Here is a 113,801-nt window from a genome sequence, read left to right as displayed (position 1 = left end):
CCATGTTGTTGTATTTTACCGCCTTTAATTTTATGGAGGCGTCGCTGCCCGCCTTTCTGTCCATGCTGGCTCCCGCCGGTGCCAAGGGCACCGCCATGGGCATCTATTCGACCAGCCAGTTTTTGGGGGCCTTCCTGGGCGGCATCTGCGGCGGTGTCTTGTACCAGAAGTTGGGCGGTGCCGGCGTGTTTTTGCTGGTGGCCATGACCATGGCGGGCTGGTTCTGGCTGGCGGCGGGCATGGCAAACGTCAGCCAGGTGAGGTCACATATACTGCCCATTAGTGGTAATATAGAGGACAGGGTGGTTACCGAGCAGCTGTTGCAGAGGCTGATGGCCTTGCCCGGGGTACAGGAAGCCCTGGTTATCCCGGAAGAAAAAGCCGCTTACCTCAAGGTAGACGCTAATCTTTTTGAACTGGATCAGGCCCGGCGCCTGGTCAATTTGTGAGTACGGAGCGAACTATGGCCAATAGAGGCATCAATAAAGTCATCCTGATCGGCCACCTGGGCCAGGATCCTGAGGTGCGTTACATGCCGAGCGGCGGCGCCATTGCCAACATTACCCTGGCAACCTCCGAAAGCTGGCGCGACAAGCAGACCGGCGAACAGAAAGAACGTACCGAATGGCACCGAGTGGTATTTTTCGGCAAGCTGGCCGAAATCGCCGGTGAATACCTGCGTAAAGGCTCACAGGTGTACGTCGAAGGCCGTCTGCAAACCCGCAAGTGGCAGGATCAAAGCGGCCAGGACAGATACACTACGGAAGTGGTAGTCGACATGGGCGGCACCATGCAGATGCTGGGCGGTCGTCCCCAAGGCGGCCAGGCGAGCGCTGGTCAGTCCTCCTGGGGGCAACAGGATGGCCAGCCGCAGGCGGCTCCCCAGAAGCCCCAATATAATCAGCAGAACCAGGGGCAGCCCCAATATGGTCAGCAAAAGTCGGCACCGGCCAGCAAGCCTCAGGCACAGCCGCCCGTATATAACGAGCCGCCGATGGACTTCGATGACGATATTCCGTTCTGAGCTGCTGTACGGCTGTTCTGTGCAATGATATTCAACGAGGCCCGTATAGCGGGCCTTGTTTTTGCGTCAGTTACGGTCACAGGGACGGTGATTTTTCGATACCGGCAGCGATCCTGAAAATGAATCCTTGTATAAGTCCATTCAGGTCTGTGATAAAGGTAGGCGGTCAGGCAGACAAACGGGACGTCGGCCTGAATTTTATTAGGGACAACCGATGAGATTTACCAACCAGTTTATTGCCACCATTACCCTCAGCGTGTTGGCGGCGGTATTGATGGTACTGGCTGGCGCCGGGGTCAGCTTCTACCAAATGGGCATGGCCTATCAGCAGCGGCAGATCACGGCGCTGGTCGAGCTGGTAGATGAAGGCTGGCAGCGGGACACCGCCGAGCAGGCCACTATCACCCGCTGGCTGCCGGCCCTGCTGAACGTCAACGACATTATCGAGCTGTCGGTGTGGGATGAAAACCGGGTGCTGTATCAACACAGCGCCAATCAACGGCTGTCGGCCAGCGAATTATCCCTCACATACCAGCGCTCGTTGCCCAATCATCCCGAATTAAGGGTTGAGCTGACCCTGCGGCCTCCCTTCTACAATGTCGACCACTCACTGGCGGCGATCTCGGGTTTAACGGCGGCCATGCTGCTGGTGTTCTTCGGTTTACTGTACAGCATCCGCTGGTTCAGACAGCAGCTGAGGGGGGCCGAATTGCTGGACTTACGTGGCCAGCTGATCCTGGATGGCAAGCTGAAGATGTTGCAGCACAACCCCCGGGAGGAATGGCCCCACCATGCCAGCCAGGCGCTGGATCAACTGCTGCTTGAGCTGAAGGATGCCCGCAAGGAGCGCAGCCGGTTCGATACCTTTATCCGGGCCAATGTGTTTGTGGATAAAAAAATCGGTATCGGCAACCGCATCTTCTTCGACAACCGGCTGGAGGCCGCGCTTAATGATCCGGCCAGCCATTCCGGCGCCCTGTTGCTGGTGGAGCTGCAGGATCTGGAACCGATCAACTACAGCCTGGGCTATGACAGGGGCGACGAGCTGCTGTCGTCGGCCTCACGTTATCTGGGCCATCTGATCCGCCGTTATCCCGGTTCCCTGCAGGCCAGGTATACGGGCAATACCTTCGCCCTGCTGTTCCCAAACCTGGTGGAGAGCGAAGCCCAGGAGGCGGCGCGGCAGGTAATGAAGCTGCTCTACCGCCTGCATTGGCCGGATCAGATCCGGGATCCCGCGCTCTTTATCGGTGGGGTCTGTTTCCGTTTTGGTGAACAGCTCAACCAGGTGGAAGAGGAGGCGGAGCTGGCCTTGCGCAGCGCCTCCCTGCAGGGTGGAGATGGCTACTTTATGTATTACAAGGGTGTGACCGAGGAAAGCAGCGGCAAGGGCACGGTGCGTTGGCGCACTCTGCTGGGCCGGCACCTGGAACAGGATAGCGTGCTGCTGGACAGGCAGGGCATCTATAGCGACAAGGAACAGCCACCGGTGCTCAATGAGTTGCTGGTGCGTATCAACGATGAGCAGGGGCGGTTACTGTCGGCGGGACACTTTATTCCCATGGCCGAGAAGTGCGGCCTGCTGCAGGATCTGGATAGATTGATCCTGCTGCGGACCCTGACCCTGCTGCAGGAAGGGAATCGTCCCTGCCCGCTGACCGTTAACCTCTCTGCCAGCAGCCTGCTTCATCCCGGTTTTCACCGTTGGCTGGTGTTCGAGCTGATCCAGCTGCCCAAGGCCCTGCTGGCCGAGCTGGTCATCGAGTTCTCCGAGGCACAGGCCAGCCGCCACTTCCAGGAACTGGTCAAGCCGGTACGCGCCCTCAAGGCGATGGGCTGTCGGCTGGCGGTGGATCACGCCGGTCAGGACGTGGTCAGTACCCAATACATCAAGGACTATGAACTGGATTTTTTGAAGCTGCATCCCAGCCTGATCCGGGACATAGATAAAAAACCCGTCAACCAGATGGCAGTGCGCAGCCTGATCGGCAACTGTGCCGGTGGCAGCACCCGGGTGATCGCAGTGGGGGTGGAAGCGGAGGCCGAGTGGGAGTGCCTGCATCAGCTGGGAGTATACGCGGGACAGGGGTATTATTTTGCCCGGCCCGAGCGCTTTGAGTTGTGTTAACCGCTCCTGGCGCCTTGCAGGCCGCCGGTATGCAGGAATATCAGGCGGCTGCCGGGGGTATAGCAACCGGCGGCGATATCCCTGAACAACCCCAGCAGCGCCTTGCCGCTGTAGACCGGCTCAAGGGGAACTCGCAGCTCGCCGGACAGTTGCGCGATGGCGATCCTGTCTGCCGCCGAACATTTGGCATAACCGCCGCCGTGGTGATCGAGCCGCAGCTGCCAGCCGGAATCGCCGTCCGCCGGCGGATAAAGCTGGTGCACCGTCTCGGCAAGCCAGCCTTTTCCCTTCAATACCGCATAGCCGCGCAGCCGGGTGCCGGCCGGTCGGGCCGACAACAAACCGGCGAGGGTGCCGCCGCTGGCGACCGGCAGGATCAGCTCGTCGCTCGGCGGCAGTTCCTGCCAGAGTTCGGCGACCCCGGGCAGGGCCAGGGGGCAGCTGCCGCCTTCCGGCACTATATGATAGCCGGGGTAACGGTATGCCAGCTGCGTCAGGTACGCCTGAGTGTGACGCAACCGGTATTGCCGGCGATCGACGAACTCCAGCGCCATGCCCCAGGCGCTGGCATCGCTCAGGGTGGGGTTGTTGATGCTGTCAGCCTCTCCCCTGACGATGCCTGCCGTCGCCAGCTCCAGCTGTCGGCCGGCGGCGGCCAGGGCATGGAGATGATTGGAATAGGCGCCGCCGAAGGTGAGCAGTCCCCGGGCGTCCTCAGACAGGGCGTGACGCAATACATATTTCAGCTTGCGCCATTTATTGCCCGAGATCTCGGGGTGCAGCAAGTCGTCTCGCTTTATTCTCAGTTGGATCCTATGTTGTGTCAGCAGGGGGTGCTGGACCGGGTCCAGGGGCGAAGGAGAAATGCGGCGATTCAGCCGATACCAGGGGGTGAGTCGGGTCACGGAAAAAAATAAAAAAAGATGCGGGCCATCAGTGTACGGAACTTGTTGATTTATGTGAACTCTTCTCTACCGGCAAAGCGCGGGCTTGGTGCTTGTACCTTGCTACGAACCGGCTGCATTGGTAAAGTTAGCCGAATTTTCCGGTTTCTCAATCCAGGATCCCCTTCAGCATATGTTTAAAAAGCTCAGAGGCTTGTTTTCCAACGATTTGTCGATCGATCTGGGGACGGCCAACACCCTTATCTATGTCAAAGATCAGGGCATTGTTCTGAACGAGCCTTCGGTCGTGGCCATTCGCCAGGAAAGATCCGGCTCGGCGCAGAGTGTTGCCGCCGTCGGCCATGCCGCCAAACAGATGCTGGGGCGTACCCCCGGCAATATCGCCGCTATTCGTCCGATGAAAGATGGCGTCATTGCCGACTTTTATGTGACCGAAAAAATGCTGCAGCATTTTATCAAGCAGGTGCACGACAATAACTTTTTCCGTCCCAGCCCCCGGGTACTGGTGTGCGTGCCCTGCGGCTCCACCCAGGTCGAACGCCGGGCGATCAAGGAGTCGGCGCTGGGCGCCGGCGCCCGGGAAGTCTATCTGATCGATGAACCTATGGCCGCCGCCATCGGTGCCGGCCTGCCGGTATCGGAAGCCACCGGCTCCATGGTGGTGGATATCGGCGGTGGTACCACGGAAGTGGCTATCATCTCCCTGAATGGGGTGGTGTACTCCCAATCGGTGCGCATCGGCGGCGATCGCTTCGATGAGTCGATCATCAATTATGTGCGTCGCAACTATGGCTCCCTGATCGGGGAAGCTACCGCTGAGCGCATCAAGCACGCGGTCGGCTCGGCCTATCCGGGCGATGAGGTGCTGGAAATCGAGGTGCGGGGCCGCAACTTGGCCGAAGGGGTGCCGCGCAGTTTTACCCTTAACTCCAACGAGATCCTGGAGGCCCTGCAGGAGCCCCTGAGCGGCATCGTCAGCGCCGTGATGGTGGCGCTGGAGCAGTCCCCGCCCGAGCTGGCGTCGGATATTTCCGAACGGGGCATGGTGCTGACCGGCGGTGGCGCCCTGTTGCGCGATATCGATCGCCTGCTGATGGAAGAAACCGGCATCCCCGTGGTGGTGGCCGATGATCCTATGACCTGCGTTGCCCGTGGCGGCGGTCAGGCCCTGGAGATGATCGACATGCACGGCGGGGATCTGTTCCATTACGACTGATAAGGTGGCCGACCCGCTCGGCCTCTTCACTCACCTATGAAACCCATTTTCGGCCGCGGGCCTTCCCTGCAGATCCGTCTGGTGCTGGCAGTCATTGCCTCCGTGGCCTTGATTGTCGGCGACAGCCGCTATCATGCCTTTTCCGAGGCCAAGCTATACCTCTATTCCCTGGTCAGTCCGCTCCAGTATCTGGCCGATGGTCCCCGCCTGTTGCTGGACTCGGCCTCCGACCGGCTGATGACCCGCCATGCCCTGCAAGCCAAGGCTTCCCGTTTGGAGCGGGAGTTGTTTTTGCTGCAGGACGATCTGCTGCGCCTGCGCCATCTGGAGCAGGAAAACGAGCGCCTGCGTCACCTGCTGGGCTCCCCGGTGCGTTATGATGCCCGCCGTATGGTGGCCGAAATCATGGCGGTGGATACGGATCCTTTTTCCCATCAGGTGGTGATCGACAAGGGCAGCATCCATGGGGTGTTTGAAGGCCAGCCGGTGCTCAACGAGCAGGGGGTGATCGGGCAGATTATCGCCGTGGGCAAGACCACCAGCCGGGTGCTGTTGCTGACGGACAGCAGCCACGGCATACCGGTCCGGGTCGAACGCAACGGCCTGCGGGCCATCGCCAGCGGCAGCGGCCAGCTCGATACCCTGGTGTTGCACAATATCACCCGCAATACCGATATTAAGGAAGGCGATGTGCTGCTGAGTTCCGGCCTGGCCGGGCGTTTTTCGGAAGGCTATCCGGTGGGGGTCGTCAGCCATGTCGGTTATGAAGAAGGCCTGCCCTTTGCCGATATCCGGGTGCGCCCTTTCGCCGCCCTGGATCGGGTGCGCTATCTGCTGCTGCTCTGGCCCCAGCCCCGCCTGGCGGATGACAGCGAAACGGCCATTGCCGAGCCGGATGATGAGGTGGCCCCATGACCGCATTTTCCCTGAAGGGGAGGCTGGTGGTGATCTCGAGCCTGCTGCTGGCCCTGATCCTGTCTATCCTGCCCCTGCCCGGGTTGGTGGCACCCTTTCGTCCCGACTGGCTGCTGGTGATCATGTTGTACTGGGTGCTGGCATTGCCACACCGGGCCAATGTGGGCACCGCCTGGGTGGTCGGGCTGCTGCTGGATCTGCTGCTCGGCTCGATCCTGGGGGTGCATGCCCTGGCCCTGGTGATCCCGGTCTACCTGGCGGCATCGCAGTTTCAACGGCTGCGCAACTATTCCGTTTGGCAACAGGCCTTTATTATCGGTGCTCTGGCCCTGCTCAATAAACTGATTATCTTCTGGGCGTCCTATATCGATCGGGACATCCAGCTGGACTACCATTATTTCTGGTCCATTATCAGTAGCATGGTGATCTGGCCCTGGGTGTTCCTGCTGCTGCGTAAGTGTCGCCGGCAATTTGCCTTGGTGTAATCATGACTGCTCCTCTCTTGTACCTCGCTTCCTCCTCGCCCCGCCGCCGGGAACTGCTGACCCAGCTGGGGTTACCCTTTGCCCTGGTGCTACCCCAGGTAGAGGAATGCCGGCGGGCCGATGAGCCCCCGGAAGACTATGTCGAGCGGCTGGCCCGGGACAAGGCCTGGGCCGGGGCGGCCATGGCCTCGCAGCCCCTGCCGGTGCTGGCCGGCGACACCATAGTGGTGCTCGAGGGTGAGGTGCTGGAAAAACCGCGGCATCGCGAACATGGCCTAGCCATGTTGCGTCGCCTATCCGGGCGCAACCATAGGGTGATGACCGCCATGGCGCTGGTCTGGAATGACCGCTGCCTAAGCCTGCGGGTGGAGACGGAGGTGACCTTTCGTGTCCTGAGCGAAGCGGATATCGACGCCTATTGGGCCACCGGCGAACCGGCCGACAAGGCTGGCGGCTACGGCATCCAGGGCCTGGGGGGACGCTTTGTTTCCCGGATCAACGGCAGCTACAGTGCGGTGGTGGGGCTGCCCCTGGTGGAAACCGAAGCCCTGCTGCAACAGGCGGGGGTTTTGCCTGACTAGCATGTGCCGCATGCTAACCCTGCATTATCCGGCGCTTTCTGTGGTAGGTTAACTGCAACATCACAATTTTATTGCCGGAGCATCCATGTCTGCAGAATTGATAATCAATATGACCCCCGCAGAAACCCGGGTGGCGCTGGTGGAAAACGGCATATTGCAGGAAGTGCATGTTGAGCGCCAGGCCAAGCGCGGTATCGTCGGCAATATCTACAAGGGCAAGATCAGCCGGGTGTTGCCGGGCATGCAGGCGGCGTTCGTCGATATCGGCGGAGAACGGGCGGCGTTCCTCCATGCCTCCGACATAGTACCCCATACCGAATGCGTGGATACCAAGGAAAAGGAGCATTTCCAGGCCGGCAATATCGGCGAGTTGGTACGCCAGGGGCAGGATATCATGGTGCAGGTGGTCAAAGACCCGCTCGGCACCAAAGGCGCCCGGCTGACCACGGACATCACGCTGCCGTCCCGTTACCTGGTGTTTATGCCCGGCAGCTCCTATGTGGGAGTATCCCAACGCATCGATTCCGAGCAGGAACGGGAACGGCTCAAGCAGATCGCCGCCGGTTATGTGGACGAGCTGGGCGGCTTCATTATCCGCACCGCCGCCGAGGGCATCGGCGAGTCGGAGCTGGCCCAGGACGCGGCCTTCCTCAAACGGCTGTGGCGCAAGGTGTTGGAGCGGCGAGGCAAATACAAGGCTTGCTCCATGCTCTATGAAGATCTGGGCCTGGCCTTTCGCATAGTACGGGATTTTGTCGGTGCCGAGCTGGACCGCATCCGGGTGGACTCCCGCAATACCTGTGAATTGCTCAAGCTGTTCGTGGACGAGTATGTGCCCGAGTTGTCGGGCAAGATAGAGTATTACAGCGGCGAGTCGCCGATCTTCGATCTCTATGATGTGGAAAATGAGATCCAGCGGGCCTTGGATCGCAAGGTGGAACTCAAATCGGGTGGCTATCTGATCATCGATCAGACCGAAGCCATGACCACGATCGATATCAACACCGGTGCCTTCGTCGGCCACCGCAACCTCGAAGAAACCATCTTCAACACCAATATCGAAGCGACCCAGGCCATCGCCCGCCAGCTGCGGTTGCGCAACCTGGGCGGTATCATCATCATCGACTTTATCGATATGTACGACGAAGATCATCGGCGGCGGGTCCTGCACAGCCTGGAACTGGCGCTGGCCAAGGACAGGGCCAAGACTAATGTGAACGGCTTCTCCCAGCTGGGGCTGGTGGAAATGACCCGCAAGCGTACCCGGGAGAGCCTGGAGCATGTGCTCTGTGGCGAATGTCCCGAGTGTCGTGGCCGGGGCCGGGTCAAGACGGTGGAAACGGTCAGTTACGAGATATTGCGCGAGATCACCCGGGTCAACAAGGCCTACGATGCGGACAAGTTTGTGGTTTATGCCTCGGCGGCGGTCGCCAATGCCTTGCAGGAAGATGAATCCCATGCCCTGGCGGAGCTGGAAGTCTTTATCGGCAAGCAGGTCAGGGTCAGCAGCGAGCCTCTGTATAGCCAGGAACAATTTGATGTGGTGATGATGTAGTGTTGAAACGGGGGTTAAGTTGGGCCTGGTTTGCCCTGGCGGGAATGGCGGTGTTGCTGGCGCTGATGATCAGCTTGATCCGTTTTGGCGGGCCCGTGCTGGAACAGTACCAGGATCGGCTGCTGGCCCGGCTGCTGGCCGACAGTGAGCTCAGCCTGCAAGTCGAGGGGATGGGGTTGTCCTGGCAGGGCTCGGGCCCGGTGCTGGTGCTGAACCGGGTCACCCTGAGCCGGCCCCCGGCCCAGCCGATGCGGCTGGAGCGGGCCTATATCGATCTGCATTTTTGGCAGAGCCTGCGTCAGCTGAAACCGGTGCTGAACGAGCTGACCCTCGAAGGACTGCAGCTGACCGCCGGTCCGAGGGCTGATTCCGGCCCGGGCTTGCCGTTGGAAACCCTGCAATGGCTGGCGTTGCAGGGGGTGAAGCGTTTTACCCTGCAAGACGTCCGGCTGGCACTGGGTGCTCAGGATAATGCCCTGGTGCTGCATATTCCTACCGTCAGCTGGCAAAACCAGCCCGGCCTCCATCAAGGCCAGGGTCAGCTTGGGCTGGGGTCGATCCAGCCGCAACTGATGGCGATTAAAGCGAGTTTCAGCGGTGAACCCGATGCCCTGGACGGCAGCCTGTACCTGCAGGCCGACCAGCTGGACGCCTCTGTACTGGTCACCCAGGTCAGGCCGGATGACAAGGCCGCACGAATCAAGCTGTCCTTCGAACTCTGGCTGGAATGGCAGGCGGGTCGGCTCAGCGCCGGCCTGCTGAGTCTGGGGGATAACCAGCTGACCTGGCAACAGGATGGCACGGCTCATTCGGTGCACTTGGGCACCGGCCGCGTGCAGTGGCAGCCGACCGCCCAGGGCTGGCAGCTGGCCAGCAAGGACGTGGCCATCGTCGTCGATGGCGAGAGCTGGCCCGAATGGCGTCTGCAGCTGGACCGGCAGGGCAACGAACTCAAGGGCTACCTGGATAGTGTGACCTTTGCCGATCTGGCTCTGCTGGCCGAGTGGGGGCAAGCCAGCCGGCCCGGGCTGGTGCAACAACTGAGTCATATCCGGCCGGCCGGCAAGCTGAACAACCTGCGGCTGGCGGCCGGCCTGGAAGATAACAGTTGGCAGCTGCAGGGTGAACTGGCGAATGTCAGCACCCGAGCCTACGGCTGGATACCGGCCACCGAGCGGCTCAACGGCCAGTTCATACTGACGCCGGATAGCGGCCGGTTGCAGCTGCAACAGCAAGAGGCCAGCTGGGTGTACAAGGACGCATTTAGGGCGCCCTGGCCGATGCGGCAGCTGGCCACCGAGATCCACTGGCAACGACAGGCGGATGGCTGGCAGGTCGGGAGCGAGCGACTGGCGATAGAAACCCGGGATTTTTCCTTGCAGGGCTGGTTCAACCTGGGGTTGCCGGAGCGGGGAGATGCCCGGCTCAGCGCCTCGGCCAATGTGGATCTGTATGATGCCAGCCGTGCCTTCGCTTATTTCCCCGAACCTCTGATGGGCAAGAAGCTGGTGGATTACCTGCAAGAAGCCATCAAGGCGGGCCGGGCCGACAATGCCCAGGTGTTATGGTATGGTCCGCTGTCCGGTTTTCCCTATGCCGATCGATCGGGGATCTTCCAGGCCCGGGTTCCCCTGAGCCAGGCGGAGTTTCAGTTCGGGCCCCAATGGCAACCGCTTACCGATCTTGATCTGGATCTGCTGTTTGAAAATGACGGCCTGTATATGACCAGTCACCGGGGTCGCCTGGGCGAGGTGACGGCCACCCAGATAGACGCCCGTATCGTCCCCCTGAAGGCGGCGGCCGAGTTGGCTATCAATGCGGATATCGCCGGCAGCGGTGAGGCGGTTACCCGCTATCTACAGGCTTCGCCGCTGGCCGCCTCGGTCGGCAAGACCCTGGCGGAGGTCAGGGTCGAGGGTCCGCTGACCGGCAACCTGGCACTGGCGATCCCGCTGTCCGGAGACCGTCCCCGGGTCAATGGCCAGGTCGATTTCGATGATAACAGGGTCTCCATTCGTTCCCTGAACCTGCCCCTTGACGGCGTCCGCGGCCGGCTGCTGTTCGACGACAGTCAAACCCGCTTCAGCCAGTTAAAGGCGACCCTGGCCGGCCAGCCGCTGGTGCTGGACTATGAGGGCAAGGTGCAGGGAGATAAAGGCTATCGGGTCGAGATCGGCCTGGCTGGCAAGCTGGTGGCCGAGAAACTGGCGGCCCTGTCCCCGGAGCTGGCGGCCCTGACGGGCACCGCTCCCTGGCAGGGACAGCTAGCCCTCGAGCTGCCTGACCAGGGCGACCTGAGCTACCGCTTCGAGGCCAACAGCCAGCTGGCCGGACTCGGCAGCCGCTTGCCGTCCCCCCTGGACAAGGCCGCCGGCGACCGCTGGCCAAGCCGGCTACTGCTCAGCGGCGATCAGCGGCAGGCCGAGTTGGAGCTACAGCTGGGCCCGCAGCTTCGGGGGCAGTCCCAACTGCGCTTTGCTCCCGGTGGGACAGAGATCAGCCGGCTCTGGCTGCAAGCCGGCTCTGTCTCCACCACAGGAGCGCGCGCGCCCTTGGATGTGGATGCCCGGCTGGCGCGGCTGGCCATCGACGACTGGATAGGGTTCTTACATCCCCTGCTGGCAGTTAAGGAAAAGGGGCCGACGAACACGACCCTGCGCTGGCCCACTCCCTACCGGATCAGGGTACAGGCCGCCGAAGCCAGCCTGTGGCGGCAACCGCTGGACAACTTATCCCTGTTGGTAACGCCGAGCGCCGGCGGCCAGCATCGCTTCGAGGCCCGATCCGAGCAGGCGGAAGGGGAAGTCCGGTTGTCAAGGTCGGGCGCCTTGCACATTGATCTGGACCGGCTTACCCTGGCCTTGGCCGATGAGGAGACATCAAGCGAACCCATGCTGGCCCGGCTCAGGCCCGATCAGCTGCCGGCCATCAGCTTCAGCTGTGCCCGCTGCTGGCTGAACGAGGTGCCGCTGGGCCGCCTTGAAATGGAACTGGAGCCGAAGGAGCAGGGCGTGGAGCTGCCTCGGCTGCTGCTGGATGGCCCCTTATTACAACTGTCCGGCCATGGCCAGTGGCTGCGGCATCAACAGGGGGCACTGACCCGCTTCGAGTGGCAAGGCCGCACAGACTCCCTACAGGCCTTGTTTGAAGGCATGGGGCAGGCGTCCCCGTTCAGTGGTACCCAGGCAAGCCTGAATGGCCGGCTGCGCTGGCTGGACGCGCCCTGGCAGCCGGACTGGGGCAGTCTGAATGGCGAGGTTAAGCTGGAAGCGGAGGCCGGTGTGTTGACCGAATTAAGTGACAAGGGGGCGAACTTCTTGTCCATACTCAGCGTAGAGTCGGTGCTGCGCCGGCTGCGGCTGGACTTCAGGGATGTGTTCGACAAGGGCTTTTACTTCGAGGGGATCGCCGCCAGCAGCAAGATCCAGGATGGGATCATGCGCAGCGAGGACTTTGCTCTGGCCGGCGCGTCCGGGGATTTGAAAGGTGCCGGTCAGGTCGATTTGGGGGCGGAAGAAATTGATTTTGATTTTACCTTTACTCCGCATCTGACCGGAAATCTGCCGGTGATCGCCGCCTTTGCGGTCACCCCGGTTACCGGCCTCTATGTGCTGGCCTTGTCCAAGATTTTAGGGCCAGTGGTCGATGTATTTACCCAGATCCGTTATCGGGTCTCGGGTCCACTGAGGCAACCGGAGATCCATGAGGTCGAGCGGGAGCGAGGCCAGTTGTCCTTGTCGCAGGAGAAATAAGGAGAGACCATGAAACTGGTGGCGATACAAACCAATGCCGGGGCTGACTGGTCCAGCAATAAAGCGACCCTGGAGCGGTTACTCGGGCAGTTGCCCCCCGAACGTCCCTTACTGGTGCAATTGCCTGAAAATGCCGTGGTGTTCGGCAGCAAAGGGGCGGCCCTGGAGTGTGCCGAGTCCCTGGGGGAGGGGCCCATCCAGGCACAAATGGCCGAATGGGCCCGGCGGCTAGGGATCTGGCTGGTGGTCGGGGCCATGCCGACCCGGATTGTGAGCAGCGAAAAGCTGCATTCCAGCAGCCTGGTCTATAACGATAAGGGGGAATTGGTCGGTCATTATCACAAGCTGCATCTGTTTGATGTAGAGGTATCCGACGGCCACGGCCGCTATCATGAGTCCGCCACCTATCAGGCCGGCGATGGCCTGACGGTGGTCGACAGCCCCTTTGGCCGTCTGGGATTGTCGATTTGCTATGATTTACGTTTTCCCGAGTTGTACCGGGCATTGCGGGAGCTGGGGGCCGACATCCTGCTGGTGCCCTCGGCCTTTACCCAGGTAACAGGCCAGGCGCACTGGATGCCACTGTTGCAGGCCAGGGCGATAGAGAACCAATGTTATGTGCTGGCGGCCGCTCAGGCCGGCGATCATGGCAATGGCCGGCAGACCTGGGGACACTCGGTTATTTTAAATCCCTGGGGTGAAGTACTGGCCTGTATACCCAAGGGCGAAGGGCTGATCGTCGCCGACGTGGATTTGTCCCGTCTGGCGGCGATCCGCCGGCAGATGCCGGTGGACCAACATGCGCGTATGAAAGCGGTTTGGAGAGAGAATGAATGAGTATTGAACAGATTGACCTCAGCCTGCTGGCGCCGAATGACTTGGATATGGCCCTGTTGGATGCCCAGCTGGCGCGTTTGTGCCGTCACGATATCGATTTTGCCGATCTGTATTTTCAGAACAGTGTTCATGAATCCTGGGTATTAGAAGACGGCATCGTCAAAGACGGCAGTTACAACATAGAGCAGGGGGTCGGGGTACGCGCCGTCAGCGGAGAAAAGACCGGCTTTGCCTACTCCGATGAGCTGACTGCCTCGGCCCTCAGCCAGGCGGTGAGTGCCGCCAGAAGCATTGCCGAACGGGGTGGCAACCGACACTTCAAGTTGGGCAGCCAGGTTGGGGTTGAGCCCCGTTATCTGGGGATCAATCCCCTCGACAGCCTGGCCCGGGAGCAGAAGATTGCCCTGCTGCAGCAGATGGACGCCTATGCCCGCAGCCTGGAACCGGCGGTGACCCAGGTCATAGCCTCAATATCCGGGGTCTACGAAGAGGTGCTGGTATTGGCGACAGATGGCACCCTGGCTACGGATTTGCGCCCCCTGGTGCGACTGAACTGCTCGGTACTGGCCGAGCGTAATGGCCGTCGGGAACGGGGCGGCAGCGGCGGCGGCGGTCGGGTCGGCTATGATTTCTTCCTGGAAGAGGTGGACGGTCAGCCGAGGGCCATGGGTTATGTCAAGGAGGCGATTCGCCAGGCCCTGGTCAACCTGGAGGCGGTGGATGCCCCGGCCGGCACCATGCCGGTGGTGCTGGGGGCCGGCTGGCCGGGGGTCCTGCTGCACGAGGCGGTAGGGCATGGCCTGGAGGGGGATTTCAATCGCAAGGGTTCATCCGCGTATTCCGGCCGCATCGGCGAAAAAGTGGCGTCCCCCCTGTGCACCATAGTGGACGACGGTACCCTGCCCAATCGCCGGGGCTCGCTGACGATCGACGATGAGGGTACCGCATCCGGCTATAATGTGTTGATCGAAAACGGCATCCTCAAGGGCTATATGCAGGATAAACTGAATGCCCGCCTGATGAAGACGGCGCCCACCGGTAATGGCCGGCGGGAGTCCTACGCCCACCTGCCTATGCCGCGGATGACCAATACCTATATGCTGCCGGGGGAGACCCCCCCCGAAGAGATTATCAGGAGTGTCAAACGGGGGATTTATGCGCCCAATTTCGGCGGTGGCCAGGTCGATATTACTTCCGGACGTTTCGTGTTTTCGGCGTCTGAGGCCTATTTGATCGAAGACGGCAAGCTGACCGCACCGATCAAGGGAGCCACCCTGATCGGCAATGGTCCCGAGGCCATGAGCCAGGTGTCCATGGTAGGCAATGATCTGGCACTGGATGCAGGTGTCGGGGTATGCGGCAAGGATGGCCAGAGCGTCCCGGTCGGGGTCGGGCAGCCGACCCTGAAGCTGGATCAATTGACGGTCGGCGGCACCCAGTAGTGGTTAATTATCAACCAGAACGAAAAAGGCTTTTTCTGTAATTAGTGAGAGCATATATGGGTCATACTAATACAGTTGCTTTCTATGCAACGGTGTGAGGAGGCTTATTATGAAAACGCTACTTTCTATTGCATTTGCCTCTGTACTGGGTTTGATCTTAATGCCAGTCCAGGCAAGTACAGTTGCCAACCAGAATCCGATTGTTAAAGATATGGTTGTGCAGAGCGAGGGTGACGGTATCGATAACCGTCATTGTGCCAACTTGAAAAAAATGGGTAAGAAACCTGCGGACATGTGCTTCTAATATGAGGTTCCGTATATACCCAGACTAACAACGGGAGCTAGGCTCCCGTTGTTGTTTTAACCTGGGGTTAGGGCTCCAGGTTTTGCTTCAGGTACTGAAACAGCTCCCGGTAGGTCTTGGGGGGCAGGTTGGCAGCCAGTTCCTTGCGGGCCTGACGTGCCAGCTGACGTAACTTCTGCCGGTCCAGTCGCTGATATTCGGCCAGCAGCGCATCGACGCCCTTGTCGCCTTCCTTGACCAGGCGGTCGCGCCATTGCTCGAGGCGGTGAAAATGGGCGTTGGCGGTGGCGCTCTTGTGATCGAAGGCCGCCAGGGACTGCTCTATGGCGGTCACATCCCGGCTGCGCATCAGCTTGCCGACATACTGCAGGTGGCGGCGCAGGCCCTCTCTTTCCTTCCGGCCGATCAGCTTGTGCGCCAGGGCGATGGCGTCCTGCAACTCATCATCTAACGGCACCTTGGCCAGTTCACTCGGTTTGAGCTTGATCAGGGCTTCGCCCAGTTCCTGCAGGGCGTGCATTTCCCGTTTCATCTGGCTTTTACTGACCCATTCGATCTCGTCGTCCTGGTCGGGGTGTTCATCATGGTGGCGCATAGGCTTTCCGTAACAACAGACATTTACATATATATTACCAGCTTCTCCCAAGGGACGCAGGGGTCTGTTATGCTAACCCCATAACGGAGCGACAAATCATCATCATGAACCCAGCAGACATTCAAACAGAGCAACGCCAGCTGGAGCTGGCGGTAGAGCAGGCACTGGACTCGGCCAAGCGGCTGGGGGCAGACAGTGCGGAAGTGTCGATCAGCAAACAGACGGGGTTGTCGATCAATACCCGCAATGGCGAACTGGAAAATATTGAATTCAATAAGGATGGCGCCCTTGGTATCGCCGTCTATCGGGACGGCCGCAAAGGTTCGGCATCCACCTCTGATTTACGGCCCGAGGCGATTGCCAAGACGGTCGCCGCCGCCCTGGATATTTCCCGCTATACCTCTCCGGATCCCTTTGCCGGCATCGCCGAGTCCGGGGATCTGGCCTGGGATGCGCCCGAGGTGGCCATGTGTTTTCCCGCCGATCTGGAGCCCGAGTTCGGCATCGAGCTGGCGCTGCGCTGCGAGCGCCATGCCCTGGGCCAGGACGGGCGCATCAAACAGTCCGACGGTGCCAGTTTCTCCAGTACCCTGGGGACCAGGGTCTACGGCAACAGCCATGGTTTTATCAAGGGCTATAGCGGTACCCGCTTCGGCATGAGTTGCGTGCTGATCGGTGAACAAGACGGGGATATGCAGCGCGAATACGGTTATACATCGGCCCGTAGCCTGGCCGATCTATGGACTCCCGAACAGGTGGCCGACGAAGCCGTGACTCGTACCCTGGGCCGTTTGGGCGGCCGCAAGATAGGCACCACCCGGGTGCCCGTGTTGTTTCACCCGGATGTGGCATCCGGTCTGTTTGGCCACTTGGTGATGGCCATCAGCGGCGGCAGCCTGTACCGTAAATCCTCTTTCCTGCTCGATGCCCTGGGCAGCCGTATTTTCCCCGAGTGGCTGACCATCAGCGAGCAGCCTCACCTCGATAAGGGGTTGGCCAGTTCGCCTTTCGATAATGAAGGTGTGCGCACCCGTGCCGGCAATATTATCGAACAGGGGATATTGCAGAGCTATCTGTTGACCAGTTATTCGGCCCGCAAGCTGGGCATGGAAGTGACCGGCCATGCCGGCGGCATCCATAACTGGCAGGTGGCCAGCAGTGGCCAGAACCTGGAACAGTTGCTGAAGCTGATGGATACCGGCCTGCTGGTGACCGAGATGATGGGCCAGGGGGTGAACATAGTGAATGGTGACTATTCCCGTGGCGCCGCCGGCTTCTGGGTGGAAAAGGGGGAAATTGCCTACCCGGTGGAAGAGATCACCATCGCCGGCAACCTGAAGGAGATGTTCGCCGGCATTCAAGCCATCGGTACCGATGTGGAAACCCGCTCCAGCCTGCAGACCGGCTCGGTATTGATCGATCAGATGAAGATCGCGGGGCAGTAACGGCGGTGATCAGGGACTTGTGATTGGTGATTGGCAGGACAAACTCTGCTCCCAAGTCCCAAGTCCCAAGTCCCAAGTCCCAAGTCCCAAGTCCCAAGTCCCAAGTCCCAAGTCCCAAGCATTAGTTCAGCAGCAGCAGGGTCGCCAGTCCCAGGAAAGACAACAGGCCGACGGTATCGGTAATGGTGGTCAGCGCCATGGAGCCGGCCAGTGCGGGATCTATGTTGAAGCGGCGCATCACCAGCGGGATCAGAGCGCCGGCCAAGCCGGCCACCGCCAGGTTGATAAACATGGCGGCTGCGATGACCAGGCCGATGGCGATACTGTCTTTCCAGATGCTGACCACCACGGCGATGGCCAGCGCCCAGATCAGGCCGTTGATCAGGCCGACCAGGGCTTCCTTGGTCAGCAGCCAGCGGGCGTTGCTGTCACTGATATGGCCGACTGCCATGCCGCGGATCATCAGGGCCAGGGTTTGGTTGCCGGCGATGCCGCCCATGGAAGGGACTATGGTCATCAGTATCGCCAGGGTAGCCAGCTGTGAGAGGGTGGCTTCAAACATGTTGGAGACACTGGCTGCAATCAGTGCGGTGCAGAGATTCACCGTCAGCCAGATGGTCCGGCGTTTGGCGCTGGGCAGTACCGGAGCGAAGGTGTCTTCATCGACGTCCATTTTGGCCATGCCCATCATGGAGTGCTCCCCTTCTTCCCTGATGATATCCACCACGTCATCTATGGTGATCCGGCCGAGCAGGATGCCGTTCTCATCGACCACAGGTGCCGACAGCCAGTCATGGCGCTCAAACAGGTTGGCGGCTTCGACATCGGACATGGTCAGGGGGATGGCCTCGACCTGGGTATCCATGGCTTCGGCGACCGTGGTGGCGGGAGCCTGTACCACCAGGCTGGCGAGTGACATGTCTCCCAGCAGGCGGTTGTCCTTGTCCACCACATAGAGGGTATCCGTGCCTTCCGGCAACTCGTTGCGCAGGCGCAGGTAGCGGAGCACCACGTCGATGGTGACATCCGCTCGCAGGGTGATGAATTCGGTATTCATGATCGAGCCGGCGGTGTCTTCCGGGTAGGACAAGGCCTGCTCGGCCCTGAGCCGGTCCTGCTCGTCCATCTGGGTCAGCACCTGGCGATACAGGCGTTCGGGCAGATCTCGCAGCACATAGGCCAGATCGTCCGACTCCATGTCTTCCAGGGCGTTGGCCAGCTTTTCCGGATCCATCAGCCGGATGATGCCGTCCCGGACTTCTTCCGACAGCTCTTCCAGAATTTCGCCGTAATCATCCGGGTCGACCAGTTGCCAGAGGACCTTACGGCTGGGAGCGGGAGAGGATTCCAGCAGCCAGGCGACGTCGCCGGGACGCATCTGTTGCAGCATACGCCGCACATGGATGAACATGCCGCTGTCCAGGGCCCGGCCGATGGTTTCCAGCTGATCCGTTGTCCTTTCCTGGTCAAGGGGCTCAGTCATCCGGGGCTCCTAGTGGGTGAATTCAATTGGATATGAATTTTACCCTATTTATTCCGATTCGTTAAAACGATCTGCCACCAGGCGGGCTACGGCATCCATCGCCGCCTCGGCCTCCGGGCCTTCTACTACCACCCGGATGGCATGGCCCTGGGCAGTTTCCAACATCAGCAGGCCCATGACACTGTTGGCAGGGGCCTGTTTTTCCTGATTGCAGACGGTGATGATGGCATCGAATTGTTGCGTTAATTGCACCAGCTGAACAGCGGCGCGGGCATGGAGTCCCAGTTTGTTGACGATTTCCAGATCCCGTTCAATTTTCGGCATTGCGTTTTTCCAATGTACGGTGGCGGACTTGCACGTTTTTTCCCATGCTTTTGAAGGACTGCGCCAGCTGCTCGGCGAGGTAGACGGATCTGTGCTGACCGCCGGTGCAACCGATGGCGACGGTCACATAGCTGCGGTTATTGCGTTCCAGATGAGGCATCCAGGTGAGCAGCAGGTTTTCTATCTGCCACAGATACTTCATCACCTCGGGTTGGCTGGCCAGATAGATGGCGACCGGCTCATCCTTGCCGGTAAAGGGCCTGAGTTCGGCGACCCAGTGGGGGTTGGGTAGAAAACGGGCGTCAAAAACAAAGTCGGCATCCTTGGAGACGCCGTGTTTATAACCGAACGACTCGAATACCCAGTTTAGCTCGCGCTCCTTCTTGCCAAGCACGCGTTCACGGATCACCTCGCTCAGATCGTGAATACTCAGGTTGGAGGTATCGATGCGCAGATCCGCATCGGAAGAGAGGGGGGCAAGCAAGTGGGTTTCTTCCCGGATGGCTTCATCCAGAGTCAGGCTCTCCCTGGACAGGGGATGCAGACGGCGGGTGTCGCCAAAACGACGGATCAGCACGCTGTTTTCCGCATCGATAAAAATACTGGAGAGGTTGACCTCTGCCATCGATCTGATTTCGGCCAGACAGGCCTCCAGCTTTTCGGTGCTGTCGGGCAGGTTGCGCACGTCTATGCTAACCGCCACTTCACCCGGACGGGCCAGACGCATGTTGATCAGGTCGGGCAGCAGTTCAACCGGCAGGTTATCGACGCAATAGTAGCCTAGGTCTTCCAGTACCCGCAGGGCGACTGTCTTACCCGAGCCTGAGCGGCCACTCACGATAACCAGTTGCATACCAGCTCCTCAGGCAGAAATCATGATTTGGTACAATTCATCGTCGCTGGTGGCCTGGCGTAGTTGTTTGCAAACCTGCTTATTACTGAGCTTTTCGGCGATAAGCGACAAGGTTTTCAGGTGTTGTTTACATTCTTGTTCCGGCACCAGCAGCGCAAAAACCAGCCCTACCGGCTGGTTGTCGATGGCATCGAACTCCACCGACTCGGCAAAGGTCAGCAGTACCGCCGTCGCCTTATTTTCATTGCCGATACGGCCATGGGGAATGGCGATACCATTACCTATGCCGGTGGTACCCATTTTTTCCCGGGCCAGCAGGCAGTCAAAAAGCTGTTGGCTGTTGATGTTCAGATGTTGGGCGGCCAGCTCGCTGATGATTTCCAGGGCGCGTTTCTTGCTTGTACAAGGAACTGCACTGCGGGTGCAGTCCCTGCTTAATATATCGGCGACTTCCATGGTTATATTTTTTTGAGCTTCTCTTTGTGTTTGATGATCTGGCGATCCAGCTTGTCGATCAAGCCGTCGATAGCCGCATACATGTTTTCATGCTGGGCATTGGCGAACACTTCTCCGCCGCTGACATTCAGCTTGGCCTCGGCAATCTGTTGTAATTTTTCCACGTTAAGGATGACGTGCGCATTGGTAATATGATCGAAGTGACGTTCCAACTTGGTAAATTTGCTATTCACATAGTCACGTAGTGCATCGGTGATTTCTACATGGTGTCCAGTCAGGTTTATTTGCATAACGTCTTCCTTCTTGGTCTGCCTTAAACCAGGCGTTTACGCTGATTGGAAGGGGGGATGGCCAGAGACTCGCGGTACTTTGCGATGGTTCGACGGGCCACTTGTATCCCCTGTTCGGCCAGCAACTGTGCGATTTTGCTGTCGCTTAATGGCTTGGCCGGATTTTCTGCACTGACCAGCTTCTTGATCAGGGCACGAATTGCGGTGGAGGAACATTCACCACCATCGTCGGTTCCTACATGGCTGGAGAAAAAGTACTTCAGCTCAAACACGCCCCTGGGGGTATGCAGGAATTTCTGGGTGGTCACCCGGGAGATGGTTGATTCATGCATCTCCACGGCTTCGGCCACATGATTCAGCACCATGGGCTTCATGGCTTCCTCTCCCTGTTCAAAGAATGCCTGTTGTTGTTCCACAATACAATTGGCAACCTTGAGCAGGGTCTCATTTCTGCTTTCAAGACTCTTGATGAACCACTTGGCGTCTTGCAGATGACTGCGGATAAACTGGCTATCCCGACTGTCCTTAGTGTGTTTGGCCATGGCGGCATAGGTTTGGTTCAATCTAACCTTGGGCATGGCATCCGCATTCAGCTCAGCCGTCCAGAGCCCCTGACGCTTGGTCACCACCAGATCGGGGATCACGTATTCAGAGCTGCTCTGGAGAACGCTGTTGCCGGGCCTGGGTTCGAGCTGTTGGATCAGGGCCAGCACGGCGCGCAGCTCCTCTTCCTTCAGTTTGGCCTTGCGCTGCAGGGTGCGATAGTCCCGGTTACCGAGCAGGTCCATATGCTGGGTAATGACTTCCCGGGTCTGGGGTAACCAGGGGGTGTCGGGCGGGAAGCGCTCAAGCTGGATCAACAAACACTCCTGTACCGAACGAGCGGCAACGCCGATGGGATCAAAATGCTGGATCCTTTTTAATACAGCTTCGACCTCTTCCGGCTCAATGTCCAGCTCATCGCCGGCAACCGCGTCACAGATATCCTGAATACCTATGGTCAGGTAACCGGCCTCGTCGATGGCGTCGATAATGGTGGTGGCGATGGCCTGATCGGTGTCGCTGAAGGGGGTCAGTTGCATCTGCCAAAGCAGGTAATCCTGCAGGGTCTCGGTGGTTTCACCCTGGTATACCATATCCTCGGCCCCGTCCGGTGCAGGGCCAGGGCCGCTGGTGGAAGCGCTGTAGACATCGTCCCACTGGCTGTCGGTGGGGAGTTCGTCGGACAGCTTGCTCTGCTCCATGGCGGTGTCCGTGGCCATCTGGTCATCCTGGCGGGGCTCCGCAACCTCAATGGTGTCCGGCTCTTCCTGCTCCAGCAAGGGGTTGGCCTCCAGGGCTTGCTGGATCTCCTGCTGCAGTTCCAGGCTGGAGAGTTGCAACAGCCGGATGGCTTGTTGCAACTGGGGAGTCATGGTTAACTGCTGACCCAGACGTAACTGGAGTGTTGGCTTCATCTGTTCGGTAAGTCCTTGTTAATTATGCCGCGATTGTGCCGTGCGGAGCCGATTCAGAGGCTGAACTGGTCACCCAGGTAGACTTTTTTCACCTGCTCATTACTCAAAATTTCGGCAGGGGTGCCGGCGGCAATCCGGTGTCCGTGGCTCACAATATAGGCGCGTTCGCAGACATCCAGGGTCTCCCTGACATTATGGTCGGTGATCAGCACACCGAGCCCCCGGTCGCGCAGGTGCAGTATGACTTTTTTGATGTCGATAACCGAAATGGGATCGACACCGGCGAAGGGTTCATCCAATAAAATAAAACGGGGATCGGCCGCCAGGGCCCGGGCAATTTCTACCCGTCGACGTTCCCCACCGGACAGGCTCATGCCCAGGCTGTCCCGGATATGGGTGATATTGAATTCTTCCAGCAATTGTTCCATTTTTTCGTTACGGCTCGGGCTGTCCAGATCCTGACGGGTTTCCAAAACCGCCATCAGGTTATCGGCCACACTCAGGCGACGGAAGATCGATGCTTCCTGGGGCAAATAGCCGATTCCGGACTGAGCCCGGACATGCATGGGCTGATGGCTGATATCCTGGTCATCTATGGTAATGCTGCCTGCATCCCGTTGTACCAGGCCCACTATCATATAGAAGGAAGTGGTTTTCCCCGCGCCGTTGGGGCCCAGCAAGCCGACCACCTGGCCGGTGTTGACGGTCAGGCTGACATCGGCCACCACCTGGCGTCCCTTATAGCTTTTTTGTAAACCCCGTGCTTTCAGTATCGCCATGGCTCAGTCCTGTTTACCCGTATTATTCTCTAGGTCTTCTACCTGCTCCGGCAGGAAGACGGTAGTGACCCTGCCTTGCTGGCCCTGACCTTCGGCTTCCATCTGCTGCCTGTCGATATGATAACGGATGCGGTGGCCGCTGACGGTGTTGTCCCGTTGTTTCAGTTTGGCATCCCGTAACAGGGTGATAGTGCGGGCTTTGATGTCGTAATGAATTTCCCGCGCCTCGGCACGCACCGGCTGGCCATTTTCCAGGGTTTGGGAATAGGTGGCGGGTGCGCCGTAGGCGGTCATGGACTGTAGCCCCTCGGCATTGCGGATCACCACCAGCTTATCGGCGCGAACATCGATGCTGCCCTGTTTGACCACTACCTTGTCGCTGAAGGTGACTTTGTCGTCAGAGAGCTCGACCAGCTGGTGGCCGGCGTCTATGGTAACCTGTTGGCTGAAATCGGATTCCTTGGCCTGAGCCAGGTTAAGCGACAGCGCCAGCAGGCCGGTGACGCTAAGGGTTATAAGTTGCCTGGGTGCCATTTAATAATTCCACGGTTTGTTGTTCGAGTCTGCCCAGCAAGCCCTGGCCCTGGGTATGGTATCCGGGGCCGCGCAGCATCACTGCCTGATTTGAGCGTAGCTGATTATGCACAAAGTCCATTTCCAGGTATTCGGTTGAAATGGTGTCAATCAGAGCCTCACTTTGCAGGCTTTGGCCCAGCACCGACTTTCTCAGGATGGCGTTGTCGTCGGTATTGATAATGCCTTCATCACCACTCAATTGCCATTGGGGCCGGCCATCGGGGGAATAGAGCAAGATAACAGGTTTTTCCAGCAGGGTCATGGCCAGGCCTCCGTAGTATTCCGCATGCTCCGCATTCATTCCCCGGTAGGGTAGGCCCAGGTTATTGTATTGCAGGCTGCTCAGGTCCTTGGCGATAAAGTCCGGCTGATAATTCTGATCCTGGCCGGAGTTGGGGGGCGCGGGCCTGAGCCATTGCCAGCATACCAGGGCGAACAGCAGCAGCACGGCAAACAGCCAAGTCTGCCGGTTCATACGCTCATGCCCTGGGCTTGCTCCAGTTTGCCCTGAGCCGCGAGGATAAGATCGCAAAGTTCGCGCACGGCACCGAATCCACCCGCCACACGGGTAATATAATCCGCATCCCGCAGGACCAGAGGATGGGCATCCTTGACCGCTACCCCCAGGCTGCAGTCCCGCATCACCGGCAGGTCGACCACATCATCGCCGATATAGGCCACCTGGCTTGGCATCAGTTTGAGGGTACCCAACAGCGCCTGGTAGCTGTGCCACTTGTCGCCCTGGCCTTGGTACACATGGCGAACCCCGAGGGAAGCCATACGTTCACTGACGATGCGGGAATCCCGACCGGTGATCACCGCCACCTGGATGCCGGCATTGAGCAGGGCCTTGATACCGAAACCATCCTTGGTGCAGAAGCTTTTATATTCTTCCCCTTGATTGCCCAGATAGATCATTCCGTCTGAAAGTACCCCGTCGACATCGCAAATCAGCAGGCCGACGTCGGCAAGACGTTTCCATACGGTGTTGGCCACAGGACCATAGAGAGTTTGCTGTTCCATTAAATGACTCCCGCCCGTAACAGGTCATGCATATTGAAGGCGCCCACCGGCCGGTTGTGCTCATCGACCACCAGTAGCCCGCTGATGCCTTTTTCTTCCATCAGCTTGACCGCCTCCGCCGCCAGCATGCCGGCATGGGCGGTAATGGAGTGACGGGTCATTACCTGGCTAATGGGGGTCTGGTGAACATCGATGCAATGATCCAGGGTGCGGCGCAGGTCCCCATCAGTATAGACGCCCATCAGTTGCTGATGTTCGTCCACCACGGCGGTAAAACCCAGACCGGTACGGCCTATCTCCAGCAATGCCTCTATAATCAGGGTCTGGGGACCAACCCTGGGCACCCTGTCTCCCTTGTGCATAATATCGGCGACCCGCAGTAACAGCCGCTTGCCCAAGGCGCCACCCGGGTGGCTCAAGGCAAAATCATCGGCGGTAAAACCGCGGGCTTCCAGCAGGGCAACCGCCAGGGCGTCACCCAGTACCAGCGCCGCCGTGGTGCTGGAAGTGGGTGCCAGGCCGAGGGGGCAGGCTTCCTGTTCTACCCGGGCACAGAGGTGGATATTGGCTTCCTTAGCCATGGTGGAGCCGGGATTGCCGGTGATGCAGACCAGCGGCAGGCCACGGCGCTTGAGTACCGGCAGCAGGGACAGTATTTCGTCGCTTTCACCCGAGTTGGAGAGGGCGATGATCACATCCTGTTCGCCTATCATCCCCAGATCTCCGTGGCTGGCTTCACCGGGGTGGACAAAAAAGGCGGGCGTGCCGGTGCTGGCAAGGGTGGCGGCTATCTTATTGGCAATGTGGCCGGATTTGCCCATGCCGGTGACAATCACCTTGCCACTACAGTTAAACATCAGGGCACAGGCCTGATCGAAGGCATCATCCAAATATTGATAAAGGCCATCTATGGCGGCCTTTTCAATATCCAGAACCCGTCGGGCCGTTGTTCGATAATCAAATCCAGAAGACATAGTTTTCTCCACACCGTTGGCGGCGCCATTATAGAAAAGCTTGTGCCCATAAGCGACCGTGACGAGGACGGAAGCGGTGTTTTATCGGTATTTGTCAGACCACAGGGTCATTAGTTGCCGCAGGATAACAGGAAAAATCATGGCCTTGGTTGCCGAGTGCCGAGCTTACCCATACAATTCTTTCTTTTTTATGAGGAATTGAGTTTGGACAACGGCCTTGTCGAGATACAGGACCTCTGCTTCAGCCATGGCGACAGGGTGCTGTACGACCGGATCAACGTACGCGTCCCCCAAGGCAAGATCACGGCCATCATGGGACCCAGCGGCATAGGTAAAACCACCCTGCTGCGGCTGATCGGCGGCCAGCTCAAGCCCGACAGCGGTAAGATACTGTTTGACGGCGAAAATATAGCGACCTTGTCCCGTAGCCACCTGTATCAGGTAAGACAACGCATGGGTATGTTGTTTCAAAGCGGCGCCCTGTTCACCGGCATGTCGGTATTCGACAATGTGGCGTTTCCCCTGCGTGAGCACAGTGGCTTGCCGGAGGCGCTGATCCATACCCTGGTGATGATGAAACTGGAGGCGGTCGGTCTGCGCGGCGCCGCCGGCCTATTTCCGGCCGAGTTGTCCGGCGGTATGGCCCGGCGGGCGGCTCTGGCCCGGGCCATCGCCCAGGATCCCGAGCTGATCATGTATGATGAGCCATTCGCCGGTCAGGACCCCATCAGCATGGGGGTACTGGTCAAGTTGATTGCCGAGCTGAACCGTGCCCAGGGACTGACCTCGATAGTGGTGACCCATGATGTGTCCGAGGTGATGAGCATCGCCGACTATGCCTACATCATCGCCAACAAAAAGGTGGTCGCGGCCGGTACTCCGGCGCAGCTGCGTGAGCATAAGGATCCCCAAGTGATCCAGTTTTTGCGGGGAGAGGCCGATGGCCCCGTTCCTTTCCATTACCCTGCACCAGACTTAAGAGAGTCATTTCGATATGTTGATTGATATGATCGGTGGCCTGGGGCAGAAGGGCATGGCAGCCATCATCGCCCTGGGGCGGGCCGGCTTCATGCTGATGCATGCCCTGGTGGGGCGACCCCAGCTAAGAAAGCACTTCCCCCTGTTGATCCAGCAACTGCATGTGGTGGGGGTGCAGTCGGTTGCCATTATCCTGGTGTCCGGCCTGTTTATCGGTATGGTGTTGGCACTACAGGGGTACAATGTACTGGTGGATTTTGGCGCCGAAGGCAGCCTGGGGCCCCTGGTCTCCTTGTCTTTGCTGCGTGAGCTGGGGCCCGTGGTGACTGCGCTGCTGTTCGCCGGGCGGGCCGGTTCTGCGCTGACCGCCGAACTGGGCCTGATGAAAGCCACCGAACAGCTGTCCAGCCTGGAAATGATGGGCATAGATCCGTTGCGGCGGGTGGTTGCCCCCCGGTTTTGGGCCGGACTGCTCAGCATGCCATTGCTGGCCTTTATGTTCAGCCTGGTGGGTATCTGGGGCGCCAAGCTGGTCGGGGTAGACTGGCTGGGGGTTGACCAGGGCGAGTTCTGGTCCGGCATGCAGGCGGCGGTCGACTGGCAAGAGGATGTGGTACAGGGTTTTATTAAGAGTCTGGTATTTGCCCTGTTGGTGACCTGGATTGCACTTTTCAACGGGATCGATGCCGAGCCGACGGCGGCGGGCATCAGTCAGGGCACCACCAGGACAGTGGTTCATTCATCTTTGGCCGTGTTGGGATCCGATTTTATCCTCACCGCCGTCATGTTTGGGTAATAAATAATGAAATACAGCAAACTGGAATTCAGTGTCGGCTGCTTTATGCTGGCAGGTATCGGCGCCCTGCTGCTGCTGGCCTTCAAAGTGGCGGGGCTGACCAGCAATGGCCAGGGAGAAACCTATACCCTGTATGCCAAGTTTGACAATATCGGCGGCCTGAAGGTGCGTTCTCCGGTCAAGGTTGGCGGTGTGGTTGTCGGACGGGTCAGTGGCATCAGCCTGGATCCACAGGATCAGGTGCCCCTGGTTACCCTGACGCTCAATAAAGAGGTGGGACAGTTTGCCGAAAGCAGTACCGCCACGATTTTGACCTCCGGGCTGTTGGGAGAACAGTATCTGGGGTTGAATCCGGGTTTTGCCGATGAGGAAATGGGTATCGGCGTGCTGGCCGATGGCGATACCATAGCCGACACCCAGTCGGCGCTGATCCTGGAAGAACTGATCGGCAAGTTTATCTATTCCATCGGCGATAACTAAACCATGGGTAACGATGAGGTGACTATGAAGAAATTATTGATGTCCTTTCTGTTGTTGCTGGGGCTGATCTGGGGACCGGTGACTCAGGCCGCTACCGATCCCTATGTGCTGGTCGATCAGGTGGCGCAGAGTACCTTTGAGCGGCTGAACCGGCAGCAAACCGAGATCAAGCGCAACCCCGCCCATTTACGTACCATAGTACGAGAAGAAATGTTGCCCTGGGTGGACGTACGTTTCTCGGCCTTCCGGGTGATGGGCAAGCAGTTGAACAGCACCACCCCCGAGCAGCGGGAGCGCTTTGTCGCGGCCTTCAGCGATTACCTGGTGGTCACCTATGCGGATGCCCTGGCCAGTTATAGTCAGCAGACCCTGGACATCGGCAAAGGCCGGGTGACGGGGCAGGAGAAGCTGGTGTCCGTGCCGGTGTCGGTGCTTGAACCGAACAAGCCGGCGATCCTGCTGGAGTTCAAGTTGCGCAAAAACAGCCGCACCGGCGAATGGAAGGTATTCGACATGATAGCCGAGGGCGTGAGCCTGTTGTCGGCCAAGCAATCCGAACTCAGCGGGCTGATCCGCCAACAGGGTATTGACGATGTCATCCGGCAATTGAACGAACTCACCCAAAAGCCGGTCACCCCTGTGGAATATACCCAATGAAGCTGACGCGTCCCTTGACTAAGGCGGAGCTGCCCAAGTATTGGTCCGAACGGCAACAGTACTTCGGGGCGGCCGATGCCGATTTAAGCCAGGTGACACAGATGGATTCGGTAGGGCTGGCCTTCCTGGTGCAGTGGAGTCAGGTCCTGGCGGAGACGGATAAAACATTGGAACTGAGGTCGCCGCCGGCGGCCTTTCATTCACTTGCTCATTTATATGGTGTCAGCCAATTGTTTGCGCTGGTACCCAACAATCCTGGGAGCCAAAATGGATCTGAATAACGAAGTCGAGCGGTTACTGCGGCAGGCCCTGCCCCTGGATGAGCTCTATATTAAGAGTGAAGGCAGTCACTTCGAAGTGATTGCGGTGTCGGCCGAGTTTGCCGACATGAGCCGGGTCAAGCGGCAACAGGCGATCAATGGCCCGCTGGCGGAGTTGATCGCCCAGAATGCCATTCATGCCCTGAGTGTGAAAACCTTTACTCCCGAGCAATGGGCTCGGGAGCGTAAATTTATTATGCCGTCCTGATAGGAGCCGAAATGGATAAGTTCAAGATCCAGGGGCCTTGCCGCTTGAGTGGCGAAGTCAGAATTTCCGGTGCCAAGAATGCGGCGCTGCCTATCCTGTTCGGCACCCTGCTATGCGATGAGGCGGTGCAGCTGTCCAATGTGCCCAAGCTGAAGGATGTGGATACCACCCTGCAGCTGCTGGCCACCATGGGCGTGAATGTCGTGGCCAACGGTGATGTCACCCTGTTGTCGGGGCCGGTCAACAGCCATATCGCTCCCTATGAGCTGGTGCGCACCATGCGTGCCTCGATCTTGGCGCTGGGACCCCTGGTCGCCCGTTTTGGCGAAGCGGATGTGTCCCTGCCCGGCGGTTGCGCCATCGGCGCCCGGCCGGTGAACCTGCATATTCACGGCCTGGAGCAGATGGGGGCGCAGATCAGGGTCGAAGACGGTTATATCAAGGCACGGGTCGACGGTCGCCTGCAGGGAGCCCATATCCTGATGGATATGGTCAGCGTCACTGGGACCGAAAACCTGATGATGGCCGCCGTGCTGGCGGAAGGCCGCACCATCATCGAAAATGCGGCCCGGGAGCCGGAGGTGGTGGATCTGGCCAACTTCCTCAACACCCTGGGGGCCAGGATCCAGGGGATAGGTCAGGATACCCTGATCATCGATGGGGTCGAACGGCTGCACGGCGGGGCCTACAGCATTCAACCGGATCGGATCGAAACCGGAACTTTTCTGGTGGGAGCGGCGATCACCGGCGGTGATATCACCTGCCGCAACACTGATCCCCGCCTGCTGGAAGCGGTGCTGGTCAAGCTGAAAGATGCCGGCGGCCTGATCGAAACCGGCAAAGATTGGATCCGCCTGGATATGACCAACCGGGTACTGAAGCCGGTGGATATCAAGACCGCGCCTTATCCCGCCTTTCCTACCGATATGCAGGCCCAGTTTACCGTGCTCAACGCGGTTGCCAAAGGGGTGGGCCATATCACCGAGACTATTTTTGAAAACCGCTTCATGCATGTGCCCGAACTGAATCGGATGGGTGCACATATAGAACTGAGCGGCAACATGGCGATTTGCGGCGATACCGAGCAGCTGACCGGCGCCACCGTGATGGCCACTGATCTGCGCGCTTCTGCCAGCCTGGTGATTGCCGGCTTCGTGGCCGAGGGGGTGACCACGGTTGATCGTATTTACCACATCGACCGGGGTTACGAAGAGATAGAGGCCAAGCTGTCCGGCCTGGGCGGCAATATAGAGCGTATCAAGGCGTAACGAGAAGACAGGGGTTGGGGATCAGGGACTGGTGAAGTTCCACTCCCCACTCCCCACTTTGTTCATCGGGCAGGCTGAAAGCGGTTGTCTTCCTCGATCATCACCGGCAATACTAGCACCTCACCCGCCCTCAGCAGGCTGATTTTGATTTCTGTTCCCGGGCGTACCTCGGCGATCATGTCCATGGCGTGACGGACATTGGTGATCGGCTGCGCATCGATTTCCAGCAATACATCGCCGGCCAATATCCCGGCCTGTTCGGCCGGGCCACCCGGAGTGATACCCTCAACGTAAATGCCCGAGCGGCCACCCAGGTTGAGCAGTTGCGCCATCACCGGCACAATGTCCGTGCCCCCTATGCCGAGATATCCCCGGATCACCCGGCCATTGGTGATCAGCTGGTGCATTATCCTGTGGGCCAGGCGATAGGGAATGGCGAAGTTAATACCGTAGCTTTCCTGATGCGCGACACTCTGGAAAGAGGCGGTATTGATGCCGACCAGTTCACCATAGACATTAACCAAGGCGCCACCCGAGTTCCCTTCGTTGATCGCCGCATCGGTTTGCAGCAGATCCTGGCGACCGTTACTGTCCGGTCCCATGCTGGACAGGCCGCTGCGGCCGGTGGCGCTGATAATGCCCTGGGTAATGGTTTGGCCGACGTTATAGGGATTGCCGATGGCCAGCACGATATCGCCGACCTTGGGGTTGAGTCCGGGATCCAGGGGGATCACCGGCAGTTGCTCGGCCTCTATATGCAACACCGCCAGGTCGGTTGGGACATCAAAGCCGATGATTTCCGCGGCTATGATACGGCCATCCTGCAGCGCCACTATGACCTGATCGGCGGAGGCGATGACATGATAATTGGTCAGGATATAGCCTTGTTCCGCCATGATGACCCCTGAACCCAGGCCGGTGGATCTGACCTCGGTTTGGGCGTCGGTAGAGGCCTGCTGGAAGCTGCGGGTATAGATATTGACGACGGCGGGACCGGCCCGGTTGGCGGCATAGGCAAAGCTGGCGACCCCCACCTGTTCGGTGCGCCACCAGTGTTCGAAGGATTGGGTGCGGAGCTGGGGGAACAACACCAACAGGGCTGCCGCCGCCACTAAGCCGATGGCGACCGCCTGGAGCAGGTAGATAAGGGATTGTGGAAGCCGCATTTGGAACTGCCGTTACCAGAGTATCCAGACAGCATAACACAAAGGTGTTCGATTGGGAGTCTATACATCTAACAGACTCCCAATGACATCAACTACTTAGTTACCTCAGCACCAGGTAGATGGATGAGTTGCCACGCTGGATATTGAGGGCGATGACCTCCGGCTTGCTCTGAATAATCTGACGCAGGTCATGCAGGGAGCGCACCCGCTGACGATTGACTCCGATAATGATATCGCCTGTTTCCAGACCTGCCGAGGCAGCGGCGGAGCGGGCATTGACCTCGTTGATTTTGACCCCCGGGATAGGATCATCCTGACTGGTATTGGCGAGGCTGGCACCGTTAAGGGAGTCGTGCAGGCTGCCGGCCAGCACATGATCATCGTCCGCCTTGGTCAGGGTGACATCAACCTTGGTTTCTTTGCCGTCCCTGAATACGCCCAGGGAGACGGTTTTATCCGCGCCCATGGTCGCCACCTTGGCCCGCAACTCACCGAAGGAGCGGATGGGCTTGCCGTCCAGGCTGACGATAATGTCCCCCGCCTTGAGTCCGGCCAGATCGGCCGCCGAATGTTCCAGCACCTGGCTGACGAAGGCGCCATGCTGGCTGCGATAGCCGAAGGTCCGTGCCAGCTCAGTGGTCAGCTCGCCGCCCATGACGCCGAGCACACCGCGGCGCACTTCACCGAATTCCACTATCTGATCGACCAGGTTCCTTACCATATTGGAAGGGATCGCAAAGCCGATGCCGATATTGCCGCCGCCCGGCCCGAGGATCGCGGTATTCATGCCGATGAGGTTACCCTCCAGATCGAGCAGGGCTCCGCCCGAATTGCCCGAGTTGATGGCGGCATCGGTCTGAATAAAGTTCTCCAGGTTCTCGACGTTCAGCCCCGAGCGACCGAGGGCGCTGACGATACCGGAGGTGACTGTCTGTCCCAGGCCGAAGGGGTTGCCGATGGCGACGGCGAAATCACCGACCCGCAGGGTGTCGGAGTCGGCAAACTTGACTTCCACCAGGTTTTTGGCATCCACCTGCAACAGGGCGATGTCCGACTGCTTATCGGCGCCAATCAATTTGGCTTCATATTCCTGGCCGTCGATCAGGGTGATCAGGATTTTGTCGGCGTCATCCACCACATGATAGTTGGTGATCACATGGCCTTTCTCGGCATCTATGATGACCCCGGAGCCCAATGCCTGGAAGGGACGCTCCTGCAGCTGGGCATCGGGGCCGTTGGGGCCGAAGAAAAAGCGAAATGGCTCGGGCAGGCTCTGGCGGCTGACCTTGCTGCCGGAGACGGAGATATTGACCACGCCCGGACTGACCTGCTCAATCATGGGTGCCAGGCTGGTGACGTCGGAGCCCAGTCCAAAGGGCAAGGCGGCTTGTGCCGCAGGAAGATTCGCAACCAACCCCAGGCTCAATGCCAGGGCTGAAAACAGAGGGAGACGACGATTCATCTAATACTCCTAGCTAATTGTCGGACATGCCGGAATTGTTCAATGTGACCTGAACGCAACGGTAAGAGTTCCCGTGCGCCCGTCATTAACTTGGTTATCACATTAATTGCGTTATTTATGCCCAATATCAAGCCCTTGTATGCCAAGGGGCTTGCGACGGCAGGGAAGGGGCATTTACACTGAATGCCTCCGTGCCGTTTTAACTTAACGTAATGAACCCAAGTAAAAAATACCAGGCCGACCTGCAGCGTACCGATTTTGTCAGTGATCCGGCCCAGGCCAGTGCCGTTGCTCATCTGCAACGGCTGTTCGATGAGCTGATGGCACCCCAGGAAGAGCCCAAACTGAGTTTGTGGCAGCGCCTGACCGGTCAGCAGTACCAACCCCCCCGGATCCAGGGGCTGTATTTTTGGGGGGGGGTCGGCCGGGGAAAGACCTATCTGGTCGATACCTTTTATGACTGCCTGCCCTTCGATAACAAGCTCAGGGTGCATTTTCACCGTTTTATGGTGCGGGTCCATGATGAGCTGAAAACCCTGAAGGGCCAGCCCGACCCGCTCAAGGTGGTGGCCGAGCGGCTGGCCCGGGATGCCCGGGTGATCTGCTTCGACGAGTTTTTCGTTTCCGATATTACCGATGCCATGATGCTGGGCACCCTGTTCCAGTATCTGTTCGGTCATGGGGTCATTTTGGTGGCGACTTCCAATATCCCGCCCGATGAGCTTTATCGCAACGGCCTGCAGCGGGCCCGCTTCCTGCCGGCGATCGCGCTTATCAAGGAACATTGTCAGGTGGTCAATGTCGACTCCGGGGTGGACTATCGCTTGCGTACCCTGGAACAGGCCGAGATCTATCATTATCCCCTGGATGCCCAGGCCAAGGTGAACCTGGAGCAGTATTTCGCCCGCCTGACCAACGAGCCGGGACGCTGGGGGAGCGAGATCGAAATCAACCACAGGCAGCTGAAGACGCTGGCGGAAGGGGACGGTGTCCTCTATATCGACTTTCAGCAACTGTGTTGCACGCCGCGCTCCCAGCTGGATTATATCGAACTGGCCCGTTGCTACCATACGGTGCTGCTGGCCAATGTGACGCCCATGGGGCGGGACACGGATGACGCGGCCCGTCGCTTTATCGCCATGACCGATGAATTTTATGAACGGCACGTCAAGCTGATCATCTCTGCCGCAGTGCCGATGGAGCAACTTTACGATTTGGGCCGGCTGAATTTCGAGTTCAAGCGCTGCTTGTCGCGGCTGACCGAAATGCAATCCCACGAATATCTTGCCAGAGAGCACCTTCCTTAGTCACAATATGCCGCCCGTGATCTGGGCATGGTCACGGGGAGGGGCGGGCGAGCCGGCTAATTTCAAGGGCACTGAAATTAGCAGGTGATTTTTAAGGCAACTTTACCTATAATCGCTCGGCCCACGTTACACAGTCATCGATAAGATGACATCACAGTAAGCAGACAGGTACTCGAAGGGGTTCAGGTCTGGTCGTGTTTTGCGCATGGTGCGCAAGTGTAGGATTCATTTTCAGTAATTTGGGTTCATCCATGAAAACTTTTGTTGCTAAGCCAGAAACCGTAAAGCGTGACTGGTATGTTGTTGATGCAGAGGGCAAAACTCTGGGTCGTCTGGCCACCGAGATTGCTCGCCGTCTGCGCGGTAAGCACAAGCCGGAATTCACTCCGCACGTTGACTGTGGCGATTATATCGTTGTTATCAATGCCGAGAAGATTCAGGTAACCGGCAATAAAGCCGAAGGCAAGATTTACTATTCTCACTCCGGTTTCCCCGGTGGCATCAAGTCCATCAGCTTCGAGAAGCTGATCGCACGCAAGCCCGAGATGGTTATCGAGTCTGCCGTTCGCGGCATGCTTCCCCGTGGTCCTTTGGGTCGTGCCATGTTCCGTAAAATGAAAGTTTTCGCGGGCAGCCAGCACAACCATGCGGCACAACAACCACAAGTACTAGACATCTAATACGGGATTCAGGCAAATGGCAGAAACTCAATACTACGGTACCGGTCGTCGCAAAAGCTCTACTGCGCGCGTATTCGTAAAGCCGGGCAGCGGTAACATCGTTATCAACAAGCGTTCTCTGGACCAATACTTCGGCCGCGAAACTGCACGCATGGTCGTGCGTCAGCCGCTGGAGCTGGTCGAGATGACTGAGAAGCTGGACTTGTACATCACCGTCGCCGGTGGTGGCATTTCCGGTCAGGCCGGCGCTATCCGTCACGGCATTACCCGTGCCCTGATGCAATACGATGAAACTCTGCGCGGTTCGCTGCGTAAGGCTGGCTTCGTGACTCGTGACGCTCGTCGCGTTGAACGTAAGAAAGTCGGTCTGCACAAAGCGCGTAAGCGTCCCCAGTTCTCCAAGCGTTAATTGGGATTGCAAACTTGTATTCAAAGCCCGGGTTTCCGGGCTTTTTTGTATCCGGATGAATATAAGGATATTTTTGCAAGTTTTTGTTTTTAATGGATTTATGTTGATAAATAATAGATTTTAAGACTTTTCGTATCCTTGTAAAAGACCGCGCTTTTCTTTAGAATTCCGGGGTTTTTTTGTGGCAGTTGAAACCATAATATCCGCCGCAGTTGTCACAAGCTGTATTAATGCATGGAACGTAAAATAAACGTGCGGAGACCAAATGGGAGAGTTTTTGGATGAGCAATGCGCCAGTTGATACCGGTCGCCGCAGATTTCTGACCTGGTCAACCACAGTCGTGGGTGGGGTTGGAGCTGCTTTTGCCGCAGTGCCTTTTATCAAGTCCTGGAATCCCAGTGCCAAGGCGAAAGCGGCCGGGGCCCCGGTAGAGGTAGACATCAGCAAGATGGAATCCGGTCAGTTGATCCGGGTTGAATGGCGAGGTAAACCAGTGTGGGTCGTACGCCGCCCCCAGGAACTGCTGGATGCCTTGCCCCAGCACGATAACCAGCTGCGTGACCCTAATTCTGATGAACCACAGCAGCCGGAATATGCACAAAACGCCTACCGCTCCGTTAAACCGGAGATATTTGTAGCCGTTGGCCTGTGTACCCACCTGGGTTGTTCACCTACCTATTTGCCGGACAGCTTCGGTGAGCAGGTGCAGGGCGTCAGCTCCGGGTTCTTCTGCCCCTGTCATGGTTCCAAGTTTGATATGGCCGGACGGGTATTCCAGGGTGTGCCTGCACCGCTGAACCTGGTCATCCCCCCCTACTACTATGTCAATGACACCACTGTGCTGGTCGGTGCCGACAAGGAAGGAGCCTAATCATGTTAGGTAAACTCGTAAACTGGATTGACGAGCGCATTCCAATGACGGCGACCTACAACAAGCATGTAGGTCAGTATCCTGCGCCGAAAAACTTCAACTTCTGGTACTTTTTTGGCTCCCTCGCCATGCTGGTGCTGGTCAATCAGATCCTGACCGGTATCTGGCTGACCATGAACTACAATCCGTCCGGTGAGGGTGCCTTCGCCTCCATCGAATACATCATGCGCGATGTCGAATACGGCTGGCTGCTGCGTTATATGCACAGCACAGGCGCATCCGCCTTCTTCGTGGTGGTTTACCTGCACATGTTCCGCGGCCTGATTTACGGCTCTTACCAGAAGCCCCGCGAACTGCTGTGGCTGTTCGGCATGCTGATCTTCCTAGTATTGATGGCCGAAGCCTTCATGGGCTATCTGCTGCCCTGGGGACAGATGTCGTTCTGGGGGGCCCAGGTTATCATCTCGCTGTTCGGCGCCATTCCGGTGATCGGCGATGACCTGACCCTGTGGATCCGCGGTGACTACGTCATTTCCGGTGCCACCCTGACCCGCTTCTTCGCCCTGCACGTGATTGCCTTGCCGTTGGTGCTGGTGATCCTGGTGTTCCTGCACATTGTGGCCCTGCATGAAGTCGGTTCCAACAATCCCGACGGCATCGACATCAAGAAGAACAAGGATGAGAATGGCTGGCCGAAAGATGCCATTCCTTTCCACCCCTATTACAGCGTGAAAGACATAGTCGGAGTGGCCGGCTTCCTGTTCTTCTTCGCCTTCGTGATCTTCTTTATGCCGGAAGGCGGCGGTTACTTCCTGGAAGCGCCGAACTTCGAAGCGGCCAATGGCCTGAAGACGCCTGAGCATATCGCCCCCGTGTGGTATTTTACCCCCTTCTACGCCATCCTGCGGGCGGTACCCGACAAGCTGATGGGCGTTATCCTGATGGGCCTGTCGATTGCCGTGCTGTTCGTGCTGCCCTGGCTGGATCGCTGCAAGGTGCGTTCGTTCCGCTACCGCAGCAAGCTGCACCTGCTGAACATAGTGCAGTTCGTGATCTGTTTCATCATTCTGGGTGTGCTCGGTGCGCTGCCGTCCACGCCGGTGTTGACACTGCTGGCCCAGGTTACTTCGTTCGGCTATTTCGCCTTCTTCGTGCTGTTGTTCTTCTACAGCAAAAACGAGAAAACCAAGCCGCTGCCAGAGAGGGTTACATTCAAATGAAGAAGTTAATCATCGCTGTATTTGCCTTTTTACCGGCGCTGGCAATGGCTGCGGGCGGCAATGTCCATCTGGACAAGGCCGAGTACGATCTGAGTGACAAGGCGTCACTGCAGAATGGTGCCAAGCTGTTTATGAACTACTGCTCAGGCTGCCATAGCACCCAGTACCAGCGTTATAACCGGGTTGCCCAGGATCTGGACATTCCAGAAGACATCATGCAGGCCAACCTGAACTTTACCGGGGTACCCGTGGGGTCGCTGATGGAAAATTCCATCCCGGAGAAAGGTGCCGCCAGCTGGTTTGGTGCGCCGCCTCCCGATCTGACCCTGGTAGCCCGGGTTCGCGGTGCAGACTGGCTCTATACCTATCTGCGCTCCTTCTATGCGGATGACAGCCGCCCCTTCGGTGTCAACAACCTGGTGTTCCCGTCCGTGGGTATGCCCCATGTTCTGGAGCCACTGCAGGGGACGCCGCGTCTGGAAACCGTATCCCGTACCGTAGACGGCCATGAAGTACAAACACCGGTCGGCATTACCTCAGATGGTAATGGCGAAATGACCACCGAGGAATTCGATGGTGCCGTGCTGGATATCGTCAACTTCCTGGTTTACTCCGGCGAGCCGATGAAGCTGGAACGTCAGCGCCTGGGTTACTGGGTGCTGGGTTTCCTGGCCATCTTCTTTGTCTTTGCCTATTTGCTGAAGAAAGAATACTGGCGTGACATACACTGATTAGACATCGTCTAAGCTAAACAGGGGAGCGGCAATGGGGGTAATATGCTTCCATTGCCGTTCCTATTTATGATTTGCGGAGGATTCAATGGCAGTTGCGGCCAATAAGCGTTCGGTAATGACGCTGTTTTCGGGTGCTGACGATATTTACAGTCATCAGGCGCGTATCGTTCTGGCGGAAAAAGGGGTCAGTGTGGAGATCAGCCAGGTAGAGCTCGATAACCTGCCTGAAGATATGCTCGAGCTGAACCCCTACGGCACGGTTCCAACCCTGGTAGACAGGGAACTGGTGTTATACGAATCTCGTATCATCATGGAATATCTGGATGAGCGTTTCCCTCATCCGCCGCTGATGCCGGTCTATCCGGTGGCGCGGGGTTCGAGCAGGCTGATGATGCACCGTATCGAGCAGGACTGGTATTCCCTGGTCAGCCGCATTCAGCGTAACGACAAGGCGGATGAGGCTCGTAAGGAGCTGCGTGAGGCCTTGCTGGCCATCGCCCCTGTGTTCGCCGAATACCCTTACTTTATGAGCGAGGAGTTCAGCCTGGTGGATTGCTATATGGCCCCCCTGCTGTGGCGATTGCCGTCACTGGGAATAGAACTGTCCGGCCGGGGTGCCAAAGAGCTGAAAGCCTATATGATCCGCCTGTTTGAGCGTGATTCTTTTCAGGCGGCGTTGACTGAAGCCGAGCGCGATATCGGCGGCAAGGTGTAAGTGATGGACAACCTGACTCCCAGCCGCCCCTATCTGCTGCGCGCCTTTTATGACTGGCTGCTGGACAATGAGCTGACCCCTCATCTGCTGGTCAATGCCGATGTGCCTCATACCCAGGTGCCGCGGCAGTACGTACAGGACGGCCAGATAGTACTGAGCATTTCGCCGTCCGCCGTGGTGGGGCTGCTGATGGATAATGATGCGGTCAGTTTCAATGCCCGCTTCGGCGGCTCGCCGTTTCAGGTTTATGTGCCCATGGCGGCGGTGATTGCAGTTCAGGCCCGGGAAAACGGTGCCGGTACCTTTTTCCCACCTGAACCGGCCTATGAAGCCTGGCTGGCGGAAATGGAAAACGAAGAGACAACTCCGGCTCCTGACATGAAGGAGCCAGTCCCGCCGCCCAAGAAAGGCAGGCCTTCCCTGTCGATCGTTAAATAACCAACGCAGCCGACTGGCTGCGTTTTTATTTGATGGGGCCGGGCGGATATATGCTGACCGGCCCAGATATTGACCTTATGGTGAGGGCGGTCCACTATGTGATCCGGGGACAGCGTGAACTGCGCTCTCTCGCCTACTCACATTTCGTATCAAGGTTGCCTATGGAGCTTCGACAGGTCACGGCTGATTTTGCCGTCGCAGATCAAATTACCCCGGCCGATCTGGCCGAGTTGAAAACCAGGGGCTTCACTACCCTGATCTGCAATCGCCCCGATCATGAAGCCGCGGATCAGCCCACGGCAGCACAGCTGGCCGAGTCTGCCCGGTTAATGGGCTTTGACTGGCATTGGATCCCGATAAGCTCCGGTAATTTTACCGAAGAGGCGATCGTTCAGTTTCAGCAGGCTTTGGCGACCGCCACCCGCACCTTGGCTTTCTGCCGTTCCGGTACCCGCTCAATTACTCTCTGGTCTTTGTCACAGGCCAAGCATACCCCGCCCGCCACCCTGCTTCAGCTGGGCAGGCAGGCCGGCTATGATCTGCAGGGGAGTGAGGCGCGGCTGCAGGGCATTTATCAGCATCACAAAAAGGGTAATTTATAGCCAAAGGGAACTTGCATTGATAACCACTATCATTTAGATTTAACGCAGCGAATTTGGAGGATGCGTTGATGTATGTGTGTCTTTGCAAGGGCATTACCGAGCGACAGCTGAGGGCCGCGATTGCCGAAGGCAAGACGGAATTCAAACAGTTGAAACGTGAGCTGGGGGTGAGTTCCCAGTGCGGTAAGTGCGTGCCGGTGGCGATGGCGATCCTGGCCGAGGAAAATGCCAAGGTTTGCCAGTACTACGAAGTGGCCTGAGTCGGCTTTACAATTCCGATCCCTGAACTATCTTTACAACACATTGTAAAGATAGGAGTCGTCTTGTATGAAAGGGGATCCCAAGATTATTACGCACCTGAATAAGGTGCTGGGTAATGAGCTGGTGGCCATCAACCAGTACTTCCTGCATGCCAGGATGTACAAGGACTGGGGACTCAAGCATCTGGCCGATAAGGAATATCATGAGTCCATCGATGAGATGAATCATGCGGACAAGATCATTGAACGCATCCTGTTCCTCGAAGGTATTCCCAACCTGCAAGATCTTGGGCGGCTGCGCATCGGCGAAGATACCCTCGAAATGCTCAAGGCCGACCTGTCCCTCGAGATGGACGGTATTCCCGACCTGAAAGAAGCTATCGCCTATGCGGAAACTATCCGTGATTATGTCAGTCGTGACCTGCTCAACGAGATACTGGATGAGGAAGAAGAGCATGTAGACTGGCTGGAAACCCAGCTTGGCCTGATCGACAGGGTCGGCCTCCAGAGCTACCAGCAGGCCCAGTTTGTAGACGAAGATTGATGCTGCCGAATTCGCCGAGTAATTAGCCCCGTAAGGGGCTTTTTCTGTTTTTGGGCTGCTTATTGTCCATGACTTTGGGCTAACATGGAGGCACTTTATTTAAAGGAAGAGATAGATGAAAGAAATAGAACGAGTCCTGCCGCCCCATAAACATGTCGCCCTGGTCGCCCATGATCATAAAAAAGAGCAACTGCTTGCATGGGTGTCGAGCCGTTGTGAAGAGCTGAAGCTGCATCATCTTTATGCCACCGGCACCACCGGCACCATGCTAAGCCGCAAAGTCGGGTTGCCGGTGCGCTGCCTGATGTCCGGTCCCATGGGGGGGGATCAGCAGCTGGGGGCGATGATCGCGGAGGGCAAGATCGATGTGTTGATCTTTTTCTGGGATCCGCTCAATGCGGTCCCCCATGATCCGGATGTAAAAGCCCTGCTGCGGTTGGCTACGGTCTGGAACATCCCGGTGGCGACCAACGTTTCCACCGCGGATATGTTGATGGACAGTGCGCAAATGACCCGAAGCTTCGGCATTAAGATCCCTGACTATGAAGGCTATATCCAGGAGAGGACGAAATAAGCCTGCCGCCTGCCCACTTTTTGCACCGGATAGGTGTGGCAGGCGTCTGGATAGCCACAGTCACTGACTAGCGCATCGGGGATTAGGCGTTCAGAACGCTTTCTTTATAACTATATTTGCGGGATCCCGTAGTTGTTATACTCAACTGATTTACGTTGAACCCTTTGGAGCCCAGCCTCAGTATGTCTCGTATCCGAGCCAAGAACGAAGAAAAGATCATCCGCGCCGCCAGTCGTATCTTTGCTGAATATGGCTATGCGGCGACCAAAACAGCGGCGATTGCTGATTTGGCCGAACTGCCCAAACCCAATATTTATTATTATTTCGGCAGCAAGGAAAAGCTCTATCGGGCGGTATTGGAAAGTATGGTCGAGCCCTTGTTGGCGGCTTCCGAGCCTCTGGTAGAGTATTCGGATCCGGTACGGGCACTGACCGCCTATATAAGAACCAAGCTATTGATTTCAAAGGACTACCCTTATGCCTCAAAGGTCTTTGCCAACGAAATCATGCATGGCGCCCCCCACCTGCCCTCAGACATAGTCGCACGACTGACGGCACAAACCCGGATATTGACTTCTCGCTTATCCGAGTGGATGGAGCAGGGGTTGATGGACAGGGTCGATCCCAAGCATCTGTTGTTTGCCATCTGGGCCTCTACCCAGACCTATGCGGATTTCAACTGGCAGATCACCATGACTCTGGGCAAGGAAGAGCTTGACGAACAGGATTTTGAACAGGCGGCAACCCTGATCACCCGGCTGGTGATCCAGGGGTGTGCCGTCAAGGCGGTGGGTTAGGGGTGCCCCGCTATTGTTGATGATGTCGTCGCCGTTTCAATGGGACGCGACCCGAAGAGCTGTGCCGCCTCGCTATGGCGTTGCTTACCGTTGATTTGGGCCCAGCAAACTGCGCGGTGCGCGGCTTGCCCCGAAGCGGCATAGATTCAGCGCAATTAATGAACAATAACGGGGCGCTCCCTAGTCGACCATCCGCAGGTTATGAGCGCGGTTCATCATGCTTGGCGGTGGTGGCCAGTGGGGCGTCCGGCATCACCAGGCCGAACAGCAGGCTGATCAGGCCATAACCGGCAACCATGATAAACACCGGCAGCATCCAGTCAGCCCCCGGGCTGCTCTGCTGCTGATATTGCCAGCCCAGCAGGGCCACCCCCAGGGTTCCCCCCAGAGAGCGAATAAAATTCATCAACGCCAGCCCCGAGCCCATTTGCCCCGGGGGCAGGGCGTTTTGCACCGCAATGGAGCAGGATACGATCAGAAATCCTATGCCGATCCCGCCGATAATCAAGATGGGCAGCAGCCAATAGCCAGCCCAGAGCAGGCTGAAATGCAGCAGCAACCCTATCCCGCCCAATGCCAGTATCAAGCTGCCCAGGCGCGGGAACGGATGGCAAAACCCCTGTTTTGCTATGCGTTTCCCGCTGATAAAGGTGCCAATGGTCACGCTCAGGATAAACCAGAGCAGGATCCAGCTGGTTTGACCGGGGCCCATGGCCCGAGTGCTCTCCAGTGCCAGAGGTACATACACCAGCAACGCCAGGCGCATGGCTTCCGATAAGGCCAATAACAGGATGGCGGTGCGCAGCAGTGGCTCTTCGAGGAAGCGGAGGGGCAGCACCGGATGGCGGTGCCGCCACTGATGCCAGATCAGCAGCAGGCTGACGGCACCGGCCAGCAGCAGCAGCGGCCACCGGTACAGGGCCAGTGACGGAAGGAGCAGTCGGGCGTCGGTGGCCATGGCCCAGCCCAGGGCCGCCACCAGCAAGAGTGTCATGCCCGCGATATCGATGGCGCCCCTGGTACCACCATGGCCAAGCCCACGTAGCGCCCAATGATTAAGTGCCAGGGCCAGCAGGCCGAGGGGAACCTTGAATAAAAACAGCCAATGCCAGTCGAACCAGGCGATGAGCAGGGCGCCGAGCAGGGGACCGGAAACACTGGAAATGGCGAAGATGGCCGAGATATAGCCCTGATAACGACCCACATAGCGGGGCGGTATCACATCGGCGATGACCGCGAAAGACAAGGCGATCAGGCCGCCGCCGCCGAGGCCGGTCAACAGGCGGGTGGCGATCAATGCCGGCAGTGTCTCGACCAAGCCGCTGGCCAAAGAGCCCAGGGTAAACAAGCTGATGGCGACAGACTGGCAAGTGCGTCGGCCAAGGCGATCGCTGAGCTGGCCGTAGACAGGCATGCTCAGGGTCATGGCAAAGAGGTAGCTGCTGACCAGCAGGGGGGCTATCTGCGGGGCGTCAAACAGGGCGCCGAGCCTAGAGAGGGCGGGCATCAACAGGGTAATTTCCAGCGCGCCCAGCATGATGGCCAGCGCCACTCCCATAAATACCCGGATAACCCGTTCAGGGCTAAGGTTTTCAGTCGGTTGACCCATCGCTGCTCCTGTGAAACTACACTTTAAATACAAGGGGGAGAAAAAATGCTGCCATTAACGTACACAATTTTTATGTTAATGGCTTGTTCTATCGAGGGATTTTATCTTCAAGGACAAGAAGGGCTCGTTTGGCAGCAATAAAATTTCTTGACTAATGGGTCAGTTTTTAACTTTAATTAGACATGAAGATAGTATGTTGTTCGGCAATCGCGGCACTTAGCTGAAGGAGGCAAGGCTTGATTAAGTTCTTACTTAACCAGGAGTTGCGAGAGGAAAATGACCTTTCGCCAAATATGACGGTACTCAATTACCTGCGCACTCGTGTCGGTAAGAGTGGAACCAAGGAAGGCTGCGCATCCGGAGACTGCGGCGCCTGCACAGTCGTTCTGGGTGAACGGGAAGGAGATCGTATCCGTTATACCTCCGTGAATTCCTGTCTGACCTTTGTGTCTGCCCTGCATGGCAAGCAGCTGATCACGGTCGAGGATCTCAAGTCCCGAGATGGCAGACTGCATCCGGTGCAACAGGCCATGGTGGACTTTCATGGTTCACAATGCGGCTTCTGTACCCCGGGCTTTATCATGTCGATGTTTGCCCTGAGCAAGAACAAACCGGCGGCGGACAAGCACGATATTCTCGAGGCGTTGGCGGGCAACCTGTGTCGCTGTACCGGCTACCGTCCCATCGTCGATGCCGCCCAGGCGATCGCCGAGCAGCCGCAATTGGCCGACGACTTCTCCCGTTACGAGGCGGAAGTGGTGGCCAGGCTGGCCCAGATTGAAACGGATACCCTGGTGACCCTGCAAGGGGATGACAAGTTGTGTTTCTCACCCACTTCGGTGACCGAGCTGGCCGAACTGCTGCTGCAAAATCCGGATGCCCGGCTGCTGGCCGGCGGCACCGATCTGGCGCTGGAAGTGACCCAGTTCCACCGGGAGCTGCCCAAGATGATCTATGTGGGCAACGTGGCCGACATGAAACAGCTGGAAGAAACCGACCAGGTTCTGGTGATCGGCGCCGCGCGCAGCTTGAGCGACAGCTACGAAGCGCTCAGTCGCAGTTACCCGGATTTTGGCGAGCTGCTGCACCGCTTCGCCTCCCTGCAGATCCGTAACCAGGGCACCCTGGGCGGTAATATCGGCAACGCCTCGCCCATCGGCGACGCTCCGCCGGTGCTGATCGCGCTCAATGCCCGCCTGGTGCTGCGCAAGGGCGAGCTGGTGCGCGAGTTGCCTATCGAGGAATACTTCCTGAGCTATAAGGTGACCGCTCAGCAGGAGTCCGAGTTTATCGAAAAGGTGATAGTGCCCAAGCCCAAGGCCAATCAGCACTTCAAGGTATACAAGCTGTCAAAACGGATAGACGACGATATTTCGGCGGTGTGCGGTGCCTTCAACCTGACCATTGAACAGGGCAAGGTAACGGCGGCCCGTATCGCGTTCGGCGGTATGGCCGCGATTCCTAAGCGGGCCAGTGGTTGTGAGCAGGCGCTGATCGGTCAGGATTGGAACCATACCACCGTCAAGGCGGCGATGAAGGCCCTGGAGGGGGACTTCCAGCCCCTGTCCGACTTCCGTGCTAGCAAGGAGTATCGCAGCAAAACCGCAGCCAACCTGCTCTATAAGTTTTTTATCGAGCAACAGAGTCTGAAATTGGAAACCAGGGTGACGTCTTATGTCTAACAAACCGCTGAACACGCTCACCATCGACGAAATGATGGAAAGGATCAAACAGGACCTGCAAACCGGTGTGGGCAAGAGCGTGCCCCACGACAGCGCCGCCATGCAGGTGGCCGGCGAGGCCCAGTACATCGACGATCGGCTGGAATTTCCCAACCAGTTGCATGTCTATGCCCGGCTGTCCGACAAGGCCCACGCCCGCATCACTCGGCTGGATGTGAGCCCCTGTTACCAGTTTGAGGGGGTGGCCATCGCCATCACCGCCGAGGACGTGCCCGGCGAGCTGGATATCGGCCCGGTGCTGGCGGGTGATCCGCTGCTGGCCGATGGCAAGGTGGAATACTACGGTCAGCCGGTGCTGGCGGTGGCCGCCAACGATCTGGATACCGCCCGCAAGGCGGCGATGGCAGCGATAGTGGAATACGAAGATCTGCCGGCCGTGCTGTCGGTAGAGGAGGCGCTGGAGAAAGAGCTGTTTGTCACCGAGAGCCACAAGCAGCAGCGTGGCGACTCCGCCGCCGGACTCAAGCGCGCCAAACATGTGATCGAGGGCAGCCTGCATATCGGCGGCCAGGAACACTTCTACCTGGAAACCCAAATCAGCTCTGTGGTGCCCACCGAAGACGGCGGCATGCTGGTGTTCACCTCCAGCCAGAACCCCACCGAGGTGCAGAAGCTGGTGGCCAGCGTGCTCGGTGTTCCCATGCACAAGGTGGTGATCGACATGCGTCGCATGGGCGGCGGCTTCGGCGGTAAGGAAACCCAGGCGGCGGGCCCGGCCTGTATGGCCGCCGTGGTGGCCAGGCTGACCGGCCGACCGACCAAGATGCGGCTGCCGCGGATGGAGGACATGATGATGACCGGCAAGCGGCATCCGTTCTTCAACCAGTACAAGATAGGCTTCGATGACAACGGCCGCATCGAAGCGGCGGAGATCACCGTGGCCGGCAACTGCGGTTATTCGCCGGACCTGTCGTCGTCCATTGTCGATCGGGCCATGTTCCACTCGGACAACGCCTACTACCTGGGCGACGCCACCGTGATCGGTCATCGCTGCAAGACCAATACCGCCTCCAACACCGCCTATCGCGGTTTCGGCGGTCCCCAGGGGATGATGACCATAGAGCACGTGATGGATGAAATCGCCTCCGTGCTGGGTAAGGATCCGCTGGAGATCCGCAAGGTCAACTTCTACGGCAAGGATGAGCGTAATGTGACTCACTACCATCAACAGGTGGAACACAACATCATCCACGAGCTGGTGGCGGATCTGGAGGAGTCCTCCGACTATGCCCGCCGTCGGGCCGAGATCAAGGCCTTCAACGCCAACAGTCCGATCCTGAAAAAAGGCATCGCCATCACCCCGGTGAAATTTGGCATCTCCTTTACCGCCACCTTCCTTAACCAGGCCGGTGCCTTGGTGCATATCTACACCGACGGCAGCATCCACCTCAACCACGGTGGCACCGAAATGGGTCAGGGCCTCAACATCAAGGTGGCCCAGATCGTGGCGGAAGAGTTCCAGGTGGATATCGACAAGATACAGATCACCGCCACCAACACCGACAAGGTACCCAACACCTCGCCCACGGCGGCGTCCAGCGGCACCGATCTGAACGGTAAGGCGGCCCAGAACGCGGCCCAGACCATCAAGCAGCGGCTGATCGACTGGGCTGCCGGCCACTTCAAGGTCAGTCCGGAAGAGGTGGTGTTCAAGAACAACTTCGTGCAGATCCGGCACCAGATACTGTCGTTCCCGGAGTTCGTGCAACTGGCCTATTTCAACCAGGTCTCGCTCTCCAGCACCGGTTTCTACAAGACGCCGAAGATCTACTACGACCACGCCACCGGCTCCGGCCGTCCCTTCTACTACTTCGCCTACGGCGCCGCCTGTGCCGAAGTGGTGGTGGACACCCTGACCGGCGAGTACAAGATACTGCGTACCGACATCCTGCACGACGTGGGCGACTCCCTCAACCCGGCCATCGACATCGGCCAGGTGGAAGGCGCCTTTATCCAGGGCGTGGGCTGGCTGACCACCGAGGAGCTGGTGTGGAACGATCAGGGCCGGCTGATGACCAACGGCCCGGCCGGCTACAAGATTCCGGCGGTGGCGGATATGCCGCTCGACTTCCGGGTGAAGCTGGTGGAAAACCGCAAGAACCCGGAAGACACCGTGTTCCACTCCAAGGCCGTGGGCGAGCCGCCCTTCATGCTGGGCATGTCGGTCTGGTGTGCGCTGAAAGATGCGGTCGCCAGTGTGTCCGGCTATCGCAAGTATCCCCATATAGACGCACCGGCAACCCCGGAGCGGGTGCTGTGGGGCGTACAGCAGATGCAGGAGCTGCTGGAGCAGAATGAGACTGTGGTCGAGGATGTGCTGATTAAGTAGCACTGGGCATGCTTTAGACAGATGTCGCGAGCAGGCGGCTCGGAAGTCAATAAGAGGCAACAGGGACTACCTCGGCCGACCATCAGATGCCATGGCCGGAAATGCTCCTGCCGCTCCGGCCTTTCCGCCATCCCTGGCGGTCAGATGGCATCCGTGAGTCTTATATGGGGCGAGCTTGTCTCGCCGTGACGAACTATTTCAGCCTAACGAACATCCAGTGAATGTTCGCAGTAGGCTGAAACAGTGAGTGTCATTAACCCGAGTGTGTCGGGGTGGCTGCCCTATTGCCTCTTTGGCCGGTAGCCCGGGAATAGCAATTGGGTGAGATTCGGGTGGCGTTGCCACTTCGAGGAGTGACGTTATGTTCAAGGACAACTGGATACAGACATTGGTCGAACTGGAGCAGAAGGGCGAAGCCTGCATCATGGTGACCGTGGTCGAGCACAAGGGCTCCACCCCGCGCGACAGCGGCACCAAGATGCTGGTCACCCGCACCGGCTGTTATGCCACCATAGGCGGCGGCCACCTCGAATACAAGGCCATGGAGCTGGCCCGGGAGATGCTTGCCAAGGGCGAACGTCGGCCGCGTATCGAGCGCTTCAACCTGGGCGCGAGTCTGGGCCAGTGCTGTGGCGGCATGGCGACCCTGATGCTGGAGCCTGTGGTCCAGGACAAGCATCATCTGGTGTTGTTTGGTGCCGGCCATGTGGCCAAGGCTCTGGTGTCCGTGTTGTCCGGCCTGCCGTTTCGCATCACCTGGATAGATGAGCGGGAAGACGAGTTCCCCGCCCAACTGCCGGAAGGGGTAACCAAGGTGGTCAGCGATGATCCCGTGGGGGAAATCGACGACCAGCCGGCGAACAGCTTCTATCTGGTGATGACCCATAACCACCAGCTCGATTTCGAACTGGCGGCTCGTATCCTCAAGCGTGGGGATGCCCGTTATTTCGGCATGATCGGCTCTCACACCAAGCGCAAGCGCTTCGAATACCGGTTGCGGGAGCGGGATTTTGACCAGCAGACGGTGGACCGGATGGTATGCCCCATCGGCTTGGCCGAAGTTGGCGGCAAGCACCCGGCCGAGATCGCCGTGTCGGTCGCTGCCCAATTGATCGCCTGTTACCAAGATAATGCTGTTGTGGACGCCAAGACCCCTTCAGCAGACAAACATGCCGACCCGGTGTCGGTCCCTCATTCTTAAGGAGAAGCACGCACATGACTCATGCCGTGGCGTATCGTGCCGCCATTTTGCACAGCCTGGACGATCCCGCCAAAGTCGGGTTGGAGGCGTCCTATGCCTATTATCCAGACGGCGTCCTGGTGGTGGCCGATGGCCGTGTACGGGATATAGGTGCCGCCGCCGATGTACTGGCCCGGCAACCCGCCGAGCTGAACGTGGTTGAGTTTAACAATAAACTGATCACCTCGGGTTTTATCGATACCCATGTACATTTTCCTCAATCCGAGATGATCGCCTCCTATGGCGAACAGCTGCTCGACTGGCTCAACAACTATACCTTCCCGGAAGAGCGCAAGTTTGCCGACCCGGCCCATTCGGCCCGGGTGGCCGAGTTTTTCCTGGATCAGCTGCTGCGTAACGGCACTACCACCGCCATGGTATTCGGTACCGTGCATAAGGCCTCGGTCGATGCCTTTTTTCAGGCGTCGGACAAGCGTAATATGCGCATGATCGCCGGTAAGGTGATGATGGATCGGCATGCGCCGGACTTCCTTCTGGATACCCCCGAGTCTGGCTATGCGGACAGCAAGGAACTGATCGAGCGCTGGCATAACAAGGGCCGCCAGCTCTATGCGGTGACCCCACGTTTCGCTCCCACCAGCAGCCCCGAGCAACTGGCCGAGGCGGGCCGGTTGCTGGCCGAATATGATGGCCTCTATATGCAGACCCACCTGTCCGAAAACAAGCAGGAGATAGCCTGGGTCAAATCTCTGTTCCCGGAGCAAAAAAGCTATTTGGATGTGTACGATCATTTTGGCCTGCTCGGGGATCGTTCGGTATTTGCCCACGCCATCCATCTGGAGGAGCCGGAATTTGATCGCATGGGCGGCAGCAACTCGGTCGCCGCCTTCTGTCCGACCTCGAACCTGTTTCTGGGCTCGGGTCTGTTCAACCTGCCCAGGTTCGAAGATTACGAGGTGGATGTCGGCCTGGGTACGGATGTGGGCGCCGGCACCAGCTTTTCCATGTTGCAGACCATCAGCGAGGCCTACAAGATCCTGCAGTTGCAGCAGCACAGGCTGCATCCGCTCAAGGCCCTGTATCTGGCGACCCTGGGCGGCGCCCGGGCATTGCGGCTGGACGATAAAATCGGCAACCTGCAGGTGGGCAAGGAGGCGGATTTCATCGTGCTGGACCTGCAGGCAACGCCGCTTATCAAGGCGCGTATCGACAACACCAGCACCCTGTTTGAGCAGTTGTTTGTATTGATGATGCTGGGGGATGACCGGGCGATAGCCGAAACCTATATCTATGGCCAGCGCCAATACCGGCGGGATTGACAACGAGCACCGCTGTCGACCGGGTATTTTTGTGGTGTCCAGTCACATAGTTGGTGATAGACGGTGTGGTTCTGCCTAAAAAATGGGTAAAATTGTATACGACGTTAGTCACAATTTTATCATCAGGCATGGGATTGTGGTGTCTTGGACACCACCCAGCATGCCGTAACTGGAAACGGAAAGCATGAGTTCACTCAGTCAATTGGAGCCAGGATCTGTCAAGTCGAGCTCAAACACCCAGGACGATATCGTCTACGAGCATATTTTTGATGCCATTCTTGAACAACGACTGGCCCCGGGTACCAAGTTAAGCGAAGAAGCCCTGGGCGAAATATTCGGTGTCAGCCGCACCATTATCCGTCGCGCCCTGCTGCGTCTGTCCCACGAGCAGGTGGTCAGCATCAGGCCCAATCGCGGCGCCGTGGTGGCGGCCCCGAGCGTAGAGGAAGCCAGGCAGATTTTTGCCGCCCGTCGGGTGGTGGAGCTGGCGGTGACCGAACTGGCGGTGGCAAACGCCACCCCGGCCGGCCTGTCCCGAATTCGGGAAATGGTCAAGGAAGAACAGGATGCCTTTTCCCAGGGTGATCGCGGCAAGGGCATCCGTCTGTCCGGCGAGTTTCACCTGGAGTTGGCCCACATGGCCAGGAATATTCCCCTGCTTAACTTTCAACGCAGCGTGGTCTCGCAAACCTCGTTGATCATTGCCCAGTACGAGGTTGGCCATCAGGCCCATTGTTCTTTTAACGAACATGAAGAATTGCTGAAAGCCCTGGAAAGCGGCAACAAGGAAACGGCGGTCGCCATGATGAAAGAGCATCTGGATCATATCGAGGCCAAACTGAATCTGGACGGTGAGTCCGCCTCCACCGATCTGCATGTGGTGTTCTCCGGGGTGGTCAAAAAACAGCCGCCCGGACGTCGCTCAGGTTCAAAATAGTCCCTCACAGCACAGGGAAGCCAGCTTCCCTGTGCATGTTCATCGCGGCCGGATTAAAGGGTCAATTTCGTTGCCCCACTTGCGGCTCCGCCGACGCGTCATCAATCCATCCTAGGCGGCTTAGCCACGCCACCCCTGTTGCCTCTAAGTACATGAGCAGGTGTTGAGTCGGGTTGGTATTACCGAATTTCCCCCGCTGTTTTTGCCATTCCCTGGCTCCCTCGCGAGCCCATTACCCCCTGTTTTAGCTGCCTGAATCCGGGTGGTCCAAGTCAAGGCGTCTAACTGGCGCTACCGAGTTCGGCCTCAGACTCCTAATGTTGGCAATATGTAAACAACGGTGTGTTCGTTGTTGAAGAGTGTCATTTTTTAACGGGTAGTCCCTGTTATATTGAGGAGAGAGAGGCATGTCCGCCGAGAATTCTGTAACCGTAAAATTGCTTGAAGAGCTGTTCGCCGCTTTTAACCGTCACGACGTGGAAGGCGTCATGGCCTGCATGACCGATGACTGTGTGTTTGAAGGCGCCGCCGGCCCCGAGGCCTATGGCGTGCGTTTTGAAGGCCGTGATGCGGTGGCCGCCGCCTTTGTCAAGGTGTGGACTACCTTCCCGGATGTCAGCTGGCAGAACACCAAGCATTTTGCCGCCGGCGATCGTGGCGTGTCCCAGTGGACCTTCTGTGCCACCGCGCAGGATGGCCGTCGTATCGAAGCCGACGGTGTCGATCTGTTCACCCTGAAGGACGGCAAGCTGGCACTGAAACAGGCTTTCCGTAAAGACCGTCCCATGCTGGACCCCAAGTAACTCCGCCATCACGGCCTTAACCTTTTCATCCTGGGAAGACAAATATGGATATCGTCAACAAAGCTAAAACGGATCTCGGGCAAGACCTGCAGAGCAGCAAGGTGCTTGACCGTTATGACCCAACCTATGATCCCCTGGTCGCGGCCAATCCGGGACGTGGTCAGCAGTATGCGCCCACTTACTGGGTAGCGACGGCCGGTGCACCGCCGGAAGATGATGGTCCCATCACCCAGGATGTAGATGCTGATGTGGTGATCATCGGCAGCGGTTTTACCGGTTTGACCTGTGCCGTGTTCCTGGCCAAGGAACACGGTATCAAGGCGACGGTGCTGGAAGCCAACCAGGTCAGCTGGGGTTGTACCAGCCGTAACGGTGGTCAGGCTCAGAATGCTTCCGGCCGTCTGAGTCGCTCCCAGTGGATCCAGCGCTGGGGTCTGGATACCGCCCGTCGCATGCATGAAGAAGTGCGTGAAGGGTTCGATACCTTCAAGGGCTTGATCAAGGAAGGCAACATCGATTGCAACCCGCAGGACGGGGGGCACTTGTATATCGCCCACCGGGAAAGCGCGATGCGCAAGCTGGAGGCCGAGGCCAAGGTGCTGTCCGATAAGTTTGGTTACCATACCGAGCTGCTGGACAAGGCGACTTTGAGTCGTGACTATGTTAATGAGGCCGAAGCCGTGGGCGCCATGCATGAGCCGGATGGTATCGGCGTGCATCCGCTCAAGCTGGCCCATGGCTACCATCGCATGGCACGAGAACTGGGCGCCACCATCCATCCTTCCAGCCCGGTGATCGGTTGGGAAACCAAGAATGGCATCCATTACCTGAAGACCCCGGGTGGGATTGTGCGTGCCCGGGCCGTGGGGGTCGCCACCGGCGGTTATACCTCCCAGGGGCTGCACAGCCAGCTGCGCAACAAAATCATGCCGATTTTGTCCAACTCACTGGTGACCCGTCCGATGACGGAACAGGAAATTGCCGAGTGTAACTTCAAGACCAATGAGGTGATCACCGATACCCGCACCCTGCGTCATTACTATCGCAAGCTGCCGGACAACCGCCTGCAGATCGGCAGCCGCAGCTCGATTACCGGCAGCGATGCACCCAATCCCAAGCATCTGCAGTTGTTGATCGACGGCATGCACCGTAAGTTCCCTGCCTTGAACGGCATCAAGGTGGATTACTCCTGGTGGGGCTGGGTCGACGTCAGCCACGACATGATGCCGAGGATCGCCCAGCCCGACGAGAAGGAGCAGATATTCTACGCCCTGGGCTACGGCGGCAACGGGGTCATGTTCTCGGCCCATGCCGGCCGGCGCATGGCTCAGCGTATCGCTGGGATCAAAGAGGGCTTCGAGTTGCCGATTTACAACTCGCCGCTGCCGGGGCACCTGTTCGCTCCCTTCCGTCGCCTGGGTCAGCGGATGCTGTACCACTGGTATCACCTGCGGGACGAGCATTTGTAAGCCGGTTATTTTCTGGTAATAGAGAGGGTAGGGAGCCATTCTCTGCCCTCTGTCTGATCTTGGGGATGGATTGTTGATAATTGTTTTAATTTCCAGTATCTAGCCGACAAATAAGTAACAAAATCCGGTACCCGGTGTTATGGTCATGGGGTGGTGATGGCATAATCTCCGCCACGTCTTTTCCCATTTCCTGTTTGACATCGACACACCATGCTTCCACTGTTTCATCTTTCGACCGAAAAAACGACCAGCTTGCAGCAACAGTTACGCGAGCAGATTGCCGCCGCCATCCTCAATGGCAATATCCCCCTGGACAGTCCGCTGCCTTCCAGCCGTAAGCTGGCCAAACAGCTGAGTATCGCGCGCAATACCGTGGTGCTGGCCTATGAACATCTGTTGGATGACGGCTATCTGATTGCCAAGGAGCGCAGCGGTTATTTTGTGAATCCGGAGATCCTGTCGCGTAAGGTGGAGTTGCCCTTGAGCGAGCCGAGTGAGCCGACCGGGCACATGCCGGAATGGCGGCAGATCTTCAAGATCCACCCTTCCAATCAGCACAACATTACCAAGCCCAAAGACTGGCAGAAATATCCCTATCCCTTTATCTACGGTCAGTTCGATCCCGGCCTGTTTCCCAGCAATAACTGGCGGGAATGCTGTCGTGATGCGGTCAGCGTGCCGGCGATCCGCGACTGGGCATCGGATCGCTTCGATAACGACGATCCCCTGCTGATCGAGCAGATCCGTACCCGGTTGTTGCCCCGGCGGGGGGTTTGGGCCTCGGCGGATCAGATACTGGTCACGGTTGGTGCCCAACAGGCGCTCTATATGCTGGCGCGGCTGTTGCTGGATAAAGACAGCATCATCGGCATAGAAAACCCTGGTTACGTGGATATCTGCAATATCGCCGCCATGAACCCGGCCCAGGTGCGTCCGCTGCCGCTGGATGAACAGGGGCTGATCGTCAATGAGCGACTCAATGACTGTGATGCCATCTACACCACTCCCAGCCACCAGTGTCCGACCACGGTCACCATGCCCCTGGAGCGGCGTTATGAGCTGTTGGAAAAGGCCAATCAGCATAATATCCTGCTGATTGAAGACGACTATGAGAGTGAAAGTAACTTCAAGACCAATCCGATCCCGGCGCTGAAAAGCCTGGATAAGAATGACAGGGTGATTTACGTCGGCAGCTTGTCCAAGACCCTGGCGCCGGGTTTGCGCCTGGGTTATCTGGTGGGGCCGACCGAATTGATCCGCGAGGCCAGGGCCTTGCGCCGGCTGATCCTACGCCATCCCGCCGCCAACAACCAGAGATCGGTCGCCCTGTTCCTGGAGCGGGGCTATCACGATGCGCTGATCATGAATATCGCCAAGGCCTATGAAGAGCGCTGGCAGGCGATGGCCGAGGCCTTGGACGAGTATCTGCCCTCTTCCGCCCGTCAGCCGACCTTCGGCGGCTCCTGCTACTGGGTCAAGGGGCCGGAAGGACTGGACAGCCGGCTGTTACGTAAGGAGGCGGCCGACAGAGGCATACTGATCGAACCGGGAGATATCCACTTTCACGGTGAGCAGGTGCCGCTGAACTATTTTCGCCTGGGCTATTCCTCTATCCCCGCCAATAAAATCCGGCCGGGGATCCAGGCCCTGGTCGAGCTGATCAACGATATGGTATAGCCCGCAGCTGCCCCTGTGCCTGTTTTTGGCACAGGGGCAATGAAAGGCTTTCCTTCAATCCGGTCATGGTTTGGCCGCCCGGTACTCTGTTTCATCTTTTTTTGGTTGCATTTCTGTTAAATAAAGCTCTCCTTCGGTATTCCCTATTCCAGTAAAAATCCATTTAAATTCAATTTGATAAATCATTATAAAGGGCTGGCGTAACGGTTGTTACGAAACTGGTCCTACTCAGTAACCGAGCCAATTCCTACTCTTATCCCCAGTGAATCGTGCAGCAGCCCACGTGCGGATTAGCTGTTTTACCGGCCGGCAATCCCTGGGAGGGGAAGCCCAGGAAGATAGGCCGGCAAGAGCAGCCGCAGAGGACAGCGATTCGCGATAAACCCATAACAAGAAATAACTAACGAATCGAAACCTGCTTCGAATAGAGCAATTAAGTGAAAACAAGGAGGCGATGCTCAGCCGTCGCCACTGACAGGAAAACTTAAAAGGAAGACAGCTATGCCACGTATGACTCCTAGTGAAGCCCTGGTTGAAACTCTGGCGGCCAATGGTGTAACCGATGCTTTTGGCATCATGGGTTCGGCCTTTATGGATGCCATGGATATTTTTGCCCCGGCAGGTATCCGTTTGATTCCTGTAGTACATGAGCAGGGCGCGGGCCACATGGCTGACGGCTACTCTCGCGTCAGTGGCCGTCACGGCGTTTGTATCGCCCAGAATGGTCCCGGTATCACCAACTTCGTCACCGCCATCGCGGCCGCCTACTGGGCCCACAGCCCGGTGGTATGTATCACCCCCGAAACCGGCTCCATGAGCCAGGGCCTGGGTGGTTTCCAGGAAGCGCAGCAGCTGCCTTTCTTTGAAACCATCACCAAGTATCAGGGCCATGTGGCCAACCCGGCCCGTATGGCCGAGCTGACCGCCCGCTGTTTCGACCGCGCCATGCTGGAAAACGGTCCGACCCAGCTGAACATCCCCCGTGACTTCTTCTACGGCGATATCAACGTTGAAATCCCCCAGCCGATCCGTATCGAGCGCGGTGCCGGCGGTGAGCAGAGCCTGCAGGAAGCCGCAGAACTGCTGGCCAAGGCCAAGAATCCGGTGATCATCTCCGGTGGCGGTGTGGTGATGTCCGGTGCCGTTGAAGAATGTAAGGCGTTGGCCGAGTACCTGGGCGCCCCCGTGGTGAACAGCTACCTGCATAACGACTCTTTCCCCGCCAGCCACCCGCTGTGGTGTGGTCCCCTGGGCTACCAGGGCTCCAAGGCCGGTATGAAGCTGATCTCCCGTGCCGACGTGGTACTGGCACTGGGCACCCGTCTTGGGCCGTTCGGTACCCTGCCGCAGCACGGTCTGGACTACTGGCCGAAAGAAGCCAAGATCATCCAGGTTGACTGCGATGCCAAGATGCTGGGCCTGGTGAAGAAGATCTCCGTGGGTATCTGTGGTGATGCCAAGGCAGCCGCCGTCTCCATGCTGGACCGTCTGCAGAACCTGGATGTCGCCTGTCTGGAAAACAAGGGTGCCCGTGCCAGCGAAATCGCCGCCGAAAAAGCGGCCTGGGAAAAGGAGCTGGACGAGTGGATCCACGAGAAGGACGAATATTCTCTGGACATGATCGCCGAGCAGGCCGAAGAAGAAGGCAACTTCCTGCACCCGCGTCAGGTACTGCGTGAGCTGGAAAAAGCCATGCCGGAAGATGCCATGGTATCCACCGATATCGGTAACATCAACTCGGTCGCCAACAGCTATCTGCGCTTTGAAAAGCCCCGCTCTTTCTTTGCCGCCATGAGCTTCGGTAACTGTGGTTACGCCCTGCCCACCATTATCGGTGCCAAGGTAGCCGCGCCCGAGCGTACCGCTATCTCTTACGCCGGTGACGGTGCCTGGGGTATGTCGATGATGGAAATCATGACCTGTGTACGTGAAAACATCCCGGTCACTTCCATCGTATTCCACAACCGTCAGTGGGGCGCCGAGAAGAAGAACCAGGTTGATTTCTACAACCGTCGCTTTGTGGCCGGTGACCTGGAGAACCCGAGCTTTGCCGCCATCGCCCGCTCCATGGGTGCCGAAGGTGTGACCGTTGACCGTCTGGAAGATGTGGGTCCGGCCCTGAAGGCCGCCTGTGTTGCTCAGAAAGAAGGCAAGACCACCGTTATCGAAATCCTGTGTACCCGCGAACTGGGCGACCCCTTCCGTCGTGACGCCCTGTCCAAGCCGGTTCGTCACCTGGATAAATACAAAGACTACTGCTAAGCGGCACAGCAGTTAACCACGGGCAGGGGGTGCGAACCTCCTGCCCGAATTTTAGGCGATAACCAGAGCTTATTGTCCCAGTGACCTCTGTTTATTTTCTTCATCACCAGGGTAGGTATCATGCTGAGTTCAATCCCTAAGGAATGCCCCGCTTATCTGTTAGAGCAAGCCCGTCAATTGCCCCGGGTGACCACAGTGGTGATCAACCCGGTCAATGCGGTTTCCCTGTCCAGCGCCAGGCTGGCCAGAGATCAAGGCCTGATCGAGCCGATCCTGGTCGGCGCTATTGACAAGATGCGTCATGAAGCCGAGCTGTTGGGCTGGGATCTGGAAGGGGTCCGGCTGGTGGATGCGGCCGATGAAACCCAGGCCGCTCAGCTGGGGGTCGGCCTCGTGACTCAGGGGGAAGCGGCTTCCATCATGAAAGGCCATGTACATACGGATATCCTGCTGCGCGCCGTGCTCAGCCGGGCCGCCGGGCTGAGAACCGACAGCCGCCTCAGCCATGTGTTTCACATGACAATACCGGGCAGCGACAAGGCACTGTGCATTACCGATGCGGTGATCAATGTGCAGCCAACGGTGATCGACAAACTGCATATCGCCCGTAACGCGGTCAGGCTGGCTCATGCCTTGGGCAATGCCCAGCCTAAAGTCGCGGTGCTGTCGGGCACGGAGGAGGTCAACAAGAGCATGCCCTCCAGTGTGGATGCGGCCGAGCTGGTCAAGCTGGCGCAGATGGGCACCTTGCCCGGCGCCATAGTGGAAGGGCCGCTGGCCTTCGATAATGCGGTGTCAACTGAGGCTGCCAGCATCAAGGGCATCAAGGGACAGGTTCCCGGACAGGCCGACATCCTGCTGGTTCCCAACCTGGAGTCGGGGAACTTCCTGTTCAAGCAGATGGTGTATTTTATGAGCGCCACCGCCGCGGGACTGGTACTGGGCGCCCGGGTGCCGATCATCCTCACTTCCCGGGCCGATCCGCCTGAGGCACGGCTGGCGTCCTGCGCCCTGGCGTCTCTGTACAGCGCCTATTGCGCCAGACAGGAGTCGGCTGTAGCTTAGACGGCCCCATCTAGTCGGATTGATTAAGGAGTAAGATATGCCGCTTAGCCGTTATGGTTTTATCATCAAGGCGACCGATCTGGAGATGTTCAAGCATCATGGCCGGATCAAGAGTGAACTGTTCGATATCGCCGTGTCCGGCGTGCAGTCGGTGGATGAGGCGATCATGGCCGCCCAGGAAATGTTGACCCGGCGTATCGAAGCGATCGAGTTATGCGGGGGCTTCAGCGCAGAAGAAGAAGCGCAGATCCGCGAAGCGATCAACGACCATGTGCCGCTCGGCCGGGTGCAATACCGCGAGCAGGACCAATCTCGGGTCGAGTGGCCCTGAGTTTCCCGTATTAGTGATCACCGCCTGTGGCCACCGGCTGCAGGCGGTACAGACACCGGCGTCGTTGTTACCAGGGTGTCAGTCTGTGCCTGTCCATATCTCAATTTCTCCCCTTAGCTCCGCTAATGCCGGCAGACCCTCTGTGTGACCAATGCCATACTCTGTTCTTCCGCCCGCGGTCTCCAGGCCAACCAATCCCTGCCATTGAACCAGCCAAAGTCGGCGGCGCGTTCAAGGCCGCCATAAACAGCCGTAATAGTCCCTGTTCGCTGCTGTGCGGATCCGGCCCGGCAGCCCTATTGCCTCTGTAACTGCGACGGCAGCAAACGTAAAACATGAGTGGGCCTTAGCAGCCAAAGTCAGGGGGCTAAGACGCCAAAAAGGCGGGACGACGTCATTTGGGAATGCCATCAGGATAAATGATTTTCGAATACAAGGAGAATGATAGGCGTCATTGTTAACGATTTTTCCTGGCATTTTCCCCTGCCTGCACTCGATTCACTCATCCATCACTTGGCAGGGGGAGCCGGCCACATGCCTTATTCCTTGCTGGCCGGCCACTCCCTTCCGACACAAGGACAACCTGGATTACCTGGACTACCTGGGTATACTGGGCGATTTTATTTCCTGTATTTATCATTAAATTCAATCAATTAAATATGTTTTTGCTGAAGGTGGAGCCTTGTTCGGGGTGTTGCGGTTTCCTTAAATGGCCAACATAGACCCCATCGATCCCATCTCCAAATTATGCCACATCATCCGGTCCCTCTCTCCCGATAACTGACATAGTGGCCTGTATATTGCCTATGTACTTGTGGTGAACTTTTTTTGAGAAAAATGTTTACATTATGTTAACGATGATACTAATATAAAATCGTTAACAAAGAACGCAGATAATCGTAAACATGGAGCCGCTATGAAGATCAAGATCATCAACCCCAACACCACTCAGGCGTTCACCGATGCACTGCAGCGGCTGGCCGATGGGGTGGCCCGCCCGGATGCCGAGATTCTGGCGGTCAGCCCGGCGTCGGGACCCAGTGCCATCGAAAGCTTCTACGATGAAGCCCTGGCCGTGCCCGGCGTACTGGAAGAGATCCGCAAGGGTGATCAGGAGCAGGACGTGGATGCCTATGTACTGGCCTGCTTCGGCGACCCCGGGCTGTATGCGGCCCGCGAGCTGACCGACAAGCCAGTACTGGGCATTGCCGAAGCGGCCTTCCATATGGCGGCCATGGTCAGTGCCTGCTTCAGCGTGGTCACCACCTCGCCGCGGGTACGCTTCATGACCGAGCACCTGGTCAGCCGTTATGGTTTCGATGAACAGTGCAAGAAGATCAGGACCACGCCTATTCAGGTACTGGACCTTGCCAACTCGCCCGATACCGCCATCGCCAAGGTGATCGCCGAGTGCCTTAAGGCCAGGGATGAAGACAAGGCCGAGGCCATCGTGCTGGGTTGTGCCGGCATGTCCCAGTACCGGACCCGGATCGAGGCGGAAATCGGTATTCCGGTGATCGATGGCACCGTCGCCGCGGTCAAACTTTGCGAGGCCCTGGTGGATATGCAGCTGAGCACCAGCAAGGTGCTGACCTTCAACTGGCCCAAACCGGGGATGGCCAGGGGTATGCAGGCCGATATCAAGTCGATTGCCTGAACCGGATAACAACCAATGGGCACGCCTTCAGACGGCACTAACAGGGGCGAAACCTGCCCAAAGTAGATATGACTGCGGATCAGTCAACAGTAGCAGTGGAAAGCGGCCGGATGGCATAGCAAGCTATACCGGCCGACGTGATGGATTACCGAGGACAATCTAATGGCAATTGAACAAGCAAATGGCCAGCTCACCGCGGCTCAGACCGTGGCTCAGCACACCTCAGCCGCTGCCGGTCAGCAGCAAGAAAAGAAGGGCGGGGATGAATCCCTGGCCCCTCAGAAGACACGCATCATGGGCCGGGTTTCCTACCTGTTGGCCTGGTTTGGTGGCTGTGTCTCCATCGGCACCTTTACCATGGGCTCCAGCATAGTGGGAACCCTCAACCTGTTGCAGGCCTGCCTGGCGATTGCCGTCGGTTGCTTCGTGATTGGTATTGCGCTGGCGCTGAACGGTGCCGCCGGCTACAAATACGGTATCCCTTTCATGGTCCAGGCGCGCGGCGCCTTCGGTTTTGCCGGCACCCGTTTCCCGGGGCTGGTGCGGGCGGTGCCGGCCATCGTCTGGTACGGCTTTCAGAGCTGGATCGGCGCCGGTGCCATCAATGCGGTATCGGCCACCCTGTTCGGCTTCGATAACCTGGTGCTGTTCTTCGTACTGTTCCAGTTCCTGCAGATAGGCTTGTCGATCTTCGGCTTCCAGGGCATCAAGTGGCTGGAAAACATTGGCAGCGGTTTCATCCTGGTGGCCCTGATCTACATGTTCTACAGCGTGATCAACCGCTACGGTGATGAGATCACCACTAACCTGGTGAACATTGAGGGCACCTGGGGCCTGCCGTTCTGGGGCGCGACCATGCTGTTCCTGGGTATCTACAGCACCATGATGCTCAACGTCAGTGATTATTCCCGTGAGCTGAAGGAAGGTAGCGGTCCCGGCCTGCTGACGACCCTGTATTCCATGTCCATCCTGCCCTGCACCCTGTTTATGGGGCTGATCGGCCTGATGGTCTCCGGGGCCACCGGGGTGTCCGATCCGATCCAGGTCTTCTCCAGTGCCGTGGACAACACCCCGCTGCTGGTGATCACCCTGCTGTTTATCGCCTTCGCCCAGGTGACCACCAATGTGCTTAACAACGTGGTGCCGCCGACCTATATCCTGATGGATGTGTTCAAGCTGAAGTTCCGCACCTCCACCATCATCGTGGGTCTGCTGGCCTTCTGCACCTTCCCTTGGGAGTTGGTCAAGGATGAATCGGCCGCCGGTCTGCAGCTGTTCGTGCAAACCTATTCCGCCTTTCTCGGCCCCATCTTCGCGGTCCTGGTGGTGGACTACTTCATCGTCCGTCGCCGCAAGCTGGATCTGGACAAGCTCTATGATGAGAATGGCCCCTATAAAGGCGTGAACTATGGTGCCGTGGTGGCAGCCCTGGCGGGTGCCGTGGTGGCGCTGACCTTCTCTTCGGTCTCCTGGTACGCCAGCCTGCTGCCTGCCGGCCTGACCTATTACCTGCTTATGCAATACTGGCAGCCCTGCCAACGCTTCCGTCAGTAATGTTCCTGCCCCGCCCGCCGGGCGGGGCCTCACGAGCATTACCCTGTAATCTCATAGAGGTAGAGCCTTATGCCAAAGCTCAAGTCACGGTTATCTAAATTCAAACTGTCTGCTTGCGGTCTGCTGAGTGTCCTTTTTCTGTCATCGGTCGCGCAGGCTGAGCAACAGGTCCAGAATGGGCATATGACAGGATCGAAAGGGGCCGACACCATTAAAACCATTGTTCTTATCAACCCCAATTCAAACACCAAGGCCACTGAATCCATGGCTGAGCTTGCCAGGCTTGAAACCAAAGGCGTAGCCAAGCTGCTGGCAAGAAGCAACATGGATGCTCCTCCCTTGCTCACGACCCCCCAGGATATGATTGACGCTGCTCCGGGTGTGGTTGCGGTGGGCGTCGAAGCCGCTAAAGATAAGCAGGTGGCGGCTATCATCGTATCGGCCTTCAGTGATCCGGGGCTTGAAGAACTGCGTGCGGCGGTAGACATCCCGGTGTTCGGTATCGGTGAGGAAGTGTTTCATGAGGCCGCTCGTGGCAACCGGGCATTCAGTATTGTGACCGTTACCCCGGACGAGGGGTTGATTGAGTCGTTCAGGCAGAAGGCAGAGGCCTTGGGTTATGCACACCTGTATCGAGGGGTCAGGGTGACTTCCGGTGATCCATTGGAGCTGGTCAAGTCTCCAGAAAAACTTGATGCGGCGCTGGCTGGTGCAGTACGAGAGTCTCTTGAAAAAGACGAGACAAAGGCTGTAATTATGGGAGGAGGTCCGCTTTCGGCATCCGCACTCAGGTTGCAGCCGCAATTCGATGTGCCATTAGTCGTCGCGGTCAATGCCGCTGCCCGTGCGGCCGTTAAAGCGATTCAGAGTGAATAGACCTGCACCGTCTTGGCGCCGGACTTCGCGACGCTAAGACCGCCTGTAATACCCCGCTCGCTCCATGATGCCGAGTGGGGCCTAATTTCAACGATCAGGAGGATCGTCATGGATGACAGCAACCTTGAAATCAAGCACATAGACAGCTCGCTATATAACGAGGATCTGGCCCCCATCAAGCACCAGGACAGATCCTGGGGCTGGTTTGAAATCTTCAATGTCTGGTCGAACGATATTCAGAGCCTGTTCGGCTATACCCTGGCCGCTTCGCTGTTCCTGTCCTATGGCCTGAACGGCTGGGCGGTGATGGCGGCCATCATCCTGGCCGGCTGCGTGGTGATGGTGCTGGTCAACCTGACCGGCAAACCCAGCGTCAAGTATGGCATTCCCTTCCCGGTGATGATCCGGGCCAGCATGGGCGTGCGCGGCGCCAACTTCCCGGCCTTGTTGCGGGCCATTATCGGTATCTTCTGGTATGGGGTGCAAACCTACTTCGCCTCGACCGCCGTTACCCTGATGCTGACCGCCTTGTGGGGGGCGGGCAGCGGCGAGACCTTCCTCGGCCTGTCCGGCACCGCCTGGCTGGCCTTTGTGATCGTATGGGTGTTTCAGATTGCCCTGTTCTGGCAGGGTATCGATAAGATCAAGGTGTTCCTCAACTGGGCCGGCCCCCTGGTCTATGTGGTGATGCTGGTGTTGATGGCTATCGTCTGGTTCGAGGCCGGCGGCGAGCTGATCCCGGCGGTCGGCACCATCTTCAGCGGTGGCGGCAGCTACGAAGGGGGAGACATCGCCGCCTTTACCGCCATCGTCGGCACCATGATCGCCTACTTTGCCGCCGTGGTGATCAACTTTGGTGATTTCACCCGCTTTGTGCGCAGCGAGCGGGAGATGAAGCTGGGCAATCTGGTGGGGCTGCCGCTCAATGTCGCCTTCTTCTCTTTTATCGCCCTGATCATTACCGCCGGTACCCTGGTGCTGTTTGGCGACGCCCTTACCAACCCGGCCGATATCGTCGAGCGGGTAGATTCATTGCCGCTGACCATTATCGCCGCCCTGACCTTCTTCGCCGCCACCGTGGGTATCAACCTGGTGGCGAACTTCATCCCTCCCGCCTACGATCTGGCCAACCTGTTTCCCAGGCTGATCAGCTTTCGCATCGGGGGCCTGATCACCGCCACCGTGGCTTTTTTTGTCGGTGCCTTGTGGGTATCGGTGATCAGCCAGATCGGTATTCCCGGCTTCGTTAACGCCCTGGGCTCGGTCGTTGCCCCTTTCTACGGCATCATCGTGGTCGATTATTACCTGATCAAACGGCAGCGGCTGAACATGGAGCAGCTGTTTTCGTCCGATCCACAAGGCGCTTACTACTACAACAAGGGCTGGAACGGCAAGGCGCTGCTGGCCTTTGGCCTGGCAGCGGTCTTTTCCATCTCAACCGTGCTGGTGCCGGCGCTGAGCAACCTCAACGGCTACGGCTGGCTGCTCGGGGCTGGACTGGGAGGGCTCTTCTATTATCTGTTGATGCCGCGCACCGGTCTCGTGCAGAGCTCGGCTGGCAACTGAGCCCTGAACGAGCGCCATGAGCCTAATCAAAGACGAGACCAGGGTCTCGTCTTTGTCTTTGACATCAGCATATCTCTCTTTTACAAACCACCGCATTTATTGTTGACGATAATACCCTGTGTTAATCTGTTAAAAAGTCAACAGAGTGTAATAGTCCGGTGGTGAGGCCACGGGGGATTTGCCCGCCTATCATGCGACCGGCGGGCCCAATTCCCCTCGCTATGATACAAGCCGCCACCCGGATCCTGTAACGAATGACATTTTCATTATTATTGCAACGGCGTTACGCGGGGCCGGAGAGAGCACTGAAGCACTTGCCCTGCAACGAACTAAGGTAGGGTCATGCAAAGTCCAAAAACATCAGATGTTGATACGGTATACCAGCGGGTCTGGGAGGCGATCGTGGCCCATAAGCTGCTGCCGGGTACGCGTCTGAAAGAGGAAGAATTATGCGAAACCTTTGGCATCAGCCGTGGGTTTGTGCGCAAGGTGCTGTTGCAGCTATCCCATCATAAACTGGTTAACCTAGTGCCCAACAGCGGTGCCTTTGTCGCCGAGCCCTCGCCGGCGGAGGCGCGGGAAATCTTCCAAGCCCGTCGGCTGATCGAGGCCGAACTGGTACGGGAGCTGGCCGGCAAATGTACCGAGCAGGACAAGCGCCTGCTGGAGCAGCATGTGGCCAGGGAGCACGAGGCGTTTGAAGGCGGGCAGTTGAGCCTGCGCATCCGCTTGTCCGGGGAATTTCATCTGCTGATCGGCCAGCTGGCCAACAAGCCGGTGCTGACCTCTTTCTTACATGAGATTATTTCCCGCTCTTCCCTGATAGTCGCCCTGTATCAGGGTACAAGCCCCCGTAAAGGCAAACAACGTATCTACAGCCCTTGCAGTGAACATACCGGTTTGCTGGAGGCGATAGCCGCACGGGACGTGCAGACGGCGGTGGATTTAATGCGTGAGCATCTGAATGAAATCGAGGCCCAGCTGCAGCTGGAACCGCCTAAGGAAGAGGCACTCGATCTGAAAGCCATTTTCTCTGAGCTGTAACAGAGATTGCCACCCCCTGTCGGGTGGCAATCGGGGTCATGCGCTTTTTTCTTTCTGCGCTTTTTTCTCGGGGCGGGGGACGATCAGGGTGGGGATACGAGATTCCCGCAGCACATTTTTGGCCACACTGCCCAGCAGGGTATGCAGCCAACCCTTTTCATGGGCTCCCATCACAATCAGATCACAGTCGAGCTCTTTTGAGCGGCGAAGAATAGTCTGGGTCGGATAGCCCTCGATAATTTCACAAGAGACAATTTTTTTGCGCATGGCGTGTTCTTCCGGCGCGATTTCTTTCCAGAAATATTCCTGTCTTTCCTGTAGCTGGGTGTTGGCATTCTTCAGCCGTTGTTTTAAAAATTCCTCCCTGCTCACCTGATTGATAATGTAGGTTTGCAAGGTGAATTTTTCCTCATTGGACAGTTCTTCCACTACTTTGAGTATATGGATATTGGCTCCGGTTTTTTTTGCCAGATAGACCGCATATTTAAAAGCAAAAGAGGCATTTTTTGATAGATCTGTACAATAAAGGATATTTTTTATTTCCGGCATCATCATATTTCCCTCATGCTGATTCATCAAGGGCCAGCCTGCAGCTGGCCCTGTGTTTATCTTCACTAATATCCCAGTAGGCTGGGGAGGAACAGAGTTATTTCGGGTACGTAGGCGATCACGAAGACAGAAAGAACCGATACAAATGCAAAGGGCAATGCCTTGATGGATATTTCTTCTATTGACGAACCCGAGACCCCGGAGGCTATAAACAGGTTTTCACCCAGCGGCGGTGTCTGGAAGCCAATCGACAGGCAGCAGACCACGACGATGCCGAAGTGGATGGGATCAATGCCCAGGTTGTAGGCCACCGGCAACAATACCGGGGTCAGTATCATGATGGCCGCCAGGGTCTCCATAAACATGCCGACAAACAGCAGGAAGAAGATGATCAGCGCCCAGATAAGATACAGGTTGGTGGTCATTTCCAGCATGGAGGAGGCGACAATCGCCGGGATCTGGTTCTCCACCAGCAGGCGGCCGAACACGGTGGCGGTAAACAGGATCAGCAACACGCGGCCGGTAAGCCAGGTGGTGGTTTCCAGCGAGTGCATCACATCCTTGAACTTCAGTTCTTTATGCACAAAGAAACCGATGACCAGGGTATAGAAGATGGCGACGATGGCCGACTCGGTCGGGGTAAACAGGCCGCTGTAGATACCGCCGAGGATCACGATCGGCGCCAGCACCGACCAGATGCCCTTGCGGAAGGCCGTCATGGTGGTCGCCATGGACCAGCCTTCGGTGGTGCCCTTGTAGCCATGCTTCCTGCACAAGAAGTAGTTCATGATCAGCAGGCCGACGGATAATACCAGGCCGGGAAAAAAGCCGGCGATAAACAGCTTGGGGATGGAAACGGACTGGAATTGGCCATATTGGGCAATGGCTTCGGGGGGCGCCATCAAGCCCATGGCGGAGATACCGAAGATGACCATGGGAATGGAAGGCGGTATCACCACCCCCAGGCCGCCGGAGGAGGCGGTAATGGCCGAGGCATAGCCTTTGCTGTAGCCCCGTTGCACCATGGCCGGGATCATCAGCATGCCGACCGCGGCCGTGGTGGCCGGACCAGAGCCGGAGATGGCGCCGAAGAACATGCAGGCCATGACGGTGGCGGCCGACATGCCGCCGGTAAAGGGGCCGGCGAAGCTTTCCGCCAGGTCAACCAGGCGTTTGGAGATGCCTGCCGCTTCCATCAGTGCGCCCGCCAGGATAAAGGCTGGTAAGGCCATCAGGGGGAATGAGCCCACCGAGGTAAAGGCGATCTGTACAAACTTGATGGGATTCTCACCCAGATATAAAAATGAGGCGAGAGCCGATACTCCCAGCGACACGCTGATGGGAGCACCCATCAACAGCAACAGCAGGAAGCTCCCGAATAATATCATGACTACCGATGTTTCCACCATGGGACAACTCCTGAACTAGTTCGACTGGGTTTCTTTATCAGATGATTCAATAAGCTTTTCAACTTCCAGTGATTCAGGATCCCTGATATCAATGCCTTTGATCAGCTTATAGTAATTGACCTGGATGATGCGGAAGGTCATTAACGCAAACGCGATAGGCAAGATCATATAAACGTATTTCATCGGGAATCCCAGGGTCTGGGATTTCCAGAACAGGTTCATCTTATTGAAGACAAAGTCATAGCTCAGGAAAACGAAGTAGCAGTTGAAGCCAATCCAGATTAAATCTGCCAGGGCTTCAGATACCACTGCCACCTTGGGTGGAAAGAGTTTGAACTGGAAGGTGACCCTGTTGTGTGCTGCCAATTTAGTTGCATAGCTGGCGCCGAAATAGACGAACCAGACAAACATATAGGTGGATAACTCTTCACTCCAGGCTATAGAGTGGTTAAAGACCTGCCGCGAAACGATTTGTATGAACAGGATGACAACAAAGGTTGCCAACAGGCTCCGACAAATAAAACTTTCTATATTATCTATCAAGCTGTAAATCAGCTTTCCGATGGTCATTGCTTATTTCTCCCTGATAAAAATGCACTCAGCCAGGAAGCTGGTCTGAGTGCATTCTGGCTGAGCATGTTGCTTAGATTTCGTCGCGGCCCAGGGATTTCAGGATCTTGTTCAGCTCGTCCTTGCCACCCAGCTGATCATAGTACTTGGGCCATACTTGGCTGATGGCTTTATCCATCCATTCCTTTTCACCGTTGGCAGGCTGGGTGATTTCCATGCCTTTGCTGACCAGTTCGGCCTTGATTTTGTCTTCCTGCTCAACCAACCATTTGGCGCTGTGCTCGGTGGCGGCCTTGCCGGCATCCAGGATAGCCTGCTGTACATCGGCGGGCTGGGACTGGAACACGGACTCGGAGACGATCAGCGGTTCGATGGAGAACAGATAACGGATATCGGTGATATATTTCTGCACTTCATCAAATTTCATCGAAGATACGGTGAGGTAGGGGTTATCCTGTCCATCGACCACGCCCAGTTGCAGGCCGGTGAAGGTTTCGGACCAGGCCATGGGGGTGGGGTTGATGCCCCAGGCGCGATAGGTGTCGATCATGATTTCATTCTGGGGCACTCGGATCTTCAGATCCTGGAGATCTTCCAGGCTCTGCACCGGGTGCTTGGAATTGGTCAGCACCCGGAAGCCGGTATAGGTCCAGCCGACGATGCGCACACCCGCGTCGCGGATGGTATTTTCCACCAACTGCTGACCGACCTCGCCCTGGGTCAGCATCACCGCATCATCCACGCTCTGCATCATGTAGGGCAGGGTCAGCACGCCGACGGAGGGAGAGAAGGGGGTAACGTTGTTGATGGCCAGGATGGAGAAGTCCAGCAGGCCCATAGAAGCGTCGTTGACGGTGGCCTGTTCATCGCCCAGCTGGCCGTTGAGGAATAGTTGGGTGTCGTGTTTGCCGCCGGTTTTTTCCTTGAATACTTCCGCGAATTTCAGCCCCAACTCATGTTGGGCACTGCCGGCGCCGTCCCCCACCGCAACCCTGAAGGTGGCGGCCTGTGCCATGGAACTGCTGACCGCAGCCGCGGTTAAACACAGGGCGACGGACAAAGATTTTACAAAACGTTGTTTGAATATCATGACTTCTTGCTCCAGTTTCCGATACCCCGCCCTTTGGCGGGACAATGACCTTCCGTGATGCCGGGCAGCAGGGTGCCATATGTCCCTTTGCTGCCTACAACTGGCTCAACTCATGCTGTCTCTCCCCGTCAGGGTGTCACCTGAATGGCACCCTTTTGTCTGGCGGGCAGAGAAGAATGACCCGTTGATAATATTCGAATTTGACCCCGCAAATAGTTAGGACCACTTGCCTTTAGGTACTGGGTCCAGTGAAAAAACACTTTTATTTCAATGGTTTGTGGTAATTGATTGTAAAGTAAATGTTATCTTTTTGTTTGCCTAACTCCCAGTGCCCTGCCCATCAAAGCCAGCACCTCATCGAACACCCTGTTGTCAAGGGACTTGTTCAAGTCTAGCAGTTGGCTGTGGCGATAGTAACTGCTTAAATCCAGTCCCACTCCCAGGGCGCAGAGGGCCAACTGGCCATTGCGTTCCAGACGGCTCGCCACCTGCCGCAGATGGAGGTCGAGGATGTCTTCCTCGTTGACTTTGTGGGTGGCGGTGTCCATCGGGCAGCCGTCGGAGATCACCACCAGCAAGCGATCCTGTTCGTTGCGTTCCAGCAACCGCAGCTCGGCCCATTGCAGCGCCTCGCCGTCCAGTCCTTCGCGAAACAGATCGCCCTTGAGCAGGGCGGCGATGGCGGGCCTGGCCCGACGCCAGCTGGTATCGGCGGTTTTATAAACCACGTGGCAGCGTTCGTTGAGCCGGCCAGGATTGGCGGGTTGCCCACTGCGCTGCCATTGGCGCAAGGGTTTGCCGCCATTCCAGTGGCCGGTGGTAAAGCCGAGTATTTCGACCTTGGCGCCGACCCGTTCCAGGGCGCGGGCCAGGGTATCCACCAGCATAGCGATGCTTTCAATATGGGCACGCATGGAGCCTGAATTGTCGATCAGGAAAGTCACCACGGCGTCACCGTGGGGCTCTATCTGTTCTTGCTTGAACACCCGTCGGTCGGCGCTCGAGGTGACCAGGGTGGACAGCCGGCGGCCGTCGAGCCGGCCGTCTTCCTCACCGAAGCGCCAGCCGCTGAGGCGGGGCCTGGCCAGCAGGTGACGCAGCTTCTTGGTGAGCAGATTAAGGTTGAGGCCCTGTTCCTGGATGCGTTTGTCCAGGGTCTCGCGCAGGCTGCGCAGCAGCTCCGGGCGCACCCGTTTCTCGGCCGGCCACTGTTTGTCAAACTGCTCGGTGTAGATGCGATAGTCGAGCCGCTCTGCTGCCTGACGCAGGCGGAGTTCCAGTTGAGATTGGCTTTGGGCCAGGCCGTCCTCTCCGTCGCCCTCTGGTTCCAGCAACAGGCCGAAGGCCTTCTTGGTGTTATCGGCCAGCTCGTCGGCCTTGCGCTCATCATTTTTCAGCATCTCGGCACTGAGCTCGTCGATCATGCCATGCAGACAGAGGGCGATTCTCTGGGCCTGCTCGGCAAAGGCCGCCTGATCCTGGCAGTTACGGCGCAACAGGCCAAAGGGAGGGCCGATTTCCCGCAGCAGGAACATGCGGGTCGACTCTATTTGCATCTCGGTTGCTTCATCCAGCGGTCCGCCACCGAGCTGTACCCAACTCATCTGTGCCAGGGTGAACAGCAGCAGGCCGATATGGTTTTCGGTCTGACCCGAGGCCTGGAACTGGTTGCTCCAGGCGGTGAACCTGTGATGCAGGTTATGTTTACTGCCCGGGTGATAGGGTTCGACCAGGGACTCGACCCTGAGCTGCTCCAGCAGCTCGAACACCAGCCGGGCTACGGGTTGGGCCGGCAGCCAGTGGCGGTGGATCTCGGGGTTGTTGTGGCGCAGGCGCAGGGCGATGGCGTCGGCGGTGCCGCGAAACGAGCCCAGGTCATCCTTGCCCGGTTCGGGATGCAGATGGGGGGGACGCAAGGGATAGGGTTGGCCGTTCCATTCCAGCTGGTGGCCCCGGTAGCGGATGTCTTTTTGGGCCGAAAGGGCGCGCATCAGGGCCGCGCTCAGCTCTTCCAGCCGTTGCTGTTTGCGTTCTTCCTGGGCCTGGTCCAGGCCCGGTGTGGTCGGAGGCGTGGTCATCTTGGGGTTTCCTCACAAGGCGGATTATGGGACCGTCGGGTGGGGAAAGGGATTAGCTCCGCCGACCATCCGCGTCATGGTCGGAAAGAGCTCCTGCCATTCCGACAATCCCGCCATCCCTGGCGGTCAGATGCGAAGCTGAGCCCCAGGGATGGGTTTACGGCGAGTCGGTGGAGCTAAGCGTTTTTCCACCACAACTCGGAATCTGAATATCTGCGGCCAGCACCGTCAGTTTAATGGGGGCTAGGTTATAGCAATGTCAGTTTGACAGACTGGGACTCCTGCAGTTCCTGATCGAAGCAGCGCTGGTAATACTCGGCCACCAGCGGGCGTTCGGCCTCGTCACACTTGTTGAGGAACGACAACCGGAAGGCGAGGGCCGGATCGTTGAAGATCTCGGTATTTTCCGCCCAGGAGATCAGGGTGCGGGGCGACATCAGGGTGGACAGATCGCCGGCGGCAAAGCCTTCCCGGGTTAGCTCGGCGACCGCCACCATGGCGTCGATCAGCTTGTAGCCGGCCTCGTCGGCGTAGCGGGGCACCTTGCCCTGCACGATGCGGATTTCGTCGGCCCTGGGCAGGTAGTTGAGGCTGGCCACTATGTTCCAGCGATCCATCTGCGCCTGGTTGACGTTCTGGGTGCCGTGATACAGGCCGGTGACATTGCCCAGGCCCACGGTATTGGCGGTGGCGAACAGCCGGAAATAGGAGTGGGGATTGATCACCTGGTTTTGATCCAGCAGGGTGAACTTGCCGTCCTGCTCCAGGATCCGCTGGATCACGAACATCACGTCCGGGCGGCCCGCATCGAACTCGTCGAAGATCAGGGCCACCGGCCGGCGCAGGGCCCAGGGCACTATGCCTTCCTGGAACTCGGTGATCTGCTTGCCGTCCTTCAACACTATGGTGTCCTTGCCCACCAGATCCAGGCGGCTGATATGGCCGTCCAGGTTGACCCGTACGCAGGGCCAGTTCAGCCGGGCCGCCACCTGTTCGATATGGGTGGACTTGCCGGTGCCGTGCAGGCCCTGGATCATCACCCGGCGGTTGCGGGTAAAGCCGGCCAGGATGGCCATGGTGACATCCGGATTGAAGCAATAGCTAGGGTCGGCCTCGGGTACGTGTTCATCCTTGTGGGTAAAGACGGGCACCTTGAAGTCGGAGTCGATATCAAACAACTCGCGGACGGAAACAAGCCGGCTGGGGCGCTCGTGGATCAGGTCGGTCATGATATCGGCCTCTTCGGATTAGCATCATGCTGTAACTAAGATGTTAACCAGTGTAACCGGCCCGCGGCCAGGGGGCAGGGGCCAGTTATCAGGGCCGCATATGGCCAGCCTGAACCAACCCTGTTCTACCCGGCCGGCATTATGCGGATTTGCCCTGCAGGCTCTGTATCGAGGCCACCAGATCGTTGAAACGTTCCCCCTGGATCTGCACATGACTCTTGATGGTGGCTTCGGCGCTGGCTTCGTCGCCATGGGCGAGGGCGGCGATCACGGCTTCATGTTCGGCGAAGGATTGCTCCAGACGATGGCGAACATGCAGCTGCATGCGCCGGTAGGGTTTGAGGATGGCATGCAGACGGGCCGCCTCCTTGGCCAGGAAGCTGTTGTGGCTGGCTTCGTAGAGACGGTGGTGAAAGATGCCGTTTTCGTAGTAATAACCGTTGGCGTCCCCGGCCTCGGCCCGTTCGCGACAGGCCTCATGGGCGTCGCGCAGCCCCTTTAATTCATCCGCGGTAATGCGGCGGGCCGCCAGCCGGGCGCACATGCCTTCCAGTTCGGCCATGACCTCGAAGCGCTCCACCAGTTCGGCGATCCCGAGCTGGGTGACGAAGGTACCCCGTTTGGGTACCACCTGCACCATGCCCGATACCGCCAGCTGCTGGATCGCCTCACGAATAGGGGTGCGGGAACACTGGTATTCCTTGGCCAAAGCCTCCGGATCCAGCCGTGCCCCGGGCGGGAAGCGGCCGTCGACGATGGCGTCTTCCAGCAGGTCGCGCAGTCGCTGCGCCTGGGAAATTGTGCCCATGCTTCACCTCTTTCTCTTGACATATATATATGTTGATCGTATCTGTTATATACAACAAGATGGCAACATGAATTTAACAATGCGTGTCTTGTATTATTTTACTCAGGGCTTTCCGGACTTAGCAAGCGCGGGAGCCCGGTCTACGGATTTTGTTAAGAGGACAAGGAAGATGCCGAGTAACAGCATAAATAGTCAAAAGAGCCTGTTGGCGGAAGGCAGTTCGATGCAACATTTCATGCAGCGACTGGGAGATGGTGCCGCGGCCTTCAGTCTACGCTGGATCCCAGCCCCCTTTTCGTTTGCCATTGTGCTTACCATACTGGTGTACTTGGCGGCCTTGCTGGCCACCGAGCGCGGGCCTATCGAACTGGTGGACGATTGGTACGGTGGCTTCTGGAATTTGTTGGCCTTTGGCATGCAGATGGTGCTGATCGTCGTTACCGGTTACGGTCTGGCGACATCGCCTCCGGTACAGCGAGCCCTGCGTTGGTTGTCCGCCCGGCCGCGTAGTGCAGGCGGCGCCGTAGCCATGACCGCCGCGATCACTGGTTTGCTGGCGTTTCTGCATTGGGGGGTTGCCCTGGTGGTGGGCGCGTTTCTGGCCAAGGAAGTGGCCAAATCAGCCAAGCTACGCGGGCTCAAGGCGCACTTTCCCCTGATCGCCGCCGCCGGTTATGGCGGGGCAGTGGTTTCTCAGACTGGATTGTCGAGTTCTGCCGCGCTGCTGGTGAATACCCCGGGCCACTTTCTTGAAGATAAGATCGGCCTGCTGTCGCTGTCGGAGACTATCTTTCAGCCCTATAGCCTGGTTTTTGTACTGCTGACCCTGTTTTTGATGCCATTACTGCTGGCCAGCTTGCATCCCCGTAAGGATAAAGTGATCGAGATCGCCGATACCGCTGATGCCCACATCGATGCATGTGCGCATGAGGCGGGGGCATCGAGCCCTGCCGAGCGTTTGAATCGGAGCCGTCTGCTGATGGGGGGCATCGTCGCTGCTGGCTTGCTCTATGTGGCGCGCTATCTCGCCGACAACGGCCTGCTGGGCCTTAATCTGAACGTGTTGAACTTCGCCATGCTGATGCTCGGCATGGTGCTGCATGGCACTTTGGCCAACTACGGCCGGGCAATTGCAAACGGAACCTCGGCTGCCAGCGGCATTATCCTGCAATTTCCCTTCTACGCCGGCATCCTTGGCCTGATGGCGGGCAGTGGCTTGCTGGCGATGATCGCCAACTGGTTTGTCAGCATCTCGACGCCGGAGACCTTTCCCCTGTGGTCGATGATCAGTGCTGCCATCGTTAATTTCGCGGTGCCGTCCGCCGGTGGCCAATGGGCCATACAGGGGCCCATAGCGGTGGAAGCGGCCCAGCAGCTCGGCCTGCCTTCCCATGTGGCCGTGATGACGGTGATGATGGGCGATCAGCTGACCAACCTGGCCCAGCCCTTCTGGCTGCTGCCCCTGCTGGGTATTACCGGACTGAAGGTCGGCCAGATACTGGGCTATACGATGATCCTGATGGCGGCCGTGTTCCTTATCAATGCAGGCTGTCTGCTGCTGTTGCTCTAACTTCCGGATATTGAAACGAGGAGAGGCCGAATGGACCTGAATATCAGTTTTCTGCAGCGATTGCTGTCCAATATCACCAGGGGAAAGGGGTATCGCCACCACGAGGTGGCGGCCCAGGCCTCCAGCCTGAGCCAGTTGGCGTCGGCCTGCGAGGCCCTGATGCAGCGGGGTGGCGAAGCCCACCTGGTGCTGAAGGCCCAACAGGCACTGAGCCATTATGCCGGTCTGGAGGAGGCGGAAAAACATGCCTTTTTCAGCCTGCTGGCCGAACAGTACAGCGCCCGGCCGCAGGCCATCCACGATGCCTACGAGGCCTATCGGCAGCAAGAGAGCAATGCCCACCTGCAGCGTTTGTTCCAGGCCTGCGAGCCGCGTCGCCAGGATCTGTTGCGCCGACTCAATCAATGCCCGGGAGGTACTTACGAGCTGGTGAGGATGCGGGCCGACCTGCTGGGGATGCTCAGGCAGGATCCGGCGCTGGCGCCACTGGATGCCGATTTCGCCCATCTCTTCTCCTCCTGGTTCAACCGCGGCTTCCTGGTGCTGGAGAGCATCGACTGGAATACCCCGGCGGCGATCCTCGAGAAGATCATCCGTTACGAGGCGGTACATGAGATCCGCGACTGGAGTGATCTGCGTCGGCGGCTGGATCCGGATGATCGCCGCTGTTATGCCTTCTTCCATCCGGCGACCGGCGATGAACCGCTGATCTTCGTCGAGGTGGCGCTATGCCGGGGCATTCCCGGCAGTATCCAGGGCATTCTCGGCGGGGGTGACGAGGTCGCCCCCCAGGACGCGGATACCGCCGTGTTTTACAGCATCAGCAATTGTCAGGCGGGGCTGAAGGGCATTTCCTTCGGTAACTTCCTGATCAAGCAGGTGGTCCAGGAGCTCAAACGCGATCTGCCGGGCCTGAGGAACTTCGTCACCCTGTCGCCGGTACCCGGCTTCGCCGGCTGGTTGGACGCCCGCCGCCAGGCGGACCAGTGCCGGCTGGATATGGAGCAGGCGGCGCGGCTGGATGCGGGCGACTGGGCCGATGACGAGGCGGCGCGGGCGGCGCTCCGGCCGGATCTGCAGGGGCTGCTGGCCCATTACCTGGTTGAAGAAAAGCATCGCAATGGCCAGCCGCTGGACCCGGTGGCGCGTTTCCATCTGGGCAACGGCGCCAGCCTGCATCGAATCAACTGGCTGGCAGATACCTCGGCCAAGGGGCTGCGTCAGTCCCATGGCCTGATGGTCAACTATCTCTATGAGCCGGACAAGATCGAACAGCATCAGGAGGCATTCAGCCGGGAAGGTGCCGTGGCCTGCACCGCCGAATTACGCCGCGAAGCCAGGCACGCCCAGCCGTTGCTGAACGTCGCCGCCGCTGTATGAGCGGCTCACATCAAGTTAATAACAAGGAAGATGCCATGAATCAGAACCTCTACCTGCAGTTTTTCGATAATTTCCAGCGCAACCCGGGCAAGATCCTGCTCGATACCGCCGAGGGCAAGCAGTATAGCTATGCCGAGGTGCTGGCCACCGCCCGGCGTCTGGCCGGCGTGTTGAAGTCCCTGGGCGTCGCGCCGGGAGACCGGGTGGCGGTGCAGGTGGACAAGAGTCCGGAGGCGGTCATGCTGTACCTTGCCTGTTTGCAGATGGGCGGCGTCTACCTGCCGCTCAATACCGCCTATACCGGAGAGGAGATCGCCTATTTCCTGGGGGACGCCGAACCCAGGCTCTATGTCTGCCGTCCCCAGGCCATGGCGGAAGCCGGCGAGCTGGCCCGGCACAGCGGTGTGCCCTGTGTCGAAAGCCTGGGCACCGCCGCCGACGGCAGCCTGATGACAATGGCTGCCCGGACCCAAGCATACCTGCCTGTGGCCGAGGTCGAGGCCGATGCGCTGGCGGCGATACTGTACACCTCGGGCACCACGGGGCGCTCCAAGGGCGCCATGCTCAGCCACGGCAACCTGGCCAGCAACAGCCGGGTACTGACCGAAGCCTGGCAGTTCAGTGCCGAAGACCATCTGCTGCATGCTCTGCCCATCTTCCATACCCATGGCCTGTTCGTGGCGTGCAACATCATACTGACCGCCGGCGCCTCCATGACCTTCCTGCCCAGGCTGGATGCGGAACAGCTGATCGAGCTGATGCCGCGCGCGACCGTGCTGATGGGGGTGCCGACCTTCTATACCCGGCTGCTGCAGTCGCCCCGGCTGAACCGCGAGGCGGTGGCCGGCATGCGGCTCTTTATTTCCGGCTCGGCGCCCCTGCCGGCGGAAACACACGATGAGTTTCGTACGCGTACCGGCCATGCCATCCTGGAGCGCTACGGCATGACCGAAACCAATATGAACAGCTCCAATCCCTATCACGGCGAGCGGCGCGCCGGCACCGTCGGTTTGCCCTTGCCGGGTACGGAGATCCGCATCACAGATCGCGCCAGTGGCGCCGAATTGCCCAGGGGAGAAACCGGTATGGTCGAGCTGCGTGGCCCCAACGTGTTTCGGGGGTACTGGCGGATGCCGGAGAAGACCCGCGCCGAATTCCGCGACGACGGTTTCTTTATTACCGGCGACCTGGGCGTGATCGACCAGGACGGTTATCTGCATATCGTCGGCCGCGACAAGGATCTGGTGATCTCCGGGGGCTACAACGTCTATCCCAAGGAAGTCGAGCAGTTGATCGATGAGCTGCCCGGGGTGCTGGAGTCGGCGGTGATCGGCGTGCCCCATCCCGATTTGGGGGAAGGAGTGACGGCGGTGGTGGTGGCGATGGGCGGGGCCGTGCCGGATGAGGCGCAGATACTGGCCGCCCTGCACGGCCGGCTGGCCCGCTACAAGCAGCCCAAGCGGGTATTTTTCGTCGATACCCTTCCGCGCAACGTCATGGGCAAGGTACAGAAAAAGCAGCTGCGCGAGACCTATGCCCAGGCATACAGTCGGCAGGATGCCTGTGCCTGAGGGCACTTTGACTCACTTGATTCGGAATGCGAGGTAGAAATGACAGCGATAGTATCCCCCCCTTTACCGGCGTCGTCCGGATACCAAATGCCTGAGCTGGTGCAGCTTGAGGCGCTGGCCCTGTCCAGGGCCATCCGTTCCCGCGCGGTCTCCTGCCGCGAGGTGATGCAGGCCTATCTGGCCCATATCGAAGCGGTTAATCCGCAGGTCAACGCCATTGTCTCGTTGCAGGATGGTGAGCGGCTGCTGGCCCAGGCCGACGAGCGGGACCGGCAACTGGCGCGGGGAGAGTACCTGGGCTGGCTGCACGGCATTCCCCAGGCGATCAAGGACCTGTCTCCTTCCGCCGGTATCCGCACCACCCTGGGGTCACCGCTGTTCCGGGATCATGTCCCCGAGCAGGACGGCACCATGGTGTCGCGCATCAGGCGCGAGGGCGCCATTTTCATCGGCAAGACCAATACCCCGGAGTTCGGCCTGGGCTCCCAGACCTATAACACCGTGTTCGGGGCGACCCGCAATGCCTATGATCACGGTCGCACGGCCGGGGGCTCCAGTGGCGGAGCGGCGGTTGCACTGGCCATGCGCATGCTGCCGGTGGCAGACGGCAGCGACATGATGGGCTCGTTGCGCAACCCCGCCGCCTTCAACAATGTATTCGGGTTCCGGCCTTCTTTCGGGCGTGTGCCCTACGGCCCCGCTCCCGACGTTTTTGGCCAGCAGCTCGCCACCGAAGGGCCCATGGGGCGCAGCGTCGCCGATGTGGCCCGCCTGCTGGCCACCCAGGCCGGTCCCGATCCACGGGCCCCCCTGGCCATCGCCGAAGATCCCGCGGTGTTTGCCGGCAAGCTGTTCCGGGACTTTTCCGGCGCCCGCATCGGCTGGTTGGGCGACTGGCAAGGTTATCTGCCGATGGAAACCGGCGTCTTGTCGCTGTGCGAGCAGGCGTTGCAGCACTTTGGTGAGCTGGGTTGCGAGGTTGAACCCCTGGTGCCCGAGTTCGATCCCGCCAGCCTGTGGCAATGCTGGCTGACATTGCGCCACTGGGCGGTGGCCGGCAACCTCGGCGAGTTATATGCAGATCCGGGTAAGCGCGCCCTGCTCAAGCCGGAGGCGCGCTGGGAAGTCGAGGGCGGGCTGGCGCTGTCTGCGCTGGATGTGCATAAGGCCAACCTGATCCGCAGCGCCTGGTACCAGAGCCTCCGGCTCTTGTTCGAGCGTTATGACTTCTTGGTGCTGCCCACCGCCCAGGTGTTCCCCTTCGAGGTCACCGAACCCTGGCCGAAACACATCCAGGGCACCGTCATGGATAGCTATCATCGCTGGATGGAAGTGGTCATTCCCGGCACCCTGTCAGGTTGTCCTGTGGCCAACCTGCCCGCCGGTTTCAACGCCGCCGGGCTGCCCATGGGATTGCAGGTGATCGGGCCCCATCAGGCCGATCTGGCCGTGCTGCAGCTTGCTCATGCCTATGAACAGACTGCGGGAGACTGGTTGAAACGTCTGCCCGGGGGATTAGCTGTATCCTAAAAACTGCTATGGGCGCCGAAGATTATTTCTATCGCTTATGGCGTGTGTTTCAAGGAAGCGAGTGACGCCGGCCTCGGCACTGGGGGCACTTTTCCTCGACGTGATGTTGTCCTTATCGCAAGGGGCTGGTGGCGCTGCAGCATCAGTCCCAAACGTGCTGTACGATCAAGGCGGCAGCCATCATCTTGTACCAAATAAACTCCCCTTTGTATGCAGGATTCAATGGGGCTGCACGGTGATCTTCTGGGGCGGGGCAACATGACATTCATGGAAGATCTTGGCGGTGCAGGTCTGGCAGATGGCCGGATCCAGCTGGTCGTAAATCCGGTGGATGGCCTTGCCCTTGTTGACAAAGATATGATCCTCGCCCAGTTCCTCGATCAGGTTGTTGCGCTTGAGGAAGCGGCTGACTCCGTCTTTCAGGTTGCACAGATAGAGGTCTCCGCCCTCGGCCCTGCGCCGTTTCGACTCCTGCACCAGCAATTCGGCGCCGACCATATCCACGAAGTTCATGCCGTTTCCCACGATCAGCAGCCTGGGCTCCTTGATCTGCTGCAGGTATTCCTGCACATGATTGACCGCGCCGAAAAACAGCGAGCCCTCGATGCGGATGATGCGCAGCTGGGGGCAATAGGGCAGGCGCTTGTGTTCGGCGCTGATAAAGAAGGGATGCTTGCTGTCCGGATCGGGCAAGATGGTGACGATGCGGGGGGAGGAGGTGCGCTTTAGGTAGAATACCAGCGACAGGAACACCCCGGTATAGATGGCGAACTCCAGGGCCACGAACAGGGTGGCGAAGAAGGTGGCCAGCAGCACGGTGGACTCCGACTTGCCGACCCGGATGATCAGCCGGATATGGTGAAAGTCGATCAGGTTCCAGGCCACCACCAGCAGCAATCCGGCCATGGCCGGGATCGGCAGATGAGGGATGAGATCGGCAAACAGCAGCAGGATCACCAGCAGGAACAGCGAGGCGAACACCGCCGCCAGGGGGGTGCGGGCACCGCTGGTATAGTTGACGCCGGTACGGGTAAAGGAACCGGAGGAGGCATAGCAGGAGAAAAAAGCCCCGACCACATTGGAAAGCCCCTGGCCTACAAATTCCTGATTATCGTCCAGGCGCTGATGGGAACGGGTGGCGATGGCCCGGGCGATGGCGGTTGCCTCGACCAGGCCCAGCAGGCTGATGGCCAGGGCGGCGGAGCCGAGGCTGCTGATATTATTCAGGCTGAGATCGGGCATGCTCAGCGGCGGCAGGCTGGCAGAAATGGCGCCGACCAGTGCGATATGTTGCCGCCCTGGATCCAGCAGCCAGGCAAGCACACTGGCGAGGATCAGCGCCAGCAGCATGTTGGGCCAGCGGGGCCGGAGTTTCTTGATGACCAGGCACAGAGCCAGGGTGACCAGGGCGATGGTCAGGCTGTAGAGGTTGGTGGCCGGTAAATGCTGCGCCACCTGCAGCCAGTTATCGATAAAAGTGCCGTCGGTGGTCAGCGAGAGGCCAAGTAGATTTTGCAGCTGGCTGGAGGCGATCACCACCGCCGCCCCGGCGGTAAAGCCGATGACCACCGAATGAGATACGAAATTGACCAGCACTCCCAGGCGGGCCATGGCCAGCGCCAGCTGAAACAGACCCTTCATCAGAGTCAGGGTCAGGGCCAGCTTGATGAACTCGGGCGTGCCCGGTGCGGCCAGTGGGCTGACCGAGGTGAACACCACGATCGACATGGCGGCGGTCGGACCGGAGATAAGGTGCCAGGAGGAACCGAACAGGGCGGCGATAATGGCCGGTATGATGGCGGCGTAGAGGCCATATTCGGGTGGCAGGCCGGCGATCAGCGCATAGGCCACCCCCTGGGGCAGGACGATAACCGCGTTGGTCAGGCCGGCGAGGAGATCGGCTCTCAAAACCTTGCCGTCGACGGACGGAGCCCATTGCAGGAAGGGCAGCAGGCGGGCCCATGACCGCGGCTTCAGTGCCCCGTTCTTTGCCATTTGTCCCCCCGATAAACTTGCCCAAGCTATAATCCTATTGCCTGGTGCCGTCTTTGACCAGTATCGATGGGATTTAGGCGTAAACAAGGTTGACTGACTGCAGGTAGGGTTGGCTCCACTCCGCCCCGGAAACTGGCATTTGTTACCTTGGTCACATCTATGTAACGTCTGCTCAATTCGAATCGTAAGCCGGCCCGGGGGCTGGTAGCCAATCCACTACATCATCGGTTAAAGGGACGGGGAAGCCCGGGCCCCGGCGATGCCCGTATTTAAGCATAAGGAGCAGTGATGGTGAATTTTACTTCATACAATCCGGCGACCGGGCAACCCACCGGGACCTTTGCCTGCCTGCCTGCCGCCGAGCTGGAGACCCGTGTCGATGCCAGCCGGCAGGCGGCGGAGCTTTGGCGGCATGCATCCTTTGCCGAACGTTCCGCCTTGCTGAATCAGCTGGCATCCCTGCTGTCGGCCAAGCGGCATCAGCTTGCGCAGTGTATGTCCCGGGAGATGGGCAAGTTGCAGAGTGAGGCCCTGGTGGAGGTGGATCGTTGTGCCCTGGAATGTGCCTATTTCGCCGCCCACGGCCAGGCCATGCTGCCGCTGGCGCGCAGCCTGACGACCTTTGAACCCATGGGGCCGGTGCTGTTGCTGACCTCTTGGCGTTTTCCCCTGTGGCAGGTGTTCCGCATGTTGGCGCCGACCCTGATGGCCGGCAACAGTGTGCTGCTGAAACTGGCCGAAAACCTGCCCCAGTGCGCACAGCAGATAGCACAGCTGCTGCAAGAGGCGGGCGCGCCGAGCGGACTGGTGAGCAGCCTGCTGATCTCCAAGCCGACGGTGGCGGGCCTGATCGCGGATCCACGGATCAAGGCGCTGGCCTTCAGCGGTAATAAAAAAGATGCCAGCCTGGTAGCCGCCTTGGCTGGCCAGCATCTCAAGAAAGTGGTGCTGGAACTGGATGAAATCGAGCTGCAGATTATCCTCGATGATGCGGATCTGGAGCAGGCGGTGGATGCGGCCCTGCGATCCCGTTTCCGCAATGCCGGCCAGCTGGGGCATGCTTCCCGGGGCTTTATCGTGACGCCCGCCATCGCCGACGATTTTGTGCGCAGGATGACAGCCCGGCTGGCGGAGATCCAGCCCGGCGATCCGCAGGATCTGGAGTCCAGTCTGGGCCCGCTGGCGACGGGGCAGCTACGGGATGATCTGCATCGGCAGGTGACGGCGGCCTTGGCGGCCGGTGCCCACGCGGTGTTGGGTTGCGAGCTGCCCACAGGCCAAGGCTGGTACTATCCGGCCTCCTTGCTGGATAAGGTCGGGCCCGAGATGGCGATCTTCCGCCAGCAGCTGAGTGGCCCCCTGGCCTGCGTGGTGCGGGTATCGGGCGTCGAGCAGATCACCGAACTGTGCAACAGCCTGGGTCAGGGAGGCACGGCCAGCATCTGGACCCGGGACCTGACCCAAGGCGAACGGCTGGCGCGCAGCCTGAGTGTCAGCGCCTGCTTTGTCAATGCGGAGCCCAATAAGGGCCGGGGTCATCCCCAGACCTTTGGCCCGGCACCGGAAGGTCGCTTCAATATCAAGGAGTTCTGCTATATGAAGTCGCTGGTCCTGTCGGTGTAGGCGGGTAGCGCAAGCGAGGGGTCCATGCGATCCCCGCATTCATGCCTTGCCCCGCTTGGTGCCAGCCGGCGGCTGAAACTGGCCCTGTTGTATATTTGCGCTGTTTATCTATAATCCGCACCAAAGCTTGTCTAGCCTGCCAGGAATGGCAACCGGCCTGCGCAGCAGGCACCCTCCGTCACGGATCCGACCCCTTCTAGTACAGCCGCTGACCCAGCCGCTTATATGAAAACCGCCGATGTCGGTTTTTAAGCTGGGTTTCATATGTTTTTATAGCAGTATCAATATCTTGGGCGAAAATAGATGACTTCAGCATATCCAACCCTTTCGCAAATGGGGATCACCTCGTTTGACAGTATCAGCCGCTACAGCCTGCGTCGTGAAGCCCGGGCTGATGTGCTCAAGGTGTATTACCACAGGGCGGCGGGCTCGTTGTTGTCACGCAGCAAGAAGTTCACCTTTGCCCGGGCCAAGGCCAACGTGCCGGTGGAGTTTCAGAAAACCGAAGAATGGCACAAACTGGAAGACACCAGTCCGGTGCTGCGCCAGGCGCTGGTGGAATTGCACCAGCTGCTTAAGCCGGTCGCGGCCGACGATGCCGGCACTCAAGATACCAAGCAGCAGTTGCTGGCCGACCTGGAGCATATGGAGCGGGTGATGAAAGCCAAGCTGGCGGAGTTGCGCCAGCAGATAGAAGCGCTGAAATAACCGGGTTGAGGGCGGCCATGCCGCCCTTTTATAATAAACCGGTGCTCAGATCAGTTTGTCTGCGCCTGTTTTTGCTTTAACAGCGATTCCGCCATTTTCTTGCCAAACAGCTCCATCACCGCCTCTTCATCCCCGTTGGCATCGCGCAGGGCCCCGACCATGGCTTCCAGGGTGGGCAGTGTCTTTTCGATCAACTGCTGCACATAGTGTTCCGGGGTAACCCGGGTAAAGGCCTCGTATTCGGCAAACAGACGGGCGGTGTCGGCATTCAATGAGATGGTCAGCTCTGTCTTCTCTGACATGGTGGACTCCTGTTGATCTTCGGCTAAGCGTTGACAGGCAATCTAGAATGCCCGGGCTGCCGGGGTTAGGACCAGCGTCCCCTGGTTGATAGGGCCAGCTGGTCTTATCTGTGATGACTAACTGGCACTAGGCATCTGAAGTTATGACGGTTAGTTTGACGGCTTGTTAACACCCTGTAAATCCGGTTGCGGTGTTAAGAGTCAACAGCAGATGGGGTAGCAATATGTCCGTGTTTCCAACGTTAACCGCCATGGGCATCCAGGACGTCCATGAGATTGAGCGCTTCACCGTGCGTCACGAATCTGCCCATGACGAGCTCAAGGTTTACTTCAAGCATGACGCCGATTCCTGCCAGCCGGCCAGCCTCAAGTTCCGCTTCCCGCATGACGACGACCGGGCGGCGATGCACAAGGCCGTGGGTGAGCTGAACCGTCTGCTGGATGAAAACCCGTCCGCAGCGGATCCCAAGACGGCGATTATACGCAACCTGGAGCAGTTCGAGCTGGTGATGAATGCCAAGATGGCGGAGATCCGTCAGCGCCTGGAACTGATTTCTGCCTGAAGGCTTCTTCCATCCCTTTCCCATCAAGGGCCGTTACTCGCGGCCCTTCCCGTGTTTCTGAATCGCAGTCATCTTGCAACTCATCACAACCCCTGTTTATAGAGTTCGATCAGATAGTTCCAGAATCTATCCACCTCCGGCTTGACCGTATGCCGGAACCGGTGGAGCAGGATCTTGAGATCCACCGAGGCCAGCGGCGGCGCTAATACCACCAGCTGGTTGTTGAGCAGTTCGTTCTGGATCAGGCTGGAAGGCAGCCAGGCCGCCCCATATCCCTGCAGGGCCATCGCCTTCAGCCCTTCGGCCAGGGCGTTTTCGCAGACGATGATGTAGTCGAGGTCGGACTGGGTTCTGGCCAGGCACTGTTCCCTGACCAGGGCTCCCAGGAATGAACTGTCGGGGTAGGCGAGCAGCTTGAGCGGGCGGCCCATGCCCGGCGCATGCAGTGGCGTGCCGTTAGCGGCGACCGCCGAGACCGGAACCAGCTTGTCGGTGCCCACCTGGATGCAGCTGGTGTCGTTACGGGAGAGCGGATTGATGTTGTCGGCGGAGGAGAAACTGAGCAAAAAATCCCCCATCCCCGCCATAAAGGATTCCATCACGTCGTGCAGGTTGCCGGCGTTCAGCTTGACCAGGGTATCGCCCACCAGCGGCTCCAGGGTGCGGATCCAGCTGGGGAAAAACGACACCGCCGGCGAGTGCTGGGCAAAGAAGATCAGGCTCTGGCGTGACTCCTGGCCCTGCAGTCGCTCGCGTACCCGGTAGGTGTCGTGGATCATGCGCCTGGCCTCCTCGACAAAAACCAAACCGGTCTTGGTCAGGGTGGTGGGATACCTGTCCCGATCGACCAGGGCGATGCCCAGCCAGTTTTCCAGTGAGCGGATGCGGCGACTGAAGGCGGGTTGGGTGACAAACCTGGCTTCGGCAGCCTTGGAAAAACTGCCGTGTTCGCTCAGTGCCACAAAATCTTTCAACCACTTTAATTCCATCTGTCCTCGCTCCTGAACCGCACCATCGGCGGCCTATACCGAAAAGTAATCGTTTGCGGAGCCAATATAGCATTGGCCGCCTGGGCCGTCTTCTTCCAGTATGGGGATGTTGCCAGCTTGTATTGGCTATGTATCTAAAATAGAAAAGGAGTATTACCATGCTTTTGGCTCGCTACCCCCGTCTTCACTTCGCCCACCTTGCCACCCCCCTGGAGCCGATGCACCAGCTGACCAAGCTGCTCGACGGTCCCAACCTGTGGATCAAGCGTGATGACTGCACCGGCCTGGCGGGCGGAGGCAACAAGACCCGTAAGCTGGAATTCCTGATGGCCGACGCCCTGGAAAAAGGCGCCGATACTATCATCACCCAAGGTGCGACCCAGTCCAACCATGCCCGTCAGACCGTGGCCATCGCCACCAAGCTCGGCATGCCTTGCCATATCCTGCTGGAAGATCGCACCGGCTCCGAAGATGCCGACTACGTCTACAACGGCAACGTGATGCTGGACCAGCTGTTCGGCGGCCAGCTGCGCAAGTTCCCGGGCGGCACTGACATGAATGCGGCGATGGAAGCACTCGCCGCCGAGCTGAAGGCCGAAGGCAAGAAGCCCTATATCATCCCCGGTGGCGGCTCCAACGAAATTGGCGCCCTCGGCTATGTCAACTGCGCGCTGGAGCTGCTCGGTCAGGCCAATGACCGCAGCCTGCGCATCGACCATGTGGTGCACGCCACCGGTTCTGCCGGCACCCAGGCCGGGCTGGTCACCGGTCTGGCGGGCAGCAACAGCCTGATCCCGGTGCTGGGTATCGGCGTGCGGGTACCTCGCGAGCAGCAGGAAGCCAATGTGTTCCGCCTGGCCGAACGTACCGCCGAGAAGCTGGGCATTTCCGGCGCCGTGAAGCGCGAAGACGTGGTTGCCAACTGTGACTATGTGGGCGAAGGCTACGGTATTCCCGCCGCCAGCACCCTGGAGGCCATCGAGCTGTTCGCCCGCCACGAAGGCATACTGCTGGATCCTGTCTATTCCGGCAAGGGCGGCGCCGGCCTGATCGACCTGATCCGCAAGGGCCACTTCAAGAAAGGCGAGAATGTCGTCTTCCTGCACACCGGCGGTGCCCAGGCGCTGTTTGGCTACCGTGAAGCCTTTGATTTCCCTAAATATTGTTAACATGCGTGCCCGGTTCCTCCTTGAGGGGCCGGTCTTGAAAGGGCAAGGCGAAACGCCTTGCGAGCAAGTTAGAGCTCCCTTTTAAACAGGTGTCATCATGGAATATCTTAAAAGAGCGGCTGCGGAAAACGACGTAGCACAGGAAGATGAACGCATCCAGGCGGTGGTCAAGGAGATGCTGACCAATATCAAGCTCCAGGGCGAGCCGGTGGTGCGCGAATATGCCAAGCAGTTCGATAACTGGCAGGGCGACTTCATCCTCTCGGAACAGAAGAAACAGGCCCTGATCGATCAGGTTCCTCAGCGGGTCAAAGACGACATCGATTTTGCCCATCGCCAGATCAAGCGCTTCGCCGAGGCCCAGCGCGACAGCCTGCGGTCCTTCGAGATCGAAACGGAAGAGGGCGTGCGGCTGGGCCAGCAGGTATTGCCGGTCGAGTGTGCCGGTTGCTATGTGCCCGGCGGACGCTATGCCCATGCCGCCTCCGCCCTGATGAGCGTGGCTACCGCCAAGGCCGCCGGCGTGCCCTTTATCGTGGCCTGTTCACCGCCCCGGGGCGACAGCATCAACCCGGCCGTGGCTTACGCCATGCATGTGGCGGGTGCCGACGTGATCCTGGAAATGGGTGGCGTGCATGCCGTCGCCACCATGGCCTATGGCCTGTTTACCAACAAGCCGGCCGATATCCTGGTCGGGCCGGGCAATGCCTATGTGGCCGAAGCCAAGCGCATGCTGTTCGGCGAGGTGGGTATCGATGTCTTCGCCGGGCCGACCGAATCGGCCATTATCGCCGACAAGCATGCCGACCCCATGACCATTGCCGTCGACCTGGTCTCCCAGGCGGAGCACGGCCCCAACTCTCCGGTCTGGCTGTTTACCGACAGCCGTGAGCTGGGTGAAAAGGTGCTGGAGATCATGCCCAAGGTGATCGCCGACATGCCCAATGCCGATGTCTGTGAGGCGGCCTGGCGCGATCATGGCGTGGTGATCCTGGGCGACAGCCGCGAAGAGGTGGCCAAGGTCAGTGATCAGTGGGCCTGTGAGCACCTGCAGGTGCTGGCGGACGATCTGGAATGGTGGAAAGCCAACCTGAACAACTACGGCTCCCTGTTTCTGGGCGAGGGCAGCACGGTGTCCCACGGCGACAAGTGCTCCGGCACCAACCATATTCTGCCGACCAAGAAGGCGGCCCGTTACAGCGGCGGGCTGAATGTGCAGAAGTTTATGAAGGTGCTGACCTATCAGGAGCTGAGTGAAGAGGCCAACCTGGTGTTCAGCGCGGCCGGTTCCCGGATCTCCCGCACCGAAGGCATGGAAGGCCACGCCCGGGCCTGTGACTGGCGTCTGCGCAAGTACTTCCCCGAGACCGAGTGGGACTTCCACGTCTATAACCAGAAGCGTTATTGCTGAGTCAGGCAGGCAGGTGCACCGCACCTGCCCGGAGTGATGTCATGATCAAATTCAACAAGTCTTTCACCCAGCAGGAGCCGATACCGGAAGAAGGTATAGCACAGGCCATTGCGGTGATGCGCAGCGGTCGCCTGCACAGGTACAATTCTCAGGCCGGAGAGCCGACGGAAACCGAGCTGCTGGAGAGGGAATTCGCCGCCTATCTGGGCAGCCGCTACAGCCTGGCCTGTGCGTCGGGCGGCTATGCGCTGCATATCGCCATGCGTACCGTCGGGGTTCAGCCCGGTGACAAGGTGTTGTGCAACGCCTTTACCCTGGCGCCGGTACCCGGTGCCATCAACAACGCCGGTGCCGTCCCCGTGCTGGTGGAAACCACCGACGACTTCACCATAGATCTCGCCGATCTCGAGTTGAAGGCGGCGGCCGACGATGTGCACTATCTGTTGCTGTCTCACATGCGCGGCCACCTCGCCGATATGGACCGGCTGATGCGCATCTGCGAGCGGCATCAAATTACCGTTATCGAAGATTGCGCCCATACCATGGGGGCCAGCTGGAATGGTCGCAAGAGCGGCACCTTCGGCCGGGTGGCCTGCTTCAGCGCCCAGACCTACAAGCATATCAACTCCGGCGAGGGCGGCTTCCTGACCACCGACGATGACGAAGTCATGGCCAAGGCAATCATCTATTCCGGCTCCTATATGCTGTATGGGCGGCACTTGGCCGCGCCGCCCAAGGAAACCTTTGAGCGGATCCGCTTCGAGACGCCTAACTACAGTGGCCGTATGGATAACCTGCGGGCGGCGATACTGCGTCCCCAGCTCAAGAACCTGGACGAGCAGTGCCGGCGCTGGAACCACCTCTATCAAGTTACCGAAGAGGGGTTGAGTCAGGTCAAGGGGCTCCGCCTGCCGGTTCGTCCCGAGCCGGAATATTTTGTCGGCAGCTCCATCCAGTTCTCCCTGCCCGGCCAGGATCCCGCCACCATCGCCCGTTTTATCGCGCGCTGCGAGGAGCAGGGGGTGCCGCTCAAATGGTTTGGTGACGCTGATCCCAAGGGCTATACCAGCCGTTACGACAGCTGGCAGTACCTGGGGCAGATGCCGTCCCTGCCCGAGACCCGGCGGGTGCTGGCGACCATGTGTGACATGCGTCTGCCGTTGACCTTCGACGAGGCGGATTGCCGGTTGATCACCAGGATCATCGCCGAGGTATTTGAAGAAGTCTGCTAGTCCCCGGTGCATGGCTGCCCGGCGGAAATACCCGGCTTGATCAGATTCCAGTTTCATGGATGTAAAAAACACGGAAATACATTGAGGTTATGAATATGTTCTCTATGAAGAAGTTAGCTAAGTGTCTGACAGTTTCTCTTGCCTGCGCTTCCGCTGCCCTACCGGCGCTGGTGGATGCCAAGACCATGAGGTTGGGCATGGGCGATCCCCTGGACTCGGATCAGGGGGCCTACGCCAGCCGTTTCAAGGAGCTGGTGGAATATTATTCTGACGGCGACATCAAGGTGACCCTGTATCCCAATGGCGCCATCGGCTCGGAAACCGAGATGGTACAGAATGCCCGGTTAGGCTCCCTGGATATGGCTTTAGTGGGTATCGGCAATGTCACGCCTTTCTCCAAGGAGCTGGGTATGCTGACCATGCCCTACGTGATTAAAAGCACCTCCGATGCGGTGAAGATCACCACCGGCTCCCTGGGGGATCACTGGAATCAGCTGGCCCAGAAACAGGTCGGTGTCAATATCCTGGGCTGGACCTACTCCAACTTTAGGCACCTGACCAACTCCAAGCGCCCGGTTAAAAATATGGAAGATGTGCAGGGGCTGAAGGTCAGGGTACCGCAGAATCCGATTATGCTGGCCTCCTGGGAAGCCTGGGGCGCCAACCCCATCGCCATGGCCTGGACCGAAACCTTTACCGCCCTGCAGCAGCAGGTCGTGGATGGCCAGGACAATCCCTATATCGTCAACAACACCATGAAGTTCTACGAGATCCAGGATTACGTGACTGAAATTCATCATCAGTACTCGCTGCAGCCCCTGCTGATCGGCAAGCGTACTTTCGAAGGGTTGAGCGATGCGGAACGTAACCTGTTGACCCGTGCCGGCCTGGAAGCGCAGCAGCATGCGTTGATTTTCCAGATTTCCGAGGCCGACAAGGCCAAGCAGCATATGATCGACAATGGGGTCGAGGTCTTTACCCTGGAAGACGAGGAGAAATGGATAGAGCTGGCCAAGGAAAAAGTCTGGCCCCAGTTCTATGACACCATCGGCGGTAAGGAAAATTTTGATTCCGTACTGAAGCAGTTGCAGTAACCCTGGCTTTGAATGCTGTTAACCGGTTTTGATCTAGTGGATTAAAAGTTGAATAAGAGAGCAGGGTGTCTTTTTACTCTGCTCTCTTTATCGGAGCGTGACCATGTTTAAGCTGATCAGGCAGATGGATAAGCTGGAAAACTATATATGCCAGCTATTGCTGTGTTTGTTTGTGGTCCTGCTGTTTACGCAGGTCATATTGAGGGTTGTATTTAATTACGGCATTCCATGGAGTGAGGAACTATCCCGGTTTGCCTTTGTCTGGTTTGTTTTTCTTGGCGCCTCCTATGCGGCCAGGCTGTCGGCCCATAACCGGGTGACCTTTCATCTGAGAATGATGCCAGCAAAGCTGAGAAATCTTGTCGAGCTGCTGGGTGATATTTTCTGGATCGCATTCAATACCCTGATGACCTTCAAGAGTATCGAAGTAATTGAATCAATGATGGAGTTTACCTTCTACTCTCCCGCTCTGGATTGGTCTATGGCTTATCTCTATATGATTTTCCCCATTTCATTCACCCTGACCAGCCTGCGTATTATCCAGGTTAACTATTTGAAACTGGTCTGTGGGGTGAAGTTCGATGATGTGGATGAGCCCAACCTGGAAGAGGATGTAATGAGCACACCAGCGTCAAAGAGTGAGCAATATGGCAGTCGCCCCTTGGCTTAATACATGGATTTTTTGGGGTAAGAGGATCAGATAATGACAGCTCCCTTTATTTTGTTTGGTATGTTTTTCTTTCTGCTGGTCATAGGTGCCCCCATTGTTGTGGCGCTGGGGGCCTCGGCATTGACCGTGTATCTGGCGGCAGGCGATGACTTCGTGTCTCTGGTTCAGACCGCATGGAATGCGGTTGACTCCTTCCCTATCATGGCACTGCCCGCCTTTATCCTGTCCGGGGCCCTGATGCAAAGCGCGGGCATTTCCCGCCGGCTGGTGCATATTGCCGAGGTGATGGCCGGGCCCATGGCCGGTGGCCTGGGGTTTTCCGCCATCCTCGCCAGCATGTTTTTCGGTGCCATCTCGGGCTCGGGTCCGGCCACCACGGCGGCGGTGGGTATGCTGATGATCCCCGCCATGGTCGATCGCGGCTATGGGCGCAGCTATTCGGCGGCGCTGACGGCGTCTTCCGGTGGCCTGGGGGTGGTGATACCGCCCAGCATTCCCATGGTGATCTATGGGGTGACCGCCAGCGAGTCAATTACCAAACTGTTTATGGCCGGTATTCTGCCGGGGATCATGCTGGCCGGCGGCCTGATGATCGCCAACTATGTGATCAGCAAGAAAAAGGGTTATGTTTCCGGCAATATTCATCCGCCGGGCGCTCTGCGCAAGGCCTGCAAGGATGGCATCTGGGCGATACTGGCGCCCGTGGTGATCCTCGGGGGCATCTACTCCGGATTGTTTACACCAACAGAAGCCGCCGTGGTGTCGGTGTTCTATACCCTCTTTGTCGGCGTGTTCATTCATAAAGAACTCTCCCTGGACGGCTTCAAGGAATCCCTGAACTCCACTACCTGGCTGACCGGACGCGTACTGATCATCATGTTTACTGCCACCGCCTTTGGCCGGATCCTGGTTGAAAACGATATTCCGGGGATGATCGCCCAGTCGCTGCTGAATATGACCGACAGCCTGGCGCTGATCTGGATCATAGTGATCGCCTTCCTGATCTTTGTCGGCATGTTTCTGGAAACCCTGGCCACCATCATGATAGTGACGCCGGTTTTGTTGCCGGTGATGGTCAGCCTGGGGGTGGACCCCATCCACTTCGGTATTGTGCTGGTGTGTTGTTGCGAAATCGGTTTCTCCACCCCACCACTGGGCGAGAACATGTTTATCGGCTCCAGCATCGCCAAGGTCTCCATCGAGGAAATCTCGGCCAAGGCGATTCCCTTCGTGCTGGTGGAAATTTTGGTGGTGGTTCTGCTGGCTTTCTTCCCCGAGCTGGTGCTCTGGTTACCAGAGCTTTTCGGATATTAGAGCTTTCGAACATAAATAAGATGCTGTGATAACTCCTTACGTTAGGTGAGTATTAGATGAATGAAAAAACTGTTGGTGTGATAGGGGGCATGGGGCCGGAAGCCACGGTGGATTTGATGCGCCGTGTGATTGCCGCCACCCCGGCCCAGGATGATATCGATCATATCCATATGCTGGTCGACAATAATCCCAAGGTGCCTTCCCGGATTAAGGCGTTGATCGAGGGCACGGGAGCAAGCCCGGCGCCCTTCATGGCAGAGATGGCCCGGGGACTGGAACGGGCCGGCGCGGATTTTCTGGTGATCCCGTGCAATACCGCGCATAAGTACTATCCGGAGGTGGTAGCCGCCGTCGATATCCCCGTGGTGAACATCCTGGATGTGACGGTGCAGCAGGTGAAGCGCTGCCAGCCGGACATCCGCAAGGTAGGGATGCTGGCTTCCAGCGCGGTCGAAAACATCCGCCTGTACCATGACAAGTTCGATGCCGAGGATATCGAAACCCTGTTTCCATCACCGGAACACCAGGAAAATGTAATGGCATTGATCAAGCGGGTGAAGGCAAAGACTCAGGATGCCGAGATCCTGGCCAGATATAACGAGGCTGCCGCTTACCTGAAATCAATGGGTGCCGAATGCATTATCCTGGCCTGCACCGAACTGTCGGTGATTTCCGACAAGCTGACCATTGATTTGCCAATTTATGATGCTTCCCAGTTATTGGCCGAACATATTGTTTATCGTGTAAAAGGGGAAGTTAAACATTCGGTGTGACTGGATTTATTGGTTGACCTGTCCCGGGCTGAGGCCGGCAATTTGCCTCAGCCCGGGCATCACATCTTGTAATAACTTCACCATTAGCTATTCAGTGCATTCAGAGCCCGGGCAAGTTGGTTCATCCGTTCTCCGCCGGCACCTATGCACACCAGCTGGCCTTTGGCCGGGCTCTTAACGACCGGTGACCAGTTCAGCCGGCCGCCGCTGAGTTGCAGTACCTCTGCTTTATCGCGCCCCCGGCGCAGCAGCATGCCTTTGGCCCGGAACAGCACATCCCCATACTCCTGTAACAGACCCGCCAGCCGCTGGCCGTCGATGGCACCGCTGAAGGTCAGGCTGAAGGAATGCCAGCGGCCCGAGCCGATTGTCCTCGGTGGCGGCTGCCCCCGGTCGGCGACGGCTGCCGTCTCCGGTGCTCCGGCGAGCAGCTCTACCCGTGCCGGGGCGCGGCTCAGCAGTTGCGCCAGCACCGGAGGCAAGCTCAGTGAAGGAGGCAGGCGGTTGATGATCAGCAGGCTGGCCGCCCGTATTTGCTGATGCCAGACCTCGGTCACCAGCGGGTCCTGGCTGTAACGCTCGGCCTGGCCGGCATCGATCAGGCAGATCACCTCAGCGAGGCTCAGCCGGGGTGACACCCTGACCATATCGGCGATGCGCGCCGGGTTGGCGATACCGCTGGCTTCGATATAGATGTTCGAAGGCAGGGGCGACATACGCAGCAGCTCGGCCAGCCTCTCCGCCAGGCTGCCGCCCAGGGTGCAGCAGATACAGCCGTTGCTCAGGCGCATGATGCGCTCGTCACTGTATTCGATAAGCTCGGCATCGATATTGATGCAGCCGAAGTCGTTGACCAGGATCAGGCTGCCCTGAGGGAGTCCCCGGGCCAGCAGCTCATTCAGGTAGCTGGTCTTGCCGGCGCCGAGAAAGCCGGTGAGCAGGGTCACCGGAATGGCCTTAATCATTTTCATGGACTCGGCCTCCCACGACGGTGGCGTGAACCCTGAGCTCCCGCAGCCGTTCGGCGGGGATCTGCAGCGGATCTTCGTCCAGCACCACCATGTCCGCGTATTTGCCCACTTCCAGGCTGCCCACCAGGTGATCCAGGCGCAGGGTATAGGCGGCCCCCAGGGTGATCATCTGCAGGGCATCGGCCACGCCGATGCCTTCTTCCCGGCCCAGGCTGGCGCCGCTGGCGGTTTGCCTCTGCACCGCGCACCAGGCGGTAAACAGGGGGCCGAGCGGGGTGACGGGCGCGTCCGAGTGCATGGCGGTGGGAATATTCAACCGCAGCGCCGAGGCCAGGGGTTCCAGCCGGCGGGAGCGGGCGAAGCCCAGGGTCCTGCGGCGGTGGATGTCGCCCCAGTAATAGATGTGGTTGGCGAACATGTTCAGGCAGACTCCCAGACGGGCCGCCCGGCGCAGCTGGGCCTGGCTGATAAACTGGCAGTGTTGCAGGGTATGGCGGTGATCCGGCCTGGGCCACAGGGTCTGGGCATCCTCGATGGCATCGAGGATCAGCTCCACCGCCTCGTCGCCATTGGTATGGATATGCAGCTGCAGGCCGGCCTGGTGGTAGTCCTGCACCAGCTGACGCAGGGTTTCCGGCGGCGCATTCCAGATGCCGTTGGGGTGGCCGTCATGGTAACCCGGCCATTGCATGCGGGCGGTGTAGCCTTGAATGGAACCATCTGTCATCAGCTTGACCAGGCCGAAGTGCAGCTTGTCGTTGCCCAGCTGCTGGCAGGCCTGCAGCCGTGCTATGCCTTGCTCCGCGGTCCAGGACAGGGCGCTCATCGCCGGCACCAGGCGTACCGGGTAGTCGGGGGCGGCGGTGATTTCCCGCAGCGCGGCGATGCCTTCCTCGGTTAACGGATTATAGAGATCGGTGATGGTGGTGACGCCGGCGCGCCTGGCCACCTGGCCATAGGCCCGCAGGGCGGACAGGGAAGAGACCTCTTCAAACAGGTTGCTGCCCAGGGCCTCGAACACCGCATGCATGGCGGCCATTTCCTGCAGCTCGCCGTTCGGGCGGCCGTCCGCATCCAGCATGATGCCCTCTATGCCGGCATGGCGGACCAGCTGCGCGGCCTCCAGCATGCAGCTGTTGACCGTCATCACATGCAGGCTGGCGTGAAAAATCACCAGCGGTCGGTCGTTAACCGCCTGATCCAGCGCCTGCCTGTCGAGGCGCATGCCTTGGAAATAGACGGGATCGAAGCCCCAGGCGATCAGGGGTTCGTCGGCCGGCAGGCGGGCGGCCTGCTGGCGCAACCGTTGCTGCATCTCCGCCAGGCTGGTGACGCCGGCCCAGGCTGCGCCCTGGGGATCCCGCCGGGGAAAGTAGCCCAGGTAAAGGTATTGCCACATGGCCCCTTCCAGGGCATGACTATGGCCTTCGACGAAACCGGGCAGGATCACCTTGTCGGCGAAGCGTTCGTCCAGCCGGTATTCGCCCAGATCCTGCAGCTCCTCGAACGGGCCGACGGCCAGTACCTTGCCGTCCTGCACGGCGATATGGGTGGCCTCGGGCAGCGAGGGATCCATGGTGATGATGCGCCGGGCGCACAACAGGGTAATGCTCATTTAACGGTCTCCTTAATGTTATTGAGCGGTGCGCCCGGCTTTAGCTTTCCCATCAGCAGGGGCACTAGCGCCAGGGCAACCAGGGCCGTGCCGCCAAAGGCCAGCAGATAGGCACCCGGGCTCAGGGAGGGGGCTATCGGGGCAAAGATAAACAACAGGTGCATATTGACCAGCACTATGGCCAGGTTGAAGAAGGCCAGTTCCTTGGCAACCGAGGTGCTGAAGTCGGCATCCAGCATGCGCAGCAGCAGCAGCCCGGTTCCGGTGGAGCCGCAACAGCAACCAAAGGAGGTCAGCGCTCGTTCATGGCCCAGCTTGCCGCTCAGCCGGCCCAGCCACCAGCAGCCGGCGAGGGTAGTCAGGGTGACAGCCAGGGTCACCAGCAGGATTGGGGTGAGCAGGGCGTAAAGTACGGCAAACTGTATGCTCATCAGGGTACCGACCACCATGAAGTCGACCGAGCTGCCGGTGATGCGCTTCAGGGTATCGTCATCCACATAACGGCTCAGGCCGGCCTTGTCGATAACCAGGCGCATCAGCACACACACGCCCAGGCCATGAATAAAGAACATGTTATGGCTGAACAGTACGCCCAGGTTCAGGCCCCAGGGGCTGAAACCGGCGACCAGATCCCGGACCGACAGCAACCACACATGGGTAAGTACATAGGCGATGGCCAGCAGGCCCAGGTGATAGGCGAGTGAGTCCATATTGGCGCTGTGGGTTACCATGCGGCCTGTTTTCGGCCTGTCGTCGGGCGAATAGAAGCCGGACAGGAAATACCCGTCTATGCTGGATTCCCGGTTCAGGTTCTGGCCTTTGCGGATCACCCGTTTGGCCCAGGGGACGCCGACCAGGAAGGCCACTAGGAAGCCGAGCGAGGCGTAGATCATGCCCACCTGGGCGGCGTTGACGATGCCGTATTCCTTTTCCCAGATGGTGCCGAAGGTCAGCGCCTGGCCGGGCCCCTGGGTAAAGCCATGGGTGATGATGGCGCCCAGGAAGGCGCTGATATCCGAGCCGGTCAGCTGGTCATAGGCGACGATGACGCCATAACCCAGCACCCCCTGAATTCCCAGGCTGATGGTCCAGATCAAGGTCAGCCAGAGCCCCCCGCGCACTATGCTGCCGCCGGACAGGGACTTGTTCTTGCTGCTGCCGGTCAGGCACAGCGACATAAAGCTGAGGGTAAAGAAGTGAAAGGTGAGGGTGGTAAAATCGGCGGCGCCGAAGCCGGGGATCAGGTCCAGTGACAGCAGGCCGAAACCCAGCATGCCGCCGACGATGCTGGCGGGTACCAGCGAGTTTCTTAATAAGGGAATATATTTTCTCAGCAGGCTGCCGATCACCAGCATGCCGGCCATCAGGGCAAATGCTATTGCACCGTGAAATGAGCTTTCCATAGCGAACTCCGCATCATACCGAAGCACCAGGCTCCGGTTATCATCCATGCCGGCCAGGCATACCGGCCGACCTCAGCCTGACGTTTATGGCCAGGCGCAGTTCCTAAATTAGAGAATCGGTGTTAACTTGTACAATGCTATTGACTTACAGATTGATAACATTTTGGTATCACTATGCGTGTGGAACTGCGTCAAATCCGCCAGTTTATGGCGGTTGCCGAGACCCTGAATTTTCGTCAGGCCGCCGACAATCTGGCGGTCGCCCAGCCGGCGCTGAGTCGCGGCATTCAGCAGTTGGAGCATCAGTTGGGGGTCAGCCTGTTTGACCGGAATAACCGCCGGGTCGAGCTGACCGCGGCCGGTGGCGTGTTTCTTAAAGGCTGTAGTCTGTTGTTGGCGGATCTGGAGGAAACGGTGCGCCAGACCCAGAAGGCGGCCAGCGGGGATCTGGGGTGCCTGGCCATCGGTTATACCGACTTCGCCATTACCGGCGTGCTGCCCGGCTTGCTCGATACCTTCCGTCGACAATATCCGGATATCGCCATCGAGCTGATTTATGGTTCGACCGAGGAACAGCTGGAAGCGTTGGCCGGCCGTAAAATCGATATCGCCTTTTTAACTAGCCCGCTCAACGGCGATGCCATGGTGCACCTGCCGGTACAGGTGGATCGTTTCGTGGCGGTGTTGCCCGAACGGCATCCCCTGGCCGGGCAAACGGCGGTGGATATTCATGAGTTGGCCGATGAGCCTTTTGTGGTGGGGGTGATGGCTCGTTGGCGCCATTTCCGGCGGCATCTGGACGCCCTTTGCCTGCAGGCCGGCTTTCAGCCGCGCATCGTGCAGGAAGCCTATAACAGCGAAGGGATGTTCGGCCTGATCAGTGCCAATATCGGCATTACCATTCATCTGGAATGTGCCAGTAATTATATGCGTACCGGGGTGGTGATGTTGCCGCTGACCGGCACCAGCGCGACTGTGGTGACCGAGGCGGCCTGGTTGAAGGAGGGTGTCAGTCCCATGCTGGGGCGCTTTATCGATATTTTGGCGCCGGTAGCTGAAGGTGAAGGGCGGCCGGAGCCGCCCTCGATGCTTACATAAACACGAACTTGGCGATAAAGATGGCGCTCAGGGCATAGACGCTGAGCGACACGTCCCGCGGGTGGCCGGTGGCCATTTTCAGCACCGTGTAGGTGACAAAGCCCATGGCGATACCGTTGGCGATGGAGAAGGTCAGCGGCATCATCAGGGCGGTCACCGCCGCCGGGGCCATCTCGGTGAAGTCGTCCCATTCTATCTTGGCCAGGCTGCTCATCATGGCGAAGGCCACGAAGATCAGCGCGCCGGCGGTGGCGTAGGGCGGTATCATGCCGGCCAGCGGAGCCAGGAACATGGACAGCAGGAACAGCAGGGCCACGGTGATCGCGGTCAGGCCGGTACGGCCACCGGCGGCCACGCCGGCGGCGCTTTCCACATAGCTGGTTACCGGTGGGCAACCGACAAAGGTGCCGATAACGGAGGAGGCACTGTCCGCCTTCAGGGATTTTTTCAGCCCCTCGATCGAGCCATCCGGACGGCGCAGGTTGGCGCGCTCGGCCACGCCCATCAGGGTACCGGCGGTGTCGAACATATTGACGAACAGGAAGGCCAGGATCACGGTAATCATACCGATATCCAGGGCGCCCATGATGTCCAGTTTCAGGAAGGTGGGCTCTATGCTGGGCGGCATGGCGAAGATGCCGTTGAATTCCACTATGCCCATGAACAGGCCGATCAGGGTCACGCTGAGCACCCCGATCAGCACGGCACCGAATACCTTGCGGTGTACCAGGATAGAGATGATCAAAAAGCAGACGGCGGCCAGCAAGGCGCTGGGTTTGGTGAAGTCGCCCAGGGTCACCAGGGTGGCCGGGCTTTCTACCACTATACCGGCGGTCTTCAGGCCGATCAGCCCCAGGAACAGGCCGACACCGGCGGTCATGGCGTAACGCAGGGATTCGGGAATTGAATCCAGTACCCATTCACGGATTTTCCAGAAACTCATGGCGGTGAAGATGACGCCGGACCAGAACACGGCGCCCAGGGCGATTTCCCAGCTATAGCCCATTTCACCGACCACGGTAAAGGCAAAGAAGGCGTTCAGGCCCATACCCGGTGCCAGGCCGACCGGCCAGTTGGCGTACAGACCCATAAAAAGAGTGGCGACGGCGGCCCCGATGCAGGTGGCGACAAACACGGCGCCTGCATCCATGCCCGAGGCGGCCATGATATTTGGGTTAACAAAAATAATGTAGGCCATGGTGATGAAGGTGGTTAACCCCGCCACCAGCTCAGTCTTTACCGTGGTACCGTGGGCACTGAGCTTGAACCATTTGTCGAGCAGGCCTCCGCTTTCGCTTTGCGACAGCGCTTTCTGGTTGGTTGACTCGTTCTTGACGTTTTCCATGACCTTAAAGTCCTCAAGTATTTTCAATATGGCACCGGCCCACGATGCCGCGGCAGCTGTCCTGCTGCTGCGGCATTGATTAGAGGTTGCCGGATATGAGCGTTAGCTGCCTCGGTAAGTCGAGTAGCTGTAAGGGGAAATAAGCAGTGGGACGTGATAGTGATCTTCTTCGGCGACCAGGCCAAAACGGATCACGACATCGTCCAGGAAGGCGGGCTCCAGCAGCCGGATGCCTTGCTTATGGAAGTAACTGGCGGTGTGGAATACCAGCTGGTACTTGCCGGTTACATAATCCTCATCGGCCAGGATGGGAGCATCGGTACGGCCATCGCTGTTGGTGTAAACGGTGTTCAACAGCTGGGTCTGTTCACCTTCAACCCGGTACAGCTCGACTTTGATGTCGGAGCCGGGCAAACCCTTGGCGGTATCCAGTACGTGTGTGGTTAGTCTTCCCATGATTCGTTACCTTGCGTGTTAGCGCATTTTCATGCTTAAGGTGACATCACCGCTCGGCGGCGACAAATTAACTTTACATCAAAATAAAATGGCTCGTCTACATTAAATTAACAAAAATGTGTACAACACAACTGGCAAGCTGTGTTAAAAGCTACTTGTATCTTGATCGAAATGGATTGTCTTTGCTTTGGCATGCTAAAGCAAGAATTGACAGAGTTGTTTTGATACAAAAACAAAACCATTTATTTACATTGATCAGTTTTATTGTGTACAATTTAGTTCAGTAAGATAGCCAATGAGCTACGGCCGTTTTGGCTGCAACTGCTAGTCTAGCCTCAAGTTTTAAGGAGTTCTCCGATGAGCAAAAATACCGAATACCCCCGTGATCTCATCGGGTATGGAGCTAACCCTCCCCACCCACAATGGCCGGGTAATGCGCGTGTCGCTATCTCTTTTGTATTGAATTATGAAGAGGGTGGTGAGCGCAATGTGTTGCATGGTGACGGTGAGTCCGAGGCCTTCTTGTCAGAGCTGCCGGGAGCCGTGCCCTTCGAAGACGTTCGCCATATGAGTATGGAATCTGTCTACGAGTATGGTAGCCGTGCCGGCGTCTGGCGCTTGCTGCGGTTGTTCAAGAAGTACGACATTCCGCTCACCATCTTTGCCGTGGCCACCGCCATAGAGCGCTATCCCGAAGTGGCCAAGGCCTTCGTACAGGAAGGCCACGAGATCTGCTCCCATGCCCTTAAATGGATCACCTATCAGTGGATGGATGAAGAGCAGGAGCGCCAGCAGCTGCGTGATGCCGTCGATATTATCGAGCGGGTCTGCGGTCAGCGCCCCCTCGGCTGGTATACCGGCCGGGACAGCCCCAACACCCGCAAGCTGGTGATGGAAGAGGGCGGCTTTATGTATGATTCAGACTCCTACGCCGACGACCTGCCCTACTGGGTCGACAACAATGGCAAAGGCCACCTGGTGATCCCCTATACCCTGGACACCAACGACATGCGCTTTGCCACCCCCCAGGGTTTCAACAGTGGCGAGCAGTTTTACCAGTATCTGAAAGATGCCTTCGATGTGCTCTATGAAGAAGGTGCCGACTCACCCAAGATGTTGTCGATCGGCATGCACTGCCGCCTGCTGGGCCGCCCCGCCCGCATGGCCGCCCTGGAGCGTTTTATCAAGTATGCCCGCAGCCACGATCGGGTTTGGTTTACCCGCAGGATCGATATCGCTAGGCACTGGCATGAGTATCATCCTTATCAGGGAGCAAAATAATGAGTCAGTTTAAGACCTGTACCCCTAGTACCATGGGCCGGGGCGACTTTGTCGCCGTGTTCGGTGATATCTATGAGCATTCGGCCTGGGTGGCCGAGCAGGCCTTCGACCAGGGCCTGAGTGCCGAGCAGGACGAGATCGAGCAGCTGCATGCCGCCATGGTGCGCATCCTGGCCGGTGCCAGCAAGCAGGCCCAGCTGGATTTGATCAACGCTCACCCGGACCTGGCAGGCAAGGCGGCGGTAGAAGGCAAGCTAACCAAGGCCTCTACCAATGAACAGGCGGGTGCCGGCATCGACCAGTGCACCGCCGAGGAATTTGCTCGTTTTACCGAGTTGAACGACGCCTACAAGGCCAAGTTCCAATTCCCCTTCATCATGGCGGTGAAAGGGTCCAACCGGCATCAGATACTGGCCGCTTTCGAAGAGCGTATTCACCACGATTACGATATCGAATTCGAGCGCGCCCTGAATGAAATCAATAAGATAGCGCTGTTCCGCTTGCTCGACCTGTAATCCGGAGTCCAGCAGCGATGAACAAGAGGCCCGGCATGACCGGGCCTCGGCGTTGGTGAAAGCTGATCCGTTAATCCATGGGCATTGAACGGGAGGAAAACATGTTTAAGACGCTGGCCATAGAGCCGCTGACCAAAGAAGCCTTTGCACCATTCGGTGATGTCATCGAATCGGAAGGCCGCGACTATTTTATGATCAACAACGGCTCAACCCGTCGTTATCACCGCCTGGCCGAGGTGCAGACCGACCAGCAGGGGGAGGGCATCATCAGTATCTTTCGCGCCAACCCCCTCGAGTATCCCCTGCACATCCGCATGCTGGAACGTCATCCTTTCGGCTCCCAGGCGTTTATCCCGCTGTTCGGCAACGAATACCTGCTGGTCGTGGCGCCGGCGGGAACCGACCAGGTTGACCCCGCCACGGTGCGCGCTTTCCGCGCGACCGGTCGTCAGGGCGTCAATTACCACAAGGGGGTATGGCACCACCCGGTACTGACGCTGACCGAGAATGATGAATTCCTGGTCGTCGACAGAAGCGGGCCCGGCAACAACTGTGATGAGTATTATTTCGATGACTCAGTCCATCTGGAACTGAAACTGGATTAACGGTAACGAGCCGTCTCGCCAAGGGGCACAGTGTCGATAGTAAAGGGGCATGAAAATGCCCCTTTGTTTATGAAATTCCCGGATAGCAGGCCTGCCTCTGTCATACCCCAGACCCCTGATAATAATTGGTAAAGTTAATACCTGTTTGAATGCGCCATAATAACCGACAGCCGGGTAAGAGACGCCCTGAGCCCTATTCCGGTCGGTCGGGCGTGAAGTTGAATTCACGCATAAAGATCCCCCAGAATACCATGAACAGGGCGGCGATCAGCGGGCCGATAACAAAGCCGTTGATGCCCATCAGGCTGATGCCGCCGAGGGTGGAGAACAGCACCACATAGTCCGGCAGTTTGGTATCCCGGCCGACCAGGAGCGGGCGCAGCACATTGTCCGCCAGCCCTATCACCAGGGCGCCATAGGTCATCAGGATGCTGGCGGCTATCCAGTCCCCCTTGGCGTACAGATAGATGGCCACCGGCAGCCAGACCAGTCCGGCCCCCACCGCCGGGATCAGCGATAGAAACGCCATCACCACGCCCCACAGCAGGGGGCTGGGGATATCCAGTAGCCAGAAGATAAAGCCGCCCAGGGCGCCCTGCACCATGGCCACCAGTATATTGCCCTTGACCGTGGCGCGGATGACCTCGGAGAACTTCCTGAACAGCATGCGTTCCCGCTCGTCTCCCAGGGGCAGCGCCTTGACCAGCAGTTCGGTCAGATGATGGCCGTCCCGCAGCAGGAAGAAGGTGAGGTAGAGCATCAGCACCACATTGACGATGAAGCTCAGCGTGCTCTGGCCGGCGGTGAGGGTCTTCTGGGCCAGCAGCCGGCTGGCTGCGACCGCCGCCTCGGCCAGCTTCTGGCGGATATTTTCCAGGTCGACGCCGAATCGCTCCAGCAGCTCGGGCAAGAGAGGGAAGGCGATACGTATCTCCTCGAGGAAACGGGCCGGGCTGATCTCGCCCCGATCGATGCGCTGATAGAAGGCAACCCCTTCCTGGACAAAGGAGGCGGCGATCAGCAGTACCGGCAGCACCACTATCACCACGCTGGCCAGCAGGGTCAGCAGGGAGGCGGTATTGGGTCTGTTGCCCAGCTTCGATGACAATCGCTGCTGCAAGGGATAGAAAATGACGCTGATGGCACAGGACCAGAATATCGCGCCCCAGAAGGGCTCCAGCACAATACCGAACAGCAGGGTGACCAGCATCAGCATAAACAGAAAAGAGCGTTGTTCCAGCTTGGCGCGCATGTGAAAAGGGTTCCGGCAGTATGATGTGCCCATACTAGAGAAATGGGCTCTTCAGCGCCACCGATAAGCTAATGGCCCGATGTTTCCGGCCGGTGTCGAATGTCGGCGCAGCCGAAATCGGCTCTGATTCCAATTGGCTGGCCCTGTGGTTACTATCGCACGATGAAACAAACATCTTCCCCTGATAGCGTCAGCCAGATCCTGGCCGGCCCGATACTGCGGCGGCTGAGCCGGGAGCGCCTGGTGCTATGGCTGGCCAGTCGCCGTCCGCTCAGTTTTCGCTTACGGCTGGCGGTCGCCGGCGCCGAGCCCCTTACCCTGTTGTTGGACGCCGAGCAGCAACAGCTGCCCGTCGGCGAGCATTGTTATCTTCAGCTGCTCGATATTGCCCTGGCCACGCCGCTGCCCTGCGATGTGCCCATTGCCTATGATCTGCAATGGCGGCAGCAAGGCGATGACTGGTGCGGCATCGGCGAATGGGCGCCCGAACTCTGTTACGAGGGCGAAAGCCTGCCCCGTTTTGTTATTCGCAGCCGGCTGGATGGCATCTTGCACGGCTCCTGCCGTAAGCCCCATCACCCGGCGGACGATGGCCTGGTGGTCGCCGATCACTGGCTGCAACAGCACAGTGACGACCCCCAGTCCTGGCCGGCGGTGCTGATGCTGAGCGGTGATCAGGTCTATGCGGATGACGTGGCGGGGCCCACCATCACGGCCATCCACCAGCTGATCGCCGAGCTGGGGCTGTATCCGGAAACCCTGCATGGCGCCCTGGTGGCCGACAGCGATGAATTGTTTGCCAGTCCGCAGAATTACTACGGACGCGATGAGCTGTTGCCTCATACCAAGGCGAATGTGCCCCTGCAGAAACGTTTCTTTGGCGGCGCGCGCAAGCCGATTTTTACCACCAGCAGTGCCAACAACCACCTGATCACCCTGGCCGAAGTGATGGCCATGTATTTATTGGTGTGGTCGCCGGTGCCCTGGCAGGGGCTGTCTGAGTGGCAACCGGCGCTGTCGGACGAACAGCGGGCGCGTTATCAAAAGGAACGGCAGCACCTGAGCCGGTTCGTGGCGGGCCTGCCCCGGGTGCGACGGCTGCTGGCCCACCTGCCGACCCTGATGATCTTCGACGATCATGATGTCACCGATGATTGGAACCTGAGCGCCGCCTGGGAGGAAAGCGCCTATGGGCATCCTTTTTCCCGGCGCATCATCGGCAATGCGTTGCTGGGCTACTTCCTGTGCCAGGGATGGGGCAATAATCCGGACGCCTTTGCCGGCAAGCCCATGCAGTTGCTGCAGGACTGGGTGAGGGAGCCAGACAGTCGGCATCAGGACGCGCTGATCGATCACCTGCTGAGCTTTCAGCAATGGCACTACAGCCTGCCGACCAGCCCCAAGCTGCTGGTGCTGGATACCCGTACCCGGCGCTGGCGGGCCGAGCGCAATCTGGGCAGTCCCTCCGGGCTGATGGATTGGGAAGCCCTGACCGAGCTGCAGGGGGAGTTGCTGCATCATGATGCGGTGGTGCTGGTTTCGCCCACGCCGGTGTTCGGGGTGAAAGTGATCGAAGCCATTCAAAAGCTGTTCACCTGGTTGGGCAAGCCGCTGCTGGTGGATGCGGAAAACTGGATGGCCCACCCGGGGACCGCCAGGGTGATCCTCAATATATTCCGCCATACCCGCACCCCGGGCAATTTCGTGATCCTCTCCGGCGATGTCCATTATTCATTTATGTACGACATCCGCATCCGTTTCCGTGAGCATGACCCCCATATCTGGCAGATCACCAGCAGTGGCCTGAAGAACGAATTCCCCGGGCGCCTGCTGGACGTGCTGGACCGGCTCAACCGCTGGCTCTATGCCCCCCGTTCGCCGTTGAACTGGTTTACCCGCCGCCGCCGGATGGAAATCACCCCCCATCCACCGGCCGGCGCGGCCCGGGGCGAGCGCTTGCTCAACAAGGCCGGTATCGGTCATGTGCGCTTCAACGAGGCGGGGGAACCGGTGCTGGTGCAGCAGCTCACGGCCGATACGGTGGTGGACTTTGCCGTCGAGCAACAGCGGACGGAGGCGGCGGATATGCCCCTGACCCGCGGAGATACTTAAGCGGGAGGCTCGCCCAGCGGCTGGCCGTAGCTGAACTCCACATAGTTGCCGTTGGGATCCTTGACGCCGCAGTAATAGCCTACCGGAAACGGCTCATCCCGCGGCGGCCAGATCAGGCAGCCGGCCTGACCCGCCCGTTCGGCGATGGCATCCACCGCTTCCCGGCTGGGCAGGGCGAAGCCGAAGTGGCGATAGTCGTTGTCCGCCAGTTGCAGATCCTGGCCGCCGTTCATCAGCACGAAGATAAACTCGCTTTCCCGGCCCGGCTCTGCCAGCCAGACGATGGTTTGCTGCGGTTGCTCCCGCCGGTGGGTCTCAACCATGCCGCAGAACTCACCATAAAAGCGGATACAGGCATCGATATCGGCCACATGCAGGGCGATATGGGTCAGGCGGGGGTAATGGTATTGCGCGACGGCCATAGGCGTCTCCTGTTCACTGCAATTGGGATGGCGATCCGGGCCCGGGCTTCTATCAGCTTAGTCGCAACAGATGCACCGCGGTGCCCCGGCTGTTAAAGTATCCCTGTCGTCCATAACCCAGAATGTGAACAATGAGCAGCATAACCGGCACCCTGGTAAAGATGCCGGCGGCCCTGGAAGCACCGGTCGCCTACCAACTGGCCCTGGGTGAGGAGCGCGTGGCGCTCAACCCGCTGATTGGCCAGCCCATTATCCTGACCTACACCGGCAATATCTATTGCGATGCCTGTGGCCGCAAGTCCAGCAAGAGTTACTCCCAGGGCCACTGTTTCCCCTGTATGAAAAAACTGGCGCGCTGCGACATGTGCGTCATGAAACCGGAAACCTGCCACTATTTTGAAGGCACCTGCCGCGAGCCCGAGTGGGGGGACAGCCATTGCATGGTGCCCCATGTCGTTTACCTGGCCAATACCTCCGGCCTCAAGGTCGGCATTACCCGGGCAACCCAGGTACCGACCCGCTGGATAGATCAGGGCGCCACCCAGGCGCTGCCCATCTTCAGGGTGGCGACCCGGCAGATATCGGGCCTGGTGGAAGTCGCCCTGGCCGAGCTGGTGGCGGATAAAACCAACTGGCGCGCCATGCTGAAAGGGGATGAGGCACCACTGGATTTAAAAGCGGAAGCGGCCCGCCTTGTTCCAGAGATCCGGGCCAGGCTGGCCGACCTGAGCCTGCGCTTCGGCGCCGAGGCCATTGTGCCGCTGGATGAATCCCCGGTGGAAATCAGCTATCCGGTAACCCAGTATCCCACCAAGATCGCCAGCCATAATTTCGATAAGAACAACACCGTCTCCGGCGTGCTGCTGGGCATCAAGGGTCAGTATCTGATCCTGGACACTGGGGTGATCAACCTGCGCAAATTTACCGGTTATGAAGTGAGCTTCGGGTAAACACCGGCGCTTCTGATGGCTATGGCACTATTATCCGCATGGCGGCATGGCATAAAAATAAGGAGAAGAGATGCGCTTTTTGATCCTGGGAACCGCTGCTGGGCATGAGCTCGGCGCAACAAATAAACAATAATGGACCCTATTGATGACGCTGGCGAAACTTGGCCAGTTCTATCGGTTTGACGCTTGGCTCCTGCGATAACTCATCCAGGAAGCTGGGTTTGCCGAACCAGTAGCCCTGCAGATAATCGCAGCCGGCGGCGCTGAGCATATCTGCCTGGGCCTGGTTTTCCACCCCCTCGGCGACCACCCGGATCCCCTGCAGCTGGCAGAGGGCGATCAGCGGTTGCAACAGCTCCCCTTGTTGGGTGTTTAACAGCCGCTCGAGGAAGGAGCGGTCGAGCTTCACCTTGTCTACCGGGTATTCCAGCATCTGCAGCAGCGAGGTATAGCCGGTACCGAAATCGTCGATCACTATGGTAAAGCCGGCGGCGCGCAGTCGCTTGAGCAGTGCGTCGGCCGCCAGGCTGTACTCTGCCTTGTAGGTCTCGGTGATTTCAATTTCTATATGACGGGTCGGCAGCCGGTAACGGCTGGCCATTTCGAGCAGGAATTTATCCACCCCGGGCATGCCGAGTTCGGCGGAAGACAGGTTGATGGCGACTTTGGTCTGGTTACCGAAACAGCCTTGCAGCTTCGGAAAGTCTCTGAAGGCGCGTTCTACCACCCAGTGATCAATCTTGGCATAGAGGCCGCAGTTTTCTGCGATGGGGATGAATTCATCGGGAGGCACCCGGCCCAGTACCGGAGAGTTCCAGCGCAACAGCGCCTCACAACATACGGTCATCCCGGTTTTGCCATCGACGATGGGCATATAGACCAGCTGAAACTCCTGGTCTTCGTCCAGGATTTTCAGCTCCTGCTCTATGTCTTTGGTACGGCGTATTTTCATCGCCAGGTTGCGGGAATAAAAGGCGACCTGATTTTTACCTATTGTCTTGGCCTGGTACATGGCCACCTCCGCATTGGCCACCAGCTCGTTGGCGCTGTTACCGTCTTCGGGATAGGTGGCGACCCCAATGCCCATGGTGATCGGGTAGTTGCCCAGCTCGAAGGTAAAGCCGTCCTTGAACAGGTTCTGGATCACCGTGGTCTGCTGATAAACCAGATCGGAGCCGGCGCTGTGTTCCAGCAGCAGGGCAAACTCATCACTCGCCAGCCTGACCAGCAGGGGAGTATGGGTCATGGAAGCGGGCGACTCGGGATGTTGCAGGGTATTTCCTAGCTGCAGGGCGATGGCCTTCAGCAGCTGGTCACCGAATTCATGGCCATACTTGTCGTTGATGTATTTGAAGTTATCCAGGTTCATCGAGAGCAGGGACAGCTGATGTCGGTGCTGCTCGGCCTGTTGCAGAGCCTGAACAATCTGCTCCGAGAAGGCCATCCGATTGGGCAGCCCGGTGAGCGGATCGATAACCGCCTGCTGGCGGGTCTGTTTGTAGGCATGGGAAAGTTGTGCATAGAGTGTCTGAAAGGTCTGGCCCAGACGACCGATTTCGTTATCGTCTCCGATCCCGGATAGCTGGCTTTGTTCCCCTGAGATCACCTGATGCAAGCCCTGTTCAAGATGGTTTATCGGCTGGGTGATATAGTGCCGGATCAGCCACAGCAACAGCAGGGTGGAGCAGGCGGTGAGTAACAATAAGCCAATCAACAGAGACTCTTGCAGCCGGCGTAACTCCTCCTGCACTATGCCTGGCGAGGGATCAATGCTGAGGTATAGGTTATTGCCCACCGGTGCCGAGGCCGCCAGCGGCCCGCTCAGGGCGGGAGGCTGCGGGGAAAACTCGACCCCGGCCTGCATGCTGTGTTCGAGCTTCTGGCGCAGACGATCAAACTCGGTGGGTTCGATGACGATGGCCGCGGTAATGATCTGCTCTTGCCGGGCAGCCAGGGGGGCACTGGCCGTTCTCCTGTCCAGGCGTTGTCCCTGGATGATGCGGGTGCGTCCGTCCGGCCCAGTGGTCAGGGTCCAATCCGCCTGCTTTTGTTGTTGCCGCAGCGAGCGGACGAAGGCAAGCAGGGCAGGGCTGGGTTCGGCGAAGGGATCCGGGCTGCTTTCAAAATAAAATTCAGAACGCCCGCTGTCGGGCACCAGGGCAAAGGCCAGGTAATCGGAGTGATGGCGCTGGAAGCGGCGCAGATAATCTTCCATCTGTGCCCCTAACCTCAGGCTCCGATAACGGTTGTCGGGCTCCGTTAAGAAGTGGAGCATAGCCTCGCTCGAGCTGGTGCTGAGCAGATAGCTTTCCGTAAAAGAGATATAACCGGCCAGGCTGGCCGACAGCTCGGCCATGCTCAGGTTGAGCCGGCCCTGAGCGTGCTGATAGATGGTCTGTTTCTGCACCAGATAGATGCCGGCGCCTGCCAGCAGGTAACTGGCCAGTAACACCGGCAGGATCAGCAGGGTAGCGCGTTTACCGAGTTTCATGATTTTTTAATACCGCCAAAGTGATTCGGTTGCGAATTTCCATATTTTTCGGATCCAGCCGCGGGGCAAGCTGGCCGTTTTGCAAAGCAGGTACTAATGGAAATATTGAACTGTCCTGCCCGAATTGGCCGGAAAGCAGCGTCAGGGCGGCATCATTGGCGGGTGTGGCGAAAGTCTGTTCGGCATTGAGGGCGGCGATCTCCGGCTGGTTGAGGAAGTTGAGAAACTCGGTGGCCAGGGCTTGGTGGGGGGAATGTCTGAAGATGGCCAGGCAATCCAGCCGGACCAAGGTACCTTCATCGGGCAGCACGAAACGCCAATGCTCCTGATCCGAAAAGGTATTCATGGCGGCCCGGTCACTGCTGTAGCCCTGGGCCATGTAGAGCCGATCGGCCTGCTGATCGTGCCGGATATAGGTCCGGGGGTATTCATAGGTCAGCACCCAGGATGACTGGGCTTTTAACAGCGAGAAGGCCTCCCGGAGCACCTGGTTATCGTCGCTGTCCAGCGGTTGCTGCAGCATGGCCAGGGGCGGCACCAGGGTATCGAGGGAGTTGTCGAGCATGCCGACATGGCCTTTCAGATGGTCATCGGGAACCAGCAGGTCACGCCAGGAGCTGGGCGGCGGCTGCACCTTGTCGGCACGATACAAGATACCCAGTGTGCTCCAGAAGTAGGGGGCGCCGAACTGACCGCATTGCTCTTTCCTGAATGCAGGTACCTGATCCAGGTTGGGGATCTGCTCCAGTGTTAGCGGGCTGAACAGGCCCCGGGCACCAAAGATCCGGGCGCTGTTATGGTCGACCAGCACCAGATCAAAATTATACTTGTCCGCCCTGTCCAGCAGGGCATTGCGCCTTTTTTCGTTGTCATAATAGATTTGTTCAATGCGGTGACCGGTGTTTTGTTCGAAGCGCGCGGTTACCTGGTCGGACAGGTAGCCCTCCCTGTTGAGGATATGCAGCGTTTCGGCCGACGGGGAAAAGCAAACGAACAAGACCCAGACTAAAACACATGCCTTGTGTTTTTTTATCATGGCGACATCCACTGTCATTTAGTTCGATCAGTAACTTAAGTCACTGTTTTAAGTGATACTAGTTGATTTTCTGAAAAGGCACCAATCGGATATGAAGGATAATCAGGGGATGAGCTATTAACCCCCTGCCGGAATTAAATAACTGATACAAATACAGCTACATTTCGAGGCAGGGGTCAGGGGCCGATAAGCAGACCCTCCGCGCCAGGGATGGCGCGACGGAGCACCCAGGGATGGGGTCACGGCGAGTCTGCGTGCGGTCCTGACTTCTGCAGCACAATTAGGAACAGTTATTTAAAAGCCGTTCAGGCAAGTGGCTGAACGGGGCACACCCTAGGGCCTGTTCGTCGTATCCAAAGCGCCAGGATGACCAGTAAGTGCGCCGCCGTGGTTAAAACCAAATAGACCGCGTCCAGCGAACCCGTGGCCTCGCGGATATATCCGGCCAGCAGGTTACCCAGGGTGCCTCCCAGCCCAAAGGTTACCATGCAGATACCGCTGATCTGCATGGTGGCGGTCGAAGAGTAGCTCTGGCCAATCCAGCCGGCCAGTATGCCCCACATGGGGAAATACATCATGCCATAACCGAAACCGGCAACCAGGGCACAGTGTGCCGGATCATAGATAAACGCCAGCAGGCCAAGGGCAAAACCGCTGAAGATCACCAGCAGAGCCACGCTGTGGCCTCGACGGTCGGCCAACCTGCCGGTGAGCAGGCCCGCCACCATGCCGGTTACCCCGACCAGGGTCCAGGTATATCCGCCCAGGGCGGCGGGCAGCCCCAGCTGATCCAGATAGGTGTTGAGCCAGTTGGAAAAGGGCATGGTGGTGAAACCGACCAGGAAACAGATCAGGCAGGCCAGCAAGGCGGTACGCTCCCCGCAGATGGTCGCCAGCAGTTTCGAGGCGGGAATGATGGACTCGGAAGCATCCGTCTTGGTGGCAGGCAGTTTCTTTATGCCGTTCAACAGGTACCAGGTTAGGCCAACCACCAGCATGCCGATGACGCCGGCTATCTGCCAGCCGCTTTGCCAACCAAATACGGGCACCACCAGCAGGATCAGCAGGCCGTTCAGGCCGTAACCCCAGGCGGTGCCGCTGGACGCGGTAGACAGGTAGGTGGAACGTTGCTCAGGCTTGGCGCAGCGGCTGATAATCTCCACTATGGTGCCCCAGCTGATCGCCGCGCCGGCGGCCAGGCAGGTCAGCACCAGGATGATGAGCAGCGGATCCCGCAGTTGTGACATGGTAAACAGCAGGCTTGTGCTGAGGATGCCGGTCGCCAGTGCCAGGCGGGCGGTGCCCAGGCGATGGCCGAACAATCCGAGCAGCATGGCACCGGTGAGGTATGCCAGCTGGGTGAGCGCGCCGATGGCGGCCAGGTGCCAATGGCTGAGGGCGATGGACTCCCGCATCAGCGGCACCAGGGCGGCAAACAAGAACATGCCGAAACCATGGCTGACAATCTGATTCATCCCGAATATGGCGGCCATCCGCATCCTGACTCTCCCTAGTGATTATCTAAGCATTCATTGAAGCTATCCTGGACGCTTGCCATCGTTCGGTAAATCGATAAATATTGAGGCCTGCGTTCAATAAGGTTGAAATCTTATCATGCGTGATTTGCCCATTACCCTGCTGCGGACCTTCGTGGTGGTGGCGGAAACCCTCAACCTGACGGTGGCGGCAGGCCGGCTGCACCGGGCACCTTCAACCATCAGCATGCAACTTAGCCGGCTGGAGGAGCTGGTGATGGCCGAGCTGCTGGAGCGTGGTCAGTATGGGGTCCGGCTAACCCCGGCCGGGGAACAGCTCAGGTCCCATGCCCAGCAGTTGCTCAATCTGCACGACCGGATCCTGGGCTCTTTCCAGAATGCGGATATCGCCGGCAAGGTGCGTTTCGGTACCCATGATCAATACGCCACCCGCAGCCTGACACCGTTGCTGGAAGCCTTCGTGCTCAATTACCCCGAAGCGCGGCTGGAAGTGCTCTGTGATCACCGGCCCCATTACCTGGCGTCGCTGGTCAAGGAGGGCAAGCTGGATATCGCCCTGGTGGAGATGCCGGTGTTGTCCGAGGGCGGCCTGCGCCTCGGTCGCGATGAACTGGTCTGGGTGCGCTCAGAGGTACATGCGGCGCACCTGCGCGAGCCCTTGCCGCTGGCGGTGTTTGTCGAAGGTTGCTATCACAGGGACTCTGCCCGTCAGGCGCTGGAGCGCACGGAAAAGTCCTATCGTATCGCTTTTACCAGCCAAAGCCGGGCGGGGGTGCTGGCGGCGGTGCGGGCGGGTATTGGCGTGGGGGTGATCCCGCGCAAGACCCTTGAAGCGGGCATGGTGGTGGTCGAAGAAGGACTGCCTCCCTTGCCCAGGACCGACACCACCCTGTTCGTGGCCGAACGGGTCAATGAGGCCACGGCCCGTTTGGTGCACACCATTGAGGAGAGTCCACAGTTCACGCGTGCCAAAATGGACACAGAAGATTGGCATCGGCGCCGGCCTGGCTGACATGCCTCCTGGCCAGGAGGCCGCAAAACACTTGCCGAGACGGGGGGGAGTAACTAGGATCCTTATCCATTGCTACCACGGATAGCCGCCCCCGGTGTCGGCAAAGAGAATATGATGAAACTGGTTGCCGTTGATTATCGTGCCGACAACGCCGCCGAGCGGTTTGTCGAGTCGCTGCGCAGTACCGGCTTCGGGGTGCTGAAGCAGCATCCCCTGCAGCAAAGCCGGGTCGAATCCATCTATCGGCACTGGCAGGCCTTCTTCGATGGTGAAGAAAAACACAGATACCGCTTCGATCCCAAGACCCAGGACGGTTACTTCCCGCCAGAGATCTCCGAAGTGGCCAAGGGCCACTCGGTCAAGGATATCAAGGAGTACTTCCATTTCTATCCCTGGGGCCGTTGCCCGGATGCGCTGCGTGACGAGCTGGCCGCTTATTACCAGGCCGCCAACGAACTGGCCGGCGAGCTGTTGTCATGGGTGGAGGCCCATGCCCCAGCCGAGGTGCAGGCAGGCTTCAGCCAGCCGCTGTCCTCCATGATTGCCGGCAGCGAGCAAACCCTGCTGCGGGTATTGCACTATCCGCCGATGAAGGGAGACGAGGAACCGGGGGCGATTCGTGCCGCCGCCCACGAAGACATCAACCTGCTCACCATCTTGCCGGCCGCCAACGAGCCGGGGCTGCAGGTAAAGGGGATCGCTGATGAGTGGCTTGACGTGCCCTGCGACTTCGGCAACCTGATCGTCAATATCGGTGACATGCTGCAGGAGGCCTCGGGGGGTTATT

107 protein-coding genes (2 of these 107 running past the window's edge) are annotated in these 113,801 nt (G+C 58.5%); 71 read left to right on the top strand and 36 right to left on the bottom strand.

Annotated features, from left to right (window positions below; translation table 11 throughout):
• From ABD806_RS11375 to ABD806_RS11365, 3 genes are all read left to right on the top strand, one after another.
• Positions 1-449 carry the 3' end of an MFS transporter gene (locus tag ABD806_RS11375; RefSeq protein ID WP_344957993.1) on the top strand. It extends 925 nt beyond the left edge of the window, so 449 of the gene's 1,374 nt are visible here — the last part of the coding sequence; its start codon lies off the left edge, out of view; it ends in the stop codon at positions 447-449.
• 14 nt (positions 450-463) lie between these two features.
• A complete protein-coding gene (locus tag ABD806_RS11370) occupies positions 464-1,024 on the top strand; it encodes a single-stranded DNA-binding protein (protein ID WP_344957991.1) in 561 nt (186 codons plus the stop codon).
• Positions 1,025-1,238: 214 nt separating this feature from the next.
• Complete coding sequence (locus tag ABD806_RS11365) at positions 1,239-3,152, top strand: EAL domain-containing protein (RefSeq protein ID WP_344957989.1); 1,914 nt, start codon at positions 1,239-1,241, stop codon at positions 3,150-3,152.
• On the opposite strand, the gene ABD806_RS11360 is transcribed toward ABD806_RS11365, so the two are convergent.
• Positions 3,149-4,030 carry a 1-aminocyclopropane-1-carboxylate deaminase/D-cysteine desulfhydrase gene (locus ABD806_RS11360; protein ID WP_344958066.1) on the bottom strand — a complete coding sequence of 294 codons (882 nt, stop codon included), beginning with the start codon at positions 4,028-4,030 and terminating at the stop codon, positions 3,149-3,151. The genes ABD806_RS11365 and ABD806_RS11360 overlap by 4 nt on opposite strands.
• A gap of 199 nt (positions 4,031-4,229) precedes the next feature.
• Here ABD806_RS11360 and ABD806_RS11355 point away from each other — a divergent pair, with 199 nt between their 5' ends.
• From ABD806_RS11355 to ABD806_RS11315, 9 genes are all read left to right on the top strand, one after another.
• Entirely contained in the window at positions 4,230-5,273 is a 1,044-nt protein-coding gene (locus ABD806_RS11355) for a rod shape-determining protein (protein ID WP_116474623.1), read from the top strand.
• Positions 5,274-5,309: 36 nt separating this feature from the next.
• Complete coding sequence (gene mreC / locus ABD806_RS11350; protein WP_344957985.1) at positions 5,310-6,188, top strand: rod shape-determining protein MreC; 879 nt, start codon at positions 5,310-5,312, stop codon at positions 6,186-6,188.
• A complete protein-coding gene (gene mreD / locus ABD806_RS11345) occupies positions 6,185-6,673 on the top strand; it encodes a rod shape-determining protein MreD (protein ID WP_344957983.1) in 489 nt (162 codons plus the stop codon). Before mreC ends, mreD begins: the two co-directional genes overlap by 4 nt.
• A gap of 2 nt (positions 6,674-6,675) precedes the next feature.
• Positions 6,676-7,254: a Maf family protein gene (locus tag ABD806_RS11340; RefSeq protein WP_344957981.1), complete on the top strand. Its 579-nt coding sequence runs from the start codon at positions 6,676-6,678 to the stop codon at positions 7,252-7,254.
• A gap of 85 nt (positions 7,255-7,339) precedes the next feature.
• A complete protein-coding gene (gene rng, locus ABD806_RS11335) occupies positions 7,340-8,809 on the top strand; it encodes a ribonuclease G (RefSeq protein WP_344957979.1) in 1,470 nt (489 codons plus the stop codon).
• Entirely contained in the window at positions 8,809-12,561 is a 3,753-nt protein-coding gene (locus ABD806_RS11330) for a YhdP family protein (RefSeq protein ID WP_344957977.1), read from the top strand. Before rng ends, ABD806_RS11330 begins: the two co-directional genes overlap by 1 nt.
• A 9-nt stretch (positions 12,562-12,570) precedes the next feature.
• A complete protein-coding gene (locus ABD806_RS11325; protein WP_344957975.1) occupies positions 12,571-13,398 on the top strand; it encodes a carbon-nitrogen hydrolase family protein in 828 nt (275 codons plus the stop codon).
• Entirely contained in the window at positions 13,395-14,840 is a 1,446-nt protein-coding gene (gene tldD, locus ABD806_RS11320) for a metalloprotease TldD (RefSeq protein WP_344957973.1), read from the top strand. The genes ABD806_RS11325 and tldD overlap by 4 nt, the downstream gene beginning before the upstream one ends.
• A 109-nt stretch (positions 14,841-14,949) precedes the next feature.
• Positions 14,950-15,144 carry a hypothetical protein gene (locus ABD806_RS11315; protein ID WP_344957971.1) on the top strand — a complete coding sequence of 65 codons (195 nt, stop codon included), beginning with the start codon at positions 14,950-14,952 and terminating at the stop codon, positions 15,142-15,144.
• 67 nt (positions 15,145-15,211) lie between these two features.
• Here the strand turns inward: ABD806_RS11315 and yjgA are convergent, their stop codons facing one another.
• Positions 15,212-15,739, bottom strand: coding sequence for a ribosome biogenesis factor YjgA (yjgA, locus tag ABD806_RS11310; RefSeq protein ID WP_344957968.1), 528 nt, complete (start codon positions 15,737-15,739; stop codon positions 15,212-15,214).
• Between the two features lie 104 nt (positions 15,740-15,843).
• Here yjgA and pmbA point away from each other — a divergent pair, with 104 nt between their 5' ends.
• The gene (gene pmbA, locus ABD806_RS11305) at positions 15,844-17,184 is read left to right on the top strand and encodes a metalloprotease PmbA (RefSeq protein ID WP_344957966.1); all 1,341 of its coding nucleotides are present in this window, start codon (positions 15,844-15,846) and stop codon (positions 17,182-17,184) included.
• A gap of 121 nt (positions 17,185-17,305) precedes the next feature.
• Here pmbA and mgtE read toward each other — a convergent pair whose 3' ends face one another.
• The 11 genes from mgtE to ABD806_RS11250 are packed head-to-tail and all read right to left on the bottom strand — an operon-like array spanning position 17,306 to position 25,399.
• On the bottom strand, positions 17,306-18,667 hold the full coding sequence (gene mgtE / locus ABD806_RS11300) for a magnesium transporter (protein WP_344957964.1): 1,362 nt from the start codon (positions 18,665-18,667) through the stop codon (positions 17,306-17,308).
• 48 nt (positions 18,668-18,715) lie between these two features.
• Positions 18,716-18,991, bottom strand: coding sequence for an HPr family phosphocarrier protein (locus tag ABD806_RS11295; RefSeq protein ID WP_116474432.1), 276 nt, complete (start codon positions 18,989-18,991; stop codon positions 18,716-18,718).
• A complete protein-coding gene (rapZ, locus tag ABD806_RS11290; RefSeq protein WP_344957962.1) occupies positions 18,978-19,844 on the bottom strand; it encodes an RNase adapter RapZ in 867 nt (288 codons plus the stop codon). Before rapZ ends, ABD806_RS11295 begins: the two co-directional genes overlap by 14 nt.
• Positions 19,845-19,853: 9 nt before the next feature.
• A complete protein-coding gene (gene ptsN, locus ABD806_RS11285) occupies positions 19,854-20,300 on the bottom strand; it encodes a PTS IIA-like nitrogen regulatory protein PtsN (protein ID WP_344957960.1) in 447 nt (148 codons plus the stop codon).
• 2 nt (positions 20,301-20,302) lie between these two features.
• On the bottom strand, positions 20,303-20,590 hold the full coding sequence (hpf, locus tag ABD806_RS11280) for a ribosome hibernation promoting factor (RefSeq protein ID WP_344957958.1): 288 nt from the start codon (positions 20,588-20,590) through the stop codon (positions 20,303-20,305).
• A 23-nt stretch (positions 20,591-20,613) separates the two neighbouring features.
• The gene (locus ABD806_RS11275) at positions 20,614-22,047 is read right to left on the bottom strand and encodes an RNA polymerase factor sigma-54 (RefSeq protein WP_344957957.1); all 1,434 of its coding nucleotides are present in this window, start codon (positions 22,045-22,047) and stop codon (positions 20,614-20,616) included.
• 53 nt (positions 22,048-22,100) lie between these two features.
• Positions 22,101-22,826, bottom strand: coding sequence for an LPS export ABC transporter ATP-binding protein (gene lptB / locus ABD806_RS11270; RefSeq protein ID WP_344957955.1), 726 nt, complete (start codon positions 22,824-22,826; stop codon positions 22,101-22,103).
• Between the two features lie 3 nt (positions 22,827-22,829).
• The gene (gene lptA, locus ABD806_RS11265; RefSeq protein ID WP_344957953.1) at positions 22,830-23,360 is read right to left on the bottom strand and encodes a lipopolysaccharide transport periplasmic protein LptA; all 531 of its coding nucleotides are present in this window, start codon (positions 23,358-23,360) and stop codon (positions 22,830-22,832) included.
• Positions 23,332-23,877 carry an LPS export ABC transporter periplasmic protein LptC gene (gene lptC / locus ABD806_RS11260; RefSeq protein WP_344957951.1) on the bottom strand — a complete coding sequence of 182 codons (546 nt, stop codon included), beginning with the start codon at positions 23,875-23,877 and terminating at the stop codon, positions 23,332-23,334. Before lptC ends, lptA begins: the two co-directional genes overlap by 29 nt.
• Positions 23,874-24,425, bottom strand: coding sequence for a 3-deoxy-manno-octulosonate-8-phosphatase KdsC (kdsC, locus tag ABD806_RS11255; protein ID WP_344957948.1), 552 nt, complete (start codon positions 24,423-24,425; stop codon positions 23,874-23,876). The genes lptC and kdsC overlap by 4 nt, the downstream gene beginning before the upstream one ends.
• Entirely contained in the window at positions 24,425-25,399 is a 975-nt protein-coding gene (locus ABD806_RS11250) for a KpsF/GutQ family sugar-phosphate isomerase (protein WP_344957946.1), read from the bottom strand. The genes kdsC and ABD806_RS11250 overlap by 1 nt, the downstream gene beginning before the upstream one ends.
• Before the next feature lie 204 nt (positions 25,400-25,603).
• Between ABD806_RS11250 and mlaF the strand changes: the two genes are divergently transcribed.
• The 7 genes from mlaF to murA are packed head-to-tail and all read left to right on the top strand — an operon-like array spanning position 25,604 to position 30,106.
• Positions 25,604-26,404 (top strand): phospholipid ABC transporter ATP-binding protein MlaF, encoded by an 801-nt coding sequence (gene mlaF / locus ABD806_RS11245; protein WP_344957944.1) that lies wholly within the window; start codon positions 25,604-25,606, stop codon positions 26,402-26,404.
• Positions 26,394-27,173 (top strand): lipid asymmetry maintenance ABC transporter permease subunit MlaE, encoded by a 780-nt coding sequence (mlaE, locus tag ABD806_RS11240; RefSeq protein ID WP_344957942.1) that lies wholly within the window; start codon positions 26,394-26,396, stop codon positions 27,171-27,173. The genes mlaF and mlaE overlap by 11 nt, the downstream gene beginning before the upstream one ends.
• Positions 27,174-27,179: 6 nt before the next feature.
• A complete protein-coding gene (gene mlaD / locus ABD806_RS11235; RefSeq protein WP_344957940.1) occupies positions 27,180-27,653 on the top strand; it encodes an outer membrane lipid asymmetry maintenance protein MlaD in 474 nt (157 codons plus the stop codon).
• 24 nt (positions 27,654-27,677) lie between these two features.
• Positions 27,678-28,310 carry a phospholipid-binding protein MlaC gene (gene mlaC / locus ABD806_RS11230; RefSeq protein WP_344957938.1) on the top strand — a complete coding sequence of 211 codons (633 nt, stop codon included), beginning with the start codon at positions 27,678-27,680 and terminating at the stop codon, positions 28,308-28,310.
• Positions 28,307-28,591 carry an STAS domain-containing protein gene (locus tag ABD806_RS11225; protein ID WP_344957936.1) on the top strand — a complete coding sequence of 95 codons (285 nt, stop codon included), beginning with the start codon at positions 28,307-28,309 and terminating at the stop codon, positions 28,589-28,591. The genes mlaC and ABD806_RS11225 overlap by 4 nt, the downstream gene beginning before the upstream one ends.
• Positions 28,578-28,838: a BolA family protein gene (locus ABD806_RS11220; RefSeq protein WP_344957933.1), complete on the top strand. Its 261-nt coding sequence runs from the start codon at positions 28,578-28,580 to the stop codon at positions 28,836-28,838. The genes ABD806_RS11225 and ABD806_RS11220 overlap by 14 nt, the downstream gene beginning before the upstream one ends.
• A gap of 11 nt (positions 28,839-28,849) precedes the next feature.
• The gene (murA, locus tag ABD806_RS11215) at positions 28,850-30,106 is read left to right on the top strand and encodes a UDP-N-acetylglucosamine 1-carboxyvinyltransferase (protein ID WP_344957931.1); all 1,257 of its coding nucleotides are present in this window, start codon (positions 28,850-28,852) and stop codon (positions 30,104-30,106) included.
• Between the two features lie 62 nt (positions 30,107-30,168).
• On the opposite strand, the gene degS is transcribed toward murA, so the two are convergent.
• Positions 30,169-31,272 (bottom strand): outer membrane-stress sensor serine endopeptidase DegS, encoded by a 1,104-nt coding sequence (degS, locus tag ABD806_RS11210; RefSeq protein WP_344957929.1) that lies wholly within the window; start codon positions 31,270-31,272, stop codon positions 30,169-30,171.
• Between the two features lie 100 nt (positions 31,273-31,372).
• Complete coding sequence (locus ABD806_RS11205) at positions 31,373-32,734, bottom strand: Do family serine endopeptidase (protein ID WP_344957927.1); 1,362 nt, start codon at positions 32,732-32,734, stop codon at positions 31,373-31,375.
• A gap of 212 nt (positions 32,735-32,946) precedes the next feature.
• Here ABD806_RS11205 and zapE point away from each other — a divergent pair, with 212 nt between their 5' ends.
• From zapE to ABD806_RS11140, 13 genes are all read left to right on the top strand, one after another.
• Positions 32,947-34,041, top strand: coding sequence for a cell division protein ZapE (zapE, locus tag ABD806_RS11200; protein WP_344957924.1), 1,095 nt, complete (start codon positions 32,947-32,949; stop codon positions 34,039-34,041).
• A 251-nt stretch (positions 34,042-34,292) separates the two neighbouring features.
• The gene (rplM, locus tag ABD806_RS11195; protein ID WP_344957921.1) at positions 34,293-34,721 is read left to right on the top strand and encodes a 50S ribosomal protein L13; all 429 of its coding nucleotides are present in this window, start codon (positions 34,293-34,295) and stop codon (positions 34,719-34,721) included.
• A 16-nt stretch (positions 34,722-34,737) separates the two neighbouring features.
• Positions 34,738-35,130 carry a 30S ribosomal protein S9 gene (rpsI, locus tag ABD806_RS11190; protein ID WP_116474411.1) on the top strand — a complete coding sequence of 131 codons (393 nt, stop codon included), beginning with the start codon at positions 34,738-34,740 and terminating at the stop codon, positions 35,128-35,130.
• A 281-nt stretch (positions 35,131-35,411) separates the two neighbouring features.
• Positions 35,412-36,002: a ubiquinol-cytochrome c reductase iron-sulfur subunit gene (gene petA, locus ABD806_RS11185; protein ID WP_344957916.1), complete on the top strand. Its 591-nt coding sequence runs from the start codon at positions 35,412-35,414 to the stop codon at positions 36,000-36,002.
• A gap of 2 nt (positions 36,003-36,004) precedes the next feature.
• Positions 36,005-37,222 carry a cytochrome b gene (locus ABD806_RS11180; RefSeq protein WP_344957914.1) on the top strand — a complete coding sequence of 406 codons (1,218 nt, stop codon included), beginning with the start codon at positions 36,005-36,007 and terminating at the stop codon, positions 37,220-37,222.
• On the top strand, positions 37,219-37,953 hold the full coding sequence (locus ABD806_RS11175; protein ID WP_344957911.1) for a cytochrome c1: 735 nt from the start codon (positions 37,219-37,221) through the stop codon (positions 37,951-37,953). The genes ABD806_RS11180 and ABD806_RS11175 overlap by 4 nt, the downstream gene beginning before the upstream one ends.
• 88 nt (positions 37,954-38,041) lie before the next feature.
• Positions 38,042-38,671 carry a stringent starvation protein SspA gene (gene sspA / locus ABD806_RS11170; protein ID WP_116474407.1) on the top strand — a complete coding sequence of 210 codons (630 nt, stop codon included), beginning with the start codon at positions 38,042-38,044 and terminating at the stop codon, positions 38,669-38,671.
• A gap of 3 nt (positions 38,672-38,674) precedes the next feature.
• Positions 38,675-39,109, top strand: a complete 435-nt coding sequence (locus ABD806_RS11165) for a ClpXP protease specificity-enhancing factor (RefSeq protein WP_344957908.1) — start codon at positions 38,675-38,677, stop codon at positions 39,107-39,109.
• Positions 39,110-39,270: 161 nt separating this feature from the next.
• Positions 39,271-39,711 (top strand): protein tyrosine phosphatase family protein, encoded by a 441-nt coding sequence (locus ABD806_RS11160; protein ID WP_344957906.1) that lies wholly within the window; start codon positions 39,271-39,273, stop codon positions 39,709-39,711.
• 68 nt (positions 39,712-39,779) lie between these two features.
• Positions 39,780-39,971, top strand: coding sequence for a (2Fe-2S)-binding protein (locus ABD806_RS11155; RefSeq protein WP_344957905.1), 192 nt, complete (start codon positions 39,780-39,782; stop codon positions 39,969-39,971).
• A 67-nt stretch (positions 39,972-40,038) separates the two neighbouring features.
• Positions 40,039-40,515 carry a bacterioferritin gene (gene bfr / locus ABD806_RS11150; RefSeq protein ID WP_344957904.1) on the top strand — a complete coding sequence of 159 codons (477 nt, stop codon included), beginning with the start codon at positions 40,039-40,041 and terminating at the stop codon, positions 40,513-40,515.
• Positions 40,516-40,630: 115 nt separating this feature from the next.
• Positions 40,631-41,089, top strand: coding sequence for a methylglyoxal synthase (locus tag ABD806_RS11145; protein ID WP_344957903.1), 459 nt, complete (start codon positions 40,631-40,633; stop codon positions 41,087-41,089).
• Between the two features lie 182 nt (positions 41,090-41,271).
• Positions 41,272-41,886, top strand: coding sequence for a TetR/AcrR family transcriptional regulator (locus ABD806_RS11140; protein ID WP_344957902.1), 615 nt, complete (start codon positions 41,272-41,274; stop codon positions 41,884-41,886).
• 199 nt (positions 41,887-42,085) lie between these two features.
• Here ABD806_RS11140 and ABD806_RS11135 read toward each other — a convergent pair whose 3' ends face one another.
• Positions 42,086-43,495 (bottom strand): MFS transporter, encoded by a 1,410-nt coding sequence (locus ABD806_RS11135; protein ID WP_344957900.1) that lies wholly within the window; start codon positions 43,493-43,495, stop codon positions 42,086-42,088.
• Between the two features lie 236 nt (positions 43,496-43,731).
• Between ABD806_RS11135 and xdhA the strand changes: the two genes are divergently transcribed.
• From xdhA to ABD806_RS11055, 16 genes are all read left to right on the top strand, one after another.
• Positions 43,732-45,177, top strand: a complete 1,446-nt coding sequence (gene xdhA / locus ABD806_RS11130; protein WP_344957898.1) for a xanthine dehydrogenase small subunit — start codon at positions 43,732-43,734, stop codon at positions 45,175-45,177.
• Entirely contained in the window at positions 45,170-47,566 is a 2,397-nt protein-coding gene (gene xdhB, locus ABD806_RS11125; protein ID WP_344957896.1) for a xanthine dehydrogenase molybdopterin binding subunit, read from the top strand. The genes xdhA and xdhB overlap by 8 nt, the downstream gene beginning before the upstream one ends.
• 361 nt (positions 47,567-47,927) lie before the next feature.
• Positions 47,928-48,767 carry a xanthine dehydrogenase accessory protein XdhC gene (gene xdhC, locus ABD806_RS11120; RefSeq protein ID WP_344957894.1) on the top strand — a complete coding sequence of 280 codons (840 nt, stop codon included), beginning with the start codon at positions 47,928-47,930 and terminating at the stop codon, positions 48,765-48,767.
• Positions 48,768-48,781: 14 nt separating this feature from the next.
• Positions 48,782-50,086: a guanine deaminase gene (gene guaD / locus ABD806_RS11115; protein ID WP_344957892.1), complete on the top strand. Its 1,305-nt coding sequence runs from the start codon at positions 48,782-48,784 to the stop codon at positions 50,084-50,086.
• Positions 50,087-50,270: 184 nt separating this feature from the next.
• Positions 50,271-51,023 (top strand): GntR family transcriptional regulator, encoded by a 753-nt coding sequence (locus ABD806_RS11110; protein WP_344957890.1) that lies wholly within the window; start codon positions 50,271-50,273, stop codon positions 51,021-51,023.
• 407 nt (positions 51,024-51,430) lie between these two features.
• The gene (locus ABD806_RS11105; RefSeq protein ID WP_344957888.1) at positions 51,431-51,826 is read left to right on the top strand and encodes a nuclear transport factor 2 family protein; all 396 of its coding nucleotides are present in this window, start codon (positions 51,431-51,433) and stop codon (positions 51,824-51,826) included.
• Between the two features lie 44 nt (positions 51,827-51,870).
• A complete protein-coding gene (locus tag ABD806_RS11100) occupies positions 51,871-53,295 on the top strand; it encodes an NAD(P)/FAD-dependent oxidoreductase (protein ID WP_344957886.1) in 1,425 nt (474 codons plus the stop codon).
• A 210-nt stretch (positions 53,296-53,505) separates the two neighbouring features.
• Positions 53,506-54,972, top strand: a complete 1,467-nt coding sequence (pdxR, locus tag ABD806_RS11095) for a MocR-like pyridoxine biosynthesis transcription factor PdxR (protein WP_344957884.1) — start codon at positions 53,506-53,508, stop codon at positions 54,970-54,972.
• Between the two features lie 501 nt (positions 54,973-55,473).
• Entirely contained in the window at positions 55,474-57,234 is a 1,761-nt protein-coding gene (xsc, locus tag ABD806_RS11090) for a sulfoacetaldehyde acetyltransferase (RefSeq protein WP_344957882.1), read from the top strand.
• 120 nt (positions 57,235-57,354) lie between these two features.
• Positions 57,355-58,299, top strand: a complete 945-nt coding sequence (locus ABD806_RS11085; protein WP_344957880.1) for a bifunctional enoyl-CoA hydratase/phosphate acetyltransferase — start codon at positions 57,355-57,357, stop codon at positions 58,297-58,299.
• A gap of 37 nt (positions 58,300-58,336) precedes the next feature.
• A complete protein-coding gene (locus ABD806_RS11080; RefSeq protein ID WP_344957878.1) occupies positions 58,337-58,630 on the top strand; it encodes a DUF6506 family protein in 294 nt (97 codons plus the stop codon).
• Positions 58,631-59,546: 916 nt separating this feature from the next.
• Positions 59,547-60,287, top strand: a complete 741-nt coding sequence (locus tag ABD806_RS11075; protein WP_344957876.1) for an aspartate/glutamate racemase family protein — start codon at positions 59,547-59,549, stop codon at positions 60,285-60,287.
• A gap of 162 nt (positions 60,288-60,449) precedes the next feature.
• Positions 60,450-61,841, top strand: a complete 1,392-nt coding sequence (locus ABD806_RS11070) for an NCS1 family transporter (protein WP_344957874.1) — start codon at positions 60,450-60,452, stop codon at positions 61,839-61,841.
• A gap of 69 nt (positions 61,842-61,910) precedes the next feature.
• Positions 61,911-62,717 (top strand): aspartate/glutamate racemase family protein, encoded by an 807-nt coding sequence (locus ABD806_RS11065; protein ID WP_344957872.1) that lies wholly within the window; start codon positions 61,911-61,913, stop codon positions 62,715-62,717.
• Positions 62,718-62,825: 108 nt separating this feature from the next.
• Positions 62,826-64,283, top strand: coding sequence for an NCS1 family nucleobase:cation symporter-1 (locus ABD806_RS11060; protein WP_344957870.1), 1,458 nt, complete (start codon positions 62,826-62,828; stop codon positions 64,281-64,283).
• A gap of 342 nt (positions 64,284-64,625) precedes the next feature.
• Positions 64,626-65,327: a GntR family transcriptional regulator gene (locus ABD806_RS11055; RefSeq protein ID WP_344957868.1), complete on the top strand. Its 702-nt coding sequence runs from the start codon at positions 64,626-64,628 to the stop codon at positions 65,325-65,327.
• 36 nt (positions 65,328-65,363) lie between these two features.
• On the opposite strand, the gene ABD806_RS11050 is transcribed toward ABD806_RS11055, so the two are convergent.
• The 7 genes from ABD806_RS11050 to ABD806_RS11020 all read right to left on the bottom strand — a co-directional run bounded on the left by ABD806_RS11050 (position 65,364) and on the right by ABD806_RS11020 (position 73,060).
• Positions 65,364-65,903 (bottom strand): universal stress protein, encoded by a 540-nt coding sequence (locus ABD806_RS11050; protein ID WP_344957866.1) that lies wholly within the window; start codon positions 65,901-65,903, stop codon positions 65,364-65,366.
• Between the two features lie 38 nt (positions 65,904-65,941).
• Positions 65,942-67,285, bottom strand: a complete 1,344-nt coding sequence (locus tag ABD806_RS11045) for a TRAP transporter large permease (RefSeq protein ID WP_344957864.1) — start codon at positions 67,283-67,285, stop codon at positions 65,942-65,944.
• A 15-nt stretch (positions 67,286-67,300) separates the two neighbouring features.
• Positions 67,301-67,855, bottom strand: a complete 555-nt coding sequence (locus tag ABD806_RS11040) for a TRAP transporter small permease (RefSeq protein WP_344957862.1) — start codon at positions 67,853-67,855, stop codon at positions 67,301-67,303.
• Between the two features lie 73 nt (positions 67,856-67,928).
• A complete protein-coding gene (locus ABD806_RS11035; protein WP_344957860.1) occupies positions 67,929-68,945 on the bottom strand; it encodes a TRAP transporter substrate-binding protein in 1,017 nt (338 codons plus the stop codon).
• A gap of 302 nt (positions 68,946-69,247) precedes the next feature.
• The gene (locus tag ABD806_RS11030; protein ID WP_344957858.1) at positions 69,248-71,023 is read right to left on the bottom strand and encodes a cobaltochelatase CobT-related protein; all 1,776 of its coding nucleotides are present in this window, start codon (positions 71,021-71,023) and stop codon (positions 69,248-69,250) included.
• A 248-nt stretch (positions 71,024-71,271) separates the two neighbouring features.
• Complete coding sequence (locus ABD806_RS11025) at positions 71,272-72,252, bottom strand: AAA family ATPase (protein WP_344957856.1); 981 nt, start codon at positions 72,250-72,252, stop codon at positions 71,272-71,274.
• 139 nt (positions 72,253-72,391) lie between these two features.
• Entirely contained in the window at positions 72,392-73,060 is a 669-nt protein-coding gene (locus ABD806_RS11020; protein ID WP_344957854.1) for a GntR family transcriptional regulator, read from the bottom strand.
• 223 nt (positions 73,061-73,283) lie between these two features.
• On the opposite strand from ABD806_RS11020, the gene ABD806_RS11015 reads away from it, so the two are divergent.
• The 4 genes from ABD806_RS11015 (at position 73,284) to ABD806_RS11000 (ending at position 79,111) form a co-directional block, all read left to right on the top strand.
• A complete protein-coding gene (locus tag ABD806_RS11015) occupies positions 73,284-74,630 on the top strand; it encodes a short-chain fatty acid transporter (RefSeq protein WP_344957852.1) in 1,347 nt (448 codons plus the stop codon).
• Positions 74,631-74,660: 30 nt separating this feature from the next.
• A complete protein-coding gene (locus tag ABD806_RS11010) occupies positions 74,661-76,010 on the top strand; it encodes a malonyl-CoA decarboxylase (RefSeq protein ID WP_344957850.1) in 1,350 nt (449 codons plus the stop codon).
• A gap of 35 nt (positions 76,011-76,045) precedes the next feature.
• Positions 76,046-77,581: a malonate--CoA ligase gene (locus ABD806_RS11005; protein ID WP_344957848.1), complete on the top strand. Its 1,536-nt coding sequence runs from the start codon at positions 76,046-76,048 to the stop codon at positions 77,579-77,581.
• A gap of 87 nt (positions 77,582-77,668) precedes the next feature.
• A complete protein-coding gene (locus ABD806_RS11000) occupies positions 77,669-79,111 on the top strand; it encodes an amidase (RefSeq protein WP_344957846.1) in 1,443 nt (480 codons plus the stop codon).
• Positions 79,112-79,330: 219 nt separating this feature from the next.
• Here ABD806_RS11000 and ABD806_RS10995 read toward each other — a convergent pair whose 3' ends face one another.
• Positions 79,331-81,106 (bottom strand): SulP family inorganic anion transporter, encoded by a 1,776-nt coding sequence (locus ABD806_RS10995; protein WP_344957844.1) that lies wholly within the window; start codon positions 81,104-81,106, stop codon positions 79,331-79,333.
• A 288-nt stretch (positions 81,107-81,394) separates the two neighbouring features.
• On the opposite strand from ABD806_RS10995, the gene ABD806_RS10990 reads away from it, so the two are divergent.
• Positions 81,395-82,729: an aldehyde dehydrogenase family protein gene (locus ABD806_RS10990; RefSeq protein WP_344957842.1), complete on the top strand. Its 1,335-nt coding sequence runs from the start codon at positions 81,395-81,397 to the stop codon at positions 82,727-82,729.
• A 303-nt stretch (positions 82,730-83,032) separates the two neighbouring features.
• Positions 83,033-83,437 carry a DUF3461 family protein gene (locus ABD806_RS10985; RefSeq protein WP_344957840.1) on the top strand — a complete coding sequence of 135 codons (405 nt, stop codon included), beginning with the start codon at positions 83,033-83,035 and terminating at the stop codon, positions 83,435-83,437.
• A 50-nt stretch (positions 83,438-83,487) separates the two neighbouring features.
• Here ABD806_RS10985 and ABD806_RS10980 read toward each other — a convergent pair whose 3' ends face one another.
• A complete protein-coding gene (locus ABD806_RS10980; RefSeq protein WP_344957838.1) occupies positions 83,488-83,739 on the bottom strand; it encodes a hypothetical protein in 252 nt (83 codons plus the stop codon).
• Positions 83,740-83,963: 224 nt separating this feature from the next.
• Between ABD806_RS10980 and ABD806_RS10975 the strand changes: the two genes are divergently transcribed.
• The gene (locus ABD806_RS10975; protein ID WP_344957836.1) at positions 83,964-84,302 is read left to right on the top strand and encodes a DUF3461 family protein; all 339 of its coding nucleotides are present in this window, start codon (positions 83,964-83,966) and stop codon (positions 84,300-84,302) included.
• Positions 84,303-84,385: 83 nt separating this feature from the next.
• Here ABD806_RS10975 and ABD806_RS10970 read toward each other — a convergent pair whose 3' ends face one another.
• The gene (locus ABD806_RS10970) at positions 84,386-85,291 is read right to left on the bottom strand and encodes a LysR family transcriptional regulator (protein ID WP_344957834.1); all 906 of its coding nucleotides are present in this window, start codon (positions 85,289-85,291) and stop codon (positions 84,386-84,388) included.
• A gap of 158 nt (positions 85,292-85,449) precedes the next feature.
• Between ABD806_RS10970 and cuyA the strand changes: the two genes are divergently transcribed.
• The 7 genes from cuyA to cuyB all read left to right on the top strand — a co-directional run bounded on the left by cuyA (position 85,450) and on the right by cuyB (position 92,954).
• Entirely contained in the window at positions 85,450-86,460 is a 1,011-nt protein-coding gene (gene cuyA / locus ABD806_RS10965) for a D-cysteate sulfo-lyase (RefSeq protein WP_344957832.1), read from the top strand.
• A gap of 97 nt (positions 86,461-86,557) precedes the next feature.
• Complete coding sequence (gene hisD, locus ABD806_RS10960) at positions 86,558-87,871, top strand: histidinol dehydrogenase (RefSeq protein WP_344957830.1); 1,314 nt, start codon at positions 86,558-86,560, stop codon at positions 87,869-87,871.
• 41 nt (positions 87,872-87,912) lie between these two features.
• Positions 87,913-89,103 carry a DegT/DnrJ/EryC1/StrS family aminotransferase gene (locus tag ABD806_RS10955; RefSeq protein WP_344957828.1) on the top strand — a complete coding sequence of 397 codons (1,191 nt, stop codon included), beginning with the start codon at positions 87,913-87,915 and terminating at the stop codon, positions 89,101-89,103.
• 104 nt (positions 89,104-89,207) lie between these two features.
• Complete coding sequence (locus tag ABD806_RS10950) at positions 89,208-90,197, top strand: TRAP transporter substrate-binding protein (protein WP_344957826.1); 990 nt, start codon at positions 89,208-89,210, stop codon at positions 90,195-90,197.
• A gap of 103 nt (positions 90,198-90,300) precedes the next feature.
• Positions 90,301-90,867, top strand: a complete 567-nt coding sequence (locus tag ABD806_RS10945) for a TRAP transporter small permease (RefSeq protein ID WP_344957823.1) — start codon at positions 90,301-90,303, stop codon at positions 90,865-90,867.
• 33 nt (positions 90,868-90,900) lie between these two features.
• Positions 90,901-92,181, top strand: a complete 1,281-nt coding sequence (locus ABD806_RS10940; RefSeq protein WP_344957820.1) for a TRAP transporter large permease — start codon at positions 90,901-90,903, stop codon at positions 92,179-92,181.
• Between the two features lie 56 nt (positions 92,182-92,237).
• A complete protein-coding gene (gene cuyB / locus ABD806_RS10935; RefSeq protein WP_344957818.1) occupies positions 92,238-92,954 on the top strand; it encodes a cysteate racemase in 717 nt (238 codons plus the stop codon).
• Between the two features lie 83 nt (positions 92,955-93,037).
• Here cuyB and ABD806_RS10930 read toward each other — a convergent pair whose 3' ends face one another.
• Genes ABD806_RS10930 through ABD806_RS10920 form a run of 3 tightly spaced genes read right to left on the bottom strand, consistent with a single transcriptional unit; the run spans position 93,038 to position 96,943 of the window.
• Positions 93,038-93,925: a CobW family GTP-binding protein gene (locus tag ABD806_RS10930; protein ID WP_344957816.1), complete on the bottom strand. Its 888-nt coding sequence runs from the start codon at positions 93,923-93,925 to the stop codon at positions 93,038-93,040.
• Entirely contained in the window at positions 93,912-95,540 is a 1,629-nt protein-coding gene (locus ABD806_RS10925) for an amidohydrolase (RefSeq protein ID WP_344957814.1), read from the bottom strand. Before ABD806_RS10925 ends, ABD806_RS10930 begins: the two co-directional genes overlap by 14 nt.
• Positions 95,537-96,943, bottom strand: a complete 1,407-nt coding sequence (locus tag ABD806_RS10920) for a sodium/glutamate symporter (RefSeq protein WP_344957812.1) — start codon at positions 96,941-96,943, stop codon at positions 95,537-95,539. Before ABD806_RS10920 ends, ABD806_RS10925 begins: the two co-directional genes overlap by 4 nt.
• A 174-nt stretch (positions 96,944-97,117) precedes the next feature.
• On the opposite strand from ABD806_RS10920, the gene ABD806_RS10915 reads away from it, so the two are divergent.
• Positions 97,118-98,041: a LysR family transcriptional regulator gene (locus ABD806_RS10915; protein ID WP_344957810.1), complete on the top strand. Its 924-nt coding sequence runs from the start codon at positions 97,118-97,120 to the stop codon at positions 98,039-98,041.
• Here ABD806_RS10915 and ABD806_RS10910 read toward each other — a convergent pair.
• Positions 98,034-99,386, bottom strand: coding sequence for an NCS2 family permease (locus ABD806_RS10910; RefSeq protein ID WP_344957808.1), 1,353 nt, complete (start codon positions 99,384-99,386; stop codon positions 98,034-98,036). The genes ABD806_RS10915 and ABD806_RS10910 overlap by 8 nt on opposite strands.
• 102 nt (positions 99,387-99,488) lie before the next feature.
• The gene (gene uraH / locus ABD806_RS10905; RefSeq protein ID WP_116474355.1) at positions 99,489-99,842 is read right to left on the bottom strand and encodes a hydroxyisourate hydrolase; all 354 of its coding nucleotides are present in this window, start codon (positions 99,840-99,842) and stop codon (positions 99,489-99,491) included.
• Between the two features lie 357 nt (positions 99,843-100,199).
• On the opposite strand from uraH, the gene puuE reads away from it, so the two are divergent.
• From puuE to ABD806_RS10890, 3 genes are all read left to right on the top strand, one after another.
• Positions 100,200-101,123, top strand: a complete 924-nt coding sequence (puuE, locus tag ABD806_RS10900) for an allantoinase PuuE (RefSeq protein WP_344957805.1) — start codon at positions 100,200-100,202, stop codon at positions 101,121-101,123.
• On the top strand, positions 101,123-101,638 hold the full coding sequence (gene uraD / locus ABD806_RS10895) for a 2-oxo-4-hydroxy-4-carboxy-5-ureidoimidazoline decarboxylase (protein ID WP_344957803.1): 516 nt from the start codon (positions 101,123-101,125) through the stop codon (positions 101,636-101,638). The genes puuE and uraD overlap by 1 nt, the downstream gene beginning before the upstream one ends.
• Positions 101,639-101,739: 101 nt before the next feature.
• Positions 101,740-102,243 (top strand): ureidoglycolate lyase, encoded by a 504-nt coding sequence (locus ABD806_RS10890; RefSeq protein ID WP_344957801.1) that lies wholly within the window; start codon positions 101,740-101,742, stop codon positions 102,241-102,243.
• 193 nt (positions 102,244-102,436) lie between these two features.
• On the opposite strand, the gene ABD806_RS10885 is transcribed toward ABD806_RS10890, so the two are convergent.
• Entirely contained in the window at positions 102,437-103,495 is a 1,059-nt protein-coding gene (locus tag ABD806_RS10885) for an AI-2E family transporter (RefSeq protein WP_344957799.1), read from the bottom strand.
• Positions 103,496-103,657: 162 nt separating this feature from the next.
• Here ABD806_RS10885 and ABD806_RS10880 point away from each other — a divergent pair, with 162 nt between their 5' ends.
• Positions 103,658-105,607: an alkaline phosphatase D family protein gene (locus ABD806_RS10880; protein ID WP_344957797.1), complete on the top strand. Its 1,950-nt coding sequence runs from the start codon at positions 103,658-103,660 to the stop codon at positions 105,605-105,607.
• Here the strand turns inward: ABD806_RS10880 and ABD806_RS10875 are convergent.
• Positions 105,604-106,029 (bottom strand): VOC family protein, encoded by a 426-nt coding sequence (locus ABD806_RS10875; protein ID WP_344957795.1) that lies wholly within the window; start codon positions 106,027-106,029, stop codon positions 105,604-105,606. The genes ABD806_RS10880 and ABD806_RS10875 overlap by 4 nt on opposite strands.
• A gap of 131 nt (positions 106,030-106,160) precedes the next feature.
• On the opposite strand from ABD806_RS10875, the gene ABD806_RS10870 reads away from it, so the two are divergent.
• Complete coding sequence (locus tag ABD806_RS10870; protein WP_344957793.1) at positions 106,161-106,979, top strand: DUF2797 domain-containing protein; 819 nt, start codon at positions 106,161-106,163, stop codon at positions 106,977-106,979.
• Between the two features lie 139 nt (positions 106,980-107,118).
• Here the strand turns inward: ABD806_RS10870 and ABD806_RS10865 are convergent, their stop codons facing one another.
• The 3 genes from ABD806_RS10865 to ABD806_RS10855 form a co-directional block, all read right to left on the bottom strand.
• Complete coding sequence (locus tag ABD806_RS10865; RefSeq protein ID WP_344957791.1) at positions 107,119-109,470, bottom strand: putative bifunctional diguanylate cyclase/phosphodiesterase; 2,352 nt, start codon at positions 109,468-109,470, stop codon at positions 107,119-107,121.
• Positions 109,457-110,506, bottom strand: coding sequence for a polyamine ABC transporter substrate-binding protein (locus ABD806_RS10860; protein ID WP_344957789.1), 1,050 nt, complete (start codon positions 110,504-110,506; stop codon positions 109,457-109,459). Before ABD806_RS10860 ends, ABD806_RS10865 begins: the two co-directional genes overlap by 14 nt.
• A gap of 305 nt (positions 110,507-110,811) precedes the next feature.
• Positions 110,812-111,999, bottom strand: coding sequence for an MFS transporter (locus tag ABD806_RS10855; protein WP_344957787.1), 1,188 nt, complete (start codon positions 111,997-111,999; stop codon positions 110,812-110,814).
• A 121-nt stretch (positions 112,000-112,120) separates the two neighbouring features.
• Here ABD806_RS10855 and ABD806_RS10850 point away from each other — a divergent pair, with 121 nt between their 5' ends.
• Together ABD806_RS10850 and ABD806_RS10845 are read left to right on the top strand one after the other, a co-directional pair.
• Positions 112,121-113,014 (top strand): LysR family transcriptional regulator, encoded by an 894-nt coding sequence (locus ABD806_RS10850; protein ID WP_344957785.1) that lies wholly within the window; start codon positions 112,121-112,123, stop codon positions 113,012-113,014.
• Between the two features lie 111 nt (positions 113,015-113,125).
• On the top strand, positions 113,126-113,801 hold the 5' portion of the coding sequence (locus ABD806_RS10845; protein ID WP_344957783.1) for a 2OG-Fe(II) oxygenase family protein. The gene runs 167 nt beyond the window's last position; only the first 676 of its 843 coding nucleotides appear in the window; it begins with the start codon at positions 113,126-113,128; the stop codon falls past the right edge of the window.

It is taken from the genome of Zobellella aerophila, from assembly GCF_039539325.1.
In the GTDB taxonomy this organism is placed as follows: Bacteria; Pseudomonadota; Gammaproteobacteria; order Enterobacterales; family Aeromonadaceae; genus Oceanimonas; species Oceanimonas aerophila.
Note: the sequence above shows the minus strand (reverse complement) of the source record. Positions and strands in the feature narration are given on the sequence as shown.

What these genes read in the sequence shown, in the direction of transcription:
- cuyB (WP_344957818.1), top strand. Translation starts at nt 92,238, where the DNA reads ATGAATGAAAAAACTGTTGGTGTGATAGGGGGCATGGGGCCGGAAGCC.
- uraD (WP_344957803.1), top strand. Translation starts at nt 101,123, where the DNA reads ATGAGTCAGTTTAAGACCTGTACCCCTAGTACCATGGGCCGGGGCGAC.
- ABD806_RS11030 (WP_344957858.1), bottom strand. Translation starts at nt 71,023, where the DNA reads ATGACCACGCCTCCGACCACACCGGGCCTGGACCAGGCCCAGGAAGAA.
- ABD806_RS11050 (WP_344957866.1), bottom strand. Translation starts at nt 65,903, where the DNA reads ATGAATCAGCATGAGGGAAATATGATGATGCCGGAAATAAAAAATATC.
- kdsC (WP_344957948.1), bottom strand. Translation starts at nt 24,425, where the DNA reads ATGGAACAGCAAACTCTCTATGGTCCTGTGGCCAACACCGTATGGAAA.
- hpf (WP_344957958.1), bottom strand. Translation starts at nt 20,590, where the DNA reads ATGCAAATAAACCTGACTGGACACCATGTAGAAATCACCGATGCACTA.
- ABD806_RS11045 (WP_344957864.1), bottom strand. Translation starts at nt 67,285, where the DNA reads ATGGTGGAAACATCGGTAGTCATGATATTATTCGGGAGCTTCCTGCTG.
- ABD806_RS11010 (WP_344957850.1), top strand. Translation starts at nt 74,661, where the DNA reads ATGGACCTGAATATCAGTTTTCTGCAGCGATTGCTGTCCAATATCACC.
- ABD806_RS11140 (WP_344957902.1), top strand. Translation starts at nt 41,272, where the DNA reads ATGTCTCGTATCCGAGCCAAGAACGAAGAAAAGATCATCCGCGCCGCC.
- xdhB (WP_344957896.1), top strand. Translation starts at nt 45,170, where the DNA reads ATGTCTAACAAACCGCTGAACACGCTCACCATCGACGAAATGATGGAA.
- ABD806_RS10930 (WP_344957816.1), bottom strand. Translation starts at nt 93,925, where the DNA reads ATGAAAATGATTAAGGCCATTCCGGTGACCCTGCTCACCGGCTTTCTC.
- uraH (WP_116474355.1), bottom strand. Translation starts at nt 99,842, where the DNA reads ATGGGAAGACTAACCACACACGTACTGGATACCGCCAAGGGTTTGCCC.
- ptsN (WP_344957960.1), bottom strand. Translation starts at nt 20,300, where the DNA reads ATGGAAGTCGCCGATATATTAAGCAGGGACTGCACCCGCAGTGCAGTT.
- mlaE (WP_344957942.1), top strand. Translation starts at nt 26,394, where the DNA reads ATGTTGATTGATATGATCGGTGGCCTGGGGCAGAAGGGCATGGCAGCC.
- ABD806_RS10950 (WP_344957826.1), top strand. Translation starts at nt 89,208, where the DNA reads ATGAAGAAGTTAGCTAAGTGTCTGACAGTTTCTCTTGCCTGCGCTTCC.
- ABD806_RS10955 (WP_344957828.1), top strand. Translation starts at nt 87,913, where the DNA reads ATGATCAAATTCAACAAGTCTTTCACCCAGCAGGAGCCGATACCGGAA.
- murA (WP_344957931.1), top strand. Translation starts at nt 28,850, where the DNA reads ATGGATAAGTTCAAGATCCAGGGGCCTTGCCGCTTGAGTGGCGAAGTC.
- ABD806_RS11295 (WP_116474432.1), bottom strand. Translation starts at nt 18,991, where the DNA reads ATGCCGAAAATTGAACGGGATCTGGAAATCGTCAACAAACTGGGACTC.
- ABD806_RS11075 (WP_344957876.1), top strand. Translation starts at nt 59,547, where the DNA reads ATGAAGATCAAGATCATCAACCCCAACACCACTCAGGCGTTCACCGAT.
- mreC (WP_344957985.1), top strand. Translation starts at nt 5,310, where the DNA reads ATGAAACCCATTTTCGGCCGCGGGCCTTCCCTGCAGATCCGTCTGGTG.
- ABD806_RS10940 (WP_344957820.1), top strand. Translation starts at nt 90,901, where the DNA reads ATGACAGCTCCCTTTATTTTGTTTGGTATGTTTTTCTTTCTGCTGGTC.
- ABD806_RS11040 (WP_344957862.1), bottom strand. Translation starts at nt 67,855, where the DNA reads ATGACCATCGGAAAGCTGATTTACAGCTTGATAGATAATATAGAAAGT.
- mlaC (WP_344957938.1), top strand. Translation starts at nt 27,678, where the DNA reads ATGAAGAAATTATTGATGTCCTTTCTGTTGTTGCTGGGGCTGATCTGG.
- ABD806_RS10970 (WP_344957834.1), bottom strand. Translation starts at nt 85,291, where the DNA reads ATGGAATTAAAGTGGTTGAAAGATTTTGTGGCACTGAGCGAACACGGC.
- petA (WP_344957916.1), top strand. Translation starts at nt 35,412, where the DNA reads ATGAGCAATGCGCCAGTTGATACCGGTCGCCGCAGATTTCTGACCTGG.
- ABD806_RS10985 (WP_344957840.1), top strand. Translation starts at nt 83,033, where the DNA reads ATGACTTCAGCATATCCAACCCTTTCGCAAATGGGGATCACCTCGTTT.
- puuE (WP_344957805.1), top strand. Translation starts at nt 100,200, where the DNA reads ATGAGCAAAAATACCGAATACCCCCGTGATCTCATCGGGTATGGAGCT.
- rplM (WP_344957921.1), top strand. Translation starts at nt 34,293, where the DNA reads ATGAAAACTTTTGTTGCTAAGCCAGAAACCGTAAAGCGTGACTGGTAT.
- ABD806_RS11070 (WP_344957874.1), top strand. Translation starts at nt 60,450, where the DNA reads ATGGCAATTGAACAAGCAAATGGCCAGCTCACCGCGGCTCAGACCGTG.
- ABD806_RS10920 (WP_344957812.1), bottom strand. Translation starts at nt 96,943, where the DNA reads ATGGAAAGCTCATTTCACGGTGCAATAGCATTTGCCCTGATGGCCGGC.
- rng (WP_344957979.1), top strand. Translation starts at nt 7,340, where the DNA reads ATGTCTGCAGAATTGATAATCAATATGACCCCCGCAGAAACCCGGGTG.
- ABD806_RS11275 (WP_344957957.1), bottom strand. Translation starts at nt 22,047, where the DNA reads ATGAAGCCAACACTCCAGTTACGTCTGGGTCAGCAGTTAACCATGACT.
- ABD806_RS10915 (WP_344957810.1), top strand. Translation starts at nt 97,118, where the DNA reads ATGCGTGTGGAACTGCGTCAAATCCGCCAGTTTATGGCGGTTGCCGAG.
- ABD806_RS11100 (WP_344957886.1), top strand. Translation starts at nt 51,871, where the DNA reads ATGGATATCGTCAACAAAGCTAAAACGGATCTCGGGCAAGACCTGCAG.
- ABD806_RS10865 (WP_344957791.1), bottom strand. Translation starts at nt 109,470, where the DNA reads ATGAAACTCGGTAAACGCGCTACCCTGCTGATCCTGCCGGTGTTACTG.
- ABD806_RS11015 (WP_344957852.1), top strand. Translation starts at nt 73,284, where the DNA reads ATGCAACATTTCATGCAGCGACTGGGAGATGGTGCCGCGGCCTTCAGT.
- rpsI (WP_116474411.1), top strand. Translation starts at nt 34,738, where the DNA reads ATGGCAGAAACTCAATACTACGGTACCGGTCGTCGCAAAAGCTCTACT.
- ABD806_RS10850 (WP_344957785.1), top strand. Translation starts at nt 112,121, where the DNA reads ATGCGTGATTTGCCCATTACCCTGCTGCGGACCTTCGTGGTGGTGGCG.
- ABD806_RS10855 (WP_344957787.1), bottom strand. Translation starts at nt 111,999, where the DNA reads ATGGCCGCCATATTCGGGATGAATCAGATTGTCAGCCATGGTTTCGGC.
- lptA (WP_344957953.1), bottom strand. Translation starts at nt 23,360, where the DNA reads ATGGCACCCAGGCAACTTATAACCCTTAGCGTCACCGGCCTGCTGGCG.
- pmbA (WP_344957966.1), top strand. Translation starts at nt 15,844, where the DNA reads ATGAACCCAGCAGACATTCAAACAGAGCAACGCCAGCTGGAGCTGGCG.
- ABD806_RS11325 (WP_344957975.1), top strand. Translation starts at nt 12,571, where the DNA reads ATGAAACTGGTGGCGATACAAACCAATGCCGGGGCTGACTGGTCCAGC.
- ABD806_RS11065 (WP_344957872.1), top strand. Translation starts at nt 61,911, where the DNA reads ATGCCAAAGCTCAAGTCACGGTTATCTAAATTCAAACTGTCTGCTTGC.
- ABD806_RS11220 (WP_344957933.1), top strand. Translation starts at nt 28,578, where the DNA reads ATGGATCTGAATAACGAAGTCGAGCGGTTACTGCGGCAGGCCCTGCCC.
- ABD806_RS11315 (WP_344957971.1), top strand. Translation starts at nt 14,950, where the DNA reads ATGAAAACGCTACTTTCTATTGCATTTGCCTCTGTACTGGGTTTGATC.
- ABD806_RS11225 (WP_344957936.1), top strand. Translation starts at nt 28,307, where the DNA reads ATGAAGCTGACGCGTCCCTTGACTAAGGCGGAGCTGCCCAAGTATTGG.
- ABD806_RS11035 (WP_344957860.1), bottom strand. Translation starts at nt 68,945, where the DNA reads ATGATATTCAAACAACGTTTTGTAAAATCTTTGTCCGTCGCCCTGTGT.
- ABD806_RS11160 (WP_344957906.1), top strand. Translation starts at nt 39,271, where the DNA reads ATGGAGCTTCGACAGGTCACGGCTGATTTTGCCGTCGCAGATCAAATT.
- ABD806_RS11055 (WP_344957868.1), top strand. Translation starts at nt 64,626, where the DNA reads ATGCAAAGTCCAAAAACATCAGATGTTGATACGGTATACCAGCGGGTC.
- ABD806_RS10890 (WP_344957801.1), top strand. Translation starts at nt 101,740, where the DNA reads ATGTTTAAGACGCTGGCCATAGAGCCGCTGACCAAAGAAGCCTTTGCA.
- ABD806_RS11205 (WP_344957927.1), bottom strand. Translation starts at nt 32,734, where the DNA reads ATGAATCGTCGTCTCCCTCTGTTTTCAGCCCTGGCATTGAGCCTGGGG.
- lptC (WP_344957951.1), bottom strand. Translation starts at nt 23,877, where the DNA reads ATGAACCGGCAGACTTGGCTGTTTGCCGTGCTGCTGCTGTTCGCCCTG.
- guaD (WP_344957892.1), top strand. Translation starts at nt 48,782, where the DNA reads ATGACTCATGCCGTGGCGTATCGTGCCGCCATTTTGCACAGCCTGGAC.
- xsc (WP_344957882.1), top strand. Translation starts at nt 55,474, where the DNA reads ATGCCACGTATGACTCCTAGTGAAGCCCTGGTTGAAACTCTGGCGGCC.
- ABD806_RS11250 (WP_344957946.1), bottom strand. Translation starts at nt 25,399, where the DNA reads ATGTCTTCTGGATTTGATTATCGAACAACGGCCCGACGGGTTCTGGAT.
- lptB (WP_344957955.1), bottom strand. Translation starts at nt 22,826, where the DNA reads ATGGCGATACTGAAAGCACGGGGTTTACAAAAAAGCTATAAGGGACGC.
- ABD806_RS10975 (WP_344957836.1), top strand. Translation starts at nt 83,964, where the DNA reads ATGTCCGTGTTTCCAACGTTAACCGCCATGGGCATCCAGGACGTCCAT.
- degS (WP_344957929.1), bottom strand. Translation starts at nt 31,272, where the DNA reads ATGCGGCTTCCACAATCCCTTATCTACCTGCTCCAGGCGGTCGCCATC.
- ABD806_RS11020 (WP_344957854.1), bottom strand. Translation starts at nt 73,060, where the DNA reads ATGGGCACAATTTCCCAGGCGCAGCGACTGCGCGACCTGCTGGAAGAC.
- ABD806_RS11370 (WP_344957991.1), top strand. Translation starts at nt 464, where the DNA reads ATGGCCAATAGAGGCATCAATAAAGTCATCCTGATCGGCCACCTGGGC.
- ABD806_RS10875 (WP_344957795.1), bottom strand. Translation starts at nt 106,029, where the DNA reads ATGGCCGTCGCGCAATACCATTACCCCCGCCTGACCCATATCGCCCTG.
- ABD806_RS11145 (WP_344957903.1), top strand. Translation starts at nt 40,631, where the DNA reads ATGAAAGAAATAGAACGAGTCCTGCCGCCCCATAAACATGTCGCCCTG.
- ABD806_RS11180 (WP_344957914.1), top strand. Translation starts at nt 36,005, where the DNA reads ATGTTAGGTAAACTCGTAAACTGGATTGACGAGCGCATTCCAATGACG.
- ABD806_RS10980 (WP_344957838.1), bottom strand. Translation starts at nt 83,739, where the DNA reads ATGTCAGAGAAGACAGAGCTGACCATCTCATTGAATGCCGACACCGCC.
- ABD806_RS11105 (WP_344957888.1), top strand. Translation starts at nt 51,431, where the DNA reads ATGTCCGCCGAGAATTCTGTAACCGTAAAATTGCTTGAAGAGCTGTTC.
- mreD (WP_344957983.1), top strand. Translation starts at nt 6,185, where the DNA reads ATGACCGCATTTTCCCTGAAGGGGAGGCTGGTGGTGATCTCGAGCCTG.
- ABD806_RS11080 (WP_344957878.1), top strand. Translation starts at nt 58,337, where the DNA reads ATGCCGCTTAGCCGTTATGGTTTTATCATCAAGGCGACCGATCTGGAG.
- ABD806_RS11155 (WP_344957905.1), top strand. Translation starts at nt 39,780, where the DNA reads ATGTATGTGTGTCTTTGCAAGGGCATTACCGAGCGACAGCTGAGGGCC.
- ABD806_RS11060 (WP_344957870.1), top strand. Translation starts at nt 62,826, where the DNA reads ATGGATGACAGCAACCTTGAAATCAAGCACATAGACAGCTCGCTATAT.
- ABD806_RS11340 (WP_344957981.1), top strand. Translation starts at nt 6,676, where the DNA reads ATGACTGCTCCTCTCTTGTACCTCGCTTCCTCCTCGCCCCGCCGCCGG.
- zapE (WP_344957924.1), top strand. Translation starts at nt 32,947, where the DNA reads ATGAACCCAAGTAAAAAATACCAGGCCGACCTGCAGCGTACCGATTTT.
- ABD806_RS11355 (WP_116474623.1), top strand. Translation starts at nt 4,230, where the DNA reads ATGTTTAAAAAGCTCAGAGGCTTGTTTTCCAACGATTTGTCGATCGAT.
- ABD806_RS11025 (WP_344957856.1), bottom strand. Translation starts at nt 72,252, where the DNA reads ATGACCGACCTGATCCACGAGCGCCCCAGCCGGCTTGTTTCCGTCCGC.
- ABD806_RS11175 (WP_344957911.1), top strand. Translation starts at nt 37,219, where the DNA reads ATGAAGAAGTTAATCATCGCTGTATTTGCCTTTTTACCGGCGCTGGCA.
- ABD806_RS10910 (WP_344957808.1), bottom strand. Translation starts at nt 99,386, where the DNA reads ATGGAAAACGTCAAGAACGAGTCAACCAACCAGAAAGCGCTGTCGCAA.
- cuyA (WP_344957832.1), top strand. Translation starts at nt 85,450, where the DNA reads ATGCTTTTGGCTCGCTACCCCCGTCTTCACTTCGCCCACCTTGCCACC.
- tldD (WP_344957973.1), top strand. Translation starts at nt 13,395, where the DNA reads ATGAGTATTGAACAGATTGACCTCAGCCTGCTGGCGCCGAATGACTTG.
- ABD806_RS11135 (WP_344957900.1), bottom strand. Translation starts at nt 43,495, where the DNA reads ATGGGTCAACCGACTGAAAACCTTAGCCCTGAACGGGTTATCCGGGTA.
- ABD806_RS10860 (WP_344957789.1), bottom strand. Translation starts at nt 110,506, where the DNA reads ATGATAAAAAAACACAAGGCATGTGTTTTAGTCTGGGTCTTGTTCGTT.
- ABD806_RS11110 (WP_344957890.1), top strand. Translation starts at nt 50,271, where the DNA reads ATGAGTTCACTCAGTCAATTGGAGCCAGGATCTGTCAAGTCGAGCTCA.
- mgtE (WP_344957964.1), bottom strand. Translation starts at nt 18,667, where the DNA reads ATGACTGAGCCCCTTGACCAGGAAAGGACAACGGATCAGCTGGAAACC.
- ABD806_RS10880 (WP_344957797.1), top strand. Translation starts at nt 103,658, where the DNA reads ATGAAACAAACATCTTCCCCTGATAGCGTCAGCCAGATCCTGGCCGGC.
- ABD806_RS10925 (WP_344957814.1), bottom strand. Translation starts at nt 95,540, where the DNA reads ATGAGCATTACCCTGTTGTGCGCCCGGCGCATCATCACCATGGATCCC.
- pdxR (WP_344957884.1), top strand. Translation starts at nt 53,506, where the DNA reads ATGCTTCCACTGTTTCATCTTTCGACCGAAAAAACGACCAGCTTGCAG.
- bfr (WP_344957904.1), top strand. Translation starts at nt 40,039, where the DNA reads ATGAAAGGGGATCCCAAGATTATTACGCACCTGAATAAGGTGCTGGGT.
- xdhC (WP_344957894.1), top strand. Translation starts at nt 47,928, where the DNA reads ATGTTCAAGGACAACTGGATACAGACATTGGTCGAACTGGAGCAGAAG.
- hisD (WP_344957830.1), top strand. Translation starts at nt 86,558, where the DNA reads ATGGAATATCTTAAAAGAGCGGCTGCGGAAAACGACGTAGCACAGGAA.
- ABD806_RS11085 (WP_344957880.1), top strand. Translation starts at nt 57,355, where the DNA reads ATGCTGAGTTCAATCCCTAAGGAATGCCCCGCTTATCTGTTAGAGCAA.
- ABD806_RS10885 (WP_344957799.1), bottom strand. Translation starts at nt 103,495, where the DNA reads ATGCGCGCCAAGCTGGAACAACGCTCTTTTCTGTTTATGCTGATGCTG.
- rapZ (WP_344957962.1), bottom strand. Translation starts at nt 19,844, where the DNA reads ATGCAACTGGTTATCGTGAGTGGCCGCTCAGGCTCGGGTAAGACAGTC.
- ABD806_RS10995 (WP_344957844.1), bottom strand. Translation starts at nt 81,106, where the DNA reads ATGGCAAAGAACGGGGCACTGAAGCCGCGGTCATGGGCCCGCCTGCTG.
- sspA (WP_116474407.1), top strand. Translation starts at nt 38,042, where the DNA reads ATGGCAGTTGCGGCCAATAAGCGTTCGGTAATGACGCTGTTTTCGGGT.
- ABD806_RS10945 (WP_344957823.1), top strand. Translation starts at nt 90,301, where the DNA reads ATGTTTAAGCTGATCAGGCAGATGGATAAGCTGGAAAACTATATATGC.
- ABD806_RS11005 (WP_344957848.1), top strand. Translation starts at nt 76,046, where the DNA reads ATGAATCAGAACCTCTACCTGCAGTTTTTCGATAATTTCCAGCGCAAC.
- ABD806_RS11000 (WP_344957846.1), top strand. Translation starts at nt 77,669, where the DNA reads ATGCCTGAGCTGGTGCAGCTTGAGGCGCTGGCCCTGTCCAGGGCCATC.
- ABD806_RS10870 (WP_344957793.1), top strand. Translation starts at nt 106,161, where the DNA reads ATGAGCAGCATAACCGGCACCCTGGTAAAGATGCCGGCGGCCCTGGAA.
- mlaD (WP_344957940.1), top strand. Translation starts at nt 27,180, where the DNA reads ATGAAATACAGCAAACTGGAATTCAGTGTCGGCTGCTTTATGCTGGCA.
- yjgA (WP_344957968.1), bottom strand. Translation starts at nt 15,739, where the DNA reads ATGCGCCACCATGATGAACACCCCGACCAGGACGACGAGATCGAATGG.
- ABD806_RS11365 (WP_344957989.1), top strand. Translation starts at nt 1,239, where the DNA reads ATGAGATTTACCAACCAGTTTATTGCCACCATTACCCTCAGCGTGTTG.
- ABD806_RS11165 (WP_344957908.1), top strand. Translation starts at nt 38,675, where the DNA reads ATGGACAACCTGACTCCCAGCCGCCCCTATCTGCTGCGCGCCTTTTAT.
- ABD806_RS10990 (WP_344957842.1), top strand. Translation starts at nt 81,395, where the DNA reads ATGGTGAATTTTACTTCATACAATCCGGCGACCGGGCAACCCACCGGG.